This window comes from Methylobacterium sp. Leaf93 (assembly GCF_001422345.1).
Lineage (GTDB): Bacteria > Pseudomonadota > Alphaproteobacteria > Rhizobiales > Beijerinckiaceae > Methylobacterium > Methylobacterium bullatum.
Window position 1 is genome coordinate 1 of sequence record NZ_LMMS01000007.1, and the last position, 92,985, is coordinate 92,985.

Sequence of the window (92,985 nt, forward strand, 5' to 3'; positions counted from 1 at the left end):
CAGCCAGGTCTCGAACAGCACGAACAGGGTGAAGGCCCACTGGATCGCCGCCCGGTCGAAGCCGAACTTCTTCTGGATGTCGGGGACGAAGAACGTCCACCCGTATTGCAGGTTGGCGATCATCACCATGCAGATCACGCCGATCACCAGCTGACCCCAGCGCCCGAAGGGCGGTGCGGAGGCCGTGCCCAGGGTCGGATGGGTGGTCCCGCCCGAACGTGGGGTGGCGGCGCGAACGGTCATGACCGTTTTCCTCAATGTCTCGTCTGTTGTTTGCCGAGTTCTAGCCAGGAATATTTTGAATTCAAGAAACTTTGCTGGCAATGGCGCCGCAAGCCGAAACAAAAAATTTGGATAGCGCGTATAAAAAATTCAAACTCTTGCTGCAAAGGCCTTTAACTTCACATCAGTGCTGCGATGCGGAGTTCCTTACCCGGATCTGTCGGGAATCGTACAATTCCACGGCCTCGGATCGGAACATTTCAGCAATTGTTATCGTTCGGCTTTCGACCTCGCGGTGCCCGGCGCATCCCGCGTCCAGGCCTCCCCACGCGATCATGAGGATCATTTCGATGAGCAGCACCACCGACAAGATCAAGGGTCTCGCCAACGAAGCCGTCGGCAACATCAAGCAGGGTGTCGGCTCGGCCACGGGCAACGAGAAGCTGCAGGCCGAAGGCAAGGCGCAGGAGCTGAAGGGCGAGGCCCAGAAGACCGTGGGTGATGCCAAGGACGGGATCAAGGGCGCGGCTCAGAGCGCCGCCGACGCCGTCAAGAAGATCTGACGATCCGACCCGAAGGCCAGTCCGGTGAGGGGGGATCCGTCCCCTCACCGTTGGACCGACGTCCAGGCGACGTCCGGCCGAGACAGAATCAAAGACCGAACAACGATTCAGGAGCCCAGACCGGGAGTATGATTCAGGGCCGATGCCCGGATCCGTGCGACGGCAGAATGGATCGGTCCCACGCCCTTCCATCGGCTCGCGAATGGAGATGTGTCCATGAACAGAGATCATTTCGACGGTGGCGTCCGAAACCTGCAGGGTCGCGGTAAGACGGCTCTCGGCGCCGTGACGGGCCGTGCGCGTCAGCAGGTCGAAGGTGCGTACGATCAGGCCGCCGGCGCGGCGCAATACGCGTATGGCGAAGCGCGCGACACGGTGAACGACCTGCGTCGCGATGGTGAGCGTTTCATCGACGAGGCGAGTGCGCGTGCCCATGCCCTGGCCGACGAAGCGGAGCAGCGTCGCCAGGCGATCGCCGACCGTGGGTACGCCCTGGCCGACGAAGCGCAGCGCCGCGGCCGTCACTACCGGGGTGAAGCCGTGCGGCACGGCCGGGCGGTGGCGGCTCGGGCAGACGAAAACAAGGCCGTCACTCTCGCCCTCGTGGCGGCGGCGGCCTTCGGGCTCGGATGGCTGTTGCGCCCCTCGCGCTGAGGCCGAGATCCGGACACCCTTCTTGTAAGGGCCCATTCGGCCTAGAAGACCACCCTGGCGGCGTAGGGCCGCGAGGGGAATGACGGCCATGGCGGTGCGGAACTGGTTCGATCTCACGACCGGCGAGATCGCATCCGCCATGGGCCGCTCCATCGCCATCCTCCCTGTGGCGGCGGTGGAGCAGCATGGCCCGCATCTGCCGCTCTCCACCGACGTCACCATCGCCGAAGGCTATCTCGCCAAGTTGGCCGACCTCGATGCGGGCGAACTCGACATCCTGGTCCTGCCGGTTCAGAGCATCGGTAAATCGGATGAGCACGACGCGTTTCCCGGCACGCTCACGCTAACGGCCGAGACGGCCTTGCGGGCGTGGGGCGAGATCGGCCGCAGCCTTCATCGCGCCGGATGCGGCAAGCTCGTCATCGTCACCTCGCATGGTGGCAACAGTGGTCTCATCGATCTCGTGGCGAGCGACCTGCGCAGTCTCGGCATGCTCGCCGTCACCACGGCCTGGAGCCGGTTCGGCTATCCGCCGGGCCTCTTTCCCGACGACGAGATCAGACATGGCATCCATGCCGGGGCTATCGAGACGGCGCTGATGCTGGCGCTGAAACCCGATGCGGTGCGCCGTCCGGCCGTCGCCGATTTCGAGCCCCGCTCGGTGGCGATGGAGCGCGACTTCACCCATCTGCGCGCCGGCCGCCCGGCGGCCTTCGCCTGGAAGTCGCAGGACCTTCACCCTTCGGGCGCCATCGGCAACGCGACGCTCGGCACGCGCGAGGCCGGCCTCGCGGCCCTCGACCACGGTGCGAGAGCCTTCCTCGAACTTCTGCGCGACGTGGACCGCTTTCGCCTCGATCCGTGAGGCGCCTTCGCGGCGCCTAATCCTCGTCCTCGGTCTCCGGGGTGCGGCCGGGCCAGGTGACGATCTGGTCGAGGAGTTCGTCGGTGGTGAACTCCTCTTCGTTGCCCGAGATCCGGCCGCGCACCGAGATGCCGGCTTCGTGGACGCTGGCCTGGCGGCCTGAGACGAGGGGATGCCATGGATAGAGATCCTGCCCGTCGCGCACGAGGCGATAGGCGCAGGTCGGCGGCAGCCAGGGGATGGTGCGGACCGCCTCCGGCGTCAGGCGGACGCAATCGGGCACCCGTCTCTGGCGGTTGACGTAATCGCGGCAGTTGCAGGCGAGCCCGTCGAGGAGGGTGCAGCCGACATCGGTGTGGTAGACCTCGCCGGTATCGTCATCCTCGAGCTTGAGCAGGCAGCACCGGCCGCAGCCGTCGCACAGGCTCTCCCACTCGGACGACGACATCTCGTCGAGGGTCTTCTCCCGCCAGAATGGCTTCGATGGCTCGGGCGCCATCGCGTCCGGGGCAAGGAGGGGGGATGTGCGGTCCCTCATCGGGAGCACCTTCGGGGTTCGGAACGGGAGGGCGGAGCGCGCAGGCTCCTTGACGCATGTGGGCCTGATCGGCAAGCCGCGCCACCTCCGCGCCCCATTCCCGGATCAAGGTTGACGAAGGGTTATTCTCGCCGGCGTCGCGACGTTTTCGCTTTCCGACGCATTATGGTGGCAAGCCGGCCGTGCCGCCCCCGCGGAAGGGCGGACGATGTGCTTTGCCGGGCCTCGCGAAGACGCGCGGAGCTTGGTAGTGCTTGACCTGCGGCATCGGTGAGCGGTGCCGGCCGTGCGTTGAGGGACAGAGATCACGTCGTGCGCCTGCCCAAAGCCACCTCGCTCCTGACGCGCCTGAAACGCGCCGCCCTCGGCTTCGACGCCTGGGTGAATGCGAGCTTGTACGATAGCGGCCGCTCCACCGCCGAGATCTACGAGCGTTTCCAGCAGCGTATGCAGGTCTTCTCGGTGCGCGGCTGGAAGCGCGTCGCCCTCGACCTCACCAGCGAGGGGGTGACGCTCGGCACCGGCGGCGCCGTACTGATGCTGGCCCTCGCGCAGCCCGCCTTCAACCTCACCAGCGAGAATTGGCTGAAGCAGCAGGATCTCGCCGTCACCTTCCTCGACCGCTACGGCGTCGAGGTGGGGCGGCGCGGGATCAAGCACGACGATTCGCTGAAGCTCGACGACTTTCCCGACAGCATGATCAAGGCGCTGGTCTCCACCGAGGACCGGCGCTTCTACGAGCATTGGGGCATCGACCCGATCGGCACGGCGCGCGCGCTCGTGTCGAACTCGCGCGGCGGCGGCAACACGCAGGGCGGTTCCTCCATCACCCAGCAGCTCGCCAAGAACCTGTTCCTTACCAACGAGCGCTCCCTAGAGCGCAAGATCAACGAGGCGTTCCTGGCGCTGTGGCTCGAGAGCCATCTCAGCAAGAATGAGATTCTCAAGCTCTATCTCGACCGTGCCTATATGGGCGGCGGCACCTTCGGCGCGGTCGCGGCGGCCGATTACTATTTCGGCAAGCCCCTGAAGGACGTGAGCCTCGCCGAAGCCGCGATGCTGGCCGGCCTGTTCAAGGCACCGACGAAATATGCGCCGCATGTGAACCTGCCGGCGGCCCGCGCCCGCGCGGTGGACGTGCTCCACAACATGGTGGAAGCCGGCTTCGTCACCGAAGGCCAGATCCAAACGGCATTGCGCAACCCGGCGACGCCGGTGACCCGCACCCGCGACATCACCGCCGATTACTACCTCGACTGGGCCTTCGGCGAGATCAAGGGCATGGCGGATGCCGGCAAGCTGCGCGGAGACCGCGTGCTGATCGTGAAGACCCCCCTCGACATCGGCATCCAGAAACGTGCCGACCAGGCGGTGGAGAACATCCTGCGCCAGTACGGCGACCAGTACGACGTGGACGAGGCCGCCATGGTCATCCTCGATCCGGACGGGGCGCTGCGTGCCATGGTCGGCGGGGCCGATTACGGCGAGAGCCAGTTCAACCGGGCCACCGATTCCCTGCGCCAGCCGGGCTCCTCGTTCAAACCCTACGTCTATGCGGCGGGCCTCGCCGCCGGCCTCTACCGGCCCGACACCCGGGTGGTGGACCGGCCGATCTGCCTCGGGAACTGGTGCCCGCAGAATTACGGCCGCTCGTTCTCCGGCGCCACCAACCTCACCGTGGCGGTGGCGAAATCCATCAATACGATTCCGATCCAGATCTCGGTCGCACTCGGCAAGGCCATCGGCATCAAGGGTGATTATCCCGCCGCCAAGGCCGGACGCGCCAAGATCATCGACATGGCCCATCGCATGGGCATCACCACCCCGCTCACCGATTCCGTCTCGCTTCCCATCGGCTCGGCGGAGGTGAACGTCATCGATCAGGCGGCGGCCTATGCGGTGTTCGCCAATGGCGGTCGCAAAGCCAAGCCTTACGCGGCCATGGAGGTGAAGAACTCCTCGGGCGAGGTGATCTACCGCCATGCCGACGAGAAGCCCGAGCAGATCCTCTCGCCCCAGGTCGTGGCCGACATGAACTTCATGTTGAACAAGGTGGTGGAGGAGGGGACCGGCCGTCGCGCGCAGCTCGACGGCATCAAGGTCGCCGGCAAATCCGGCACGACCAACGCCTACAAGGATGCTTGGTTCGTGGCCTATACCGGCAATTACGTGGGCGCCGTCTGGTTCGGAAACGACGATTCCACCTCCACCAACAAGATGACCGGCGGTTCGCTTCCCGCCATGGCCTGGCACGACGTGATGGAAACGGCTCACCAAGGCATCGAGTTGAAGGCGATGCCGGGCCTCAAGGAGAACACCCGTCCGATGGCGCAGGCCGGGTCGTCCTCGCCACCCAACGCTGCCGCCAGCGCGGCCGGCAAGCTCTCGCGGCGCTCGTTCGAGGTCATCGGCAGCATGAACGGCCTGTTCCGCACCGTGGAGGCGCCGCCGCCCGCCGCCGCCCGCGCCGCCGCTGGGGAGACCACGGGCGCCGTCGCCGATGGCGCCCGCCCGGTCGGCCGCATCGGCATTCCGTAGCGACGGTGTCCACAGGGCCCCAGGATGTCAGCCGCCGCATGAGCACCACAGATCACCCTGCCCGGTCCGGCGCGATGCCCGGCATCGCGGGCGTCGCCGGCCGGGGAAGCCGGGTCTTTCGCGCCGTCCTGAGTCGGACCTCGCGCGTCGGGCTCGTCTTCTACACCCTCGCCCTCGGCGCGGGCTTGGGGTTGGCGACGGCGGATTACGCCACGCGGGGCGGCTATCCGTTCGGTGGCGTTTCGGTGGGGAGCTGGATCGCGTGGCCGCGCACGGGCTCCCTCGGCGCCGACCCCTATGCCCGCGCGGTGAATGCCCGGCGCGGTGAGATTCCCCTGGCGGTGGGAGAGGGGCTGCTTCTCACCGCCTCCCAGGACGACGAGGGCCGCGCCCTCAATGCCGCCTGCACCTACCGGATCGCCGGCGCGACGCCTCCCGCCAGGGCCTGGACCATTACCGTCGCCGGGCGCGGCAAGCGTGACCCCGAACGGCCTGTGCTGCGCGAGGGCTTCACCTCCACGGAGGTTCTGCGCGACGTCGACGGGCGCTTCTCCATCGTGCTCGCTTCGGACGTCCAGCCCGGCAACTGGCTGCCCATGCCGCGCGCCGCCGGGCCGGTGCGGCTCGCGCTCCGTCTCTACGACACGCCGGTGGCGGCCAGCGCCGGCACGGTGGAGCGGTCTGCGGTTCCCACGATCTCCCGCACGGAATGCGCGGAATGAACCCGACCGGCCGTTTCCTTCTCGCGACCCTCGCCGGCCTCGTCCTGGCGGGGCTGGTCCATATCGCCGTGGTGCTCGCGATCCCGAGCCTGTCGGAATCCGACGCCCTGACGAAGGCGCGCACCAGCGAGGCCCTGGACCACGCGATGCCGGTCTATACGCTCTCCACCGGCATCAACCCGGCCCCCACCGAGGCGTGGCTGCCGATCCCCGATCCCTCGGTCGCGGTGGGTATCTGCGCCTACAACCTCGCCGATGGCCCGATGCGGGTCTCCGCCCGGACCGGCGCGCTGATGCTGTCCCTGGCCGTCCATGGGCGGCGGGGAGCCTTCTACGCCGTCACCGACCAGGCGGCGGTGCGCGGCGCCCTGGACCTCGTGATCCTCACCCGCGCCCAATACGACGAGGCCCTGGCCAACGAGGACGAGAACGACGTGAGCCGCGACGTGCGCATCGTCGCCACAGAACGGGAGGGTTTCGTGGTGGTGCGCGTGGTCGCGGCCCTTCCGAGCCAGCGGCAGGCGGCGAACGAGGCGGTCCAGGCCGTCTCCTGCACCATCGACAGTCCCACCGAGGACGCCGCGAAATCCGGCGGCTGACGGCCGACCGACGCCCTGTCCGGGCGGGCGGCCCGTCTCAGTATTTCGCGACGATGGGTCGGGCGGCCTGGGGGGCGGGTGCCTCCACCAATCCGCAGCGCGCTTCGGCCGCCGCCGGGAGCAGCGGGTCGAGCATCACCCGGCGCCCGTCGAGACCGGCGAGACTGCGCTCGACCGATACGGCCTCGACCGAGGGGACCTCCACGAGGAGATGCTGCAGGGCGTAGCGGTAACGCTCCGCGCGAACCCCCGTCTCCAGCCGGACCCAGGCCACGAGGCAGCGGTTCTCGGCCACCCGCATGGCGGCCTGCCGGATGCTCTCGTCGTCGAGGCTCTTCACGAAGGGCAGGCTGCGCAGGCGCAGGGTATCGGCATTCGCCACCCGCGCCGCCGTGGCCACGAAGAGCGGGATCAGGCGCGCATCCGCCGTGATGTCGTCCGCCAGTCGGCGATAGCGCGAGACGGGCGAGCGAAAGGGTTCCGCGACCAGGGCGGCATGATAGCTGGTGACGTCGTCCTCGCGCCAGCTCGGCGGCAGCACGCGGGTGCGGGTGAGGTTGGCCAGGGCGTCGGTGAAGGTCTCGCTCTCCGCCGCCGGCATCAGGAAGCGCCAGGCCCGGTCGCGCAGGGTGCGCTCGTCGTCGGTGAGGGAAAAATCCGAGGCCGGCTCGTTGCGGTATTGCGCGGCCAAGGTGCCGGTGGTCGCCACGAGGCTGTTCCAGGCGCTCGGGGCCGGGCGGCCGAAATCGCCTTTCTGGGCGCAGCCGCCCATCAGCAGCATCGCGGCAGCGGATGCGGTCTTGATCAAGCGCCCAGTGGGGGGGACGGGGTGGGACGCCGGCATCGCACTTCCTCGGGTTGACGGTGCCTGCTCGGGCCTCACGGTGACCGGAGGCGTGGGGTGTCAGGAGTGCCGGCGCTGCCGGGGAGCGGATATCTCCGGTTCGGGCATGCGCTCGTAGCGGACGCCGGTGAACAGCAGGATCTCGCCGCGCGTGGCTCTGTCGTTCTCGTCATCCCGGCGGAACCGGCGACCGGAGCCCTGGCGGAACGCCACGACGCTGGCCGTCGGCAGCGGCAGCGAACGGTCTCCCAGACCGACCGATGGCTCACTGGGGTGTGTTTTGGCACTCTGGGACTTGCGGTCAGGCGTCATCGCTGGCGATCCCATCGATCCTCGATACGCACCACCCGAACCCGTCGGAAACGTCCCCTCGAACTCTCCCGGGACGGATCCCGTCGAATTCTCAATCGATCGTGATGCAGAGCGGAGAGCATCACGAGGTGGTTAATGAAAAGTTTCCGCTCTCCATCGAATCGCGGGAGAGCGCCGGGCGGTGGCGGCAGGGACCGAATCTCCGTGGTAATTTCGCCGCAGCCGCGACGCCCGTCGGAACTGAAGCCACGGAATCTGCTCTGGCTTGCAACTTGCTTGGAATTTTACTGCCCATGGCGGGCGTTTCCTCCCTTGCACTCGGCCCCGCTCCCCAATGAGCGGGGCCTTTTTGTCGAGGGATCTCTAAAAACTGTGACCGGGGCGCCACGCCCATGGTTCCGCTCATATCCAGCCGGAACCGGGACGGTGTCCCGCGCGCTTGCTAAGCCATGGCTGCGCCCGATATGCCGCCACACACCGATCCGAGCGAAGGACAACGCAGAATGCGCGTGGCGACCACACGATCCTCCAGCCCCTCGAAGGGCCGGTCCCTGGCCCTGAAGGCTGCTCCTTTCGCCCTCTTGCTTTTTGCCGCCGGCCCGGCCCAGGCCCAGCGTGAAGACCAGGGCCTGCAACTCGGCTGCGCCAACGATTATTTCCGCCTCTGTGCCGGCGTCGATCCCAACAGTAACGAGGCCGAGAAGTGCATGGAGCGCAACCGTCCCCGCCTGTCGGCCGAATGCCGCAACGCCATCGGCGATTACGACCGTCGCAGCGGTGGCAAGTCCCGGTAAGGGGCAGGCCCGGCCTCCGACATATCCCAGCAAGAAGCCTGTCGACGGAAGCCAGGCCATCGAATAGGCCTGCGACTCCGGTCGAAGACCGGGGGCGGCTCCCCCGACCTTCGACCATGCTCGATCGTAAATGAGGCTCGTGCGCCATGGCCCTGACCGTCGCGGTTCAGATGGACCCGATCCAGGCGATCAGGATCGCCGGTGACACCACCTTCGCTCTGCTATTGGAAGCGCAGGCGCGAGGGTACGATCTCCTGTTCTATACGCCGGACCGGCTCTCCCTGCAGGGGCAGGTGGTGACGGCACGGGTCGAGCCCCTCCGGGTCCAGGATGTGGAAGGCGCTCACGCGACCCTCGGGGCCGTGCAGCGTGTCGACCTCGCCGATGTGGATGTAGTCCTGATGCGCCAGGACCCGCCCTTCGACATGGCCTACATCACCGCGACCCACATGCTCGAGCGGATCCATCCTCGGACCCTGGTGGTGAACAACCCGGCCGAGGTGCGCAACGCGCCCGAGAAGCTGTTCGTCCTCGATTTCCCGAAGCTGATGCCGCCGACCCTGATCACCCGCGACAAGGCGGAGATCGAGGCGTTCCGCACCGAGCACGGCGCCATCGTCATGAAGCCTCTCCACGGACATGGCGGCGCGGCGGTGTTCCGGGTGTTGCCGGAGGACGCCAATTTCGGTTCGATGTTCGATCTGTTCTCGGTGACGTTCCGCGAGCCCTGGGTGGTCCAGCGCTTCCTGCCGAAGATCACCGAGGGCGACAAGCGCATCATTCTGGTGGACGGCGAGCCGCTGGGCGCCATCAACCGTGTCCCGGCGCTCAACGACATCCGCTCCAACATGGTGCGCGGCGGCGCCGCCTCCCCCTCGGACCTTACCGAGCGCGAGCGGGAAATCTGCGCCACGATCGGGCCGGAGCTTCGCCGGCGCGGCCTCATCCTCGTCGGCATCGACGTCATCGACGGCAACCTCACCGAGATCAACGTCACCTCTCCCACGGGCATCCGCGCCATCAAGCGGCTCGGTGGACCGGATCTCGCGGTCTCAGTCTGGGATGCGATCGAAGGGCGGCTCTCCGCCTCGGTCGGACGGGATTAAGCCGCCTTTAAGCGCGGCAGCCTAACGCTCGGGGCCGGTTTCAAACCCTCCGGCCCGGTCGATGTACCCCATCACGCAAAGCCATTCTTCCGGCCGGTTCGCCGGCACCGGCCGGTGAGTGGCCGCGCCCTGCCCATACGGCTCGCCCGGATGATCCTGGTCGGCGGCATCGCGACCCTGCTCTATGCCTGCCTGAGCCTAGTGGGGACGACGGTGGTCGGGCTTCCGCTTCCCCTGGCCTCGCCCCTTTCCTACGCCCTCGCCTCGCTCTGGTCCTATGCCGGTCATCGCTGGCTGACCTTCGGCGACAGACGGCCGGCGCCTCGCGCGGCGTTGCGGTTTTCCCTTCTGACCATGGCCGGCTACGGCGCGGCCGCAGCGATCCCCGCCATCGTCGGCGGGATCTTCGAGGGGCCTTCCTGGCTCTCGATCCTCGCCGTCTGCACCGGGATTCCCGCTGGGAATTACGTGATCCTGAGCCGGCACATCTTTTCCGAGATGCCACAGGATCCTCGACAGCCGGTAGGGCATACGGGATGAGATCCGATCCGGCCTCCATCCCAATCTCGAGGCAGTCCCCCGGCGGGGCGTCGCGACCGTTCGTGCCGGTAGCGTGGGGTGCCTCCTCGATCCTCGTGTTCCTGGTCGTGGTCCTCACGCTGTCCATCCGCGCCGGTCAGCTGCTCAACGATCCCGACAGCCAGTGGCACATGGCCATCGGCCGCTGGATCGTCGCACATCGCGCCGTGCCCTGGACGGACCTGTTCTCCCACACCTTTGCCGGATCGCCCTGGATCGCGAAGGAATGGGCCTCGCAGGTGCTGTTTTATGGGGCCTATGCGGTCGCCGGCTGGTGGGGCGTCTGCATGCTCAGCATCCTGGTCGTTGCCGGCTCGCTGGCCGGCCTGCACCTGTGGCTGCAACGCCGTGTTACCGCTACAGCGGCGCTGATGGTGGTCACGGCCGTGTTCGTGGTCCTCGCGCCGCACCTGCTCGCACGCCCGCACATCCTCACGGTGCCGGTCCTCCTCGTCTGGATGACGGGCCTCGTGGCGGCACTGGAGCGAGGGAGGGCACCGTCGTTCTGGCTCATCCCGGTGATGGTGGCCTGGGCCAATCTACACGGAAGCTACCCGATCGGCCTCGTCATCGCCGGTATCCTCGCAGGCGAGGGCGTGCTCTCCGGCTCCCGCTCCGAATGGATCGGTGGGGCTTTGCGATGGGCACGCTTCCTCGCCCTCGCCACAGTCGCATCCTGCCTGACACCCTATGGCTACGCTCCGTTTCTCGTGAATCTCGGCCTGTTCAACAGCGGCGAATCCCTGCCCTTCATCGACGAATGGCAGCCCCTCGGACTGAACGGCGCAGGCATCGTCGCCGTCGCGATGTTCATCGGCAGTATCGTGGTGCTGCTGACAGCCCCCCGAAAAACCCTGTTCCGGCTCGGCGTGGTCACGCTCCTCGGGGTGATGATGATCCGCCACGCGCGCTTCGCGGACCTGTTCGTCCTGGCAGCGCCGATCCTCGTGGTGGGGCATGCCATGGCGCGATTCCCGGCGCTGCGTGGCGCTCCGACCATCGCCGCCTCACGGGGGCTCGGCCTCATTATTCTGGCCTGTACCCTCGCGGCGATCACGATAGCGGCCCTGGTCTCGCCGCGTCCTAGCGAAGCGATGACGCCCCAGGCCGCCCTGGACGCGGCGCGCGCCCAGGACCTCACCGGCCCGGTCTACAACGACTACGATTTCGGCGGTTTCTTGATCCGCTCCGGCGTGCCGACCTTCATCGACGGGCGCAGCGACCAGCTCTTCCTCGGCGGCTTCATGAACGGCCTCGACCGGGCGCTCGCCGCATCGGAGCCCGACCGCTTCGCCGCCCTGCTGGCGCGTTACCGCGTCACCTGGGCGCTCGTGCGGAGGGAGGGGCGGAGCGCCGATCACCTGCGCCGCTTGAAGGGCTGGCGCCTCCTCCATGAGGACGAGACCGCCGCGGTGTATCATGAGGCCGGCGGCGCGCCCGCCGCTCGGTAGCAGCCCGTATGTCCCCGGACGAAGCGGATGCCGGCCGGGATCCGCCTCGGACGGAGCGGCCTCGTCCCCTTAGCCCTTCGAGGCGTGGACCGCGAGTTCCGGCTTGCGGTTCAGGGTCTGGAACACGACGCAATAGCGCTCGGTCAGCTTCAAGAGCTGGTCGAGCTTCTCCTGCGGCGCATCGGTGTCGAGGGCGAAGTTCAGGCGGATCGCGCGAAAGCCCACCGGGGCTTCCTTGTCGACGCCCAGGGTGCCGCGGAAATCGAGGTCGCCCTCGGCGCTCACCGTACCGGCGCGCAAGTCGATCTCGAGGGCGGTCGCCACGGCCTTGATCGTGACGCCGGCACAGGCCACCAGCGCCTCGAGCAACATGTCGCCCGAGCAGAGTTCGAGGCCCGAACCGCCGGTGGCAGGGTGCAGCCCGGCGACGGCGAGTGCCCGCCCGGTCTCGACCTTGCAGGCGATGGAGGTGTCGTCCAGCGTGCCCTTGGCCTTAAGGGTAATGACGGCGGATTCCGGCGCGCTGCGGTACTGGCCCTTGAGCGGGGCCTGGAGCGAGCGCAGGGTGGTGGCGTCCATCGGTTGCTTCCTCGATCGTTTTCGTGGTTGCGTCCGCGTCTAGCGTGGCCCGGGCCGGGACGCCAGGGTAGGCTTCACCACCATTGCGCCGCCTCGATGGGCGCCTCCGCCTGCGCCGGCTTCAGCGAGCGGTCCAGGGCGGCGAGGATGCGGCGGGTGGCGGCCTCGCTATGGGGCGAGGCCGGATCGCGCGGGCGGGCCAGCGCCAGGGGGATCGCATCGTCGAGGCGGCCTGGCTTGGGGCGCATCACCACCGCCCGGTCGGCCAGCGCCACCGCCTCCCCGACATCGTGGGTGACGATGAGGATCGTCGGCTTCGTCTCCTGCCAGAGGGCGAGGAGATGGCCGTGCAAGTCCTTGCGGGTGAAGGCGTCCAGGGCCGAGAACGGCTCGTCGAGGAGGAGCACGCGCGGGTTCGCCACGAAGGCGCGGGCGATGGACACGCGCTGCTGCTGCCCACCCGAGAGTTCCCGGGGCCAGCGGCCCGCATGCTCGGCGAGCCCGACCATGTCCAGGGCATGGGCGACGCGGGCCTTGCGTTCGGCTTTGGCGAGGTGGCTCAGGCCGAAGCCCACATTGTCGGCGACATCGAGCCAGGGCAGCAGGCGCGGCTCCTGGAAGACGAGGCCGACTCCTGGATGCGGCGCTGCGATCGTCTCCCCGTCGAGGGCGATGCTGCCCTCGCTCGCCCGGTCGAGCCCGGCGACGAGCCGCAGCAAGGTGGTCTTGCCACAGCCCGATCCGCCGATGAGCGCCACGATCTCGCCCTGCGGCACGGCGAGGTCGATGCGCTCCAGCGCCCGCGTGCCGTCGGAATAGGTCTTGGACAGGCTATCGAGGGTGAGCATCGCGGGGCGCCAGCCTTCTTCGAACCGGTGAGGGGACCTACAACGTCTCCCGTGCCGTGTCCTGCCAGCGCGTGAGAGGCCGGGTCGCGGCGACGAGAACGGTATCGGCGAGCTTGCCAAGGATGGCAAAGGCGATGATCGCGGCGAGGATCTGGTCGGCCTTGCTGAATTGCTGCCCGTCGATGAGGAGGTAGCCGAGCCCCTCCGAGGCGCCCATCAGCTCGGCGGCGACCACGAACAGGAAGCCGAGGCCGAGGCCGGTGCGGAGCGCAGTGAGGGTCGCCGGAAGCACGGCGGGGAGCAGGATGCGCCGGGCGAGCTCCAGGGTCGAGAGCCGGAAGATCCGGCCGACCTCGATCAGCTTCCGGTCCACCGAGGCGATGGCCCCCGCCACCCCGATATAGACCGGAAAGAACACCCCCACCGCGATCAGCGCCACCTTCGGCGTCTCGAGGATGCCGAGCCAGAGGATGAACAGCGGAACCCAGGCGAGCGACGGCACGGCCCGCAACGCCTGAAGCGTCGGATCGAGGATATGTCGGGCGGTGGGAAGCGCCCCGGTGAGGGCGCCCGCCGCGATGCCTGCCACCGCGCCGAAGGCGAAGCCGAGGGCGACGCGCACCAGCGTCGCCTGAACGTGCATCCACAGGTCGCCGGAGGCGGCGAGGTCGTAGAGGGTCACCGCGATCCGGCTCGGCGGGGGCATCAGCCGCCCCTGGGCGAGGCCGGTATGGACGGCGGATTCCCAGCCGATCACCAGGGCGAGGGGCAGGATCAGTCCGAGGGCAACGTGGCCGCCCTGGTCCCATACCGTCTCTCGCCGAGGTTTCGGCGCCGCCTTGGCATCGTCCGCTTCGGGTTCGGCCACGGATCAGCGGGCGGCAGGCGCGAATTGCGGATCGATCAGCCCATCCACCGCCGCCTTCACGTCGGTACCGGCGGGGATCACCCCGGCCTGCTGCAGGGCGATGCCGGCGGCGGCGATCGATTCGGCCTGGGCCTTGCCGATGGCGGGCTGGGTCAGGTCGGTGCGCTCGATCTGCCGGGCGATCACCGGTTCGGGCAGCTTCGTCACGGCCACGAGCGCGCTCTTCAGGGCGTCGGGATTCTTGATCGCATAGGTCCGGGCGGTCTCGTAGGCGGCGATCACGGTGCGGACGAGGTCCGGGTTGGCCTTGGCGAAATCCTCGCGCACGTCTAGGACACCCCAGGTGTTGGCGGCGGCGTCCCGGTAGAACAGCACGTCGTCGTTCTCGATCTCGGAGGCCGCCATCATCGGGTCGAGGCCGGCCCAGGCATCGACGTCGCCCCGGTCGAGGGCGGTGCGCCCGTCGGCATGCTGGAGCAGGACGAGCTTGGCGTCTTTCTCGGTCAGCCCGACGCCCTGGAGCGCACGGATCAGGAAGATGTGCGGGTCGGTGCCGCGGGTCACCGCGATGCGCTTGCCCTTGAGGTCGGCGGGCTTGGCGATGCCGCTGTCCTTGCGGGTGACCAGCGCCGTCCATTCCGGCCGCGAGAAGACGTAGACTGCCTTGATCGGGTTGCCGTTGATCCGGGCGAGCAGAGCCGCGGCCCCGGCCGAGGACCCGAAATCGATGGCGCCGCCATTGAGGAATTCCAGCGCCTTGTTAGAGCCCAGGGACTGGGTCCAGCGCACCGTGATGCCCTTCTCCTTCAGCGCTCCCTCCAGGAAGCCCTTCTCCTTGAGGATCAGGCTCACCGGGTTGTAGGTCGCCCAATCGAGGCGGATCTCCTTGACCTCCGCCGCCTCACCGGGGCGCGGCATCAGCAGAAGCGACGCGGCGCCGCAGATGGCACTCAGGATGGCGCGACGGGACAGAGTCATCGGTCAATCGTCTCCAGGGTCCCGGCAGTGACGCGGGGCATCCGGGGTAGCCAGGACCGTTCGTTTCGTCAAACGATATTTCCGGCAGAGAGAACGATATTCTACGGATTGCCTATCACATCTACGCCTCTGCCTAGCGATGTCTCTGGTGTCCATCCGGGAACATGATAACGGGTTTGCGCATGTTCGATGCTGGCGCCGCCCTCAAAACGGTCCTCACCACTCTCGACCGCGACGTGCGCGAGGCGACGCAGCTGCGCGCGCTTCTCGTTCCGGAGCTTCGGCGCATCATCGAACTCGGCCATGCCGACGCCGAAGCCCGGTTGATGGAGGAGCGCGACGGCACCGCCTGCGCCCAGCGGATCAGCAATCTCACCGATGCGGTGATCCGCACGATCCACGATGCGGTCGTGTGGCGGCTCTACCCCAACGACAATCCCTCCACCGGCGAGCAACTCGCCGTGGTGGCCACCGGCGGCTATGGTCGCGGGACGATGGCGCCGGGGTCGGACATCGATCTCCTGTTCCTGCTGCCCTACAAGCAGACCGCCTGGTCCGAGAGCGTCGTCGAGGCGATGCTTTACGTTCTGTGGGACCTCAAACTGAAGGTCGGCCACGCCACGCGCTCCGTAGAGGAGTGCCTGCGCGAGGGGCGGGCCGACATGACGATCCGCACCTCCCTTCTCGAGGCGCGCTACCTCTTTGGCGCGAGGGCTCTGTACGAGGAGCTGGTGACCCGGTTCGACACCGAACTCGTCATGTGGACGGCGCCGGAATTCGTCGAGGCCAAGCTGCGCGAGCGCGACACCCGCGTCACGAAGGCGGGCGCCTCGCGCTACCTCGTCGAGCCCAACGTCAAGGACGGGAAGGGCGGCCTGCGCGACCTCAACACCCTGTTCTGGATCGCGAAATACACCTACCGCGTCCGCGACCAGAGCGAACTCGTCCCCGCCGGCCTGTTCACGCCGGAAGAGTACCGGGTGTTCGAGCGCTGCGAGGAGCTGCTCTGGCGCGTCCGCTGCCACATGCATTTCGTCACCGGCCGGTCCGAGGAGCGCCTGTCCTTCGGCTTGCAGCCGAGGATCGCCGAGCGGTTCGGCTACGAGCCTCGCGGCGGCCTGTCCGGCGTCGAGCGCTTCATGAAGGCGTATTTCCTGATCGCCAAGGAAGTGGGCGATCTCACTGCCATCGTCTGCGCCGCCCTCGAGGCGCGGCACGCCAAGCGCACCCCGGTCCTCGACCGCTGGATCGGCCGCTTCCGCGATCGCTTCCGCGCCACCGCCATCGAGGCGGAGGATTTCATCGACGATCACGGCCGGATCAACTTGCGCACGGCGGATGCGTTCTCGCGGGATCCCGTGAACCTGATCCGCCTGTTCTGGCTCGCCGACCGCCACAACCTGCCGATCCATCCGGATGCGACGCGGGCCGCCACCCGTTCGCTCCGGCTCATCGGGCATTCCCTGCGCTCGGACACGGAAGCCAATGGGCTCTTCCTCGACGTGCTGACGTCGAAGAACTCACCGGAGACGATCCTGCGGCTGATGAACGAGGTCGGCGTGCTGGGCCGGTTCATCCCCGATTTCGGCCGCATCGTCGCGCTGATGCAGTTCAACATGTACCACCACTATACGGTGGACGAGCACCTGCTGCGCTCGATCGGCGTGCTGGCGGCCATCGATTCCGGCACGGTCTCCGAGGACCACCCCATCGCCACGCGGCTCATCGACACCATCAGCCACCGGCGCGCCCTCTACGTCGCGGTGCTCCTGCACGACATCGCCAAGGGGCGCCCGGAAGACCATTCCATCGCCGGCGCGGCCATCGCCGAGAAGATCGGCCCGCGCTTCGGCCTCACCCAGGCCGAGACCGAGATCGTGGCCTGGCTGGTGGAACACCACCTGCTGATGTCGATGACGGCCCAGAGCCGCGATCTCTCCGACCCGAAGACGATCCAGAAATTCGCCTCCGTGGTGCAGACCATGGAGCGGCTGAAGCTCCTGATGATCCTCACCGTCGCGGACATCAAGGCGGTGGGGCCGGGCGTGTGGACGGCCTGGAAGGGCACGCTGCTGCGCACACTCTACGACGAAACCGAGGTGCTCCTGTCGGGCGGTCATTCCGAGATCGCCCGGACCGACCGGGTCCGCCTCATCCAGATGGGCTTGCGCGAACAACTGGCGGATTGGGATCCGGCCTTCTTCGACGCCTATTCCGCCCGGCACAACCAGGCTTACTGGCTGAAGGTCGACGCCGTCCGGCAGTTCAAGAATGCGGGGTTCGTGCGCGGTGTCATGGAGGACGGGCGCACCGTAGCCACCGTCTACGAGACCGATCCGACCCGGGGCGTGACCGAGATCACGATCTACTCGCCCGATCACCCACGCCTTCTCGCCATCGTCACGGGGGCCTGTGCGGCGCTTGGCGGAAACATCGTCGATGCGCAAATCTTCACCACTACGGACGGCTTCGCCCTCGACTCGATCTTCATCTCACGCGCCTTCGAGCGGGACGACGACGAACTGCGCCGCGCCAAGCGCATCACCACGGCGATCGAGCGGGCGCTGAGGGGCGAGATCCGCATCGCCGATCTCGTGGCGGACCGGCACCCGCCGAGCAACCGCTCCAATACGTTCCTGATCCCCCCGGACATGGCGATCGACAACGCCCTGTCGAGCCGGGAGACCGTGGTGGAGATCACCGGCCTCGACCGGCCGGGCTTGCTCTACGAGTTGACCACCGCCCTCGGGCGCCTCAGCCTCAACATCACGTCGGCCCATGTGGCGACCTTCGGCGAGCGGGCGGTGGACGTCTTCTACGTCACCGATCTCACTGGGACCCGTGTCACCCAGCCCGACCGGCAGGCCGCGATCCGCAACGCGGTGATGGAGATCTTCGCCAGCGACGTTGCCGCTTTGAGGGCGGAGGGGCTGGAAGCACTGGTGGAGTCCCCGCCTCCGCGGGAAGCCTGAGCCCCCTGCAGGCCTGAATCTCGCGGGGGGCTGAGGCGGAGAAGAGGGGCGGGACGGCGCTCGGCTTGATTTCATCCCGCGCGCGTCTGATATCAGCAGCGATCCCGGAGCATGCTGCCGAGCCCCGTCGAGCGGGTTCTCGGCGCCGTGGCCCGACCCCATTCCGATCGACCGCGTGCCGACGGTCTCCGGCGAACGAGACCGGCGACTGGCGCGGGGCGAGCAACCTTGCGATCGACGAAGAGCGATGATGGCGAACGACATGGAGCATGACGGGCAGCGCGCCGAGACGGCGACGGAGACCGACGTGAAGCCCGAGGCGCGCGCGGAGGACAACGCCGTCGCCTTGGCGAGCCTGATCACCGAGCGCGACGAGCTGAAGGATCGCGTCCTGCGCACCTTGGCCGAAATGGAGAACCTGCGCCGGCGCACCGAGCGCGAGGTTGCCGATGCGCGGACCTATGCGGTGACGAATTTCGCGCGCGACATGCTGAACGCGGCCGACAACATCCGTCGTGCGCTGGAGAGCGTGCCGGCGGAGGCCGCCTCCACCGCCGAGGGTCCGCTCAAGGCGCTGATCGACGGAATCGAGCTCACCGAGCGCGATCTCGCCAAGACCCTGGAGCGGCACGGGGTGAAGCTCATCGAGCCTCAGGGCCAGCGCTTCGATCCCAACCGGCATCAGGCGATGTTCGAAGTCCCCAATGCCGAGGTCCCGAACGGCACGGTGGTGCAGGTGATGCAGTCCGGCTACGTCATCGGCGACCGGGTTCTGCGCCCCGCCCTGGTGGGCGTTGCCAAGGGCGGCCCCAAGGCGGCCAATCCGGCGGATGCCGCCTGAGGCATCCGCCCGAACGAATGGCCTCGTCTCGGACGATGCGTCCGCGACGAGGCGACGAGGCCGCTACTTCACCTCGACGCTGTCGATGACCTCCCGGAACTTCGACAGCATGGCACTGCGCTGGTCGGCCCGCACCACGCCGAGCGCGCGGAGGTAGCCGTCCGGCGCGAAGCGGATGGTCTGGGACACAACCACCGGCGTGTTCGAAGGGCCGTCGACCGCGCGGGCGACGATCTCATGCCAGTCGACCCCGTTCTGACGGTAGGTCTGCGAACGCTCGACCGCGAAATCCTTCATCGTCTGGTTTGAATAGAGCGCGGCACGGGCGAAGGCATCGCGCTGCTCCGGCTGGGGCGGCTGCTGGACGGCCTGGGCCAGGACCAGGATGGGCTGTTCGAGATTCAGCATCTGGTCTTTCGGGCCTTGCGTCATCAGGACCGAATTGCCCGCGAGCACCCGGACGGGCCGGAACCCGGCCGACTCGCGGATGCGGAACGGCAGGGCCGCGACCTGCTCGTCCAGGGTCAGTTCCGGCCGGATCTTCACGCTGGTCAGCATGTTCCGCATGGTCTCCGGCGTCTCGGCATCCGGCACGGTCTGGGCGATGATGATGCCCGTGACCGTGGTGTCGCCGACGAGCAGGAGCCATTTCTTGATGGCCGGGGTGGCCGTGCCCTCCGGAGCCGGCTGCTCTCCGGTGAAGAGTACCGCGTCCACGTCGCCCGCGACCTTGATGGCCTCGCGCGTCGCGACGACGAACCCCTGCGTGCGCAGGTTCTCGTCGGTGAAGCTCTTCTCCAGGTCGACGAAGGCCGTCGGCGGCAGCTCGACGATGGAGAGCGTCGCGCCGCCTTCCAGCCGCTCGAATCCCGAGAACCGCTTGGACAGCGCCATGTCCGAGGCCGGCGTGAAGCCGAAGCGCGAGCTCGGCGGGAAGATCGCATCGGCGGCCCAGGCCACGGAGACGGCGCCTGACGAGAGCCCGGCGATCAGGGCCAGTGCCACGACCGGACGGACGAGATTACGCAGACGCATCGGATCGGTTCTCCGCGACGGAGCCGCCTCTCGCGGCTCCGGCCATGTGTTCGAACGCGAGACGTCTCCGTTCAAGGCGAAGGGCTCGCGCGGCCTTCGTGAGGAAGGCTCGCCGACGATGGGTCGGCCCACGCCTTGCCGCTGTCAAGCGTTCCGGTCGCCCCGCGGCGGGGCCGTGGCTCCACGCCGCTGGCCGCGTGTCTCCCGGATTGGGGAGGGAGGACACAGAGGCGTTCCGGAACCATGCACCGATGCCCGACGCGACCTTCGCCGTGCGTTGCATTCAGGCGTCGTGGTCGATGTCCCGCTCGAGCACGGCCTTGCTCTCCACCGTGGTGTCGGATTTGAGCTGATAGACGAGGGGGATACCGGTGGCGATCTCGAGGCTGGCGATGGTTTTCGTGGTCATGCCGTCGAGCACCATCACGAGCGCACGCAGCGAATTGCCGTGGGCGGCCACCAGGACGCGCTCGCCGGACATGACGCGCGGCAGAATGGTCTGGATGTAATAGGGCAGCACGCGTGCCGCGGTGTCTTTCAGGCTCTCTCCGCCGGGGGGAGGGATGTCGTAGGACCGGCGCCACTGGTGGACCTGGGCGTCGCCCCAGCGCTCACGGGCATCGTCCTTGTTGAGGCCCGACAGGTCGCCGTAATCGCGCTCGTTGAGCGCCTCGGACCGGACCGTCTCGATGCCGCCCTGGCCCATCTCCTCCAGGATCAGCGCGCAGGTATGCTGCGCCCGCTGCAAGTTGGAGGTGAAGGCGACATCGAACGCATAGCCCTGCTGCTTCAGCCAGCGGCCGGCGGTCCTGGCCTCGGTGATGCCGAGCTCGGTGAGTTGCGGATCGCGCCAGCCGGTGAAAAGCTTCTTGAGGTTCCATTCGCTCTGGCCGTGGCGAGCGAGGACGAGCAGGCGCTCCATCAGACGTCCATCCTATGTCTCGGTGAATGGTGCGACGCAACAGAATCTGCGCCTGCGGGGCTGGTGTACCGGCCGACCTGAACAGTCAATGACCGGGCGCTCGTATCAGAGCCCGAGGACGTCGGCCATGCCATAGAGGCCCGGAGGTTTGTCATAAGCCCACAACGCCGCCCGCACGGCGCCACGGGCGAAGATGGCGCGGTCCTCGGCATGGTGGCTGATGGTGATGCGCTCGCCGGGTCCGGCGAAGGTCACGCTGTGGTCGCCCACCACCGTGCCGCCACGCAAGGTGGCAAAGCCGATATCGCCGGGACGCCGCGCGCCGGTATGGCCGTCCCGGGTGGAGACGCGGGTCTCGGCAAGGCTGACGCCGCGCCCCTCCGCGACCGCCTCTCCGAGGAGGAGCGCCGTGCCAGAGGGCGCGTCCACCTTCATGCGGTGATGCATCTCGACGATCTCGATATCGAAATCCTCATCCAGCGCGGCGGCGACCTTGCGCACCAGCCCGGCGAGCAGGTTCACGCCCAGCGACATGTTGCCCGAACGCACGATGCGGGCATGGTGCGCCGCCGCAATGAGTTTGGCGATGTCCGTTTCGGCGAGGCCGGTGGTGCCGACGATATGGACGATGCGGGCCTGGGCGGCGAGTTCGGCAAAGAACGTCGTGGCGGCCGGGGCGGTGAAGTCAAGGACGCCGTCGGTGGCGGCAAAGACCGTGAGCGGATCGTCGGTGACGGTGACACCGAGAGGCGGCAGGCCGGCCAGCGCCCCCGCATCCTGGCCGAGGGCCGGCGAGCCCTCGCGCTCGACGGCGCCGCTCAGGGTGCATCCCTCGGCCTCCGCCACCGCCCGGATCAGCATCCGCCCCATGCGCCCCTCGGCGCCGACCACTGCGAGCCGCATCCTGTCGCCCTTCCTCGAAACGTCGAGCCTGCGGTACAGCCTCGGCCCCCCGATGCCAAGGCGCGGGGAATGAGGGGTGAAAGCTCAGTGTCTCGTGGCGAGGATCGGTCCGAGCACGTCGCCGACGCCGTTCACGGTGATCTGAGTGCCGATGCACAACAGCAGGAAGGCGAAGAGCCGGCCGAGGACCCGCGCTCCCACCGGACCGATGGCCGTCACCACCCGGTCGGCCGAGCCGTAGGTGAATCTCACCAGGATCGCGATGGCGAGGGCCGCCAGCGACATGCCGAGATAGAAGCCGATGCGGTCGGGGCCGGGAGCGGGCCGGTTCGACCCCAAGGCGATCGCCACCGCAATGGTGCCGGGGCCGGTGGTGAAGGGAAGGGTCAAGGGGAAGAACGCCACGTCGGCGACGCTGTCGCTCGTGTCATGGGTCGCCTCGGCATGTTTCCGGGCCTCGCGGACCTCGGGTGCGCTGAGCAGCGTCCAGGCGGAGGCCGCGACCACGAGGCCGCCGGCGATCCGCAGCGCACCCAGGGACACCCCGAAGAAGTTCAGGATCGGCGCCCCCGCCCATAGAGCCGCGAGCATGATCAAGGCGGAGTAGAAGCCGATGCGCTTGGCGATCTCCACTCGCTCCGGATGCGAATTCTGGGCGGTGATCTGCGAGAAGATCAGCGCCGAGCCCACCGGATTGACGATCGAGAACAGGCTGGAGAAGGCGAAGACGAAGCTGTGGAGCGCCGCCTCCGGATCGATGAGGCTGAACATGGAAGCGAATGCCTTGGAGCGGGTGTTCGGGTTCAACCCGGAGAAGGGGTGGGAACGAGGACCCTCGCCGGAGCGAAGCGGGCGGCCCGTTGCACCTGACGGACCGCCACCGGACGGTAGAGTTGCTTCGTGGCGTCGATGACATGGAGGCCCGCGAAGGGGAGGGAGAGGCCGGTGCCGACCTTCTCCCAGGCGCCGGCCGTCCGCAGCCAGAGCCGGCTGTTCACCGGGGGCATGTAGAGGGCCTCGGCCCATCCTTCCGGCGAGAACTGGGTGGTCCGCATCAGCCGTCCGAGCTGGGAGCGGCTATAGGGCTGGCCGTGGCCGAACGGCGTCGTATCGCGACGGGCCCAGACCCCGCGCCGATTGGGCACGACGAGGATCATCCGCCCGCCGGGCGTCAGCACCCGCCAGACGTCCTGCAGCAATTCGGTGGGGCTCTCCACCGATTCGAGGGCGTGGACCAGGATGACCCTGTCCACCGCCGCTTCCGGCAGGGGCATCATGGTTGGGTCGGCGAGGGCCGAGCAGGATCGCCCGCCGCCGGGCCAGTTCACGACGCCCTGGGTCGCCGGCATGAAGGCGAGGGTGCGCTCGGCGATCACGTGGACCGGCCCGAGATAGGGCGTCGCATAGCCGAGGCCGAGAACCCTCAGGCCGGAGACCGAGCCGAGGAACCCATGGATCGCCCGCCCGACGATGCGATGGGTCACACCGCCCAGCGGGCTGGCATAGAAGGCGCGCAGATCGGTCACGTCGAGGCGCATGGGGCGGCTTGCTCCGGCGCGGCCGGACGTTGTCGAGGTTGCAGGGTTCTTTGACGCAGGGTCGGAATCGGATCAATGGGGACGAGACCGCTCGCCCACAAGCCGGCACGCCGCGGAGGGCGGAACTCCTTGCCGCCGCGTCCGGTTCTGCCTCGAGCGACCCGTGCCATAGACAGGAACGCCTCGTGACCGTCTCCCGCCCCGAGATCCGCACCTTCCTCTGCCGCAGCGACAATATCGGCGTTCTGATCCGCGACCCCGCGACGGGCGCCTGCGCCGCCATCGACGTGCCCGAGGCAACTCCCGTGCTGAAGGCCCTCGACGAGACGGGCTGGACGCTCACGGACATCCTCGTGACCCACCGGCATCTCGACCATGTGGAGGGGATCCCGGAGGTGAAGCGGCGCACGGGCGCGAGGGTGACCGCTCCACGCAAGGCCGGCCCGGATGTGCCGGAGGTGGACGTCTCCGTCGCCGAGGGGGATCTCGTCCGGGTGGGTGATCTCGAAGCCGAGGTCTGGGAGACGCCGGGCCATTGCCTCGACCACGTCACCTACTGGTTCGCGCAGGCGGGGATTGTCTGCGCCGGCGATACCCTGTTCACCCTGGGCTGCGGACGGGTGGTGGAGGGCACGCCCGAATCGCTGTGGCAGTCGCTGCAACGGTTTCTTCCCCTGCCCGACGACACCCAGGTCTTCAGCGGCCACGATTACGTACTCGCCAACGCCCGTTTTGCCCTGGCCGCCGATCCCGACAACCAGCCGTTGAAGGATCGCGTGGCTCAGGCGGAGGAGGCCAAGGCCGCGGGCCGTTTCTTGATCCCGACGACCATGAAGCACGAGCGTGCGACCAATCCATTCCTCCGTTCCACGGAGCCCGATTTGGCTAAAGCAGTGAATCTCGCTCCTAATTCACCATCGGAGGTAGTGTTCACTGCATTAAGGGCCTGGAAGAACAGCTTCTGACCGGCTATGGCCCTCTGGCTGTCTCGGACTCAGCGAGACAAGCGGGGACGACGCCGACTCCGGATACGGCCCGCCCTCCTTATCAGCGCCGGCTGGAGTATCGATGGAGACGGCAGGTACGTCCTTTGTGGTCGGCTATGATTCGGCCGGCAGCGATGATGCTTCACCCATGATGGGTCTTCGTCCGCCCGACAGGTCCAAGGCTCGAATCGGCCGGACCAGCCCCGCACCGCTCTCGGTGGATGCGCGCCTCCTCGCGATTGCGACGGAACATCTGGCGCGCCTCGGGCACAAACGGGTGACGGTCGTGGCCGTGGCCGCCGAAGCGGGCATGACCCATGCCAACGTCTACCGATATTTTCCTTCCAAGGACGCCCTGCTCGACGCCGTCGCAGGGCGCTGGCTCCGGGATGTGGAGGCGGAACTCGCCCGCATCGCCGATGCGCCCGATCCAGCCGACGACAAGATCGAACGCCTGCTGATGGCCCTGGCGAGCGCCCAGCGCGAGGTGCTGGCGCGGGAGCCTCACCTGTTCGCGGTCCATCTCGACGCGACCGTTGCGGCACGGCCCATCGCCCGGCGTCATCGGGTGCGTCTGCGCAGCCTTGTCGAACGGGTTGTGGAGGAGGGAATCGCGGCGGGCGCCTTTGTCGCCAGGGACCGCGAACGGGCGATCGCCTACATCTTCGATGCGAGCTACCGGTTCACCCATCCGCTGGCGATGCAGCACGATTCCGACCTGCCCGTCGACCTGATCCAGGCACGCTTCGGCGCCGTGATCCAGGCCATCCAGAAAGTGCTGCGGATGGGCGCACTTTAGGCAAAGTGACAATTGTCACAACCTGTCACTGAAGCTTTGCCGTCGAACCGGCAATAGCTTCGGTCGCCTAAATCCTTCGAACGACAGGATTTTATCACAGCTGCCTTCTTTCGGCCCGATGCGCCTCTGGCCCGAACTCTGCTTGGCGCCGACCACGTCGGGTTGAAGCATGGGGACTTTTCCGCCACACCGTCGCGGCGAAATCAACGTGCGATCGCGACCTCGACAATGAGCCCGTCCGTTCGGACGGAGCATCGCGGATCGGCACCGATACTGGAGGTTCGTTTTCCATGGCACGCAGCAAGATCGCGCTCATCGGCGCCGGTCAGATCGGCGGAACCCTCGCGCATCTGGCGGGCCTGAAGGAACTCGGCGACGTCGTCCTGTTCGACATCGTCGACGGCGTTCCTCAGGGCAAATCCCTCGACATCGCGGAATCCGCTCCGGTCGACGGGTTCGATGCCACTTATACGGGCGCCAGCGATTATTCGGCCATCGCCGGGGCCGATGTGGTGATCGTCACAGCCGGCGTGCCGCGCAAGCCCGGCATGAGCCGCGACGACCTCATCGGCATTAACCTCAAGGTGATGGAAGCCGTCGGTACCGGGATCAAGGAGCACGCTCCGGACGCGTTCGTGATCTGCATCACCAACCCGCTCGACGCCATGGTCTGGGCACTGCAGAAGTTCTCCGGCTTGCCCACCAACAAGGTCGTTGGCATGGCCGGCGTGCTCGATTCGGCGCGGTTCCGCCACTTCTTGGCCGACGAGTTCAAGGTCTCGGTGGAGGACGTCACCGCCTTCGTGCTTGGCGGCCACGGCGACGACATGGTGCCGCTGGTTCGCTACTCCACCGTGGCCGGCGTGCCGCTGCCGGATCTCGTCAAGCTCGGCTGGACCACCCAGGAGAAGCTCGACGCCATGGTCGAGCGCACCCGCAAGGGTGGCGGCGAGATCGTGAACCTGCTCAAGACTGGCTCGGCCTTCTACGCCCCGGCCGCCTCCGCCATCGCCATGGCCGAGAGCTACCTGCGCGACAAGCGCCGGGTGCTGCCCTGCGCCGCCTATCTCAGCGGCGAATACGGCATCGACGGCATGTATGTCGGCGTCCCGATCGTGATCGGTGCCGGCGGTGTCGAGCGCGTCCTTGAAGTGGAATTCAACGTCGACGAAAAGGCCATGTTCGACAAGTCGGTGGGCGCCGTGAAGACCCTGATCGAAGCCTGCAAGACCGTGAACCCGGCGCTGGCCTGAACTCTCACAAGAAGCGTCGCGCGCCGGCGGGTTTCCCGTCGGCGTGAACGAGGCCGGTGTGTCGTGTCTTCCAATCCCGCGCGTTGCCGCGGGACGAGGCGAGGAAATGTCCTAATGAACATCCATGAATATCAGGCGAAGGCGGTGCTCAAGGAGTTCGGCCTGCCCGTCTCCCGGGGCGTGCCGATCTTCAAGCCGGAAGAGGCCGAGGCAGCCGCCAAGGAGCTGGGCGGTCCGGTCTGGGTGGTGAAGTCGCAGATCCATGCCGGTGGACGTGGCAAGGGCACGTTCAAGGGCGCGCCCGCCGGCGCCAAGGGCGGCGTGCGCGTCACTAAGTCCATCGACGAGGTGAAGCAATTCGCCGGCGAAATGCTGGGGCAGACGCTGGTCACGATCCAGACTGGCGAAGCCGGCAAGCAGGTCAACCGCCTCTATATCGAGGAAGGCGCGCAGATCGCCGCCGAGTTCTACCTGTCGATGCTCGTCGACCGAGAGACCGGACGGGTCGCCTTCGTCGTCTCCACGGAAGGCGGCATGGATATCGAGACCGTGGCGCACGACACGCCCGAGAAGATCATCACCTTCTCGGTCGATCCCGCTACCGGGATCATGCCGCATCACGGCCGGGCCGTCGCCAAGGCTCTCGGCCTCACCGGCGCGCAGGCCAAGGAAGCCGGCGACCTCACCACCAAGCTCTACGCGGCGTTCACCGCCAAGGACATGAGCATGCTGGAGATCAACCCGCTGGTCCTGACCGGCGATGGCCACCTCAAGTGCCTGGACGCCAAGATCTCGTTCGATTCGAACGCCCTTTACCGTCATCCGGACATCGTGGCGCTGCGCGACGAGACCGAGGAGGACGCCAAGGAGATCGAGGCGTCGAAATACGACCTCGCCTATATCGCGCTGGATGGCACCATTGGCTGCATGGTCAATGGCGCTGGCCTCGCCATGGCGACGCTGGACATCATCAAGCTCTACGGTGAGGAGCCGGCGAACTTCCTCGATGTCGGCGGCGGCGCGAGCGAGGAGAAGGTAACGGCGGCGTTCAAGATCATCACCGCCGATCCGCAGGTGAAGGGCATCCTCGTCAACATCTTCGGCGGGATCATGAAGTGTGACGTGATCGCCAACGGCGTGATCGCCGCGGTGAAGACGGTGGGCCTCGAAGTACCCCTGGTGGTGCGATTGGAGGGCACCAACGTCGAGAAGGGCAAGGAGATCATCCGGAATTCCGGCCTCAACGTGATCCCCGCCGACGACCTCGACGATGCCGCGCAGAAGATCGTCGCCGCCGTGAAGAAGGGCTGAGAGTACCCATGTCCATCCTGATCGACGCGAACACCAAGGTCATCTGCCAGGGCTTCACCGGCAAGAACGGGACCTTCCACTCCGAGCAGGCCATCGCCTACGGCACCAAGATGGTCGGCGGTACCTCACCGGGTAAGGGCGGCGCGAGCCATCTCGGCCTGCCCGTTTTCGACACCGTGGCCGAAGCCCGAGAGGCTACCGGTGCGACCGCATCGGTCGTCTACGTACCGCCGCCCGGTGCCGCCGATGCCATCTGCGAGGCGATCCAGGCGGAAATCCCGCTCATCGTCTGCATCACGGAGGGGATTCCGGTCCTCGACATGGTGCGGGTGAAGCGGTCGCTGGAGGGCTCGAAGTCGCGCCTCATCGGGCCGAACTGCCCCGGCGTCGTCACCGCCGGCGAGTGCAAGATCGGCATCATGCCGGCCAACATCTTCAAGCGCGGCTCGGTGGGCATCGTCTCGCGCTCTGGCACGCTGACCTACGAGGCCGTGTTCCAGACCTCGAATGCCGGTCTCGGTCAGACCACGGCGGTGGGTATCGGCGGCGATCCGGTGAAGGGCACCGAGTTCATCTCGATGCTCGAGCTGTTCCTGGCCGATGACAAGACCGAATCGATTGTCATGATCGGCGAGATCGGCGGTTCCGCCGAGGAAGAGGCAGCGCAGTTCATCGCCGACGAAGCCAGGCGCGGCCGTAAGAAACCTATGGTCGGCTTCATCGCCGGCCGCACGGCCCCGCCGGGCCGCCGCATGGGCCATGCCGGCGCTATCATCTCGGGCGGCAAGGGCGGAGCCGAGGACAAGATCGCCGCGATGGAAGCGGCCGGCATCCGGGTATCGCCGTCTCCGGCGCGTCTCGGCAGCACGCTGGTCGACGTCCTCAAGGGGTGAGGTTCTCGGGAATCTGTCACTTGTGTTGCGGTGCAAAATGGCTCCGCAGCATCTATCTAGGAAACGGCGCGGCTTGATCGCCGGGCCGACACGAACATCCCCATCGAAGCGCCCGTCGGCGCCATGGGGAGCAGGGGGCCGCCGCAGGGGTGGCCACTCCGCTAAGCGGTAGGATGATCGACGATGGCTCGCCAGGACGCGCTTCTCGAAACCTCGTTCCTCACCGGCGGCAACGCCGCCTATCTCGAGGAATTGCAGGCGGCCTATGCCCGCGATCCGCATTCGGTCGATCCGCAGTGGCAGGATTTCTTCAAGTCCCTCGGTGACGAGAGCGGCCTTGCCGAGAAGAACGCCGCCGGTGCCTCATGGCAGAAGCCGAACTGGCCGGTCCATGCCAATGGCGAGATGGTCTCGGCCCTGGACGGCAACTGGGCCACCGTCGAGAAGGCGGTGGGCGAGAAGATCCGCGCGAAGTCTGACACCGCGAAGATCGATGGCGCCAAGGCTGCCAACGGCGCAGCCGTCGTCGCCGCCAGCGGCGTCTCGGTCGAGCAGGCGACCAAGGATTCCGTCCGCGCGATCATGTTGATCCGCGCCTACCGCATGCGCGGCCATCTCCACGCCAAGCTCGATCCCCTCGGCCTCGCCCCGCGCGGCGACCACGAGGAGCTGCACCCCCAGCATTACGGTTTCGAGGAGAAGGATTGGGACCGTCCGATCTTCCTCGATAACGTGCTCGGCCTCCAATATTCGACCATCCGCGAGATCGTCGAGATCCTGGAGCGCACCTACTGCCAGACGCTGGGCGTCGAGTTCATGCACATCTCCAACCCGGAGGAGAAGGCGTGGATTCAGGAGCGTATCGAAGGCAAGGGCAAGGAGATCTCCTTCACGCCCGAGGGCCGGCGCGCCATCCTGAACAAGCTGGTGGAGGCGGAGGGATTCGAGAAGTTCCTTGACCTCAAATACACCGGCACCAAGCGCTTCGGCCTCGACGGGTCGGAATCGATGATTCCGGCGCTGGAGCAGATCATCAAGCGCGGCGGCGCGCTGGGCGCGAAGGAGATCGTGCTCGGCATGGCCCATCGCGGCCGGCTCAACGTGCTCTCGAACGTCATGTCGAAGCCGTTCCGCGCGATCTTCAACGAGTTCAAGGGCGGTTCGGCCTCTCCCGCCGAGGTCGAGGGCTCGGGCGACGTGAAGTACCATCTCGGTGCCTCGTCGGACCGCACGTTCGACGACAACAACGTCCACCTGTCGCTGACCGCCAACCCGTCCCATCTCGAGATCGTCGATCCGGTGGTGCTGGGTAAGGTCCGTGCCAAGCAGGACCAGCGGGCAAAGCCGAATGTCCAGCGCACCAGCGTCGTGCCGCTGCTCATCCATGGCGACGCGGCCTTCGCGGGCCAGGGCGTGGTCGCGGAATGCCTTGGCCTCTCGGGCCTGAAAGGACACCGCACCGGCGGGTCGATCCACTTCATCATCAACAACCAGATCGGGTTCACCACCGATCCGCGTTTCTCGCGCTCGTCGCCCTATCCGTCCGACGTTGCCAAGATGGTGGAAGCGCCGATCTTCCACTGCAACGGCGACGACCCGGAGGCCGTGACCTTCGCGGCCAAGATCGCCATCGAGTACCGCCAGAAGTTCGGCAAGCCCGTCGTCATCGACATGCTGTGCTACCGCCGCTTCGGCCATAACGAGGGCGACGAGCCGGCTTTCACCCAGCCGAAGATGTACCAGCGTATCCGCAAGCACCCGACGGCGCTGGAGACCTACGCCAAGAAGCTCATCGCCGAGGGCGTGCTGACGCAGGAGCAGTTCGACGCGCGCAAGGCCGAGTTCCGCTCGATCCTCGACGGGGAGCTGGAGGTCGCCGGCAACTACAAGGCCAACAAGGCCGACTGGCTCGACGGGCGCTGGTCCGGCTTCAAGGCCGTGCGCGAGGACGTGGACGATCCGCGCCGCGGTAAGACCGGCGTGCCGGCCGAGACCCTGCGCGAGATCGCCCAGCGTATCACCACGCCGCCGCCCGGCTTCCATCTCCACCGCACGATCCAGCGCTTCTTCGACAACCGCGCCAAGGCCGTCGAGACGGGCAAGGGAATCGACTGGGCGACGGCCGAGGCCCTGGCTTTCGGCTCGCTCCTCGTCGAGGGGCATCGGGTCCGGCTCTCGGGCCAGGACGTGGAGCGCGGAACGTTCTCGCAGCGCCATGCCGTGGTGATCGATCAGGAGAACGAACAGCGCTACACCTCGCTCAACTCCATCCGCGAGGGTCAGGCGAATCTCGAGGTCATCAACTCGATGCTCTCCGAGGAGGCCGTGCTCGGCTTCGAATACGGTTACTCGCTGGCCGACCCCAATTCCTTGGTTCTGTGGGAGGCGCAGTTCGGCGATTTCGCCAACGGCGCGCAGGTCGTCATCGACCAGTTCATCTCGTCCGGCGAGCGCAAGTGGCTGCGCATGTCCGGCCTGACGCTGCTGCTGCCGCATGGCTACGAGGGGCAGGGGCCGGAGCATTCCTCGGCCCGCCTCGAGCGCTTTCTGCAGATGTGTGCCGAGGACAACATGCAGGTCGCCAACTGCACGACTCCCTCGAACTACTTCCACATCCTGCGCCGTCAGCTGAACCGCGAGTTCCGCAAGCCGCTGGTGCTGATGACTCCGAAATCGCTCCTGCGGCACAAGCGGGCGGTGTCGAACCTCGACATGCTGGCGGAGGGATCGACCTTCCACCGCGTGCTCTGGGACGATGCGGAGCACGAAGACGACACGATCAAGCTCGTCAAGGACGACAAGATCCGTCGCGTCGTGCTCTGCTCGGGCAAGGTTTATTACGACCTCTACGACGAGCGCGAGAAGCGCGGCGTCAATGACGTCTACCTGATGCGCGTTGAGCAGCTCTATCCGTTCCCGCTCAAGGCGCTGGCCAACGAGATGGCGCGCTTCCGCAACGCCGAGGTGGTGTGGTGCCAGGAGGAGCCCAAGAACATGGGCGCCTGGTCCTTCGTCGATCCGTATCTCGAATGGGTCCTCGGCCAGGCTCAGTCGCAGGTCAAGCGGGCGCGCTATGTCGGCCGCCCCGCCTCGGCCTCCACGGCGGTCGGCCTTCTTTCCAAGCATCAGGCCCAGCTCCAGGCCTTTCTCAACGAGGCGCTGGCGGTCTGACGACCCCGGTATCCCCTTCTCCGACGCGACCAAACCATTCGGGCGGACAGAGCACCATGGCAACCGACATCCTCGTTCCTACGCTGGGCGAATCCGTGAGCGAGGCCACCATCGGCCGCTGGTTCAAGAAGCCGGGCGACGCGGTGGCGGCGGACGAGCCCCTGGTGGAGCTGGAGACCGACAAGGTCACCCTCGAAGTCAACGCTCCCGCCGCCGGCGAACTCGGTGAGATCCTGGCGAAGGACGGCGAGACCGTGGAGCCCGGCGCCCTGCTGGGGTCCATCGTCGAGGCCGGTGCCGGCGGTGGCGCGAAGGCTCCCGCTGCCAAGAAGACGGAGACCAAGGCCGACACCCGCACGGAAGAGGCGGCGGCGCCGAAATCGGACGGTGCCGAGAAGGCACCGGCGGAGGAATCTTCGGCGGCCTACGGCAATCACGGCGACGCCGGGGCGCCGGCGTCCGATCGCCCGGTCGGAGACAACGGCCCGGCCGTCGCCAAGATGGCGCGGGAATCCGGCATCGACCCATCGACGGTGAATGGCACCGGCAAGGACGGCCGCGTCACCAAGGGCGACATGATCGAGGCGACCTCCCGGGCGCCGTCAGCCCCGGCCCCTGCCCAGGAGCCGGCCCGCCAGGCGAAGGCTCCCTCTCCGCCGCGCCCCGCCTCGAAGCCCGACGATGCCGCGCGCGAAGAGCGCGTGAAGATGACGAAGCTGCGCCAGACCATTGCGCGCCGCCTGAAGGATGCCCAGGACACGGCGGCGATGCTGACGACGTTCAACGACGTCGACATGTCCGCCGTCATGGCCCTCCGCTCGCAGTACAAGGACATCTTCGAGAAGAAGCACGGCACCAAGCTCGGCTTCATGGGCTTCTTCACCAAGGCGGTGATCGGCGCCCTCAAGGACGTGCCGGCGGTCAATGCCGAGATCGACGGGACCGACCTCGTCTACAAGAACTACTACCACATCGGCATCGCGGTCGGCACCGATAAGGGCCTCGTCGTGCCGGTGGTGCGCAACGCAGATGACCTCTCCATCGCCGGCATCGAGAAGACGATCGCCGGGTTCGGCAAGAAGGCGCGGGACGGCAAGCTCTCCATCGAGGAGATGCAGGGCGGAACCTTCACCATCACCAACGGCGGCATCTACGGTTCGCTGATGTCGACCCCGATCCTCAACGCGCCGCAATCGGGCATCCTCGGCATGCACCGCATCGAGGAGCGTCCCGTCGTTCGCGCTGGCAAGATCGAGGCGCGGCCGATGATGTATCTCGCGCTCTCCTACGATCACCGCATCGTCGACGGGAAGGAGGCGGTGACCTTCCTCGTGCGCGTCAAGGAGGCGCTGGAGGATCCGGCACGCCTCGTGCTGGACCTCTAAGAATGCACTGGGTGGCGGTGCTCGCTTTTCTCTGTGAGCGCGCCTTCGCTGCCGGTGATGAAACACCTCCATTTCTAGGCATGGTGACTGTCGGGCTTCTCCTGACGGCCCTCACCTACATCGTGTTCGTTCCGACACGAGGTCTCATTCGAATTCTTCTCCGACTCGTTAGGTTGACTTGATGTCCTACGATCTCGTCGTCATCGGCACCGGCCCCGGCGGCTATGTCTGCGCCATTCGCGCCGCCCAGCTCGGACTCAAGACCGCCGTGGTGGAGAAGCGGGCGACCCATGGCGGCACCTGCCTCAATGTCGGTTGCATCCCGTCGAAAGCCCTGCTTCACGCCTCCGAGGCATTCGAGGAGGCCTCGAAACACTTCGCCGACATGGGCGTCATCGTCAGCGCACCGGAACTCGACCTCAAGAAGATGATGTCGTTCAAGCAGGACGGCGTCGACGGCAACACCAAGGGCGTCGAGTTCCTGCTGAAGAAGAACGGGATCGACGCCTATCACGGCCTCGGCCGGGTCGCCGGTGCCGGCCGCGTCGAGGTGCTGTCCGAGGATGGCGGCAACCAGATGCTGGAGACGAAGAACATCGTCATCGCCACCGGCTCCGACGTGACGAAGCTGCCCGGCGTGACGATCGACGAGACGATCGTCGTCTCCTCCACCGGCGCCCTCGAGCTTCAGTCCGTGCCAAAGAAGCTCCTCATCATCGGCGCGGGCGTGATCGGCCTCGAACTCGGCTCCGTCTGGCGCCGTCTTGGCTCCGAAGTGACCGTGGTGGAATATCTCGACCGCATCCTGCCGGGCATGGACGGCGAGGTCGGCAAGCAGTTCCAGCGCATCCTCGGCAAGCAGGGCATCGTCTTCAAGCTGTCATCGAAGGTCACCGGCGTCGAGGTGAAGGACGGCGCCGCCACCGTGTCAATTGAGCCGGCCGCCGGCGGCGATGCCGAGAAGCTCGAAGCCGACGTGGTGCTCGTTGCCATCGGCCGCGTGCCCTACACCGAGAAGCTGGGTCTCGAAACGGTGGGCGTGCAGCTCGACAACAAGGGCCGCATCCAGACCGACAGCCACTACGCCACCAACGTCACCGGCATCTACGCCATCGGCGACGTGATCGCGGGGCCGATGCTCGCTCACAAGGCCGAGGACGAGGGTGTCGCCGTGGCGGAACTCCTCGCCGGGCAATCGGGCCATGTGAATTACGGGGTGATCCCGAACGTGGTCTACACCTATCCGGAGGTCGCCTCAGTGGGGAAGACCGAGGAGGAACTGAAGAAGGACGGCATTGCCTACAATGCGGGCAAGTTCCCCTTCACCGCGAACGGCCGCGCCAAGGTGAACCACACCACCGATGGCTTCGTGAAGATCCTGGCGGATGCCAAGACCGACCGGGTGCTCGGCGTCCACATCGTCGGCGCGGATGCAGGCAACCTCATCGCGGAACTGGCCGTCGCCATGGAGTTCGGCGCCAGCGCCGAGGACGTCGCCCGGACCTGCCACGCCCATCCGACGCTGACCGAGGCGGTCAAGGAAGCTGCCCTCGCCGTCGGCAAGCGGGCGATCCACATCTGAGAAGCAGGGGCACTTTTTCCACCCCGCGCACCTCATCCTGAGGTGCGGCGACAGCCGCCTCGAAGGAGACCTCCAGGGATCGCTGCGCGAATTGGAGCCCTCCTTCGAGGCATCCGCTTCGCTCCTGCACCTCAGGATGAGGTGGCTGGCGGGATGCATGTCGTACTCGGCGGTTTGAAACCTGAGCGAGCCGGATGCCCTACGAACTCTATTATTGGCCGACGATCCAGGGCCGCGGCGAGTTCATCCGCCTCGCCCTGGAGGATGCCGGCGTCGAGTATGTGGATGTCGCCCGGGGGCGGGAGGAGGACGGACAGGGCCTCGGCGCCATGGCGGACTTGCTGGAAGATCCGTCGATCGCCCGGCCCGCCTACGCGCCGCCCTTCCTCCGGGATGGCGACGTCGTCATCGGCCAGACCGCGGCGATCCTGCTCTATCTCGGTCCCCGGATCGGTCTCGCACACGCCAGCGAAGCCGACCGCCTCTGGACCCACCAGATCCAGCTGACCGTTGCCGATGTGGTGGCGGAAGCTCACGACACCCACCATCCCATCGCGGTGAGCCTCACCTACGAGGACCAGCAGCCCGAAGCGCTTCGGCGGGCGAAGGATTTTCAGGCGAACCGGATTCCGGAGTATCTCGCCTGGTTCGACCATGTGCTCGGCCGTAACGACGGCCTCCATCTCGTCGGAGGGGCCACGACTTACGCCGACCTGTCCCTGTTCCAACTCGTGGACGGGTTGCTCTACGCCTTCCCACGCGCGACGGAACGGACCCTCACCGAGAACCGCCACGTCGCCGCCTTGCACGACGCCGTCCGGCAACGGCCGAGGATCGCGGCCTATCTGGCGAGCCCGCGCCGCATTCCCTTCAACCAGCAGGGGATCTTCCGGCACTATCCAGAACTCGATCCGTAGCGCGCGCACCCGCACGGGGATGGGCCTGATCGAACGCATCCATCAGGCGTGCGGCGTCGACCTTGGTGTAGAGTTGCGTCGTCGAGAGCGAGGCGTGGCCGAGCAGTTCCTGGATCGCGCGCAATTCTCCCTGCCGGGCCAGGAGGTGCGTGGCGAAGGAGTGCCGCAAGGCATGGGGCGTGGCGCTGTCCGGCAGGCCGAGGGCACCGCGCAGGGAGGCCACCGCATATTGGATGATCCGTGGGGAGAGCTTGCCGCCTTTCACGCCCACGAAGAGAGGCCCTTCCGGATCGAGCGCATGGGGGCAGGCCGCGAGATAGTCCGCCACCGCCTCGGCCACGACGGGAAGGATCGGCACCATCCGTTCCTTGCCGCCTTTGCCCATCACCGTCACCGACTCCACCCCCGGTACGGGCGCATCGCGGCGGGTTAGGCCGAGGGCTTCGGAAATGCGGAGGCCGGAACCGTAGAGAAGAGCGAGAACGGCGGCGTCACGCGCCAGAACCCAGGGCTCGCGGGATTCCCCGGCGCGGATGTCGATATCGGTCAAGGCGCGGGCGGCGGCGATGGGAATCGGGCGCGGCAAGCGCCGCTCGACCTTGGGCGAGCGGATCGCCCCGAGGGCCGACACGCTGCCGTGACCGTCCCGTTCGAGGTGCCGCGCGAAGGAGCGAAGGCCCGCGAGCGCGCGCATCAGCGATCGACCGCTCACCGTCTCGGCCCGGCGCGCTGCCATGAATCCACGGATGTCGCGGGGCTTCAATGCGACGAGCCCGGCGATTCCGACCGTGCCGTGCCGGCTCTGCAGGTGGTCGAGGAACTGCCGTAGGTCGCGGGCATAGGCTTCCACCGTGTTCGCGGCCATCCGGCGCTCGCGCAGCAGACTGTCCTGCCACGCCATGGCGACGGACCGGACTGCCTCGTCACCGGGAAAGGCAATGGCGCTGGCAGTGGCAGGTGAAGGCGGAGCGTGGAGCATCGCGCGGTGATCCGGGAGCGAAAAGCCCACTCAACGCCACCGAGGTTGACGGAGCGTTGCCGACGGGGCGAGGAGATCGAGGCGGTGGTCGGCTGTTTCACGGAACGGCGCAGCGGCTCAGCGCTTGATCATCGCATCCTACCCCTGTCGTCCCTCCCGATCCGAGCCCGCATGCCCGAGACACGCATCGTCTGCATCCGCCACGGCGAATCCACCTTCAACGCAGCCCATCGCCTCACCGGGCGCGATCCCGGCCATATCGATGCCCGGCTGACGGAGCGGGGCATCGCCCAGGTCGCGGCGGCCCGGGATCGGCTGCGGGAAATTCCGTTCGATCTGGTGGTGACCTCCCCGCTCACCCGCGCCATCCAGACCACCGCCGGCATTTTCGGCGACCATCCGGCCAAGCCCGAGATCCTGGTGGAAGTGCTCCATCGCGAATGTCAGGAGAGCAGCTGCGATGTCGGGCGCGCCGCCTCCGTGCTGAAGGCGGAATTCCCGCATCTCGATATCGATCACCTGCCCGAAATCTGGTGGCATGCCGAGGGTGAGCCGATCGCGGAGGGCGTCCATGTGGAGCCGCGCCATCTCTTCGATCGTCGCGTGGCGACGTTCCGCGACTGGCTGACCGAGCGGCGCGAGCGGACCATCGCGGTCGTCGGCCACGGCACGTTCTTCTTTCACCTCACCGGCATCTGGCTCGACAACTGCGCCACCACCGAACTCGACCTCGCATCGGGGCCGGTGGCCGTCTGAGCCGAGGCGGCGGAGATCACCCGCCTCGTCGAACCTGTCGGCCCAGGCTCAGGACGCGCTCGCCCGCGCCGCATCCAATCGTTCCTGCGCCTGAACGAGATCGATGTCCGGCGCCTGCCGTCCGATGGTCAGGGCCTCGTCGAGGATGGTCGCTGCGCTGTCCCAGACGCCCTCGGTGAAGGGCGATGCACCTTCGGCGACCTCGGCCGCTGACCGGGCATCGGTGGCCGACTTCACGGCTGCCACCGCGCTGCGAGCGATGGCCGAGGCGAGGGCTCCCCGTCGCCAGTCCCGCTGCTGCGACGCGGCCTGGGCCACGGTCCCGCCGCGCCACGCAGCGGCCTGCGCAGCCAAAAGACCCGCATCGAGATCCTGGGCTTCGTCGCAGCGAGCGGCGAGATCAGCAAAACCTGCCCGGTCGAGGAGAGGCGGCAGGATCCGACGAATGCTTTCCAGGGCGAGGAAGCGGGTGCGTTGCTCCTCGATCTCCGCCGTATCAGCGGAGCCGGAGAGGCGCAGGACGAAGGCCATCAAGCGAGAGCGCTGGTGATCCGGCATCGCGTCGTTGAGGCCGAGCGCGTAGGCGGCGAGGGGTTTCGAGAAACACGGCGGACAATCCGAAGAGGAGCGGATCGACCGGTAGGGTAGGCCGGCCGCGACGACCGCCGCCTCGTTGATGCAGGTCCCGCCATCTGGGCCGGGGAAGGGGTGCGAGCCGGACAGCAACCGCCAGTGAAGGATGTGCTCGAAACCTGATGCCATGCGGGCCGGCTCCGTCGGTTTCACGGGAAAACCCCGCCGCGAACCGGCGGTTCACCCGAAACCTGCCACAGGACGGCAATCCGTGACGAGGAAAATCTTATCCGCCCACGCCCACGCCCACGGCGAGTCCCGCCAGCATGGCGATGCCGAGCACGAAGACGAAAGCGCCGGCCAGCAATTCGAGCCCACCTACGGCGATTGCCCCCGTGGAACCGCGCCCGCCCGCGAGACGCAGGGCCAGGGCCTTGGCGAAGACCGCCAAGCTCGCCAGCATCCCGGTGGTCAGGGCCGTGCCCAGAGCCATGGCGAAGGTCGCCGCGATGCCCGCCGCCAGGATGCCCTGCGATGCGGAAAAGACGAGGATGAGGATCGCGCCGGCGCAGGGGCGTGAGCCGGCTGCGATCACCACGCCCGCCCTCTCGCGCCAGGAATCGAGGCGGCCGATGGCGCTGGCGTCGGTGAGGTGGACATGCCCGCAGCCGGGCGCGCAGGCGACCGGGCCACTGCCGTGAACGAGTGCCGCCAGTCGTCCGGCCTTCCGCCACGTCACCGTGAGGCCGAGGAGGACGACGAGGGCGAAGCTTACTGTCTCGATCACCGTGCCGGCCCGCGTCATACCGGCGGCGGTGGCGTTGAGAAGAAGATTGCCGATGGCGACGATGGCAATGGCGACGAGAGCCTGGAGCAAGGCCGCGGCGGCGCTGAGGGAGAAGCCGCGCGCCAGCGCCCGCTCCCCGGCCACGATGTAGCCGGCGATCACCGCCTTGCCATGGCCCGGTCCGGCGGCATGGAACACGCCATAGCTGAAGCCGATGAGGACCATCGGCCCCCAGCTTCCGCCCTGCTTGATCGCGGCGACGGTGGCTTGCAGGCTGCGTGAAAAGCTCGATTGCATGGCGAGCAGCCAGCCGCCGATCCCGGTGGCCGACGGGGCCGCCTCGCGCAAGCCCATGCCGAAGGGCGAGCGCGGCGGCGGAGCCACGCCGGAGCCGATGAGCAGCGACAGCGACGCGAGAGCGAGGGCGACGAGGGCGATGGCCCCCAGCGCCAGGGCGAACTGTAGGGCGAGGCTGCTGCGGGACGTCGCCGGCGCGGTGATGGCGGTGCCTACGGACATGCGACGATGATCCGGTTAGCGAACTGGACGCCGTAGCTGGAGGCGTTCGTGAGGGCTTCGAAAAAGGCCTCCGACATGCCCGGCTTGGCATCGGCGGTCTTCGGCGCCTCCTTCTTGGGGCGGGTCATCGTCGCGGCGCAGCCGGAGGGAGCCCCAACGAGGCGGGCGGTGTCGGCATCCTCCGAGAGGCTGAACGCGACGAAATAGGTCGGGTCGAAGACTTCCAAGGCGGCGACTCCGCGCCCCTGCGCCACCGGTGATTTCAGCGGGAGAAGAAAGCTGAGGGTCAGCTTGTCGCCGTCCATTCTCATGCGCGGCTCCACCGGGTCGCCGAAAGCCTGGTCCTTGCCGCCGATCTTGAGCTTGGTGAAGTAGGCGAATCCCGCGAGACTGGCCGTGTTGTCGGCGGCGAGGCCCGCGAGTTCGTCCGGGGAAACCGTCCCGTCGCCGTCGGCGTCGAGCCCCTGTATCAGCGAGGCCGAGTAGCTGGCATCGAAGGTCCAGGCGTGACGGATGCCGGTCACCTTGCCGCCCTCGCCGTAATCGATCTCCGCCTTCGATGTGACCCAGACATGCGGATGCGCCGATGCCGGAGCAGCGAGGCTAAGGCCGAGGACGATGGCCGCCGCAGAGGACGCGACGAAGGAGCGCGCGGAGAGGTGAGCGATCGGCGAAGCCATGCTGGACGCTCGCGAGTCAAGGTAAACAAAATCTCAACGCACGGTGCATCAGCGACCGGCGACAGGGATGATCTCCTCCGATTTCAGTGGGGCGAAAGCGAGGCGCGACCTTCCGTCAAGCGGCCCGGACGCTGGCGAGAAACCCCGCAATGCTTTCGTCGAGGGCGAGGCTCGCCGCCGCCACGCGGCCGGCGACACTCCTCACCGATTCGGCGGCCTGTGCGCTGGACGCGGCGGCTTCCTCGACCGTGGCGATGCCGCCGGACACGGCGTCCGCGCTGGCCTCGGCATCCGCGACGCTGTCGGCGACGCGCGCGCCCGCGATCCGCTGAGCCTCGAGAGCAAGGGCCACGGCCGCATCCGCGCCTGCCATCTGATCCATCGTTCCGCCGATCGCTTCCACCGCCCGGAGCGTATCCTGAGCCGCGCCACGCATCGCCTCGATCTGTCCCTTGATCGCCTCGGTGGCACCGGCCGTCTGGGCGGCCAGCGCCTTCACCTCGCCGGCGACAACCGCGAAGCCGCGTCCGGCTTCGCCCGCCCGCGCCGCCTCGATCGTGGCATTGAGGGCCAGGAGATTCGTCTGCGCGGCGACGGTGGCGATAGTCTCGACCACGGTGCCGATCTCACGCCCCGCCTCGGTAAGGAGGGCGGCGGCCCGGCGCGTCGCGGTGACCTCGCGGTGTGCCAGTTCGCCCAAGCCATCGCGGATCCGCGATTGCCGGTCGATGGCCTCGCTACCTCCCGCGACATCCGCGCTGGCGGCCGCGGCCCTGCGCACCTGCTGCCCCGCGCCGGCCGCACCTTCCGAAACGATGGTGGTCTGATCCCGCGTGAGCCGCACGGCGTCCGACACCGCCTCCGCCGCGCCCGCCATGGCAGCGGCGGCGCTCGACAGATCCTGCGCCACCCGCTGAGCTTCCTCCTCGAAGGCCTGCGCGGCGGCCTCAAGGCGCGCGGCCCGCTCGGCTTCCAGAGCGGAATGGGCCAGCGCGCGCGCATCGCCTTCGACCTTGTCGACGATGACCGTCCGCAGCACCGCAATGGAGCGGGCCATGGTTCCAATCTCGTCGCGGCGCTCCATCAACGGAATGGCACGGGTGAGATCCATGGCGGCAAGGGCATCGATCGCCGATCCGAGCCGGGCCAGCGGTTGGCGGATTTCCTTGAGGACGAGCCACAATGCGAAGCCGAAGGTGACGAGGATCACCGCACCGGAGGCCACGAGGCTGATGATACGGGTCCGCTCGATCTCCGCCACGGTCTCCGCGCGTTCGTTACCGAGGCGCGTGAGCGTGTCCTTGCCGATGCGCGTAATCGCGGACACCATCCTGGCAAGGCTCGCCACCGTGGCCTCATCGGTCCCCTGGATGAGCGCGGCCTTCGGGGAGATGGTGAGGCCGAGTTCCGCCGTATCGGTCTGATAGGCGAGGAACTCCTTCAGCATCAGGTCGAGCTTGAGGCGATCCGCGTCGGGAACATGCCCGGCGATCCGACTCAGAAACACGCTCTTCTGCTGCTCGACCTCGGCGAGCGCGGTCTTCAGGGCACCGAACTTGGCCTTGGCGTCCTCGGTATCCTCCGCCGTGTAGACCGCGCCCGCCGCCACCACCGTCCGTTCGATGGCGAGGGCAAGGCTCTGCGCCGACAAGGCCTGTTCCCAGACCGAATCCATCTCCGCGGCGCGCGCCTGCTGATGCAGGACGACACGATCGTTGAAGAGGGACAGCGCGCAGGCACCGAGCGCGAGAAGCCCCATCACCGCCGCGAGTTTGTTGCCGAGGGAAAGGCGCATCGATGTGATCCGTCATCAGGGGCTATCGCGAAGCTGATGACGGCCGAACCTTGCCGGGAGTTTAAATCGAGGCGGCTAACGAATTGAAAGAATTGGAATAAACGCCTCGGCCCGCCCGTAAGGGGTGGCCCCGGGCATCGATGGATACGGATGACCGGGGAAAACGCTGCTCAGCAGACTGTCAAATCGGCGATGGACCGACAGGGGGAAGGACCGAAACCCTCGTCGCCCGTGAACGAAAATGTCCGTTCGGCAGGAGGCGGCTCCATCCGGGATCGGGGTAGGACCGTCAGAGGCTGCGATGCGGCATCGGGCTTCGTCAGTCGCGCCGTGTCAGCGCGGCGATCTCGGCCTCTTCCGCCGGGCTCAGCTTCGTCTCGTGATCCGCGCGCCGGCGCGACAAACGCCAGAGTCCGAAGATTCCGAGGCCGAGGGCCATGAGGGGCGTCAGCCAAAGCAGCAGCGTGTGCAGGGCGAGGACCGGGCGCAGCAGGACATACTCACCATAGCGGCCGACGACGTAATCCTGAACCTGTCGGTCGTCGTCCCCCGCCTTCAGGCGCTCCCGCACGATCAGCCGGAGATCGCGAGCCAGGGGTGCATCGGAATCGTCGATGGACTGGTTCTGGCAGACGAGGCAGCGCAGCCCGGAGGAAATGTCGCGCGCCCGCGCTTCGAGCTTGGCGTCCGGCAGGACCTCGTCCGGCTGAACGGCCAGGACGGTCCCCGACGAGCCGGCGAGAAGCGCCAGGGCGACGAACAGGCGGGGAAGACGAGCCGCGCTCATTCGGCGGGGGCCATGGTGCCGGGCATGGTCTTGGCCTTCTCCTTCGCCCGTGCGGGTGCGCCCACCCGCATCCTGCGGTCGGTGAGGGACACCGCCCCGCCCAGTGCCATGACGACGGAGCCGAGCCAGATCAACAGCACCAAGGGCTTGTAGTAGAGCCGCAGGCCGATGGCCCCGCCGGGGACCATCTCGCCCAGGCTGGCATAGACCTGACTGACCCCGACGGTGAGCAGGCCGGATTCCGTCACGTTCATCTTGCGGCTGGGATAGAAGCGCTTGCCCGTCTCCACGGTGCCGATGAAGTCACCGGCCGTGTTGCGGATGGTCAGGAAGGCCGTCGTCTCCTCGTAATTCTCGCCCGTGCGCGGGCCGACCCGGTCGAGGGTCGCCACGTAAGGGCCGGAGGCGAGGGACTCGCCCGGCTTCACCGTGCTCAGGGCTTCCGTGGCCCAACCCTGCGCGGCGATGCCGAGAACCACGATTCCGACGCCCGCATGGGCGAGCGCCGTGCCCCAGGCCGAGCGGGGCAGGCCCAGCGCCCGTCGCATGACGCCGCTCACCGTCCGTGCCCGGCTGTTGCCGTAGCCACGGGCCCGCGACACGATCTCCATGGCCGAGCCGACGACGAGATAGGCGCCGAGGCCGATGCCGATGGGCGCCATCATCGGGCCACCCCAGGTCCAGGCGAGCACGGCGAGGCCCACCGCGAGGGCGACACCCATGGCGGCGAACAGGCGCTGCGAGGCCGCGTGCACGTCGCCGCGCTTCCAGGCCAGGGTCTGGCCGAAGGGAACGATGAGGAGGAGCGGGATCGCCAGGGGGATGAAGGTGTAGTTGAAGAAAGGCGGCCCCACCGAGATCTTCTCGGAGGTCAGGGATTCGAGGAGCAGCGGGTAGAGTGTGCCGACGAAGACCGTGGCGCAGGCGGCGGCGAGGAACAGGTTGTTCATCACCAGGGCGCCCTCGCGCGAGATCGGCGCGAACAGGCCGCCCTGCCGCAGCATCGGCGCGCGCCAGGCGAAGAGGCTGAGCGAGCCGCCGATGAACAGGATCAGGATGGCGAGGATGAAGACGCCGCGCGTCGGGTCGGTGGCGAAGGAATGCACCGAGGTGAGCACGCCTGAGCGGACGATGAAGGTGCCCAGCAGCGACAGCGAGAAGGTGAGGATGGCGAGCAGCACCGTCCAGACCTTGAGCGCGTCGCGCTTCTCCATGACCACGGTGGAATGAAGCAGCGCCGTGCCTGCGAGCCAGGGCATCAGCGAGGCGTTCTCGACGGGATCCCAGAACCACCAGCCGCCCCAGCCGAGCTCGTAATAGGCCCAGTACGAGCCCATCGCGATGCCCAGGGTCAGGAAGCTCCAGGCGATCAGCGTCCAGGGGCGCACGGCGCGCGCCCAGACCGCGTCGATGCGGCCATCGATCAGCGCCGCGATGGCGAAGGCGAAGGTGATCGAGAAGCCGACATAGCCGACGTAGAGGAGGGGCGGATGGATCGCGAGGCCGAAATCCTGCAGCAGCGGATTGAGGTCGTTGCCCTCGACCGGCGCCGGGCTCACCCGCATGAACGGGTTCGAGGTCGTGATGATGAACAGCACGAAGACGAAGGTGATGAGGCCCTGGACCGCCAGGGTGTTGGCGCGGAGCACCGGCGGAACCGAGTTCCGGGACACGGCGACCAGGGCGCCGAACAGGGCCAGGATGAGGACCCAGAGCAGCATCGAGCCCTCATGGTTCCCCCACACGCCCGAGAGCTTGTAGAGGAAGGGCTTGGCCGTATGCGAGTTCTCGATCACATTCTGGACCGAGAAGTCCGAGGTGGCATGGGCGTAGGTGAGCGCCCCGAACGAGAACAGGATGCAGGCGAAGGTGCCGAGCGCCGCCGGAGTGGCTACGGCGCGCAGGGCCGCATCCCCAGAGCGGGCAGCCCAGACCGGCATCACCGCCTGGACCAGGGAAAGCGCCAGCGCCAAGGCCAGCGCGAAATGTCCGACTTCGATCAGCACGTCGGATTGTCCTTCCTCAGGGTCATACCGGTCATCGTTCGCTGCGTCGTCCGAGCGTCGGCTCGCCGTCGGCGGTCTTCACGCCCTCGGCGGCTTTCCCGGCGGAGGCTCCCTTGGAGCCGCCCTCCTGCCACCGTCCCTGCGCCTTGAGCGCATCGGCGACCTCGCGGGGCATGTAGGATTCGTCGTGCTTGGCCAGCACCGTGTCGGCGCGGAAGATGCCGCCCGGCTCAAGCCGCCCTTCGGCGACGATGCCCTGGCCTTCGCGGAACAGGTCGGGAAGCAGTCCGCGATACTGGACCTGGACCGTCGCGTTGGTGTCGGTCACGGCAAAATCGATGTTCTGGTCCGGGCCGCGCTGGAGCGAGCCTTCCTTCACCAGCCCGCCGAGGCGGAAGCGGGTGCCCGGCGCCACGCCCTGCGCGGTCACCTCGGTGGGCGACCGGAAGAACACGATCGACCCGCTCATGGCGGACAGGATCAGGCCGAGGGCCAGGGCGAGCACGGCACCGCAGGCGGCGATCAGGATCAGGCGGCGGCTCTTGCGAGTCACGAGTTTCGTCCCGTTTCTGTTCCGGCGCCTCATGATGGGCGCTGAGGAGGCCCGGAATGGTGGATCCGGCTGTCCTGTCGTCTGGCGTCTTTTAGGTACTGGCGTATCTTGGGTTTCGGCCCCATGGCACTCCGGGTCAAGGGCCGTGGCCGGGGCGGATTGTCAGGGGGCGTCCTGCGGCGCGGCCCGCATCACGGCTTGTCGTTGCCGCCGCGCAGGCCGAGCTCCTGGGCCAGGATGTCGAGCTTCTCCATGGCGCGGGCATCCGGGCTGAGGGCCATGCGGCCGCGGTCGAGGGCATGGCTCGCCTGCTGGCGCTCGCCCAATACGCTGTACGAACGCACGAGACGCAGCCAATCATCCACCGTGCCGCCCTTCGAGGCGAGCCGCCGGTCGAGGCCGGCGACCATGCCGCGGATGGCGGCGTCCCGCTCGGGCGCCGGCATCGCCTTCACGGCGGCCACGGCGGCGTCCGTTCCCGCTCGCTCGGCCGCATCGGCGGCGGTCACCGGCGGTACGGGCGCCGAAGCGAGGCCGAACTCGCGGGCGAGTTCGTCGAGCTTGGCCGTGGCCCCATCCTCGCTGCCGACCGCGTTCCGCGCCCGGTCGAGGGTCGCCTTCATCTTTTCGCGATCTCCCAGCACGCCGTAGGACCGGACGAGGCGGACCCATTCGTCGGCGGTGCCTCCCTTCTCGGTCAGGCGCCGGTCGAGCCCGTCGACCATGCCCCGGATCGCCGCGTCGCGATTGGCGGCGGGCATCGCCTGCAGGTCCGCCGCAGCACTGGAATCGGGAGCCTGGGCCGATGGGCCGGGCTTGGCGGCCGTGGCAGGCGCCTCGCCTTGCAGGCGGGTGAGCGTCTCGCGCACCAGGGGCAGCCAGGGCGCATCGGCCGGAGCGTTCTCCATCAGGGCGGTCAGCCGCCGGACCGCGCCCGGGATGTCGCCCTCGAGTTCGGCGGCGCGCGCGAGGTAGAAGCGTGGCTTGGCGGCGCCGGCATCGAGGCTCGCCGCGCGCTCGAAGATCTCTTTTGCGCGAGGTGTCACGGTTCCGTTGGCACCGGCGACCAGGGCCTCGCCCCAGTCGGAGAGGCGCTGCGGCGACTCGCCGAGCAGGCGGGTCGCGGCCTCATAGGCATGGGCCGCATCGTCGAACCGTCCGAGGCGGACATAGACCGGGGCGAGAACCGACCAGCCGCGACCGTCGCTCGGATCGCTGGCGAGCCGTGCCTCGATCTGGCCGATGGCCTTGAGCATGTCCTGCCCGCCGGATTGCACCGCCTGCCGGTCGGCGGCCGTCTGGGACGGCATGTGCGGCGAGCCGTAGAGCCCGTAGGCAATGAGCGCCACGAGGGGGATCGTCGACAGCGCGAAGGCCGACGCCGCGCGGCGCTGGCGCAGGGCGGGCTCGGCCATCCCATCGGAGACGGCTTCGGGGTTTTCGCGGCTCGCACGCAGAAGACGGCGGCCCGCCTCGGTGCGGGCAGCCTCGGCCTCACCGGGGGCGATCAGCCCCCGCGTCAGGTCGCGCTCGATCTCGCGGAGCTGATCCTCGTAGAAGCCGGTCTCGGTGACGAGCGCCCCGGCCGGTGGCGGGGAAGCGGCGTCCGCCCGCCGTGTCTTGGACCACAGCGACATCGGCCAGAGCAGGGCCAACACGGTGCCCCCCGTCATCACCGCCAGTATGAACCAGATCGCCGTCATCTCACCCCGAACTCATGCCATACCATGTAAGCGCCGGACGGGTCCGAGCGCAGGGACCGGTCCGGCGACACGGTGTCACGCGAACCTGTGCCGTTTCGGACGGGCCGGCCTCGGCGGCATCCCCGCCTGAAACACCATTCGGCGCGTTTCGCATAGCCCGACGCTCATCCCGCGCTGGCATTCGGCGCGTCCCCGGGCACCTCGATGATGGCCCGGACGCCGCCGAGAGCCGCCTCCTCCAGGCGAAAGCGGCCACGATAGAGCGCCGCCAGATCGGCCACGATGGAGAGGCCGAGGCCTGAGCCTGGCTTGGTCTCGTCGAGCCTCCGGCCGCGGCCGAGCACCGCCGCGCGGTCTTCCGGCTGCAGGCCCGGCCCGTCATCCTCGATGGAGACGAGAAGGTGGGGGTAATGGTGCTCGCTCACCGTCTCCGCCCGGATCGAGACCCGGCTGCGCGCCCATTTTGAGGCGTTGTCGACGAGGTTGCCGATCATCTCCTCGAAATCCTGGCGCTCGCCGCGAAAGCGCAGGCCCGGCGGGACATGGACTTCGTAGGCGATGTCCTTGTCGCGGTAGATCTTGCCGAAGGTGCGCACGAGGCCCGCGAGTGCCGGCTCCACCTCGGTGGAGGTGCCGAGGGTGCCGGCCAAAGCCGCCGCCCGCGCCCGGTCGAGGTGGTAGTTCACTTGGTCGCGCATCACCGCGGCCTGCTCGCGGATCTTCGCGGCGAGGTCGTCCGACGCGTCGCTGGCGCCGACCTCGTTGACGATGATCGACAGCGGCGTCTTCAGGGCATGGGCGAGGTTGCCCACCTGCGTGCGGGCGCGCTCCAGGATCTCGCGGTTGGTCTCGATCAGGAGGTTCACCTCGCCGGCGAGGGGGGCGATGTCGCGGGGATACTCGCCGCCGATCCGGTCGGCCTCGCCCCGGCGGATCGCGCCCAGAGCCGTGCGGAGCTTGGCCAGGGGGGCCAGGCCGAAGCGGATCTGCAGCAGGGTCGTGAGCGCCAGGAACAGGCCGAGCAAACCGAACGTCACCATCAGCGAGAAACGGAAGCGGCCGACATCGTTCTCGATCTCGTCGGCGGGGCCGGCGACGCGCACGGTGTAGCGCCCCTCCTCGCCGAGATCGACGTCGCGCTCGATGATGCGTAGCGGCCGGTCGTCCTGAGCCTTGCCGTAGCCCTGGCGGATCTGGCCGATCCCGGCATTGTTGTCCGGCGTGCCGGCCGGCTTCAGCGGCACGCCGACGAGGGAGCGCGAGGTGCGCAGGTCGCGCGGGCGCGCATCCGGCCGCCCCACCTGCCAGTACCAGCCCGAGAGGGGCAGGTCGAAGCGCGGGTCGCTCAGGTTGAAGGAGCGGCTCTCGGGATCGTTGGGCGAGACGAGATCGGTGGCGAGGTTGTTGGCGTAGACGAGGAGCCGGCTGTCGAAGGAGCGCTCGGTGTTCTCACGGTAGAGCGTGGTGAGGATCCAGGCCGCGATCAGCAGGATCGCCGAACTCGCGATCAGAGCCGAGCCCGCCAGGCGCACGGCGATGGAGCGCCGCCGGAACGGCAGCCAGGAGGGAAAGGCGATCATCTTGGAGCGGCGGTCATGGGGGCTATGCCCCGGTACACGACGGGAGCCGGCAAGGCCCGCTCCGTGAAGCACAGAGATGGTGTAGACGGCCCGTCCATATTATGTACACATCTGTTGGAAGAGGAACGGACCATGGCTCTTCATATTCGCGACGAGGAAGCGGATCGTCTTGTGCGCGCTCTTGCCGAGCGCAAGCACATTTCGCTGACGGACGCCATCAAGCTCGGCGTGGGCAACGAGCTCAAGCGCGAGGACGAGAAGCTTTCCTTGTGGGAGCGTATTCGTCCGATTCGGGAACGCATCGCATCCCGGCCGGATACCGGCCTCAAGGCGGACAAGGCCTTCTATGACGAGATGAGCGGCGACGCCTGATGTTCGTCGACGCGTCGGCACTGGTCGCCATCCTGACGGGAGAATCCGATGCGTCGGACCTCGCTGCTCGTCTAGAAGGCGCGACGACGCTGATCACATCACCTATCGCGGTCTACGAATCCGTTCTTGCCATCGCACGGACCAAGCAGGGCGGTATTGGGGAAGCCCGAATCGATGTCGAGATGTTCCTTGCCGCTGTCCCGATCCGCGTCGTTGCAGTGACGCCTCTCGATGCGTCCACCGCTCTCGACGCGTTCGAGACATACGGAAAGGGCAGAGGGCACCCCGCACAGCTCAATATGGGCGATTGCTTCGCCTATGCGGCGGCTAAGAACAACGGCGTCCCGCTCCTCTTCAAGGGCCAGGACTTCATCCACACCGATATCGCGCAGGCTCTAGCCTGAACCCCATCGAAGCTACACCCGCGGCGCGGGCTGGTTCGGGTCGACGAGGTAGCCCAGACCGCGCACGGTCTGGATCAGGTCCACCGCGAGCTTCTTGCGCAGGCGGCCGACGAAGACTTCGATCGTGTTGGAATCCCTGTCGAAATCCTGGTCGTAGAGATGCTCGGTCAACTCGGCGCGGGAGACCACGCGGCCGGTGTGGTGCATCAGATAAGCGAGCAGGCGGTATTCGTGGCTCGTGAGCTTGATCGGGTTGCCGTCCACATAGACCCGGCCCGAGCGGGTATCGAGCACGACCGGCCCGCAGGAGATCTGGCTCGTGGCGTGGCCGGTGGCGCGGCGCAGGAGCGCGCGCACGCGCGCCATCAGCTCTTCCATGTGAAAGGGCTTGGTCACGTAATCGTCGGCCCCGGCATCAAACCCGTCGACCTTGTCCGACCAGCGGTCGCGAGCGGTGAGGATGATGACCGGCGTCTTGATGCCGGCGCGGCGCCACTTCTGCAGCACGGTGACGCCGTCCGCCTTCGGCAGGCCCATGTCGAGGATGATCGCGTCGTAAGGTTCGCTCTCGCCGAGATAGGCGCCCTCTTCGCCGTCGAAGGCCTTGTCGGCGACGTAGCCGGCCTCCTCGAGCGCGCTGACCACTTGCCGGTTGATGTCCCGGTCATCCTCGACGACGAGCAGACGCACTGCGATTCACTCCCAAGATGAGGCGGCGCTGAGGCCCCCGTCGCGGAGAACGATAGGCGTCCCCGCCTTTATTTGCCGATAACCCGCCCGGTGGTGGCATCCACCAACACGTGGACGAACTGTCCGTCCCGGCGCAAGGCCGTCAGGAGATAGGCGAGGCCCTCGCCGTGCCGGCAGAGCCGGGCGCGCTGGATCTCGGCCCGGGAGATCACCGTCCGGGCGGCGCGGATCGCGGCCACCGGCTCGATCACCCGCTTGTCCGCCACCGCCTCGCGCAGGTCCGCCGGGCTGAGACAACTCTCGCTCGACGGAACCGCGTGCATGGGCGCCGAGACCTCGGACGTTCCGGACGTCATCGTCTCCTCCGCCAGCGTGCGAATCGGCCCCGTCGCGAAGGCCGCGACGGTCAGGCCGATGAACAGCAGGGCGAGGAGGATACGCATGGAGTGAGTCAATGGTCTTCGGGCACTGAATGCGCCCTGAATGCGGGGTCCGTCGCGCCCCGTTTCCGAACGATCGGATCGTGGCGCGACAAACGGTGAGCGGGCAAGCCGACGGCGCGCCCTCCGGTTCCCGGACGATGGCGTCACGAGGGGCCGGCGCGCTGGGCGACGAGGCGCTGCAGGGCGAGGCCGAGGAGGTGCTGGCGGTCGATATGGTCGAGGGCCGCCCGGCACAGGTCGGTCATCGAGCGCTCGAAGCGGGTCTCGGCGGCCCTCAAGCGGCCAGAGGCGGCGCGCAGGCGCGAGGAGGGCGGGAAGAGACGGGTCATCGGGTGTTCTCCGTTGAATGGGCACGGGGCGTCATCGCCCCTCGTGGCGGGTTTCCGACAGGCGGCGCAGGATCTCGTCGAACTTCTCCCGCGCCCGCTCGTCGCTGCGGTCGACGCCGCGCGAGATCTCGCTCGCGAGACGGGAGAGGTCTTCGAGCACCCGCGTCCGGCTCTCGATGGCCAGCGCCACGGCGGAATTCGCCTGGGAGGCCCGTTCCAAAGCCGTCGCGGTGGCGCCGGCATCGCCGATGCGGGCCTCCTGAGAGCGGCCCACCTCCCGGTAGAGATGCAGGCAGGCGAAGCCGAGAAGGGCGGCGACGATCCAGCCCGCGCCCTCCTCCGAGAACAGCTGGCGGGCGGCTTCGAGCGCGATCCTGTCCATGGGAACCCTCTCTCTGCCGCTGCCCGCGGACCGCGGCTCAGGTCGGCGACGCCCGGTCCCGGCCCGCCCGCAGGGCGTCGAGGGCGGGGGGCAGGGTGTTGCCCGTCGTGGCCTCCTCGTCGAGGGGCAGGCTGCGGAAGACCTTATCGGCGAGGCCCTCCGCCCCGCCCGCCGCCTTCAGCAGCCAGGCCGGCGCCTGATCCAGCGCCCGCTGGACCGCCCGCGCGATCACCGCCGAGCCCACCGGCACCGATAGGGTCCGCCCGCGTACCGCGCCGGCGACCGCGTTGATCGCGTAATCGCCGACGTTGCGCACGAGGCGCTCGACGAGGGAGGTCGTGATCAGGGCCTGCAACGGGCCGGCGATCCGCGCCAAGGCGGCCGTCGCCGCGGTGATCGCCAGAGGCACCAGGAAGGCCGTGATCACCTGGGCGAGCGCGATCACGGCATCGCCCCAGGGCAGGAGGAGGGCGGGCTCCGCCGTCACCGCCATGCAGGGCGAAGCGGCGCAGGAGGAGAGGAGCGCGGCAAGGCCGCCGAGGACGAGGGGCGAGGGTTTCATGGCGATCTCCGGGATGCGGCGGGGGAGGGAGAACCGGGTGCTCCGGGCTTAGACGCGCGCGCCGAACAGGGTCCGGAGCGAGGCCTTGAGGCGCGCCCAGGCACTCTCGGGCGCGGTCCTCCGCTGGGGTGGCGCGGTTCGCACCGTTGGCGTGCGGGGGAGGGGGCGGCGCTCTGAACCGATGGCCGGGTTCGGAACAATCCCCGGCCGCTCCTCCGGTCGCTCCACCGCCGGGCCGGCCGGGAGCTGTGCCTCCTCGGCGGGGCATGGGATCGCCGTGGGATCGGTGGAGCGGGCGCGCGGCAGGGAGGTCGCGTAGGGCGTGCGGAACTGGTCGTATTCGGCCCGCCGGCGCGGGATCAGGGAGGAGGGCCGGTTCCACATCAGGATCGCTTCGGCGGCGCCCGCCCGGTCACCGGCATTCAGGCGGCGCACGACGGTCGAGCGACGGAACGCGCCCTCGCCGATGTTGAAGCAGAGGGAGACCAGGGCGTCGAAGGCATGGTCGGGCAGATCGTTTGGCACCACTGCCGCGACGGTGCGCACGAAGCGGCCGACATCGCGGGCGAAGAGCGCGTCGCATTCCGCCGCCGTCAGACGCAGGCCCTGTGTCACCACGGGCGGCCCCGCCGCGCTCGTATGGCCGATGCCGATGGTCCAGATGCCGACGGAATCGCGGTAGGCGTCGAGGCGCCGGCCTTCGCGGGCGACGAGCACGGCACTGCCGATGGCGCTGAGGTCCATGGTTCACTCCGGGTTCGAAACGGGGGAGAGGCGTCGTCCGGTGACGCGCGATCCGGGAGGACACGGCCTCCCGGTCGGTTCAGGGCACGGCGAGGCCCCAGAACGCCGTGTCGGCGGCGAGGATGCCGCCCTCGGCGCCGGTGAAATGCGCGAACACCTCCACCGTGTCGCCGGCGGCCAGAGCGAGGGTGGCCGTGAGGGCGAGGGTCGAGACGCCGTCCACGAGACCGGTCACGCCCGCCCGGTGGCGCGGGGAGGCCGCGCCGTTGCGGTAGAACCGGGCCTGGAGCGCGGTGGGCGAGGCGCTGCCGATCCGGCGGAAGGCGAGGCCTACTCCGAACGTGTAGGTGCCGGGCTCCGGGGCGACGAACCGGTTCGTGGCGGGCACGAACGCGCCCTGGTCGTTCACCTCGGCGGTGTTGAACGCCACCTTGGTCCAGGCGCCCGCCGGAATCGTCGCGTCCGCGCTCATGGCGGCGGCGAACCGGGGCAGGTTGGTGAGGCGGGACCAGCGCGTCCCGTTATAGCCTTTGAACGCGGCGGCGGTGCCGTCGAACAGGATCTGCCCGGGCGCGAGACCTGCACCGGGTGTGCCGGCGCGGGCAACGAGTTCGAGCGCGCCGTTGCCCCTGAACTTGACCACGGACCTGCGCGTGCTCGTGCCGATCTCCGTCGTCTGGAAATCGACCATCGTGCCCTGTGCCGTGGCGGTGAAATCCTCCTCGGCGAGGCCGTTGAAGGTGACCATGTTGCCGGAGAAGCCGCCCGTCGCCTGGTAGCCCCGGCCGAAGAAGCCGAAGAACCGGTCTCCGGCGAGGATGCCGGTGGGGGCGGCCGGGGTGCCACGGGCGATGCGCGCGGTGATGTTGGCCACCGGCGAGCCGGCGCTGTAGCATTCGAGCTGGAGCAGGGCGGAACTCGACGAGCCCGAGACGAAGAGCGGAGCGGCCGGCACCGGGCCGCCCGGCGAAGCGGCCGATCCGAATCCGACGAAGCCGTTATTCCCCAGCGCCCGCCAGGCATGGGACCAGGTGTTGCCCTCCGCCGAGACCTTCGCCGTCAGGCTGTCGTCGCCCACGAGACCGATCTCGGCGCGGCCTGAGAAGCCCGTCTGCATGAGAAGCGACAGGACGTTGCCCGTGGCCGCCTTGTTCAGGGCCAATCGCAGGTCGCCCGTGCCGCCCTCCGCCGTGGCGCGTGCCGTCCAGAGGGCCTTGTTGAGCTTGGCCGAGAACGGGTTCTCCGCATCCGCCTGGGTGCCGAGGCCGAGAAGGACGAGGTTCTGCAACGCGGAGATCGTCGCGGCGAGGCCGGTCCAGGCGGTGCCGTCGAAACGGTAGAAGGCGTCCTCGTCGGCCAAATAGGCGAGCCACCCGGCCCTCGGCGCGAGCCCGTTCCAGACCCCGTCATGGAAATGGACGATGTGGCCGGAGAGGCCGGTCCAGGCGCCTGTGGGCGCGGCGGCGGCGACGAGGTAGCGGTCTCCCTCGGTGGGCGAGGGTGGCGGCGCCGTGAGGTCCTTGTCGAGGCAGGCGAGCTGCACGAGCCTGTCGAGGACCACCAGGGCCTCGTTGTGGGTGACGTGTTTTCCCGCCTGCGCCGCCGCGATCAGCGGCAAAGCGAGGTTGTCTGTCGTCAGCGACATGGGGGTGACTCCGGGTCGGTCGGGTCGCTCAGGCGGAGCGCACGGGCAGGAGGGCGCGGCGGCTCGGGCCGGGTCCGGCGACGGTCCCGACCTGGGCGACGCTCACGTCGAGGCGGGTCTGCTTCGTGCCGAAATCGGCGCTCTCGTCGGCGTTGGCGTAGAGGAGCGCCCGCTCGGTCGTCCGGGCGGTCCGCAGGGTCGAGCCGTCCGCCGCATGGATTTCGACGAGATAGGTCTCGCCCGGTTCGTCCTGCGGGATCTCCATCGGCTCCCAGCCATCCGCGTCCCGCCGCGCCCGGCGGAGCCAGGACAGCCTGATCCCGCCGGCCTCGCGCCGCGCGGCCGGATGCACCGGCGCGAGCGGGCGGAGCGGCAGCAGGCCGGCGCTCGCCTGCAGTTCGACATGGCTCGGATCGCCGGGGTCGCGGGCGGCCGGCCCGATCCGGTAGCGGAACGGCCGGCCGGCCTCGTCCAGCCGCTCCACCATGGGGACGACCGCCCCGTCGTCGAGGCGCACGACGAGGCAGCCGGCCGGATTGGCGCGCCGGCTGAGATCCTCGCTCCCCCTCAGGCCGCGGAGCAACCGGCTGAGGCGATAGGTGCCGGGGCCGATCAGTTCGGCGCCCGCCGCCGCGATGATCTCAATTCGACCATCCTCGCCCATGAGGGCGAACAGGTTGCCCCCCGCCAGCACGTCGTCCTCCGCGATGGAGGACAGGGCGCCGGCATGGCGCAGCCGCACATCGAGCCGGGTTCCCCGGTCGAAGCGCCAGAGCGGTCCCGGCGGCAGCGGGGTCAGCGTTTCGCCGAGGCAGGCGGGGTAATCGACGATCCGGTGCAGGCCGAGGGGGCCATCGGTACCGGCCGAGCGCCAGACGGCCGTCTCGCCGGGCCAAGGATCGGCCGAGACCGCGAGGTATTGCAGGATCGTCGGGCTGCCCCTGTCCACGGGCAGGTCGAGCACGCGGGCGAAGGGTCGCCCGGCCATGGACGGGGGCGGCCGGTATCCCCTGTCGTCGGGGCTTCGGTTCGCGCCGAGGCGAGAGCTATGGACCGGCACGGCCCGAGTCTCGATCCGCCGCGCGCCGGCGCTGTCGGCGATCCGCACGATCCGATGCGGCAGCCGCGCGCCGGGCAGGGTCAGGAGGTCGCCCGGCACCAGGTCGATCCGGCGCGGGCTCACCGCGAAACTCGCACTGTCGCGCCCGGCGATGGCGGTGTCGAGGAGCGCTTCGGCCAGCGCTTCGGCGCTCCCCCGGCGGGTGACGATGGGGGCGTCGGCGTTGCTCTCGCGCCGCCTCAGGCCGGTGGGGCGGATCGCCGAGGCGGTGGCTTTCCGGTAATCGGCGCTCTGCCCGTCGCAGAAGGCGAGGGTGAGCGCGCGGGGCAGTTCGGATTCCTCGGCGCGGACGAAGCTCAGGGACGCCTGGTCCCGCTCCGTCGGCACCAGATCGCCGGCCGCCAGGACGATCCGGCGCTCGCGGCGCGGGCCGCGGATGTCGAGCCTGCCGCCCACCGCCGAGACGTCGAGGCCGTAGACCCGGGCGAGCGGTTCCAGCGCGCCGCGCGCCGACATCGGCCGGTCGATGACGTAGCCGTCGAGCCAGGCATCGGCGGCGATCCGGGCCGGTGCGGTGATGCCGAGATCGGCGAGGATCGCGCCGATCAGGCGGTCGAGCTCCAGCCCCTCGATCCGTCCTGTGATCCAGTGACCCAGGGACCAGTTCTCCGCATCCGCCCAGACCGTGTCGAAATCCGGGAAGGCCGGGAAGGGCCGCGCGTCCCAGCACCAGACGAAGACGGAGGAAGGCGACACCATCGGGCCGCCATAGACCGGGGAGACCGGGTTGTGAGCCGGCTCGAAACCCGGCAGCGCCGCATCGAAGCGGGTCAGGATGGCGGTGAGGCCACGGGCCTGGATCAAGTCGTCGCGGACATTGGCGGAGAATGGCGGCGCGGCGTTCTCGGAGGATTTCGCGTCGGGAAAGACGTTGGGCCCGTTGGTGCCCCTGTCCACGGCGGGCACGCCGATCTCGGTGAGCCAGATCGGCTTGGATCGGGGGATCCAGGCCGTGGTGCGGGTCTCGACGCCGCCGTCGCGCTCCCGATGCGGGTTCGACCACCAGGAGACGAGGTCCTTGGCCCGGTAGATCCAGGGCTTGCCCGCAGCGCCGTCGGTGATGGGGGTGCGCACCTGTGCGCGCCGGTCGGCGTCGTCGGCATAGTACCAGTCGAACGCCTCCCCGGCCCCGAGGCGGCGCTTGAGATAGGCCGTGTCGTAGATGCTGTCGGTCTCGGCGAGGTCGGCATGGTCCGCGCCGTCGCGCCAGTCGCTGATCGGCGGGTAGTAATCGATACCCACCGCCGCGATGGCGGGATCAGAAAACAGCGCGTCGAGGGGGAACCGCACGGTCGCCCCGCCGTCGCGGACATGAGCACCGTACTCGGTCCAGTCGGCCGCGTAGACCAGGGCGACCCCGGTTCCGAGGCGGGCGCACACCTCCTGTGCCAGGGCCTTGAAGGCCTCCACCGCCGGATAGCGCCCGCCCTCGGCCCGAACGCGGGTGAGGCTCGGAAACTCACTGCCGATGATGAAGCCGGAGAGCGAAACGCCGTCGGTCGCCCAGCCGGCGGCGAGATCAGCGTAATGCAGGAGGAAGCGGCGGTAGCCGTCGGGATTGTTGAAGAAGGCCGCCACCTGCGTCGCCGCTGCGGCGGTCCCGTCCGGGCTGCCGGGCTGGCCGGGGGCCGGGAAACAGGTGATGCGACCGCGCCAGGGATAGGGCGGCTGATGGAGGGCGCCCGCGTCGCGCGGATCGGGCAGACCGTTGCCGGCGGGCACGTCCATCATCACGAACGGGTAGAGCACGACCTCGAGACCGCGGCGGCGCAGCTCGGCGACGAGGCGGCCGAGCCCGGCATCGGAGGGCGTGCCGCCATAGGCAGCACCTCCCGTGGGCGCGGTCGAGACCGTCTCCACCTCGCCGCGGGTCAGGCCGGCGACACTCCATGTGTCGCCGAGGGTCGCCTTGTCCGGCCGGTCGACCTTGGGCGTCACCGTGCAGTGGCCGGCACGCAGGTCGCTCCCGAACCAGCTCGCCACCACCGATATGCGGGCGAGACGCGGGCACAGGGCCTGGAGGGCGTCGAGGGAGGCGGTGACGTCGCTCGCCTCCTGGAACTGGAACCGGTTGGCCGCCCGCGTGGCGCCGAACCCCGCATCCTCGGTGACCGGGCGGGGGTCGAGCCCGAATTCCGTCGAGCCGGGGATGAGGCAGACGGCGCGGACCATCCCGGCGAGCCCCTCCACGGGGCGGATCACCTCGAAGGCCAGCTGCGGCACGCGGTTGCCGAACTCGGCGAGCGCCAGGCGCTCGAACACGATATAGGCGAGGCCGCGATAGGCCGGTGCCCGGTCAGCGCCCTCCTTGGCGACGATCAGCGGATCGGGCGCCTGCTCGGCCCCGCCCCGGTACAGGCGGTAAGTCAGGGTGGTGAGGTCGATCTCGCGGCCATCGGCCCAGACCCGGCGGACATGGGCGATCTCGCCCTCGCACAGCCCCACCGCGAGGTCGGCGAAATAGGTATAGGTGGTGGTCACGGTCTTCTGGCCCGAACCACCCTTGCCCCCGGACGAGGCCCGCTGGACGCTGGTATTGGCCACCTCCAGCGGACGCGTCGCCCAGATCAGCGTCCCGCCCACCTTGGCGCGGCCATAGACCCGCTTGATCGGCTCGCCCTCCGTGGAGGACAGCCCGGCCACGTCGGTCAGGCGCGGGCCTTCGACGACGCGCGGCCCGGCCCGCGACCCGAACAGGGCCGTGTCGATCGCGCCGCCGGCCACGGCGCCGAGCGTCCCGAGCACGGCCCCGCCGACCGGGCCGCCGAGCGCGGTCCCGAAAGCCGCCCCGGCTGTCTGCAGGATGAGCGTGGCCATGCGGGAGGGCTCCGGGAGGGAGGGGATGTTTTTGCGCGGCCGTTCTGCTTGGCTCGCCATACAAAATCTTGTATAGTGAGGCGTGGCAGAGCGATCCAAAGACGTTGTGTTTGTCGGTAATCGCTCGATCAGCTCCGGGCGTTTCCGCTTTCGGCCAGGCGCAAGGCCGGACACCAGCTCGACAGAGTGCAGTCAGGTCACGAACCCGATGATTGGAAGCCGATGACTTCAATCGGAGTTGGTGTCCGAGAGATTCGCCTGCATGAGGCGACGGGAGCCTACCGGGTCATCTACATCGCGAAGCTGGCGGACGCCGTCTTCGTCTTGCATTGTTTCAAGAAGGCGACACAAAAGACGAGTCCCAAAGACATCGCGGTCGCCAAAAGCCGCTACGAGACTTTGATCAGGGACATGACACGATGATCGGACAGGCATTTACGAGCGTCTGGGACGCGATCGAGGACAGTTCGGCCGAGGCCGAAAATATGAAGCTTCGCTCGTCACTCATGATCGCTTTGCAGAACCACATCGCGGGCGAAGGTTTGAGCCAGACTGAGGCCGCCAAAATTCTCGGTGTGACGCAGCCGCGCATCTCGGATCTGATGCGCGGCAAGATCGATCTGTTCGCGATCGATTCCCTCGTGAACATGCTGGGCGCGGTTGGCCTTCACGTCGAGATGCGCGTCAGCAAGGCGGCCTGAGTTTCGGAGACGGGAAGGCGTCCGGAAACCGGAACACATGCGCCAGATGCCGGCGCCACCATCGGGTGAGAGCGACCTCCGTCACCGCCGCGCCGTCATGGGCGTGGATCATTGTCCCATCCCCACTCGTGATCGCGCAGTGCTTTGCCGGCAAATGAGCGCGGAAGGCGAAGAGCAAGACGTCGCCTGGGGCCGGCGTGTAGCCGTTCAGAGGATCGCGCACGGCGACGAGATGGCGCCGGGCGGCCTCCGCCATCGGGTCGGTGCCGGAGAGAGCCGATTCCGCCCAGGACGCGGAATAGGGCGGCGCGGTCTCGGGCTCGGGCCCGAGGAATTCGCGCCAGATTCCCCGGACCAAGCCGAGGCAATCGCAGCCGATGCCCTTGAGCGAGGCCTGATGCCGGTAGGGCGTGCCGATCCAGGCCCGTGCCTCGGCGACGATCCGGTCGGAACTTGCCATGACGAACTCCTTTGCCGGCTCAGCGGAACAGGCTGCCGCCGTCGAGGGCGGTGCCGAAGCCGCCGACGCCGCGGATGACGAAGTCGTTGCCGGGCATGTGCGGAAAACCCTGGAAGTTCACCGCGTTGGCGAAGGTGTCGGCACAGGTGGACAGGCGCTTGTCGCAGCCGGCCGTGAGGGTGAACCGGTCCCCCGCCGCGATGGCGCGGGGCGGCTCCTGCCAGAGCGCGATCCGGGTGCCGCCATCGACCGCCGCGTGAGACCGGACGTCGTTGGCCAGACCTGTATTCGCGCCCGAATTCCAGCTGAGCCGCCCGCCGGTGAAGCGGCCGGCGGGAAAGGCGGCGGCGAGCGCCGCCGGCATCTCGCCGGGCTGCGCCGGCGCGAGAACGGTTCCGGTGGTGCGGTAGCGCGGGTCGGCGAGATCGACGCGGCAGCGCGCATCGCCGAGATCGGCGCCGCAGGTGGCGCGGAAGGTCCGCCCGCGTTCCTCGTCGAGGCGGTCCATCAGCCCGCGCACTTCCGCGACGAAGGCGGTGCCGGCCCGGCGGATTTCGCCGATCGTGCCGATGTCGAGGAGGAGGCGCGTCCCCGGATCGGTCCAGTCCACGAGCCAGGTCTCGATTCCGGCCGCGTCGTAGAGCCCACCCGCCACGTCCTCCTCGGCGATGCCGAGCGAGGTCAGCGCCCCGGCCACCTCGCCGCCGCCCACCGCGAACCCGAGCTCCGCGCTCGCCTCGGCGGCCTCTAACCCCGAACGCGCCGCGAAGGTGATGCCGGAAAAGGCGAGGTCGCGATCATGGTCGGTGAAGCCGAGGGTGAGGCCGTCGCGCCGGGTCAGCGACCAGCAATGGCACAGGGTGGTGGACCCGCCGGCGAGATGCGCGGCGAGGGCGGCGGGGATGTCGCGCATGCGTTCAGGCTCCGGTCAGGGCACGATCTCGATGAGCGGCACGTTCGGGATCTCGCCGGCGCTGAAGGCCTGGAGGTCCACGCTGAGATCGTCGGTGTCGAAGCGGACGGGCACGTCGAACCAGAACCCCGCCGTCACCGCCGCGCCGGGGGCGGGGGGCCTCGCCAGGGTCACGAGCCCCGTGCTGGCGTCGCAGGTGAAGGCGGAGGCCGGCCGCTCGACGCCGGCCACCGCCACCCGCACGGTCTCCGCCACGGGCTTGGCGATGAGGCGGCGATAGGGCAGCGGCCCGGTGCCGTAGGTCTTGGCGAGGGCAAACACCCGCGTCGCGCCGTCGCCGAGGCCGAGAGGCTGGTCGCCCGGCCCCACCGCCTGGCTGGGTGGCCCCGAGCGATGGTCGATCCGGTCGCGATAGCGGAAGCCGTAGAGGCGACCGCGCCGCTCTTCGAAGAAGGCCAGGACCGCGTGCAGGGCGTCGAGGGTGCGGATGCCCAGACCCGCATCGTAGCGCCGCCGCGAATCGGCCCAGCGGCTGTTCCGGTGCTCGCGCCCCGAGGCCAAAGTCACGATCTCGGTGAGCCGGCTCGGGCCCCCGCTGCCGCGCAGGGCCACGTCGAGGGGAAAGCGGACCTCGTGGAAATCGCCGGCCATGACGGGCCTCCCTGGTGAGGTTCAGGATGCGCGCCGGCCGCGGGAAACGGCGCGGGCGAGGGCAGCGGCCACCTGTGCCTCGGAGCGGCGGAAGCTCTCCGCATCCGGCGTCGCGATGTGGACGGTGACGGAGACCGGTCGCCCCGCCGCCCCGCCGGCGACCCCGAGCCGGCCGTCGCTGCCCCGCGCGAGGGGCAGGATCGCCTCCGGCCCGGCCTCGCCCATCAGGCCCGTCCCATCGCGCATCGGGAAGTAGGTGGGGGCGGCCACGACACCGCCATCGGCGAAGGGGCGCACCCGCCCGCCGGCGATCACGCCGCCCTTCGCGAAGGCCGCGCTCGATGTGCCGGAATTGATGAGACTCTTCACCAGGGATTCGATTCCCCCCTTCACCGGGTCGAGGACGGCCTTGCCGGCCATGCCGGCGAGCTTGGTGACGAGGGATGTCAGCGCCCCATCGAGCTGCTTGGCCGGGCCGACCGTGCCGGTGAAGGCCTTGCTCAGGCTGTCGCCGAACTTCTGGGCCAGATTGTCTAGGCTGCTCAACTGCTTGGCCCGCGCGGCGAGGGTGCGGTCAATCTCGGTCTCGGCCATGGTCGGCTCCTGTCATCTGCGTCTCAGGCTCGGTTCTCCCAGTCACCATCCTATCCGCCGACCTCATCCTGAGGTGCCGCAGCGCAGCGAAGGCCTCGAAGGAGGGCTCCAGAAGCTGCAGTGGGTGCTGGAGGGCTCCTTCGAGGCGGCTGTCGCCGCACCTCAGGATGAGTGGTTCTTTGGAAAAGAGGCCCCTCATAGGCAGCGCGGCTCGCGCGGGAGCCGGGCTTCATCGAAGGCCGAACCACGTCACGACGGGTCGGGATAGGCATCGATCAACCGCCGCAGGTCGGTGGCGCTGGCCGCGTCGCGGCGGCTCGAGCCTCCGAGCGCGGCGATCAATTCGCGGGGCGTCGCCGCCCAGAAGTCGCGCGGGCTCCAGCGCAGGGCGTTCAGGCCCAGGGCCATGGCCTCGTCCCACGGGAAGGCGGAGGGAGATTCCGGCGCGATCCCGCCCGTGGGGTTCAAGGGCCCGGAGGTGATGGGTCCGGCGTCTCGGCCCCGAAGGCGGCGGCGAGCGCCTCGCCGAGGGCCGTGGCGATGGGTTCGATCCCGCCCGAGAGCGGCAGCCGCGCCACCGCCGCGTCGTCGAGATCGTGGCCGCCGCCGCGCAGGGTCGCGCCGAGGAGCGCGATGAGGTCGCGGCTGGCGAGGCGGCCTTCTGCGAACCGCGCGGCGAGGCCGGTGAGATCGGAGGCGCCGAGCGCCTCCTCCAGTTCGGCCAGGGCTCCGAGGGTGAGGCACAGGGTGTAGCGCCGGTCCCCGATCGCGACGGAGACCTCTCCGCGTCTGCGGTTCGCCATCACAGGCTCGTAAAGGTGAGGGGGCCCGCCGACTCGAGGGCCATGTCGAAGGTCACCTCGCCGGCATGGTCGCCGCGATAGTCGAGGCTGGTGATCTGGAACAGGCCCTGGATCGTGCCGAAGGCCGGCACCACGATCTGCAGGGTGTCGATGCCGCCGTCGAAGAACATCTGGCGCAGGCGCGCGTCGGAGGCCTCGTCGCGAAAAACGCCCGAGCCCGAGACGGCCGCGCGGCGCACCCCCGCCCCGGCCAGCAGCTCGCGCCAGCGCCCGACGGATTCGGCGCTCGTCACGTCCACGGTCTCGGCGTTGAAGGCGAGCTGCCGGGCGCGCAGGCCGGCCACCGCCGTGAACCCCGTTCCCTCGCTGATCCGGATGAGCAGGTCCTTGCCTTTCTGGGCACTCATGGGGTCGCTCCTTGAAGCGGGTTTCGCAAAGGTGGCCACCGGTTCCGCGGAGCAAAACCGGTTCAGGAGGTCGGCAGCCGCTCGGTGACGGCCTGGAGGGTGAGGATGGCGCGGGTCTCGCCGCTGCGCTCGTCACGGGCGCAGGCGAGGGATTCGACCCGCAGGACCGACAGCGCATGGCCGGCGGGGGAGAGCAGCGCCTCGTGCAGCAGGGCGGCGGCCCGGCCGGCGGCCTCGATGGCGCCGCGGCTGGAGCCGGGCCTGGCGAACAGGATCAGTCCGAGCCGATGGGTATGGCGCAGCGCGCCGTCCACGGAATCGTCGCGCATCTCGGCGGGACCGAACAGCGCGTAGACGGGCGCCGCGCCGCGCGGGGGGTCGTCGTGGATGCGAACCCGGCCGCCCATGAGCCGGCCGAGCTCCGCATCAGTGCCGAGGACGGTGAGGATGGCGGCCCGCAGGGCGAGGAGCGGGTTGGCCTGAAGGGAGAGGGCGTCGCTCACGTCGGGGCTCCCGTCGCTTCGATCAGCTCCTCGACCTCGCAGACGAGGTCGCGGCCACGCCCGTCGGGATCGCCCGCCGCGCGGATGGCGAAGCGGCGCGAGCCGGAGACGAGCCGCATGGCGGGCGTCACGTCCGCCCGGTAGGCGATGCGGATGCGGTGGGTCGCCACGGCATCCGAGCGGCCGCCGCGCGTGCGCTCGGCATGGCCGGTGGATTCCAGCGTGCCCCAGAGGAGCGGGCCGGCCACGAACCGGCGAAGGTGCCCGCCGAACCCGTCCGGGTCGTCGACGAAGCGTTCGAGCACGTAGCGGCGTCGCCGCGCGCCGATGGGCGGGTGCGTCATGGCAAAGCTCCGGACGGTACGGTTAGAGGCGCATCCGGCGGTGCGGCGCGATCAGCGCCTCCACCATCGGGGCGAGGGTGACCGGCAGGTCGCCGCGATGCTCGAACCCGTGCGCTGCCACGAGCCGGATCGCCTGGACGAGGGCAGGAGGGACCGGCGGACCCGCTCCGCCATAACCGGCATCGACCTCGATCAGGGCGGCGGCCCGGTACAGGGAGGGAAGGGCGGGCGAGACGATCAGCCCCGGCGCTTCCACCGTATCCGGCGCGAGGCGCACGAGGCCGGGGGCGAAGGCCGTGACGGTCCCGGTCGCATCCACCGAGCCCGCGCTCGCCAGGGCGACGAGGGGGCTCAAGGGCAGGGGCACGAACCCGTCGGCGGGCCAGGCCGTGAGCATCACCCCGTAGCGGCCCGGCGCCAGGATGCGCCGCGTCGCCAGCTCCACCATGGCGCGGGCCGAGGCGATCAGGCCCTCCACCAGACCGTCCTCGGCGGTGTTGTCCGGGTCGAGGCGCAGGTGGGCGCGCATGTCCGCCAGGGTGACCGGCTCGACGATGGGGGCATCGACGCGTATCGGACTCATCGTCGTCTCCGGGTGGGGCGATGAAGGGGATGGGCGGAATGGATCTCGACATGCGGTCTGCGGGCATCGCGCTACTGCTCGGCCTCGCCGCCGCGCCGGCCGGTGCCGTGATCGGCGGCCGCGAGGCGCCGGAGGCGGCCGGCTCGGCCGTGATGGTGCTGTCCTCGAACGGCGGCGTGTGCACCGGCATCGTCGTGGCGCAGGATGCGGTGCTGACGGCGGGCCATTGCGTGGCGGTGGGCTCCCGCCGGGGCGGCGCGGAGCACCGGGTGCATTTTCGCGACGAGGCAGGCCAGCCGGTGCTGGTCGATCTCGCGGCCCGCGCGGTCCATCCCGGCTACGATGCCGGCGCCATCGCCGGGCGTCGGCGCTCCATCGATCTGGCGCTCATCCGCACCGCGACGCCGCTTCCCGGCCGCTTCCGGCCGACCCCGCTGAGCGCCGCTTTGCCGCGCGCCGGCGAGAGCCTCGTCCTCTCCGGTTACGGGGTGTCGAAACCGGGCGAGGCACGCACCACCGGCACCTTCCGCAGCGCCGTCCTCCCCGTGGTCGAGCCCTACGGGCAGAGCCGCATCCTGGTCTGGATGAAGCCGTCCGGCGGCGCATCCGGCGCCTGCCAGGGCGATTCCGGCGGGCCGATCGCGACTGCGCCCGGCGGGCCGCCGCTGGCCGTCTCCGCCTGGGTCGGGGGCGGAGCATGTGGCTCCATCTCGCAGGGCGTCCTGCTGGGGCCGCAGCGCGAGTGGATCGACCAGACCCTCGCCGGATGGGGCCGCTCCGCCGGCTGGTCCACCCCCTGACGCCGCGCCGCCTCAGCGACGGAACCGGAGCTTGGCCGAGGGATTGCCTTAGGCTAGGCTTCATTCCAGGGACGTCCGGGGCTTTCAGCCGGGCGCGGGAGAGACACGATGTTCGCGACCGCGCTCCGCAGGGCCGTCGTCACGGCGCTGGTCGGGCTGATTCCGGCTCCGGCCTTCGCCGTGATCAACGGCGAAGTCTCCCGTGATCCCAATGGCTTGCGCGCCTCGGTGGTGCGCATCGAGAGCACCCAGGGCGAGATCTGCTCGGGCACGCTCATCGGTCCCGATCTCGTCCTCACCGCCGCGCATTGCGTCATGCATCAGGCCGGCTACAGCGTCGTCGCCGTCGACCGGTCGTTCCGCCAGCGCCGCATCTCCGCCATCGCGGCGTCGATGCACCCCGATTTCGTGCCCGGCACCACGCCGGAGGATCAGCCGGGCATCGATCTCGCGCTGATCAAGCTGTCCGAGCCCCTGGGGGCCGATTTCCAGCCCCTCGATCCGCGCGGCGGCGGGGCCATCGGCACCGGTGAGTCGGTGGACATCGCCGGCTTCGGCGTCGTGGCCGAGAACCGGCGCAACACCGCCCGCACCCTGCGGCAGGCGCATCTCGTCTCCATCGGTTCGCTCCAGGTCGCCAACACGGTCACGGTGGTGACCGACCGGCGCAAGCTCGCCGAGACGGCGGGGGCCGGCGCCTGCCTCGGCGATTCCGGCGGCCCGATCCTGCGCGGCGGTCCGGGCGGCTACCAGATCGTCGGCGTGGTCAGCTGGTCGAGCGGCGCCATGCGCCAGGACAAGCGCGCCCGCACCGCCTGCGGCGGCTTCACGGCGGTGACCCCCACCGGCCAGCATGCCGGCTGGATCACCTCCCGCGCCGCCGAGATGGCCCAGCTCTCCCCGAGCGAATCCCCCGCGAGCTTCCGCCGCTCCAACCGCTCGGACTGGATGGCGCGGCCCGGTCGGCGGTAAAGGGTTCGATCATCCCGAAGAATCTCATCGTCGCATGACGTCTCACACACGGTGAAAGATCGCCGCGAGGAGAGTCAGGCGGCGGAATGCTGACGTGCCGGCCCATTTCGTAGTCCGGGTCTTACAAAGATCAGAACGCCTTCGCTGGTCCGGTGACCTGAACTTCCACGGCGAATTCTCCGAAATGATCGGGTAATTCCCTGGCTGCGGATGGAGACTGGGCGAACACTTTCATCGCCCAATCGTCGCCCGTCCGATTGAGGCCGAGCCCGACGGATCGGTCGGGATGGCCCGTGACGTAGCGCGAGGTGAATGCGTCCTTTGCCGCCAGGGCGGCTGGCTTCGACGCGACCAATTTCTCCCGCCGGTCCATCATGTCATGCTCCTGCCGCACCAGTGTAGAGTTCGATATCGAGAGCTTCAAGAACGCTGCGGATCGGGTTCGCATAGGTAATGCCGAATCCGTTTCGGCCCCCTGTCTCCGTTCCCGCGAACAGGAGTGCGACCGGGCGCCCATCCGCCGTGCAGATCAGCGAGCCGCTATCGCCTCCCTTCGAGAAGGGTTTCGTCGTTCCGCTGATGGCAACCTGACGGTTGAAGACTGCATATCTGGGGCGTGGACCGCTGATCATCTGGACACGAACGTTGTCGACGTCGATCGCCTCGACCAATCCTTCCGTATACCGCGTGGTGCGTCCTACCTTTTTCACCGGGCTTTGATCCAGGATCAAATCCTCGATGTCGCCGAGATTCCACCTGTCCGGATCGATATCCGTCTGGCCGACCCTGCGCGTTTCGCAATTCGCCGGGTCATCGAGCGATGCGAAGGCGCAATCGACAAAGTTGGACGCGCTCGGGTCGAAGTCTATGGGGACGAATGCCCGTAATTTTGCGATCCTGTGCGCGGCATTCCCGATATCGCCATGATCCAGCCGTCCCGGCTGAACGATGATGTCGCCGAGCTTCGCGCGATTGGTATGAGCGAGGACATGGTTATTGGAAATCATCCCCACCTCGCCATGCTGATCGATGCCGAAGCACCCGAGTGTACCGGCCGTGACGCGATGGTGGCCAATGGATTCACCCATCAGTAGCGGTCGGCAGAGTTTTGCCTTGGCCGGCACTTGACGACGCACGCGCCCGGTGACGATGACCTTTACTTCACCCTTGGCAATGCGCTGCGCGGCTTCGACGACGGGATGGTGGAGCAGCTTCTTGTGCTGCACGAACAATCCGAGTCTCAGGTTCGATGTCCGGTCGTGTTCGCCGGATCGCCGAAGCACGCCGACCGCGATCTTTTCCTTCGGATCGAACTCCCCGTCACGCCTGGCCCGAACGATGTCGTCATGGGCCGCTGTCCCCGGTAGCGGGGAGAATGTCGGCGAAGTGCCGATGTCCATGGCCGCGGTGAGGACCTCCGAGTACTTGAAGGCCTGGAGAAACACCTCCGCCTTGGCGTTCGTCACTCCATCCAGATTCATGCTCGATATCCCAAAAAATAAACCTGAGATTGATTATTCAACCCAACAAGCCCGAAGAAAAGGTCTCTGTTCCGCAATCTTGGGTAGGACAGGTATAAATCTTCCGGTTGTGCCGGGAAATCCACAACGCGGAGGGGTGGAGCGCTCATATCGGTGGGTTCAGCGGTGCGGGCGGAGGTGGTCTCCGGGACCGAGATCCCGGAGACGGCGAGAGTCACGCGAACTTCAGCAGCTTGATCGCGTCGAAATCCTGCACGCCGCCGCCGACGCGCTTGGTCGTGTAGAACAGCACGTAGGGCTTGGCCGAGTAGGGATCGCGCAGGACGCGCAGGCCGGCGCGGTCCACCACGAGGTAGCCGCGCTTGAAGTCGCCGAAGGCGATGGACAGGCTGTTGGCCGCGATGTCCGGCATCGCCTCGGCCTCGGCCACGGGGAAGCCGAGCAGGGTCGCGATCCTGTCGGCCGAGACCGGCGGCTGCCACAGGTAGTTTCCGTCGGCATCCTTCATCTTGCGGATCGTGCTCTGGACCTTGCGGTTCATCACGAAGCTGGCGTTCTGGCGGTAGCCGGCCCGCAGGGCGTAGACGAGGTCGAACAGCACGTCGGACGGGTTGGCGGTGGGGAAAGCCCCGGCCGCGCCCGTGGCGACGAAGCCGAGCTTGCCCGGTACCCAGGCGGAATTCGCCACGTTGTCCACGCTGAGGAAGCCGCGCGGGCGGCTGACCCCGTTGCCGGTGACGAAAGCGACGCTCTCCTGTTCGGCGAAGGCGGTCTCCACCTCGTCGGCGAGCCAGGCGTCGATATCGACGATGGCATCGTCGAGGAGCGTCTGGGTCGCCGCCGGCATGGCATAGAGCTCCATGGCCGGGAAGCTCAGTTCCGAGAGGGACGGAGCGTCGGTCTGGGGCCGCGCCGCGGTCTCGGCGACCCAGCCCGAGACCGCATCGGTGGTGGAGACGGCGCGCTTGTAGAGCCCGCCGGAGATGGTGCGCACCGTGGCGAGCGACCGGATCGGCGAGAGATTGGCGAGCCGCCGCAACACGTCCCGTTCGATGGCCTGCGGCACGAGGTAACCGCCATCGGGGCCGGAGCCGGCCGAGAGCGCCTTCTCCTCCAGCCGCTTCAGCCCGCCGCTCTCGCCCGCCCGGACATAGAGATCGAAGGCGGCCTTGTGCTCGACGGACGCCGGATCCGGACGGCTCGGCCCATCACCGCCCAGGGGCGGACGGCGGCCATCCAGGGTAAGGCGGTCGAGGCGGGTGCGCGCCGAGTCGAGGGCCGCGTCGATGCGGGCGAGCTTCTCCTCGGTGAGCACGTCGCCCGAGCGGCGACCCTCCAGTTCGGCGAGCCGGCTGTCGTTGGTTTCCTTGAAGGCCTCGAAGGCGCGGGAGAGCTCGCCCATGGCGGCGCCCACCTCGGCGTCGGAGGCGGGGCGCGCCGCCTTGTTTTCGAGAAGGGCGTACGGGTCGGCCTTGGTCTCCGGGGCGGCGGCAGCGGCGTTGGGCGAGACGTGGACGGTCATGCGAGCCTCTTGGGTTGGGCGACGGAGGGGAGGGTGAAGGGGGAAACGGCGGGCCGGCCGGACGGCGCTCCGCGTGGGGCGAGCCGACGGGCGAAGGCGCGCAGCTCCATGGCGAGGGGCGCCGCCGTTCCGTCCGGCACGGCGGCGCGGGCGCCGGGCAGGAGGGGGAAGGTGACGAGGGAGATCTCCCAGAGGTCGACCGCCAGCAGGCGGCGCAGGCCGCCGCGCTGTGGGCTCGACCGCAGGGTGCGAAAGCCGATGGACAGACCGTCGAGGCCGCCCTCGCGCATGAGCGCGTCGACCTCGCGCCCGCGCTGGACGGCGAGGTTGATCGCCCCCTCCACCCGCAGGCCGCGCGCATCCTCGCGCAGGGAGAGCCAGCGGCCGATCGGCTCGGCCGGGTCGTGCTGGAACAGCATCCGCACGCCGGCGGCCCCGCGCTCGCCGAGGCTCGCCGCGAAGGCCCCGGCGGACACGACATCGTTGCCGAGATCGGGCACGCCGAACAGGCTGGCATAGCCGGTGAAATGGCCGTCCATGGCGGGCTCCCGCTGGGTGGGGTGACAGTAGGGAGAGGGCGGGATATCCTTATCATGCGAAGGATATCTCGGAGGTGCGCATGCCGCTCTACATCAAGGACGACGAGACAGCGGGCCTGGTGGCAAAGCTCGCGAAAGCGTCCGGCGTCACCAAGTCCGAGGCCGTGCGCCGGGCCGTCACGGCCGAACTGAGCCGTCTGACCCCTCCGGTGCCGCTGCGCGAACGCCTCGCCGCCTTGAGGGCCCGTCATCCACTGCCGAAGCCCACGGGGCAGGCCGCCGACAAGGCCTTCTTCGACGACCTGAGCGGAGAATGACGCTCTTCGTCGATGCCTCCGCCCTGATCGCGATCATCGCCGGCGAGGCGGAGGCCGATGCGTTCGCAGATATCCTGGAGACCGATCCCGACAGGCTGTGTTCGGCGCTCTCGCTCTGGGAAACCATCGCCGGCCTCGTGCGCAGCTACGCCTTCACGGTCGAGGCGGCCCGCGAACGGGTTCGCCTGACCTGCGAGGAGTCGGATATCCGCCTTGTTCCGATTTCCGGGCGCGAGTTCGAACTCGCTGTCGAAGCCTATGAGCGCTTCGGCAAGGGCCGGCATCCGGCGTCCCTCAACATGGGCGATTGCCATGCCTATGCCTGCGCGAGAGCCCATCAGGCGGTCCTGCTGTTCAAGGGCGAGGATTTCACCCTCACGGATATCGTTCGGGCCGGACCTTCCAGATAAGCCACCGGCTCGATCGACGTGACACCCGAACTGTCGCGCGCCGATCGAGACGATCGGCCGGGTTGGCAGTATCCGCGCGGTTACACCAATATTTTGCTTTCCTCATTGCAGATCAGTGACATTATTCGACTTCGATCGGCTGCGAGTCGGAAATGGGGGATCATCATGAGCTTGGGCGTTAAGCTATGCATCGCATCCGTTCTGCTGTGCCTGCTTGGACCGATCCCGGCCTCAGCCGCGGATCCCACCGCCGATGCCCAGGCCGCGGCGGCCCGCTGGGACAAGACCTACAATTCCGGCGACATGGACGGCCTCAAGGCCCTCTACACCACCGATGCCATGGTGATTCCGAAGGGCGCCCCCGTATCCGGCGCCGACAAGATCGGTGCCTTCTTCGCCGGGCTGAAGGCGAAGGGGTTCGAGGAGCACGCGATCAAGGTCAACTCGGCGCAGATGAAGGGGGACGTTCTCCTCGTCACCGGGCGCTGGTCCATGTCCGGCCCCGGCGAGGGGGGCGCGAAGAAGACGTTCGAGGGCAACTGGGTCAACGTCCTGGAGCGCGAGGGCAAGGACTGGCGCACGGTGCTGCACACCTGGAATTGAGTCCATCACGGCGTCGCCCCGTAGCCCACCGCCTCGCGTTTCTCCGCCTGGCTGAGAAAGTCCGCCGCCTGGACCCGGCGCCAGAGCGATTCCCGCTCCGGCGCCAGCGCCTCGATGGCGTCGAGGTCGGGCTCCAGGCGGGCGGGGCCGAAGGCGGGTTCCAGCCATTGGGCGAGGCTCTCTGCGGTGCGGCGCACCAGGGGGATCACCGTCTGCCGGTAGAAGGCGCGGTTGGCCTCGGCGTAATTGGCGTGGGTGTTGTCGCCGGAAAGGCCAAGCAGCAGGGGCGGTACGCCGAAGGCCAGGGCGATCTCACGGGCGGCGGCGGCCTTCGCCTCCACGAAATCCATGTCCTTGGGTGAGAGCGAGAGCGGCTTCCAGTCGAGGCCGCCCTCCAGCAGCAGCGGCCGGCCGGCATTGGCGGCCCCCTGGTAATTGGCCTCGAGCTCGCCCTTCAGGCGGGTGAACTGCGCCTCGCTCAGGGTCGCGCCGGTGGAGGTGGCGTAGACCAGTGCCCCGGAGGGCCGGGCGGCATTGTCGAGGAGCGCCTTGTTCCAGGCCCCGGCGGCGTTGTGGATGTCCAGCGCCACCGCCGCCGCCTCCATCGGGGAGAGGCCGTAATGGTCGTCGGCCGGGTGGAACAGCGTGAGGTGCAGGATCGGCGGCACGCCCTCGCGGGTCTGGTCGTGCCGCAGAACCCGCCCGCCGACGGTATGGTCGTAGGCGATGGGCCATCCGTCGGGGCCGGGCACCACCCGCATCCGGTCCGGGCGCAGGGCGTGGAGTTCGCGCGGGGTGCCGTCGAGGCTCACCGCTTCGAGATAGGCGTTCCCTGAGACCATGAGGTGGCCGTAGAGCGTTTCCAGCAGGCGCGCGCCGCCCTCGCGGGCATTCGGCCGCGCGAGGAGGGCGAGGAGCGGATGCGGCCCCGCCCGGTCCGTCAGCACCAGGGGCAGGGAGGCCGCGGCCTCCGCCACCAGCCGCACCGCCCGGTGGACGATGGCGTTGCGCTGGAACCCCTCCCGCGCCAGCGCCCCGTAATCCCGCGCGGTCCAGACCGCCCGGCCCTCGCCATAGAAGGCGATGCCGAGGCCGGAAACCGGCGCCGCCTTGGTCTCGGCAACGGGAAAGGCGGCCCGCGCGAGGCGGGCGAGGAGGTTCGGCATGAGAATGTCCTCGACGGGGAACAACCCTCCCCCCTCTGCGGGGGAGGGTGGTCGCGGAGCGACCGGGAGAGGGGCGGCGCAGGTCTGTCCTGAGAAGGCGGTGCTCCCCTCTCCCCGCACGCGGGGAGAGGGCCACCCTCCCCCGAAAAGGGGACGATATTCACACATCTCTCGGGCAGCGCCGCCCTGCCCTCCTCCCCCTTGTGGGGAGGAGTTGGAGGTGGGGGTGGTCGGGCGACCCTCGAGCCGCGGAGGCTGGCGGAACCACCCCCACTCCTGACCTCTCCCCACAAGGGGGAGAGGGACGCGTCAGCCTGGAAAAGGAGATGTGTGAATCCAGTAGCCCGCAAAGGGGAGAGGGGAATGCGCTCACATCCGCCGGATCCGCGGCTCGGCCCTCTGGCCCAGCATCAGGTGGGTCAGGGCCCAGACGAGGGCGTCGAGGCGGTCGGGCGAGGCGCCGCTGGAGAGGCCGCCCGGCCCGAAATCGCAGAGCTCGTCCTCGAGCGCCGGGAGACTCCCCACATGGTGGACGCGGCCCTGCGCGTAGAGCACCGAGACCGGCTCGGCCCGCAGATACTTGCCCCGCGTCGCCCGCACCGGGATCACCGGCACCGAGGCGTCGACCTCGGCGATGACGGCGATGGCCATCTCGCCGCCCTGGTTGACCTCGACCACGAGGCTGTCCGCCTCCAGGCGATGGTAGAGCGCCAGGGCCGCGCCGGCCCAGGCCTGCGGGCTCGCCCGGCCCAACGTGGCGTCCGCGACCACATAGGCATGCCCGTCCGGCCCGAGCCCGGCGGCGACGATCCCGCAGGCATCGGCCCCGGCCTTCGAGGAGGCGGGCGGGTCCACCGCCACGACGATCCGCCGAAGCTCCGGCATCCCGTCCCGGCGCGCGACCTCGATCCCCTCCCGCGTCCAGAGGGCGTCGGGCCGGTCCTCGATCAGCTCGCCGTCAAGCTCCTGCCGCCCGAGCCGCGTGCCGGCGTAGCGCCCCACCACGGCGTCGAGGAAGGAGGGCGCGAGGTTGGCGGCGTTGTCGGCGGTGCGCGACCGGCTCACCACGGTGAGCGGATCGGCGAGGATGCGGCGGATCAGCGGGATCGGCCGGGGCGTGGTGGTGACGAGGTTGCGCGGCCGGTCGCCGAGGCGCAGGCCGAACTGGATCATGTCGTAGGTGGCGTCCGGCCGGCGCCATTTGGCGATCTCGTCGGACCAGGCGGCGCCGAATTGCGGCCCGCGCAGGGAATCCGGCTCCTCGGCGGAGAAGGCCATCGCCACCGCGCCGTTGGCCCATTCGAGCCGCCGCCGCGAGGGCGACCAGAGCGGCCGCGCCCCGGCCAGCGCCAGCAGGCCGGACGGCCCCTCGATCATCACGTCGCGCACGTCGGCATAGGTCTCGCCGATGAGGGCGATGCGGCCCACCGCCCGGGCGCAGAAGGCGGGGTCGCCCGTGGCCAGGGCCCGCACCCATTCGGCCCCCGTGCGGGTCTTGCCCGAGCCGCGCCCGCCGATCACCGCCCAGGTCGTCCAGTCCCCCCGCGACGGGCAGGGCGGCAGCTGGTCGCTCCGGGCGTTATGGAGCCAGTCCGAGGCCAGCGCCCGGATCAGGTGCGGCGGCAGGTTCGCCAGGAAGCCCGGCATCCTGCCGCTCGCCGAGGCATGCCGCATAGCGCGCCGCGATTGCCGCGCGCAGGGCGGGCAGGTCGCTGTCATCGGCCGGGGGGCGGGACGTCGCAGAAGCCCCGTCCGCAAGGTTGCGCTGCGCATCGCTTCGCTCCCGGTCTTCGCTGGAGAGGTCGTCGAGCAGCCGTTTCAGGCCGCCGAGGTCGCGCAGCACCTTCGCGGAATCGAGCGCGGGCGGCGTCTCGCCGCTCAGGGCCGCGTCGAACCGCGCGATCTGGCGGCCGATATGGGCGCGCAGGGCCTCGCCCAGATTGTCCATCACCCGCGCCGCCGGAGGGGCGGCCCCGGCCTTCGGCGGGCGTGGTGCCGGGCGGGCGCGCGGCCTGCGCGCGAAGCCGCAGGCGCGGAACAGGGCCGGCGCACCGGCGACGGTGCCGCCCAGCGCCAGAGCCAGCGTCGCGGGCTCGATCTCCATCATCCCGTAGAGCGTCTCCACGGCGCGCCGCCGCGCGGGCGCCCAGGCTCCGGGGTCGAGCCGACGCTGCGCGTCGCTCACCCCCTCGCGCCAGCCATGCTGGCGGTTCCACGTGCTGATCGTCTGGGGGCGGACCCCCGTCCGCTCCGCGATCTCGCGGCTCGTCATGCTCGTCGTCCGCATCAACTGCTCGACGAGTTTTCGTGTTTCCAAGGGAAGCTCCATGTCGCTGCCCCTCTCGTCACACTTCTTGAGCGTTCCTCATTGATACCCGAGGAGCGTCACGGTGTCAATCATAAATTCCTAATTATATACCTGACAAAGCAGACATTTGATAGCCCTTGGCGCACAATGGCCTGTCCAAGCCACTGAACCTAAAGGGTGAGTCCGCTATGACGGACGCGTCAGAAAAACAGGAATTTAGTCAGGATGGCCAGGGTCAGGTGACGGTCGCGATGATTGAGGCTGGCGTTCGCGTCATGGCTGCGTGGATTGATAGTGACGAGCCCGATATCAGGGTGCCGGTGAGGCAACTTCTTTTAGAAGCCCTTGCTGTGCGTGGAGCATCCGGTTGACCGCAAACTCATAAAGTTTATCCGATATAGTTTTAATATCAGTTGAGATTGCTTTTAAATATTCAGGGTCAACATAAAAACTATCTGCACTTTTCACTGTATCAATTCCTGTCGTTGCTAGAACGTGATACTCGTACGTATCCTCTGGATCGCATCGTAGCCATATTCCGTGTATTACTCGGTTTCGATGTTGTGACATAATCTTGCCTTTTGAGCAAAGCTCAGAGGCGATGTTATTATATAGAACAACTGTTGGGTAAAGCGCGCGGATTGATTTGCGCCATAGCTCTATGACTTTATTGAAACTGCGAGGCTCTTCGGGGGTTAGCTCCTTAATATGAGGATATCTACGCAAAACAGTAAGGTCCATCTGCAAGCCGCGTTCGAATTTACCCCATTCAATGACGACCTCCGCAAGGGCTGAACTTAGTTCGGGCGAGATTGGGTCGGGGTCCCGCTGCATGGTGATCCAGGGTACACTCAGCCCATCAGTCGCTACGGCAGAAGGATCGCTTGTCATGCCTCAGAACCCCCCAGATCTCGGTAAGAGATCAGAGACCATGCCCAAGCCAATCGCGCCAGAGACCAAGCCCGACGAAGCGCGGATGAGCGAGATCGCCAAGCGGCTGCTTTCAACGCCGCCGGATCGGCAGAGCGTGGGTAAGGCGCTGGCTCTCAGGCGTAAGCCTTAGCAACCTTCAGTCACCAAAAGTGACTGTTGGGTAGATACACCCCAAGGCCACTATCCTCTTTGCTTTTGGCCCGCTAGAGGTTGCAAACTTTCGATGCTATTCGGCATCAGGTCCTCCGGGTCGGTTCAGAATGCCAGTTTGGGTTGGGTCTCTTTCCAAGTATGTAGTTGGCGCATTCTTAAAAAGTTCATGGGTATTGGGCATTGTCGGTCTCATTTTGACCGGTCTTGGTGGCGTTCTGACTAATGTAAGCGCCTCGTCATTCTTCAAAGAAGCGTGCGGGGAAGGCTCTATATGCGCAGTGGGTTTTAAAAACTATATCTTTTTCACATATGAAGGCTGGCTTGTTTGCTCTGGAATGATTTTTACTGTTGCAAGCAGCATTGTCGCACGGAGTGACAAATCAAAAATAAAAGATTTAGAGATATTGGTTAATAGCAAGTCGGATGAAATTGAATATCTGACCGAGCTTAAGGTTTATGCCGAAGGCAGACTGTCGCTTACATCAATTGATGTTTTTGAGGTTTTCAGTCTTTTATTGAAAGCTTATTCCTCAGAATTTAATTTAGGGTTAGAGGATCGAATATCGCTATATAAAGTAAGCGAGGATCATTTTTTTATCCTAGGTCGATTTTCTGAAAATCAGAGCTACAGAAAAGTTGGACGGAAATACTATGATCGTCAGCAGGGCATTTTAGGGAAAGCTTTTCAACGTACGTATGTACAGGAAGATTTGCTGGTTTCTTACGGTGATACTTCGCAGAAACGAAGGCGATACGCTGATGAGCAGCTGCGAAGATTTAATATACCGGCGCAGATAGCGAACAAATTTAATATGAAATCAAGATCTTATCGGGCTTTGGCTATCAAGGCGGGCAACATGGAATTCCCCGTGGCCATTCTTTGTGTTGAGAGCACGGCCAGGGGCGCACTCGGAGTTGTCACCAGGGAAAATCTGCAACTCCGAGCCAATCAGGTTACGGTTCTAATCTCAGCCCTTGAACACCATATCCCATCCATGGATAATGCCATGAGCCGAGGGCTTTGACATGGCGCGAATTTTAAATGTCGTACGCCGTTTCGCAATGTATCCTTCGATAGTCATCGAAGATATATCCAAGAATATGTTGCTAGTGTATCTATGCGATTGGCGTACTGCGATTAACTTTGGTTCGCAAACGAGTGATGCCCGTTGGATAAACTCGTCGCTTGGACCTTATTCTCGGGAGGTGGTTTCTACTATTGCACTAGTTCGACGTACTTATGAAAAATCTCACGATTTTGGCGACACGCATGACTTAAGTGGCGATGATGAGAGTTCAATAAATCATATCGTAACTAGATACGCGGCTATGAGCACTGACGAACTGCATAAACTAGCGGTGTCGACATTCCCAATGCTCTACACGAAAACGAATGAGCCCCTGAACCTCTCCACGCTTGCTGGCATATACCAGAGAGATTTCGGTGAAGCTCGCGCCAGGGCAAGCGCCTAACCATCCGGCTTACCGTTGCCCGTCACGCTTTCTCAGGCGCCTCAAGCGCCTGGCAGCCCTATAGGTGTCGACCGGCTTCGTCAGTCCGCCGATAGGTGAGGCGCTTACCGGCAAGGCCCTTCGCCAGCTGGCACGAACGCTCGTAGTCGCTGTAGCCGAGCTTGGTGCGGTGGTTGTAGCGGAAATCGAACTCCGCGAGGTAGCGGTGAAGGTGCTTCTCGTCGCAGTGCTGATAGATGCCCTTCATGCCGCGCTTGAAGATCGAAAAGAACCCTTCGACCGTGTTGCTGTGAACCTCGCCACGGACGTACTCGCCAGCGGAGTGCTTGGTTGTCTGGTGGTCCGCGAAGTAGCCCTTGGCCTCACCGTAGAGGCGGCTTTCGTCCGTGAACAGCTTGGACTCCTTGGCGACGTTGGCCTTCACGATCTCCGTCACGGCAACCTTGGTAGCGAGGGCGGGATGGAAGGAGCGGACGGTGCCGCCGCGCTCTACCAGTGAGACGACGGCGAGCTTGCTGCCCGTACCAGCCTTGCGGCGGGTGTAGGGAGCGCCCTTGCGCTTCGGGGAGACGTAATGCTCCTCGGTCTTGCCGAAGTAGGTCTCATCGGCTTCCACGATCTTGCCTTCACCGCCAATCGGGCCAGCGGACGCACCGGGGGCCATCGCCTCACGGATGCGGTGGGCGAGAAACCAAGCTGTCTTGTAGGTGACGCCAAGCATACGGTGCAGCTGGTGGGCGCTCATGCCCTTCTTTGACGCCGACATGAGATGCATCGCCATCACCCACTTGTTCAGCGGGATCTTGGAACGCTCCATGACGGTGCCGACCGTGACGGTGAACTGCTCGCGGCACTCGTTGCACTGGTAGACGCCGGGACGGTGAGCCTTGCCAGCAAGAGCCTTGATCTTGGCTTCGTCAGCGTTCCCGCAATGAGGGCAGACCCGACCGTCGGCCCAACGCTGTGCTTCCAGCCAAGCGCGGGCGGCAGTGACGTCGGTAAAGCGGGGGTCCGAGAGGTTCATGGCGAAGCGTGTCCGTTCGATAGATAGGACTTACCCCCTCCATCGTGCTTTGTCACGTATATAATTGCGCATAAATTCCTATTCTAGGATTTATGGCCGGAGGCATGGCGAGTCGATAGGAAGCGTTGGATGCTTAAGGCTTACGAAATGCTGACCGCGCCGACCTCCACGCTCACTTTCGTAACATTGTAGAGGGATACAGCTCCCCCAACCGCCTTGCTTGGGTCGAAAAGTGCCAGATTGATGCCTTCACTTACCGAACTACGGTAAAGCACGCCATCAAACCCAGCTTTTTTAATGAACTCACAGAGATATTGACTTGGGATATAGTCTATCGCCGCCCGCTGCGGGAGCACGGGGCGAGTTAGCTCGTCGCCAAGCCGTTCGAGCAGCGGCAGGTCGGCTCGCAGTTGCCCGATCTTGCTCGCCTCGCCAAGCACGAAGGGTGAGACGAAACCACGCGGATTGCGCAGATCGACCACGCGAATATCGGGAAGGGTGAAATCGGCGATGCAGGCAACCTCGCCCGTGTGGGGGCGAATTTCCGCCGCAGCCGTATCCGGCTGCGATCCGAGATAAAGATAGGGGATGCCGGCGGGATTGGCACGACCGTGCGAAGCGAGATGCTTTGGCGGAGCATTCATCTCGCTAATGGTGAAGGAATTTTCGCCAGTCCGAATCCGGGCGCGATACCAAATCTTGGGAACCTCTGTCTCGATCAGCATCTCGAGTAGACCCGTGAGGCGCTCGCGATCGATTTCCCGCTCCAAAAACCAGCGGTTCTTGAACATCATCTCGTCACGCAGGGTCTCCCACTGTATGAGACCATCGCTGGCGTAGATGGAAGACGGCGAAAAGGCCTTCCTGACGATGTTTCCGTCGTCAAGTATTTCCGCAAGCAGTTGGCTGGCGCGCGCATCGTCTAGCTTGGCTTCAGGGAAGAGATGCCAATCTTCCTTCATCCATTCGACAAGCGTTTTCCCATCCGGGTCGACTTCATAAACGTTAACGAGCGACTCGAACTCCGTCGCAAGCGCCGTAGGCTCGACCAGGCGGACATCTCCAGTACCGCAGAAGCCGCATGTCCCATGCTGAATACTTTTATCCGGAATGTTTCTAGATCGCAGTTGTCGATCGCCGAAGCATTCTGAGCAGCATAGCTTTCTGGGCATGACGGGCTTAGCCCAAATAAGTGGCGAGCGTTTCGATGTGATGCTTCATCGATAGCTTCTTCACATAGCCAAGGCCAGGGAAATGCTGCTTCGCATGCAGTTCCCGAAACTCCATGATTGACTCGGTCTCGCGTAGCTTTGAGGTGCCTGAGTCGAGCTTTCTGATGAGCTTATCAAGAGCTTGTTTGAACTTACCAGCTGGGTCGGTCGGTGTGTCGTTGGTTGTCGATACGAAGTGATAGATGAACATTACGTCGTCATTGTCTGGATCAATATAGGTGAGGTGGATTGCAACCGCGTATGCAGGTCCCCCACCTTCAGAATAAACATCGCCAACGACTAGAAAATCACCAAAGCCGGCCATACCAATGTCACGATAAGTGACGTGTAGTTCCGAAAATTTCTCTGGTGAATTATCGGCGTAATCGGCGTTCTTTCTGCGCTCAAAACCATCTTGGACTAGAATGCAGGTGCTGCCGTTGAAGTGCCTGCGGTAGAGAATGTCGCCTGGACTTGACACGAAGACATGTGTCGATCCTGTAAGATCTTCGCCTAGATATTGCGCGAGCGCCTTAGGTTCGTTGAACCCCGAATGCACGAATGTGGGGTTATGGCCTTTGTGCGCCTCGAAACAGTCTCGCGCACTTGCGAAGCTGGTGTTGCTACGCAAGAGGATGCCTGCCGAGATTTTGTCGTCGCCGATAAACCCGCCCTGAAGTAACGCTGAGATGTTTGCGCCGTCATCGCCATGGTCGCCATGGTGAGGATTGACGATGACGATGGCTCGGCCGTTCGCGTCGCAGACCGCCTTCAGCGTCCTTCCTAAGCCGCCCAAGGACTCTCTGACCGGCTCGATGATCGGTACGAAGTTGGATTGCGCGAGCAGCGGCGCCATCTCGCGAACCGTTATCAACTCGAACTGCTTGCCGCGGAAATAGGGGTGATACATGAGACACTCAGCCCCAGCCCATGGCCGCGCTGAGCGGCGTTGAGATTGCCTCGACAACACGGTCGTGATCGACGCGCCGGACCTTAATCGACAACGCGGCGGCATGAAGCGAGCGCGGAAGGCGGTCAACGAGATCGCTCAAGGGAGCCAAGTCGCGCGTACGCTTCAATGTCTTCACCATCGCAACATGGACGGCGGCCGGGTCGAGATTTTCGAAAAGCGCACGCATCGCCGCGTGGCGATGTGTGTTCGGTACATTCGGGACCGCAATTGCAAGGCTTTTCAGGATCGCTGTCGCTTCCGCAGCGCGTAGCGACTCGAACACGGTAGCGGGACAGATGCGCTCGGGGCGATCCTCGGCGTCGCGCACGGTAGAGATCCTGTAGCGCGACGCGAGCATCATCACGCCGACATCGTCGGGCACAGTGTCGAGCACACCAGCGACATGACCTTCGCTCGCGATCACGAAGACCTTCGCGAACACTCGCTTGTAATTCTCGACCTGATTGCTGAGGCGCGCGAGCGAGTCCCGCTCAGATTTGATCTCATAAACGGTCGCGGTGCCGTTGAGGATCGCCAAGTCTGCCTTGCAGGAGCCCGCTCGAAATTCGGTGAGCATGCACGCTGTATTGAGCGAGTGAGTCCCCATCAGGACATTGTGGGTGAGCGCCGATCGGTAAATATATTCGTCGCGGCGACCGGCAGTCTTTAGAACGCCGAAGGCCGCTTCGAAGGCCTCCCCCACGGTCGCGTCGCCTGAGCAGCGATCGGCGATGTCAGTTAGTCCTATCAGACGCGAGAAAAGAGGCGACCGGCCCTTGCACGCCATCTCGCGAAAGACAGCGGACGAGAACAGTCGCGTCATTGCCGAGAGCTGAGTCGAACTTGGTGCCACTACATCCCCGCGTCGCCCATGGCTCGAACCATGGATGCAATTAAACATCCTATCGAATTAAGCCCACGGGTGGAATCCGGTGATTTGCGGGTGCCATCGTCTCGGCTCGACACCGATCACGCGCGAACCATCTTATGTCAAGATATCAGGCCTCGTTCCATATCCTCCGTACAAAGAATGACGGGTTTGCAGCTCGGTCGGCGAAGGGAATGGTAGAGGCGGCGGTCGCAACCGTCAGAAAGTCCGCCTCGCCACCGCCGCCATTCGGCGGCGGCGCGCGTCAGCCTTCCCCCCTCAAGCCGGGATCGCGTCCGCGCTGGGCGGCGTCCGGGGGCGGGGCATGATCGTTGCCGGGCAGGGCGGCGGGTCGTCGTCGTCGTTGTTTCGACGGCGCGGGCGGAGATAGCGGTGCAGGTTCGCGAGGCGCGGCCGGCGGCGCGGCGCGGGCCGGGGGGCGTCGGCGGCGGCATTCTCCGGGGCGGCGGGGCCGTCGAGTTCGGCGAGCGCCGCGAGCAGGGCATCGACGGTGACCGGCTCGGCCCTGGCCCCGGTGAGGCAGCGCAGGCCCGGCGCGTTCTCGAGGGCGCAGGAATCCGAGACCCAGGAGGCCAGGATCGTCCGCTTCTCCTCGCGGGTCAGGAGCGGGTGCGCCAGCACCTCGCGCGGATGACGAAACACGTCCCCGGGCGCCACCAGCGCCTGCCACGCCTCGAACGAGGCGGGCTGGGTCGCCGCGGGGTTCATGGGGCCGTTCATCAGGCCGGACGTTCCGAGGCCGGAACGGGACAAGTGCGTCTCCTTCATCGACATGATCGATCCTCCCTGAGGGCTGTGAGGCAGGACTGGACAACGATAGCGGCCCCCGCGGGCCCGGAGGCCCCCGAGGGGATTTTTTGGGGTGGCGCGCGGATCAGGCGGCTTTGGCGCGGTCCTCGACCTGCGGATGGCCGTTGTCCTGGCCGATGGGGCTCGTCGCGCCGGCGATGGCGATGCGGCGGGGCTTGAAGGCCTCCGGCACCTCGCGCACGAGGTCCACGGTCAGCAGCCCGTTGTCGAGGCTGGCTCCGGTGACCTTCACGTGGTCGGCGAGGTTGAAGGTCTGCCGGAAGGGCCGCGTCGCGATCCCGCGATGGAGATAGGCGCGCTCTCCGTCCTGGCCCCCCTTCTGGCCCGTCACCTGAAGCACGGTGTCGTGCTGCGTCAGGTCGATCTCATCCGGGGTGAAGCCCGCCACCGCCATGGTGATGCGATAGGCATCGTCGGCCACCTTCTCGATATTGTAGGGCGGCCAGGTGGTTGATGGCTCGATCCGGGTCGCCTGGTCGAGCAGCGAGATCATGCGGTCGAAACCGACGGTCGAGCGGTAGAGCGGTGCGAAATCCAAAGTCCTCATGACCACATCCTCCGGAAGAGCAACGTGATGACAAAGCGCGCCGGACACCGTGTCCGGCGCCAGAATGCGAGCCCAGCCGGGCCTCGCACGCGTGAAACGCGGAAGGTAGGGTGTGGTTCCGGGGCAGTGTGGGATTTTTTTCGTCGTGTGAGGGGCCGGGCTTCGGACCTCTCGCGGGAAGCGCGGGCCCCCTCTCCTTTCAGGAGAGCGGGCGGGTTGCGTCTCACGCCCGCCTCTCGAAAGCCTCCAGCACAGGGTTCCTGATCGTCGTTGGCCCCGTCGTAATCGTGAGAATGAAGAGGGGGGGCCGGCTCTCAGCGGGCGCCGGCAAATTGTTTGATCACCGCGAGCGGGGCGGCGGGGGCGGGCCACAGGACGAGGCGGTAATGGTCCTCGCCGTCCAGGCGATCGTCGGTGAGGGTGCCGAGGCCGCCGAAACAGGCGCGGACGCGGTAGGTGGCGGGCGCCACCGACAGGATGTCGATCGACCCGCCGGTGCATTCGTGGATTTCGAGCCGGCCCGAAGGCAGGTCGAGGCTCGCCTCCACCACATGGTCCCAGAGGTCGAGGGCTTCGTCGGGCGGCCCGTCGAGGATGTCGAGCTCCACCGGCACGGACATGTTGCGCTCGGGCTGGATGACCACGAGGAACGGCGCCGTCTTGACCCTCCGCCGGAGGTCGTCCTCGCTGTAATCCAGCGCCGCGTCGGGCATCGCGCCGTGATCCCAGAGATAGAACTGGTGGTAGTCGGCGAAAATCTCGTAGCGCTTCTGCATGGCATCGCTCCCGCTGGCGCGACCGGAATAGGACGTCCGCTCAGGTTTCGCGATGACCCCGTCCGATGGCGGTGCGAAGGCCCGCCGCGTGGCGGTCGGCCCCTCGTCATTCCGCCGGGGCGAGGGGGCGGGAGCGGTCCTGTCCAGTGAGACCGAAGAAGCCGATCGCCGAGGCGACGATGACGCCGCCGCACGCCGCCGCGATCCCGAGCACGAGCCCGAACCCGCCCCTCTCGTGCAGCAGGGCGATCAGCGGCACCGCGAACCCGCTCACGGTGAAACCGAGGAAATAGCGCACGCTGTAGGCCCGCGCCCGGTAGAGCGGCGGCACGTAGCGGGCCACCATCGCGTCGTTGATCACCACCTGCCCGTAGAGCGCCGCCATGGTCAGGACGAGCCCGGCAAGGAGCGGGACGCCGGTGCTCAGGGCGGCGATTCCGCGACCCAGGGGTTGCAGCACCGACAGGCCGAGAAACAGCGCCGGCAGGCTGTAACGGTCGATCAGTCGCCCCATGAGGAGCTGGGTCAGGGCCCCGACCATGAAGACCAGGGTGGCCACGGAGCCGATCAGCGCCAGGGGCAGCCCCTCTCCGACCCGCTCGTCCACCACCTTCGGCAGGGCGATGGTGGTGATGTTGAAGGTCATCCCGCCGGCCACGATGGCGCAGGCGAAGACCACAAGGAGGGGGATGGGGCGGGACACCGCGAGGACCGCCTTGCCCCCTTCCTTGCCCTGCGCGCCCTCGCCGTCGCCGGGGATCATCGCCAGGAACGCCGACCCGCAGGCGAGGCAGACCAGGCCCGGCACGATGAAGGCCGCCTGCCAGCCGAACCCCGTCGCCAGCAGCGCGGTGACACCCGAGGCCGTCGCGGCGCCGACATTGCCCCAGACGCCGTTCACGCCGAGGTCCCGCCCGAGGCGGCGCGAGTGGGAGACGAGCATCGTCGAGCCGACCGGGTGATAGATCGCCGAGGCCAGCCCGAGCACGCAGAGCCACAGGGCGAAGGCCGTCGGGCTCGAGGCGCTCGCGACCCCGAGGCACGACAGGCCGTAGCCGAAGAAAAACACCGCCAGGAGGTTTCGCCGTCCGAACCGGTCGGCGAGCCAGCCCATCGGCAGCGCGCAGAGGCCGAAGGCCACGAAGGCGCCGGTGGCGAGCGCGATGAGCTCCCCATAGGAGAGCCCGGTCTGCGCCGCGATGGCGATCACGGCCGTCGGGTAGATCAGCAGGACGAAGTGATCCAGGGCATGCGCCACGTTGACGAAGCGCAGGGTGCGGCGGGACAGGGTTTCGGCGTCCATCGGCAAAGAATCTCCGCAGGCGGGCCCCCCTCTACCTGACCCGTTGAACGCCGTCGGGCCGAAGGTGTACGCAATCGGGCCAGGGTAGACCGCGCCGACGGGGAAACCATGCGCTCGATCCGGGCCGAGGATTATCAGGACGTGCCGCGCGCCGTCGCGGTGATGCCCAAGACCTTCTTGGCCGGCAGCCGCACGGAGCGGCACTCCCACAAGCGGGCGCAGCTGCTCTACGCCACCGCGGGGTTGATGATGGCGACCGCCGAGGACGGGACCTGGGTGGTACCGGAGGGCCATGCCCTGTGGATCCCTCCGCGCCTTCCCCACGCGGTCGTCATGCATGGCGACGTCGCGATGTGCTCGGCCTATCTCGCCGTCGAGGCCATCGCCGGCTTCTCCGGACGGGCGCGCGTCATCGAAGTCTCGCCCCTCCTCGCCGCCGCCCTGGTCGCCCTGACAGGCGAGCCCGTTCTGTATGACGAGACGGGGCGGGGCGGGCATCTCGCCGCCCTGGTGCTCGACGAGACGAGACGCGCCCCCGAAACCCGGCTCACCCTGCCCTTGCCGCAGGATGTCCGCCTACGACGGATCTGCCTCGGGTTGATCGACGATCCCGCCTTGGCACTCGGTCTCGACGGCTGGGCCGATCAGGCCGGCGTGAGCCGCCGGACCCTCACGCGCGGGTTTCGCCGGGAAACGGGCCTCAGCTTCGGGCAGTGGCGCGCGAGGGCCAGGATCGTGCGGGCCCTGGCCCTCGCGGCCGATGGCCGGGCGGCACGCCACGTCGCCGCCTCGGTGGGCTATCGCAGCATCCAGGCCTTGAGGGGCAGGATCGAAGCGCTGATCGGGCGGGAGGGGGACACCCGACCGGGCTCGGCGACCGTCGCTCCGCCGGGTTGAAGAGCGTCGTCCGTCACGGCAGGATCGGTCATGCCTTAAGCCCGAGGAGCCCGCAGAATGGTTCGACATCCGCGACCTCCCCAGCGCCGTCTCGGACCCGTCCGGGGCCGATCGCGATGCTGATGCGTCTGCTCGCCCTGTCGCTGACGATATCCTCGCCCGCTTGCGCCATCGACGAACTCATCGTTCGGCCGCCGACGAGTCTGGCGGACGAATGCGTGAACGGCCTCCTCGAGCACCGAACCGGCCAGTGGAAGCGCCGCGACTGGCCGTCCGCCTCCGGCGCGTTCGGAAGCGTCGAGGAGATCGCGCGTGATGTCGACCCGCCGGCCCTGCGCGCCCTGGCGGAGCGCGGTTGCAGCCGTCGCTTTCGGCATCTGTTCCTGGCCTGCACACAGGTCGATTGGCCCGAGAATGCCAGTCCTGCCCTCCAGCCCATGGGCGTATCGGCCGAAACGGAGGCTGAGATGATGCGGGTCATGCGCGGGTGCCTCGCCGATCTGAAGAAGGCGGGCGTGCCGCCGGTGGGCACGCGATGAGCGCGCGGCCGGACGGCTGGAAGCGCCTGCCGTTCGGGGAGACGGCTCCCATTCCCTACCGGGCCTCCTTCAGCGACGCGGATTTCGAGAGGATCGCGCGGGGCCTGATTCCGCAGGCGATGGAGGACAAATGGTTCGTCTATCTCGACGGCCCGGTTCTCTGCTTCCATCGAAGCTGGACGGGGAAGGCGGCCTATCGCGTCACCTTCCGAAGGTCGGACGGGCGCCACATCGTGGCCGAGGCATTGTGCGCGGTTGAGTTGATCGAAAAAGGTGAGGCCGCCTATCAGGCCGAGCTACTCGATTTCCTGATCCGTACCTTCCTGTTGGGCGCGCCGCGTCCGTTCCCGCTTCCCAGTGACCTGAAGGAACCGGCGCTGGGCATCTATCAGCATAGGGTCGCGGGAACCAGCTATCGGGAGGTCGCGGTCCCCCGAAAGTCATGGTGGAAATTCTGGGGCTGACGCCCGGTCGCCCGTCTTCCTATCCTTCGGGCTTGATGAGGAACGCGACGCGGCGGTTACGCTGCCGGCCGGCGGGGTTGTCGCGTCCATCGGGATGGGCGTTGGGCGCGACCGGCATGGTCTTGCCCGCGGCCGCCAGGCGCCCGGCGGCGATGCTGCGCCCCACCAGCCAAGCACGGACGGAGGCCCCCCGCCGCAGCCGATTCCCTCACACGATGCCGCTGGCTTCGAACGGCCACGGCTTGCCGAGCCGTTCGGCGACCTTCGCCGGATCGTGGCCGACCTCCGCCACGGCGGCCTCGACCTCCTCGCTCGGGGTCTGAAAGTAGCGGGCCCAATAGGCTTTGTCCCGGGGCTCCTTCAGCGTCACCGTGGCGGGCGCCTCGGGCGTGGATCCGTCCATGCTCATCGTGCGGCCTCCTCGGCTTCGGTGCCGGAGCGGTCGCTCGGATCGTCCGGCGTTTCCCGAACGGTTCCGCTGACCGTATCCTTCGGCCCGGTCGCGGCGCTGTTCTGCTCGGGCTTGCCGGAGCCGCCGCCGCGTGATCGGTCGTAGGAGGATGCGGCTAGATCCTCGTTCGCCTTGGTCGGTTCGGGCGGTTTCGTCGTCTCGGACATGCGTCGCTCCCTGATCTGACGGGCCAACGCTTGAAGCGCGATGTGGGTTCGGGCCGGCCTCAGTCGAGGTAGCTCAGGGCCATGCCCGTCCGGGGATGGGGGAAGACCCCCATACGCACCCCGTAGATCGCCTCCAGCCCCTCCGGCGTCACGATCTCGGCGGGCGTGCCGCGCGCGATGAGGCGGCCGCCATGGAGCGCGATGAGGTCGTCGCAGGTGCGGGCCGCCATGTTCACGTCGTGCAGGACCACGACGACGGTGAGGCCGCGCTCGCGCGACAGCTGGCGCACGAGGGAGAGCACCTCGATCTGGTGGGCGACGTCGAGGGCGGCGATGGGCTCGTCGAGAAGCAGGCAGCCGGCATTCTGCGCCACCAGCATGGCGAGCCAGACGCGCTGGCGCTCGCCGCCGGAGAGGCTGTCCACCATGCGCTCGGCGAAGGGCGTCACCGTGGTGAGCCGCATCGCCTCGGCGACGGCGTCCCGGTCCGCCGCGCCCATGCGGCCCAGCGCGCCGTGCCAGGGATAGCGGCCCATGGCGACGAGTTCCCTGACCAGCATGCCGGGCGCCTGCGGCGTCGTCTGCGGCAGATAGGCGACCTCGCGGGCGAAGGCACGGTCTCCGAGCTGTTCGATCGGGGCGCCCTTGAACAGGACGCGTCCGGCGCTCGGAGCCTGCTGGCGGCCGAGCAGCTTGATCAGCGTCGACTTGCCCGAGCCGTTATGGCCGATGAGGCCGATGACCCGGCCGGCGGGGATGGTCAGGGTCAGCGGCTGCAGCAGCACGCGCCCGGGCACCGAGAACGTGACGCGGTCGAGGCTGTAGACCGCATCGTCCGGGCCGGAATCTCCCCTTGGTCCCGCATCGGCTCGGATCATGGATTTCGTTCGCCCGTTCGACGCTGCAACGCACGCCATGCTGGTGGACCGAGGGCCGCGTCAGGCCCGCGCGGCCGTCGTCTGCCGGTCGGCCAAAAGCGATTGGGCGATCTCATGCCCCCGCATCACCAGGATGGACAAGAGGGTATCACTCAGGCCGTGGGTGGGTTCGCTGAAACCCTGGAGATAGATGCCCGGCTCGAAACCGGGGCGGGTGGCGAGACGGTAATCACGACCGATGGTGCCGTCGGTGAGATGCGGGGCGAGCGACGGCATGATGGTCTCCAGGCGGTCGCGGCGATAGCCCGTGGCCAGGATCACGACGTCGTAGGGCTCTTGCGCGGTGAGCCCCGTGGCGGCGTCCAGGGTTTCGAGGACGATCTCTTTAGCCTGCTCCACGGCCCCGACCACGGTGGTCCTCGGCCGCAGGGCATGGCGATGCTCGCCGCTGACCTTCTGCTGGTACAGGATGTCAAAGATGCGCGTCAGAAGGTCGGTGTCGATCACCGAGTAATTGGTGCCGCGGAACTCGTCGATGATGGCCCGGCGCTGGGTCTCGGGCTGGCCGTAGACGAAGTCGGTGAAGTCCGGGTTGAAGATCTCGTTGACGAAGGGGCTGTCATCGGCGGGCTTCAGCGCCTGCCCGCGGAAGATCATGGAGATGTCCGCGGTGGGAATGCGGCTCTGCAGGTCGAGGAAGAGCTCCGCCGCTGTCTGGCCCGCGCCGATGACGGCGATGCGCGGCCGGCGTGTGGCGCCGCTCGGCAGGGGAACGCCGTCGATCCGCGACAGGTAGCGCGACGAGTGGAAGATCCGGGCGCTCCCCTGCAGCTCCTCGAAGACCGGCAAGATACGCGGCTCGCCTCCGGTGGCGAGGATGACGGCGCGGGTGCGCCGTCTCCGCTCGCGGCCATCGGCCTTGCGCGAATGGACGAGCAGGTGGCGGATCGTGTCGCCGCGCCCCTCCGGCTCAACGGCCAACACGGTATCGCCATAGTCGCAGCGATCGGTGAAATGCCCGGCGACCCAGCGCAGATAGGCGTTGAACTCGATGCGGCTCGGAAAGAACGACTTGCGGTTGATGTAGTCGATGAGCCGGCCGTGGACATGGAGATAGTTGATGAAGGTGTAGGGGCTCGTCGGATCGCGCAGGGTGACGAGATCCTTCAGGAAGGAGATCTGCATGCCGCTGTCGGGCAGGAGCATCCCGCCGTGCCAGACGAACTCGTCCTGGCGCTCGAGGAAGCGCACCCGTGGCTGGCGCCCCCGCCGCCGTCCCGCCTCGTCGAGGGCGATGGCGAGCGACAGGTTCGACGGGCCGAAGCCGATGCCGAGCGCATCGTAGATCGGTGACTCGTCATCGTCCCCGCGCCTCAGCCCCTCGTCCCGGAACACCCCGCGCAGGGGGAGGGACGTATCCGAGTGGTCGTAGGATTCCGTCATCACCGAACCTCCATTCCTGCGCCGAGCGACACGGATCACCGCGGCGATCCGCCGGCGGTCGTCAGGCAAAGGGACGTTCGGACAGGGGAGGGATTTAGGAGCCGGCCGGAAAAATTGTGCGCCGCCGCTTAAATTTCGGCGATCCGCCACCGTCTCTGGCTGCAAGACCGACCAATTTCGCGGAGCGCGACGCCATGGCCACCGACGACAGCGAAGCGACGTTCCTCGTCGTGATCAACGGGGAAGAGCAATATTCCGTCTGGCCCGCCCATCGCCCGGTGCCGGCCGGATGGAGCGCCACCGGCTTCTCCGGGCCCCGCGCCGCGTGCCTCGATCATATCGACACGGTCTGGACCGACATGCGGCCCCTGAGCCTGCGCCGCGCCCTTGCCGGCGACGCCCGCGCCTGAACCCCGGCGCCCGGTTTCGATGACATCCCCGTTCTAGACTTACCAGGACACATGATGACCGACGGTTTCCCGCGCGTGTCGTTGGCGGTCCCGCCCGCCACGGACTTCGTCAGTCACCTGCGCTGGCTGGCCGAGACCCATGGGGAGGTCTCCGCCCTTCGTTTCCTCGACGACCCGCAACGGGGCGAGGTCGCGGTGACCTACGCGGAGCTCTACCGTCGGGCGCGGGCCATCGCCGCGCGGCTTCGGGCCTCAGCGAGCCCCGGCGACCGGGTCTGCCTCCTGCTCGATACCGGGCTCGACTACGTCGCGGGTTTCTTCGGCTGTCTCCAGGCCGGCGTCATCGCCGTCCCGGTGTTCCCGCCCGAGCCGCGCCGGGCGCAGCATCAGGCGCGCATCGCCGCGATCATCAATGACGCCGAGCCGGCCCTGATCCTCGTCCATCGCGATGACGCGGACTCCGTTCACGCCATGCTCGCCACGGCGGGAATCCGCAGCGCGGTCCTGCCGGTGGAGGACATCTCCGCGGACGATCTCGGCGACGCGGAGCCCGCCGGCCGGCTCGAGGCGGCGCCGTCGCCGGAGGACGTCGCCTTCCTGCAATACACGTCGGGCTCCACGGCCGTGCCCAAGGGCGTGGTCGTCAGTCACGCCAACCTCGTCGCCAACGAGCGGCTGATCAGGGTCGGCTTCGATTTCCGTCCCGACGACGTCATGGTGAGCTGGCTTCCGCTCTATCACGACATGGGTCTGATCGGCGGCATGCTGCAGCCGATCTACGCAGGCATCCTGGGCGTTCTCATGTCGCCCAAGCATTTCCTCGGCCGCCCGGCGCGCTGGCTGGAAGCCATTCACCATCATCGCGGCACGGTGAGCGGCGGCCCCGATTTCGCGTTCCGCCTGTGCCAGGACAGGGTCGACGACGAGACCGTCGCGCGGCTCGACCTGTCCAGCTGGCAGATCGCCTTCTCGGGCTCGGAAATGGTCCGGGCTTCGACCATGGCCGATTTCGCCGAGCGCTTCGCTCCCGCGGGTTTCGACGCCCGCGCGCTGAGACCGTCCTACGGCCTGGCGGAAGCGACGCTCTTCCTCACCGCCGGGACGCGCGGCGAGGGCATGCGGTCCCTCGATCTCGATCCCGCCACCCTTGCGGAAGGCCGTGCCGTCGCTGCTGTGGAGGGCACCCGGCTGGTGGATTGCGGCTTCGAGCAGCCCGGGCATCCGATCCACATCGCCGGCTCCGATGGGGGATCGCTGCCGGACGGGGCCATCGGCGAGGTCATCGTCTCCGGTCCGAGCCTCGCCCAGGGCTATTGGCGCAACCCGGACGCAACGGCGGCCGCCTTCGTCGAACGGCACGGCGTGCGCTGCCTGAGGACGGGCGATCTCGGCTTCCTACACCGGGGCCGGCTCTTCCTCGTCGGGCGCGAGAAGGATCTCATCATCCTGCGTGGCCAGAACGTCTATCCGCAGGACGTGGAGCGGGTGGTGGAGCAGGGCGTCGACATCCTGCGCCGGGGTCGGATCGCCGCCTTCGCCATCGAGCGCGACGGCCGCGAGGGCATCGGCGTGGCGGTGGAGGTGTCGCGCACCGTCCAGAAGCTCGCCGCGCCCGAGGCGATCGCATCGCTGGTATCGGAGGCGGTCGCCGATGCCTTCCTCGAGACCGCGCGCGTCGTGGTCCTCCTCAATCCCGGCGGTCTGCCGCGCACATCCAGCGGGAAGATCCAGCGCGGCGCCACGCGGCGCGGATGGGAGACGGGCTCCCTCGACGCCTACGCGGTTGTGGAGGACGGCCGGCGGATCGATGCGGAAGGCGCGCCGAAATCCGGTGGGGCCACGCCCCTGACCGGGCTGGAATCGCGCCTTGCCGCGATCTGGTCCGCCATCCTCGGCCGGGGCGACCTGACCCGCGACAGCCATTTCTTCGCCCTTGGCGGCAATTCCATCGCGGCGATCGGGATGCTCACCGAGCTACGCGCGGCCATCGGCATCGCGATCCCGCCGCAGACCCTGTTCGCGCATCCCCGGCTGGGCGCTTTCGCCGAGGCGGTTGGGGCGGAGATCGCGGCCGGTACGACGGCTCTCGTGATCGCTCCGGCCTCCCGTGACGGAGCGCTTCCCCTGTCGCTGGCGCAGGAGCGGCTCTGGTTCGAGGCCGCATTCGGCGATGACGAGCGCCATCATATCGCCGGCGGAATTCACCTCCACGGCGCCCTCGACCGGAACGCCCTGGACCGCAGCCTCGCCGTCCTCGTCGCTCGGCACGAGGCCTTCCGCACCCGTCTGCACCGCCGCCCCGACGGCCGGGCCGAGCAGGTGATCGTGGCCGGCTACAACGTCGCGTTGCCCGAGACCGATCTGACCGAGTTCGACGCGCATGAGCGTGAGAAGCAGTTCGCCGTTCTCTGCCGCGAGGCGGCGGAACGCCCCTTCACCCTCGTCGGCGGCCCGCTCGCGCGCTTTGCCCTGGTCCGCCTCGACGGGGCCCATCACGTCCTCCTGGTGACCCTGCACCACATCGTGTCCGATGGCTGGTCGATGGGCGTGATCCTGCGGGAATGGCCGGCGCTCTATCGGGCAGAGGCGGAGGGCCTGCCCACCGGTCTGCCGCCCCTCGCGATCCAGCCGGCCGATATCGCCGCATGGCAGGCCGGCGAAACGCGCGCCGATGCCGTGGAGGCCGACCTCGCCTGGTGGCGTGAACGCCTCGGCGGGCCCGAACCCGATCTGTCCCTCTCCGATCGCCAGAGGCGGGTCGGAGTACCCGATCGCGTCCTCCGGCACGGTTTCGCGATCGGCGAGGGGGTGAACCGTCGGGTCGCGACCCTGGCCGCCGAGACGGGCACGTCGCCCTTCACGATCCTGCTCGGCGCCTTCGCCCTCTTCCTGCATCGCTACGGCGACACGAGGAGCGTGCGCATCGCCATGCCCGTGGCGGGTCGCCACCTGCCGGGCGTCGAACACCTCGTCGGCGTGTTCGTGAACACGCTGGTCCTGCCGGTGTCCATCGACCCGGCATCGCCGGGACGAGACGTGGTGAGCCACCTATGGACCTCGCTGACCGACGCCCTCGCCCATCAGGACCTCCCCTTCGAGCGCCTGGTGGAGGCGCTCCAGCCGGAACGCATTCCCGGCCGAGCACCCCTGGCCCGCGTGATGATGAGCCAGCAGCCGGCGACCCTGGGTGATCTCGGCACCGTCGCCGGCCTGAAGCTCGAAGCGTTCGGGCAGGATACCGGCACTCCCGCCTACGACCTCGTCCTGGAGGTGATGGAGAAGGACGGCGGTCTGTCCGCGACCTTCGCCTATTCCGAAGCCCTTTTCGACCCTGCCACCATCGCCCGGTTCGAGGAGGGCTACCTCACCCTGCTCGACGGACTGACCGGCACCCCGGCCCATCGCATCGACACGCTCGAACTGGTCCCTGCCTCCTCTCTCGCCTCGCTGTCCTCGCCCTACGCGGATGGGATGCCGCTGTCGGAGGCGCTGGTGCCGGAACTGATCGGCGAGGCAGCGCAGGCCGATCCCGAGGCTCCGGCGGTGATCTGCGGTCCGCGCACCACCACGTTCGGCGAGCTCGACCGGGCCGCCAACCGCCTCGCCCACCGGTTGATCCGCGAAGGCATCGGCCCCGAGGCCGTGGTCGCGGTCGCCCTGTCGCGCGGGCCTGACCAGATCGCCGCGTTCCTCGCTATCCTGCGGGCCGGGGGCGCCTTTCTGCCCCTCGACCCGACCCAGCCGAGGGCGCGTCTTGCCGCGCTCCTGCGCGATGCCGGCGCCCGCCTGTTGCT

The 92,985-nt window shown here is 67.7% G+C and carries 97 protein-coding genes and 2 pseudogenes; 37 read left to right on the forward strand and 62 right to left on the reverse strand.

All coding sequences use genetic code 11. From position 1 onward, the window contains the following. A pseudogene (locus ASF26_RS07050) lies at nucleotides 1-243 on the reverse strand (oxalate/formate MFS antiporter); the annotation flags it as partial. Nucleotides 244-572: 329 nt separating this feature from the next. Here ASF26_RS07050 and ASF26_RS07055 point away from each other — a divergent pair. The 3 genes from ASF26_RS07055 (at nucleotide 573) to ASF26_RS07065 (ending at nucleotide 2,304) form a co-directional block, all read left to right on the forward strand. Beyond that, on the forward strand, nucleotides 573-785 hold the full coding sequence (locus ASF26_RS07055) for a CsbD family protein (protein ID WP_056251411.1): 213 nt from the start codon (nucleotides 573-575) through the stop codon (nucleotides 783-785). Nucleotides 786-1,001: 216 nt separating this feature from the next. Further along, entirely contained in the window at nucleotides 1,002-1,439 is a 438-nt protein-coding gene (locus ASF26_RS07060; RefSeq protein ID WP_056251414.1) for a CsbD family protein, read from the forward strand. A gap of 88 nt (nucleotides 1,440-1,527) precedes the next feature. Beyond that, nucleotides 1,528-2,304 (forward strand): creatininase family protein, encoded by a 777-nt coding sequence (locus tag ASF26_RS07065; RefSeq protein ID WP_056251677.1) that lies wholly within the window; start codon nucleotides 1,528-1,530, stop codon nucleotides 2,302-2,304. A gap of 16 nt (nucleotides 2,305-2,320) precedes the next feature. Here ASF26_RS07065 and ASF26_RS07070 read toward each other — a convergent pair whose 3' ends face one another. Further along, on the reverse strand, nucleotides 2,321-2,842 hold the full coding sequence (locus ASF26_RS07070; protein ID WP_156462902.1) for a YcgN family cysteine cluster protein: 522 nt from the start codon (nucleotides 2,840-2,842) through the stop codon (nucleotides 2,321-2,323). A gap of 312 nt (nucleotides 2,843-3,154) precedes the next feature. On the opposite strand from ASF26_RS07070, the gene ASF26_RS07075 reads away from it, so the two are divergent. The 3 genes from ASF26_RS07075 to ASF26_RS07085 all read left to right on the forward strand — a co-directional run bounded on the left by ASF26_RS07075 (nucleotide 3,155) and on the right by ASF26_RS07085 (nucleotide 6,701). Beyond that, nucleotides 3,155-5,380, forward strand: coding sequence for a PBP1A family penicillin-binding protein (locus tag ASF26_RS07075; protein WP_056251418.1), 2,226 nt, complete (start codon nucleotides 3,155-3,157; stop codon nucleotides 5,378-5,380). A 74-nt stretch (nucleotides 5,381-5,454) separates the two neighbouring features. Further along, the gene (locus tag ASF26_RS07080; RefSeq protein ID WP_147832620.1) at nucleotides 5,455-6,102 is read left to right on the forward strand and encodes a DUF1214 domain-containing protein; all 648 of its coding nucleotides are present in this window, start codon (nucleotides 5,455-5,457) and stop codon (nucleotides 6,100-6,102) included. Then, nucleotides 6,099-6,701, forward strand: a complete 603-nt coding sequence (locus tag ASF26_RS07085) for a hypothetical protein (RefSeq protein ID WP_026176270.1) — start codon at nucleotides 6,099-6,101, stop codon at nucleotides 6,699-6,701. The genes ASF26_RS07080 and ASF26_RS07085 overlap by 4 nt, the downstream gene beginning before the upstream one ends. 37 nt (nucleotides 6,702-6,738) lie before the next feature. Here the strand turns inward: ASF26_RS07085 and ASF26_RS07090 are convergent, their stop codons facing one another. Further along, nucleotides 6,739-7,482, reverse strand: a complete 744-nt coding sequence (locus ASF26_RS07090) for a hypothetical protein (RefSeq protein ID WP_051074440.1) — start codon at nucleotides 7,480-7,482, stop codon at nucleotides 6,739-6,741. A 123-nt stretch (nucleotides 7,483-7,605) separates the two neighbouring features. After that, nucleotides 7,606-7,857 (reverse strand): hypothetical protein, encoded by a 252-nt coding sequence (locus ASF26_RS07095; RefSeq protein ID WP_056251423.1) that lies wholly within the window; start codon nucleotides 7,855-7,857, stop codon nucleotides 7,606-7,608. A 503-nt stretch (nucleotides 7,858-8,360) separates the two neighbouring features. Between ASF26_RS07095 and ASF26_RS07100 the strand changes: the two genes are divergently transcribed. From ASF26_RS07100 to ASF26_RS07115, 4 genes are all read left to right on the forward strand, one after another. Beyond that, nucleotides 8,361-8,651, forward strand: a complete 291-nt coding sequence (locus ASF26_RS07100) for a hypothetical protein (protein WP_056251427.1) — start codon at nucleotides 8,361-8,363, stop codon at nucleotides 8,649-8,651. A gap of 146 nt (nucleotides 8,652-8,797) precedes the next feature. Continuing rightward, nucleotides 8,798-9,757, forward strand: a complete 960-nt coding sequence (gene gshB / locus ASF26_RS07105; protein WP_056251430.1) for a glutathione synthase — start codon at nucleotides 8,798-8,800, stop codon at nucleotides 9,755-9,757. Nucleotides 9,758-9,871: 114 nt separating this feature from the next. Next, the gene (locus tag ASF26_RS07110; protein ID WP_244475856.1) at nucleotides 9,872-10,297 is read left to right on the forward strand and encodes a GtrA family protein; all 426 of its coding nucleotides are present in this window, start codon (nucleotides 9,872-9,874) and stop codon (nucleotides 10,295-10,297) included. A gap of 62 nt (nucleotides 10,298-10,359) precedes the next feature. Further along, a complete protein-coding gene (locus tag ASF26_RS07115; protein ID WP_244475857.1) occupies nucleotides 10,360-11,787 on the forward strand; it encodes a hypothetical protein in 1,428 nt (475 codons plus the stop codon). Nucleotides 11,788-11,856: 69 nt separating this feature from the next. On the opposite strand, the gene ASF26_RS07120 is transcribed toward ASF26_RS07115, so the two are convergent. The 4 genes from ASF26_RS07120 to ASF26_RS07135 all read right to left on the reverse strand — a co-directional run bounded on the left by ASF26_RS07120 (nucleotide 11,857) and on the right by ASF26_RS07135 (nucleotide 15,060). Beyond that, complete coding sequence (locus ASF26_RS07120; protein ID WP_056251441.1) at nucleotides 11,857-12,366, reverse strand: OsmC family protein; 510 nt, start codon at nucleotides 12,364-12,366, stop codon at nucleotides 11,857-11,859. Nucleotides 12,367-12,440: 74 nt separating this feature from the next. Further along, nucleotides 12,441-13,214, reverse strand: coding sequence for an ABC transporter ATP-binding protein (locus ASF26_RS07125; RefSeq protein WP_056251444.1), 774 nt, complete (start codon nucleotides 13,212-13,214; stop codon nucleotides 12,441-12,443). A 37-nt stretch (nucleotides 13,215-13,251) separates the two neighbouring features. After that, the gene (locus ASF26_RS07130; RefSeq protein ID WP_244475864.1) at nucleotides 13,252-13,992 is read right to left on the reverse strand and encodes an ABC transporter permease; all 741 of its coding nucleotides are present in this window, start codon (nucleotides 13,990-13,992) and stop codon (nucleotides 13,252-13,254) included. 93 nt (nucleotides 13,993-14,085) lie between these two features. Beyond that, on the reverse strand, nucleotides 14,086-15,060 hold the full coding sequence (locus ASF26_RS07135) for an aliphatic sulfonate ABC transporter substrate-binding protein (protein ID WP_056251449.1): 975 nt from the start codon (nucleotides 15,058-15,060) through the stop codon (nucleotides 14,086-14,088). A gap of 182 nt (nucleotides 15,061-15,242) precedes the next feature. Between ASF26_RS07135 and ASF26_RS07140 the strand changes: the two genes are divergently transcribed. Both ASF26_RS07140 and grpE read left to right on the forward strand, forming a co-directional pair. Beyond that, on the forward strand, nucleotides 15,243-18,032 hold the full coding sequence (locus ASF26_RS07140; RefSeq protein ID WP_056251454.1) for a [protein-PII] uridylyltransferase: 2,790 nt from the start codon (nucleotides 15,243-15,245) through the stop codon (nucleotides 18,030-18,032). 247 nt (nucleotides 18,033-18,279) lie between these two features. Continuing rightward, a complete protein-coding gene (grpE, locus tag ASF26_RS07145; RefSeq protein ID WP_056251457.1) occupies nucleotides 18,280-18,873 on the forward strand; it encodes a nucleotide exchange factor GrpE in 594 nt (197 codons plus the stop codon). A gap of 63 nt (nucleotides 18,874-18,936) precedes the next feature. Here the strand turns inward: grpE and ASF26_RS07150 are convergent, their stop codons facing one another. The 5 genes from ASF26_RS07150 to ASF26_RS07170 all read right to left on the reverse strand — a co-directional run bounded on the left by ASF26_RS07150 (nucleotide 18,937) and on the right by ASF26_RS07170 (nucleotide 23,271). Further along, nucleotides 18,937-19,908 carry a hypothetical protein gene (locus ASF26_RS07150; RefSeq protein ID WP_056251462.1) on the reverse strand — a complete coding sequence of 324 codons (972 nt, stop codon included), beginning with the start codon at nucleotides 19,906-19,908 and terminating at the stop codon, nucleotides 18,937-18,939. A gap of 283 nt (nucleotides 19,909-20,191) precedes the next feature. Beyond that, on the reverse strand, nucleotides 20,192-20,830 hold the full coding sequence (locus ASF26_RS07155; protein ID WP_056251465.1) for a 2,3-bisphosphoglycerate-dependent phosphoglycerate mutase: 639 nt from the start codon (nucleotides 20,828-20,830) through the stop codon (nucleotides 20,192-20,194). A 105-nt stretch (nucleotides 20,831-20,935) separates the two neighbouring features. Then, nucleotides 20,936-21,733, reverse strand: coding sequence for a 4-hydroxy-tetrahydrodipicolinate reductase (gene dapB, locus ASF26_RS07160; RefSeq protein ID WP_056251470.1), 798 nt, complete (start codon nucleotides 21,731-21,733; stop codon nucleotides 20,936-20,938). 84 nt (nucleotides 21,734-21,817) lie between these two features. Next, nucleotides 21,818-22,504 (reverse strand): MarC family protein, encoded by a 687-nt coding sequence (locus tag ASF26_RS07165; protein WP_056251473.1) that lies wholly within the window; start codon nucleotides 22,502-22,504, stop codon nucleotides 21,818-21,820. A gap of 32 nt (nucleotides 22,505-22,536) precedes the next feature. After that, nucleotides 22,537-23,271, reverse strand: coding sequence for a class I SAM-dependent methyltransferase (locus tag ASF26_RS07170; protein ID WP_018045799.1), 735 nt, complete (start codon nucleotides 23,269-23,271; stop codon nucleotides 22,537-22,539). A gap of 185 nt (nucleotides 23,272-23,456) precedes the next feature. On the opposite strand from ASF26_RS07170, the gene gloB reads away from it, so the two are divergent. The 9 genes from gloB to ASF26_RS07220 all read left to right on the forward strand — a co-directional run bounded on the left by gloB (nucleotide 23,457) and on the right by ASF26_RS07220 (nucleotide 35,568). Beyond that, a complete protein-coding gene (gene gloB / locus ASF26_RS07175; RefSeq protein ID WP_056251477.1) occupies nucleotides 23,457-24,236 on the forward strand; it encodes a hydroxyacylglutathione hydrolase in 780 nt (259 codons plus the stop codon). Between the two features lie 169 nt (nucleotides 24,237-24,405). After that, the gene (locus ASF26_RS07180) at nucleotides 24,406-25,056 is read left to right on the forward strand and encodes a TetR family transcriptional regulator (RefSeq protein WP_244475858.1); all 651 of its coding nucleotides are present in this window, start codon (nucleotides 24,406-24,408) and stop codon (nucleotides 25,054-25,056) included. Nucleotides 25,057-25,346: 290 nt separating this feature from the next. Next, nucleotides 25,347-26,309, forward strand: coding sequence for a malate dehydrogenase (gene mdh / locus ASF26_RS07185; protein ID WP_056251480.1), 963 nt, complete (start codon nucleotides 25,347-25,349; stop codon nucleotides 26,307-26,309). 114 nt (nucleotides 26,310-26,423) lie between these two features. Further along, on the forward strand, nucleotides 26,424-27,620 hold the full coding sequence (sucC, locus tag ASF26_RS07190) for an ADP-forming succinate--CoA ligase subunit beta (protein ID WP_018045795.1): 1,197 nt from the start codon (nucleotides 26,424-26,426) through the stop codon (nucleotides 27,618-27,620). A gap of 8 nt (nucleotides 27,621-27,628) precedes the next feature. Beyond that, complete coding sequence (gene sucD, locus ASF26_RS07195; RefSeq protein WP_056143170.1) at nucleotides 27,629-28,513, forward strand: succinate--CoA ligase subunit alpha; 885 nt, start codon at nucleotides 27,629-27,631, stop codon at nucleotides 28,511-28,513. A 183-nt stretch (nucleotides 28,514-28,696) separates the two neighbouring features. Then, on the forward strand, nucleotides 28,697-31,684 hold the full coding sequence (locus tag ASF26_RS07200; protein ID WP_056251483.1) for a 2-oxoglutarate dehydrogenase E1 component: 2,988 nt from the start codon (nucleotides 28,697-28,699) through the stop codon (nucleotides 31,682-31,684). Between the two features lie 56 nt (nucleotides 31,685-31,740). Then, entirely contained in the window at nucleotides 31,741-33,069 is a 1,329-nt protein-coding gene (odhB, locus tag ASF26_RS07205; protein WP_056251486.1) for a 2-oxoglutarate dehydrogenase complex dihydrolipoyllysine-residue succinyltransferase, read from the forward strand. A gap of 181 nt (nucleotides 33,070-33,250) precedes the next feature. Further along, a complete protein-coding gene (gene lpdA / locus ASF26_RS07215; RefSeq protein ID WP_056251493.1) occupies nucleotides 33,251-34,651 on the forward strand; it encodes a dihydrolipoyl dehydrogenase in 1,401 nt (466 codons plus the stop codon). Between the two features lie 194 nt (nucleotides 34,652-34,845). Next, the gene (locus ASF26_RS07220) at nucleotides 34,846-35,568 is read left to right on the forward strand and encodes a glutathione S-transferase (RefSeq protein WP_056251497.1); all 723 of its coding nucleotides are present in this window, start codon (nucleotides 34,846-34,848) and stop codon (nucleotides 35,566-35,568) included. Here the strand turns inward: ASF26_RS07220 and ASF26_RS07225 are convergent. Further along, nucleotides 35,522-36,469: a tyrosine recombinase XerC gene (locus ASF26_RS07225; RefSeq protein ID WP_244475865.1), complete on the reverse strand. Its 948-nt coding sequence runs from the start codon at nucleotides 36,467-36,469 to the stop codon at nucleotides 35,522-35,524. The two genes, ASF26_RS07220 and ASF26_RS07225, sit on opposite strands and share 47 nt — an antisense overlap. A gap of 249 nt (nucleotides 36,470-36,718) precedes the next feature. Between ASF26_RS07225 and ASF26_RS07230 the strand changes: the two genes are divergently transcribed. Continuing rightward, nucleotides 36,719-37,303 (forward strand): histidine phosphatase family protein, encoded by a 585-nt coding sequence (locus ASF26_RS07230; protein WP_056251501.1) that lies wholly within the window; start codon nucleotides 36,719-36,721, stop codon nucleotides 37,301-37,303. A gap of 48 nt (nucleotides 37,304-37,351) precedes the next feature. Here ASF26_RS07230 and ASF26_RS07235 read toward each other — a convergent pair whose 3' ends face one another. The 9 genes from ASF26_RS07235 to ASF26_RS07275 form a co-directional block, all read right to left on the reverse strand. Next, complete coding sequence (locus tag ASF26_RS07235) at nucleotides 37,352-38,065, reverse strand: hypothetical protein (protein WP_056251504.1); 714 nt, start codon at nucleotides 38,063-38,065, stop codon at nucleotides 37,352-37,354. 97 nt (nucleotides 38,066-38,162) lie between these two features. Beyond that, complete coding sequence (locus ASF26_RS07240) at nucleotides 38,163-39,182, reverse strand: nickel transporter (protein WP_056251507.1); 1,020 nt, start codon at nucleotides 39,180-39,182, stop codon at nucleotides 38,163-38,165. Beyond that, nucleotides 39,173-39,862: a DUF1007 family protein gene (locus ASF26_RS07245; protein ID WP_056251510.1), complete on the reverse strand. Its 690-nt coding sequence runs from the start codon at nucleotides 39,860-39,862 to the stop codon at nucleotides 39,173-39,175. Before ASF26_RS07245 ends, ASF26_RS07240 begins: the two co-directional genes overlap by 10 nt. Before the next feature lie 115 nt (nucleotides 39,863-39,977). Then, nucleotides 39,978-41,657: a methyl-accepting chemotaxis protein gene (locus tag ASF26_RS07250; RefSeq protein ID WP_056251513.1), complete on the reverse strand. Its 1,680-nt coding sequence runs from the start codon at nucleotides 41,655-41,657 to the stop codon at nucleotides 39,978-39,980. Between the two features lie 319 nt (nucleotides 41,658-41,976). After that, entirely contained in the window at nucleotides 41,977-42,444 is a 468-nt protein-coding gene (locus ASF26_RS07255) for a cytochrome c-type biogenesis protein (protein ID WP_056251517.1), read from the reverse strand. Further along, on the reverse strand, nucleotides 42,441-44,450 hold the full coding sequence (locus ASF26_RS07260) for a heme lyase CcmF/NrfE family subunit (protein WP_018045780.1): 2,010 nt from the start codon (nucleotides 44,448-44,450) through the stop codon (nucleotides 42,441-42,443). Before ASF26_RS07260 ends, ASF26_RS07255 begins: the two co-directional genes overlap by 4 nt. Before the next feature lie 31 nt (nucleotides 44,451-44,481). Continuing rightward, a complete protein-coding gene (gene ccmE / locus ASF26_RS07265; protein ID WP_018045779.1) occupies nucleotides 44,482-45,003 on the reverse strand; it encodes a cytochrome c maturation protein CcmE in 522 nt (173 codons plus the stop codon). 191 nt (nucleotides 45,004-45,194) lie between these two features. Next, on the reverse strand, nucleotides 45,195-46,706 hold the full coding sequence (gene ccmI, locus ASF26_RS07270; RefSeq protein ID WP_056251520.1) for a c-type cytochrome biogenesis protein CcmI: 1,512 nt from the start codon (nucleotides 46,704-46,706) through the stop codon (nucleotides 45,195-45,197). Between the two features lie 164 nt (nucleotides 46,707-46,870). Further along, a complete protein-coding gene (locus ASF26_RS07275) occupies nucleotides 46,871-48,286 on the reverse strand; it encodes a sensor histidine kinase (protein ID WP_056251524.1) in 1,416 nt (471 codons plus the stop codon). A 114-nt stretch (nucleotides 48,287-48,400) separates the two neighbouring features. Between ASF26_RS07275 and ASF26_RS07280 the strand changes: the two genes are divergently transcribed. Beyond that, on the forward strand, nucleotides 48,401-48,658 hold the full coding sequence (locus ASF26_RS07280; protein WP_244475859.1) for a type II toxin-antitoxin system VapB family antitoxin: 258 nt from the start codon (nucleotides 48,401-48,403) through the stop codon (nucleotides 48,656-48,658). Beyond that, nucleotides 48,658-49,062, forward strand: coding sequence for a type II toxin-antitoxin system VapC family toxin (locus tag ASF26_RS07285; protein ID WP_056251530.1), 405 nt, complete (start codon nucleotides 48,658-48,660; stop codon nucleotides 49,060-49,062). The genes ASF26_RS07280 and ASF26_RS07285 overlap by 1 nt, the downstream gene beginning before the upstream one ends. A 12-nt stretch (nucleotides 49,063-49,074) precedes the next feature. On the opposite strand, the gene ASF26_RS07290 is transcribed toward ASF26_RS07285, so the two are convergent. The 8 genes from ASF26_RS07290 to ASF26_RS07325 all read right to left on the reverse strand — a co-directional run bounded on the left by ASF26_RS07290 (nucleotide 49,075) and on the right by ASF26_RS07325 (nucleotide 57,794). Further along, entirely contained in the window at nucleotides 49,075-49,752 is a 678-nt protein-coding gene (locus tag ASF26_RS07290; protein WP_056143225.1) for a response regulator transcription factor, read from the reverse strand. 68 nt (nucleotides 49,753-49,820) lie between these two features. Continuing rightward, entirely contained in the window at nucleotides 49,821-50,195 is a 375-nt protein-coding gene (locus tag ASF26_RS07295; protein WP_056251534.1) for a PepSY domain-containing protein, read from the reverse strand. A gap of 143 nt (nucleotides 50,196-50,338) precedes the next feature. Next, entirely contained in the window at nucleotides 50,339-50,524 is a 186-nt protein-coding gene (locus ASF26_RS07300; protein ID WP_018045772.1) for a hypothetical protein, read from the reverse strand. A 31-nt stretch (nucleotides 50,525-50,555) separates the two neighbouring features. Continuing rightward, nucleotides 50,556-50,906, reverse strand: coding sequence for a hypothetical protein (locus ASF26_RS07305; RefSeq protein WP_056251537.1), 351 nt, complete (start codon nucleotides 50,904-50,906; stop codon nucleotides 50,556-50,558). Nucleotides 50,907-50,943: 37 nt separating this feature from the next. Beyond that, on the reverse strand, nucleotides 50,944-51,468 hold the full coding sequence (locus ASF26_RS07310) for a hypothetical protein (protein ID WP_056251539.1): 525 nt from the start codon (nucleotides 51,466-51,468) through the stop codon (nucleotides 50,944-50,946). Between the two features lie 48 nt (nucleotides 51,469-51,516). Beyond that, nucleotides 51,517-52,212 (reverse strand): lysozyme, encoded by a 696-nt coding sequence (locus ASF26_RS07315; protein ID WP_056251541.1) that lies wholly within the window; start codon nucleotides 52,210-52,212, stop codon nucleotides 51,517-51,519. A gap of 79 nt (nucleotides 52,213-52,291) precedes the next feature. Next, entirely contained in the window at nucleotides 52,292-53,857 is a 1,566-nt protein-coding gene (locus ASF26_RS07320; RefSeq protein WP_056251543.1) for a DUF2793 domain-containing protein, read from the reverse strand. A gap of 28 nt (nucleotides 53,858-53,885) precedes the next feature. Continuing rightward, nucleotides 53,886-57,794, reverse strand: coding sequence for a glycoside hydrolase/phage tail family protein (locus tag ASF26_RS07325; protein ID WP_056251546.1), 3,909 nt, complete (start codon nucleotides 57,792-57,794; stop codon nucleotides 53,886-53,888). Nucleotides 57,795-57,876: 82 nt separating this feature from the next. On the opposite strand from ASF26_RS07325, the pseudogene ASF26_RS07330 reads away from it, so the two are divergent. Next, nucleotides 57,877-58,217 (forward strand): annotated as a pseudogene (locus ASF26_RS07330) (type II toxin-antitoxin system RelE/ParE family toxin). Then, nucleotides 58,214-58,495 carry an XRE family transcriptional regulator gene (locus ASF26_RS07335; protein ID WP_056251549.1) on the forward strand — a complete coding sequence of 94 codons (282 nt, stop codon included), beginning with the start codon at nucleotides 58,214-58,216 and terminating at the stop codon, nucleotides 58,493-58,495. The pseudogene ASF26_RS07330 and the gene ASF26_RS07335 overlap by 4 nt, the downstream one beginning before the upstream one ends. Here ASF26_RS07335 and ASF26_RS07340 read toward each other — a convergent pair. The 10 genes from ASF26_RS07340 to ASF26_RS07390 all read right to left on the reverse strand — a co-directional run bounded on the left by ASF26_RS07340 (nucleotide 58,479) and on the right by ASF26_RS07390 (nucleotide 63,753). Beyond that, nucleotides 58,479-58,955 (reverse strand): NlpC/P60 family protein, encoded by a 477-nt coding sequence (locus ASF26_RS07340; RefSeq protein WP_056251551.1) that lies wholly within the window; start codon nucleotides 58,953-58,955, stop codon nucleotides 58,479-58,481. The two genes, ASF26_RS07335 and ASF26_RS07340, sit on opposite strands and share 17 nt — an antisense overlap. A gap of 19 nt (nucleotides 58,956-58,974) precedes the next feature. Further along, a complete protein-coding gene (locus ASF26_RS07345) occupies nucleotides 58,975-59,868 on the reverse strand; it encodes a DUF2163 domain-containing protein (protein WP_056251556.1) in 894 nt (297 codons plus the stop codon). Between the two features lie 15 nt (nucleotides 59,869-59,883). After that, nucleotides 59,884-60,519 carry a DUF2460 domain-containing protein gene (locus ASF26_RS07350; protein WP_056251559.1) on the reverse strand — a complete coding sequence of 212 codons (636 nt, stop codon included), beginning with the start codon at nucleotides 60,517-60,519 and terminating at the stop codon, nucleotides 59,884-59,886. Between the two features lie 21 nt (nucleotides 60,520-60,540). Next, on the reverse strand, nucleotides 60,541-61,113 hold the full coding sequence (locus ASF26_RS07355; RefSeq protein ID WP_056251563.1) for a phage tail tape measure protein: 573 nt from the start codon (nucleotides 61,111-61,113) through the stop codon (nucleotides 60,541-60,543). A 249-nt stretch (nucleotides 61,114-61,362) separates the two neighbouring features. Further along, the gene (locus tag ASF26_RS07365) at nucleotides 61,363-61,581 is read right to left on the reverse strand and encodes a phage tail assembly chaperone (RefSeq protein WP_056251572.1); all 219 of its coding nucleotides are present in this window, start codon (nucleotides 61,579-61,581) and stop codon (nucleotides 61,363-61,365) included. Then, nucleotides 61,578-61,916: a gene transfer agent family protein gene (locus ASF26_RS07370; RefSeq protein ID WP_056251575.1), complete on the reverse strand. Its 339-nt coding sequence runs from the start codon at nucleotides 61,914-61,916 to the stop codon at nucleotides 61,578-61,580. Before ASF26_RS07370 ends, ASF26_RS07365 begins: the two co-directional genes overlap by 4 nt. Then, nucleotides 61,916-62,323 carry a phage major tail protein, TP901-1 family gene (locus ASF26_RS07375; RefSeq protein ID WP_056251580.1) on the reverse strand — a complete coding sequence of 136 codons (408 nt, stop codon included), beginning with the start codon at nucleotides 62,321-62,323 and terminating at the stop codon, nucleotides 61,916-61,918. Before ASF26_RS07375 ends, ASF26_RS07370 begins: the two co-directional genes overlap by 1 nt. A 62-nt stretch (nucleotides 62,324-62,385) precedes the next feature. Next, on the reverse strand, nucleotides 62,386-62,826 hold the full coding sequence (locus ASF26_RS07380; protein WP_056251582.1) for a DUF3168 domain-containing protein: 441 nt from the start codon (nucleotides 62,824-62,826) through the stop codon (nucleotides 62,386-62,388). After that, the gene (locus tag ASF26_RS07385) at nucleotides 62,823-63,170 is read right to left on the reverse strand and encodes a phage head closure protein (RefSeq protein WP_056251584.1); all 348 of its coding nucleotides are present in this window, start codon (nucleotides 63,168-63,170) and stop codon (nucleotides 62,823-62,825) included. Before ASF26_RS07385 ends, ASF26_RS07380 begins: the two co-directional genes overlap by 4 nt. Nucleotides 63,171-63,192: 22 nt before the next feature. After that, the gene (locus ASF26_RS07390; protein ID WP_056251589.1) at nucleotides 63,193-63,753 is read right to left on the reverse strand and encodes a phage head-tail connector protein; all 561 of its coding nucleotides are present in this window, start codon (nucleotides 63,751-63,753) and stop codon (nucleotides 63,193-63,195) included. Nucleotides 63,754-63,803: 50 nt separating this feature from the next. On the opposite strand from ASF26_RS07390, the gene ASF26_RS07395 reads away from it, so the two are divergent. Beyond that, nucleotides 63,804-64,553, forward strand: a complete 750-nt coding sequence (locus ASF26_RS07395) for a S1 family peptidase (protein WP_244475861.1) — start codon at nucleotides 63,804-63,806, stop codon at nucleotides 64,551-64,553. Between the two features lie 108 nt (nucleotides 64,554-64,661). After that, a complete protein-coding gene (locus ASF26_RS07400) occupies nucleotides 64,662-65,525 on the forward strand; it encodes a trypsin-like serine protease (protein ID WP_056251594.1) in 864 nt (287 codons plus the stop codon). A gap of 130 nt (nucleotides 65,526-65,655) precedes the next feature. Here ASF26_RS07400 and ASF26_RS07405 read toward each other — a convergent pair whose 3' ends face one another. The 4 genes from ASF26_RS07405 to ASF26_RS07420 form a co-directional block, all read right to left on the reverse strand. After that, nucleotides 65,656-65,901 carry a hypothetical protein gene (locus tag ASF26_RS07405; RefSeq protein ID WP_056251597.1) on the reverse strand — a complete coding sequence of 82 codons (246 nt, stop codon included), beginning with the start codon at nucleotides 65,899-65,901 and terminating at the stop codon, nucleotides 65,656-65,658. A 1-nt stretch (nucleotide 65,902) separates the two neighbouring features. Then, the gene (locus ASF26_RS07410) at nucleotides 65,903-67,006 is read right to left on the reverse strand and encodes a hypothetical protein (RefSeq protein ID WP_056251601.1); all 1,104 of its coding nucleotides are present in this window, start codon (nucleotides 67,004-67,006) and stop codon (nucleotides 65,903-65,905) included. Between the two features lie 214 nt (nucleotides 67,007-67,220). After that, nucleotides 67,221-68,528: a phage major capsid protein gene (locus ASF26_RS07415; protein ID WP_056251606.1), complete on the reverse strand. Its 1,308-nt coding sequence runs from the start codon at nucleotides 68,526-68,528 to the stop codon at nucleotides 67,221-67,223. Further along, nucleotides 68,525-69,067, reverse strand: coding sequence for an HK97 family phage prohead protease (locus ASF26_RS07420; RefSeq protein ID WP_056251609.1), 543 nt, complete (start codon nucleotides 69,065-69,067; stop codon nucleotides 68,525-68,527). Before ASF26_RS07420 ends, ASF26_RS07415 begins: the two co-directional genes overlap by 4 nt. An 80-nt stretch (nucleotides 69,068-69,147) precedes the next feature. Here ASF26_RS07420 and ASF26_RS07425 point away from each other — a divergent pair, with 80 nt between their 5' ends. The 3 genes from ASF26_RS07425 to ASF26_RS07435 all read left to right on the forward strand — a co-directional run bounded on the left by ASF26_RS07425 (nucleotide 69,148) and on the right by ASF26_RS07435 (nucleotide 70,397). Beyond that, nucleotides 69,148-69,384 (forward strand): type II toxin-antitoxin system VapB family antitoxin, encoded by a 237-nt coding sequence (locus ASF26_RS07425; RefSeq protein ID WP_056143383.1) that lies wholly within the window; start codon nucleotides 69,148-69,150, stop codon nucleotides 69,382-69,384. After that, the gene (locus ASF26_RS07430) at nucleotides 69,381-69,794 is read left to right on the forward strand and encodes a type II toxin-antitoxin system VapC family toxin (RefSeq protein WP_056143386.1); all 414 of its coding nucleotides are present in this window, start codon (nucleotides 69,381-69,383) and stop codon (nucleotides 69,792-69,794) included. The genes ASF26_RS07425 and ASF26_RS07430 overlap by 4 nt, the downstream gene beginning before the upstream one ends. A 165-nt stretch (nucleotides 69,795-69,959) precedes the next feature. Further along, nucleotides 69,960-70,397: a DUF4440 domain-containing protein gene (locus ASF26_RS07435; protein WP_056251612.1), complete on the forward strand. Its 438-nt coding sequence runs from the start codon at nucleotides 69,960-69,962 to the stop codon at nucleotides 70,395-70,397. Between the two features lie 5 nt (nucleotides 70,398-70,402). On the opposite strand, the gene ASF26_RS07440 is transcribed toward ASF26_RS07435, so the two are convergent. From ASF26_RS07440 to ASF26_RS22585, 4 genes are all read right to left on the reverse strand, one after another. Beyond that, complete coding sequence (locus tag ASF26_RS07440) at nucleotides 70,403-71,563, reverse strand: phage portal protein (RefSeq protein ID WP_056251680.1); 1,161 nt, start codon at nucleotides 71,561-71,563, stop codon at nucleotides 70,403-70,405. Nucleotides 71,564-71,932: 369 nt separating this feature from the next. Then, complete coding sequence (locus ASF26_RS07445; protein WP_056251614.1) at nucleotides 71,933-73,210, reverse strand: terminase family protein; 1,278 nt, start codon at nucleotides 73,208-73,210, stop codon at nucleotides 71,933-71,935. Further along, nucleotides 73,143-73,880, reverse strand: coding sequence for a hypothetical protein (locus ASF26_RS07450; RefSeq protein ID WP_244475862.1), 738 nt, complete (start codon nucleotides 73,878-73,880; stop codon nucleotides 73,143-73,145). The genes ASF26_RS07445 and ASF26_RS07450 overlap by 68 nt, the downstream gene beginning before the upstream one ends. Before the next feature lie 300 nt (nucleotides 73,881-74,180). Beyond that, nucleotides 74,181-74,762: a hypothetical protein gene (locus ASF26_RS22585; RefSeq protein WP_156462903.1), complete on the reverse strand. Its 582-nt coding sequence runs from the start codon at nucleotides 74,760-74,762 to the stop codon at nucleotides 74,181-74,183. Nucleotides 74,763-75,064: 302 nt separating this feature from the next. On the opposite strand from ASF26_RS22585, the gene ASF26_RS22590 reads away from it, so the two are divergent. Further along, nucleotides 75,065-75,982, forward strand: a complete 918-nt coding sequence (locus ASF26_RS22590; RefSeq protein WP_156462904.1) for a hypothetical protein — start codon at nucleotides 75,065-75,067, stop codon at nucleotides 75,980-75,982. Nucleotides 75,983-76,488: 506 nt separating this feature from the next. On the opposite strand, the gene ASF26_RS07460 is transcribed toward ASF26_RS22590, so the two are convergent. The 8 genes from ASF26_RS07460 to ASF26_RS07495 form a co-directional block, all read right to left on the reverse strand. Continuing rightward, on the reverse strand, nucleotides 76,489-77,454 hold the full coding sequence (locus ASF26_RS07460; protein WP_056251626.1) for an IS1595 family transposase: 966 nt from the start codon (nucleotides 77,452-77,454) through the stop codon (nucleotides 76,489-76,491). Between the two features lie 140 nt (nucleotides 77,455-77,594). Beyond that, a complete protein-coding gene (locus ASF26_RS07465; protein ID WP_056251629.1) occupies nucleotides 77,595-78,626 on the reverse strand; it encodes an RES family NAD+ phosphorylase in 1,032 nt (343 codons plus the stop codon). 7 nt (nucleotides 78,627-78,633) lie between these two features. Then, nucleotides 78,634-79,575: a sce7725 family protein gene (locus ASF26_RS07470; protein ID WP_056251632.1), complete on the reverse strand. Its 942-nt coding sequence runs from the start codon at nucleotides 79,573-79,575 to the stop codon at nucleotides 78,634-78,636. Nucleotides 79,576-79,582: 7 nt separating this feature from the next. Continuing rightward, entirely contained in the window at nucleotides 79,583-80,440 is an 858-nt protein-coding gene (locus ASF26_RS07475) for a sce7726 family protein (RefSeq protein WP_056251635.1), read from the reverse strand. A gap of 324 nt (nucleotides 80,441-80,764) precedes the next feature. Continuing rightward, entirely contained in the window at nucleotides 80,765-81,280 is a 516-nt protein-coding gene (locus ASF26_RS07480) for a hypothetical protein (protein ID WP_056251639.1), read from the reverse strand. A 100-nt stretch (nucleotides 81,281-81,380) separates the two neighbouring features. After that, on the reverse strand, nucleotides 81,381-81,863 hold the full coding sequence (locus ASF26_RS07485) for an Hsp20 family protein (protein ID WP_056251642.1): 483 nt from the start codon (nucleotides 81,861-81,863) through the stop codon (nucleotides 81,381-81,383). Between the two features lie 314 nt (nucleotides 81,864-82,177). Next, a complete protein-coding gene (locus ASF26_RS07490; protein ID WP_056251647.1) occupies nucleotides 82,178-82,639 on the reverse strand; it encodes a hypothetical protein in 462 nt (153 codons plus the stop codon). Between the two features lie 106 nt (nucleotides 82,640-82,745). Beyond that, nucleotides 82,746-83,942: an MFS transporter gene (locus ASF26_RS07495; RefSeq protein ID WP_056251650.1), complete on the reverse strand. Its 1,197-nt coding sequence runs from the start codon at nucleotides 83,940-83,942 to the stop codon at nucleotides 82,746-82,748. 108 nt (nucleotides 83,943-84,050) lie between these two features. Between ASF26_RS07495 and ASF26_RS07500 the strand changes: the two genes are divergently transcribed. From ASF26_RS07500 to ASF26_RS07510, 3 genes are all read left to right on the forward strand, one after another. Beyond that, the gene (locus ASF26_RS07500; protein WP_056251654.1) at nucleotides 84,051-84,839 is read left to right on the forward strand and encodes a helix-turn-helix transcriptional regulator; all 789 of its coding nucleotides are present in this window, start codon (nucleotides 84,051-84,053) and stop codon (nucleotides 84,837-84,839) included. 116 nt (nucleotides 84,840-84,955) lie between these two features. Next, nucleotides 84,956-85,378: a hypothetical protein gene (locus ASF26_RS07505; RefSeq protein ID WP_056251657.1), complete on the forward strand. Its 423-nt coding sequence runs from the start codon at nucleotides 84,956-84,958 to the stop codon at nucleotides 85,376-85,378. Beyond that, the gene (locus tag ASF26_RS07510; protein ID WP_056251660.1) at nucleotides 85,375-85,842 is read left to right on the forward strand and encodes a hypothetical protein; all 468 of its coding nucleotides are present in this window, start codon (nucleotides 85,375-85,377) and stop codon (nucleotides 85,840-85,842) included. The genes ASF26_RS07505 and ASF26_RS07510 overlap by 4 nt, the downstream gene beginning before the upstream one ends. A gap of 19 nt (nucleotides 85,843-85,861) precedes the next feature. On the opposite strand, the gene ASF26_RS22595 is transcribed toward ASF26_RS07510, so the two are convergent. Genes ASF26_RS22595 through ASF26_RS07530 form a run of 5 tightly spaced genes read right to left on the reverse strand, consistent with a single transcriptional unit; the run spans nucleotide 85,862 to nucleotide 88,781 of the window. Further along, nucleotides 85,862-86,008 (reverse strand): hypothetical protein, encoded by a 147-nt coding sequence (locus tag ASF26_RS22595; protein ID WP_156462905.1) that lies wholly within the window; start codon nucleotides 86,006-86,008, stop codon nucleotides 85,862-85,864. Nucleotides 86,009-86,050: 42 nt separating this feature from the next. Further along, nucleotides 86,051-86,251, reverse strand: a complete 201-nt coding sequence (locus ASF26_RS07515; protein WP_056251663.1) for a DUF3606 domain-containing protein — start codon at nucleotides 86,249-86,251, stop codon at nucleotides 86,051-86,053. Next, on the reverse strand, nucleotides 86,248-86,460 hold the full coding sequence (locus tag ASF26_RS07520; protein WP_056251666.1) for a hypothetical protein: 213 nt from the start codon (nucleotides 86,458-86,460) through the stop codon (nucleotides 86,248-86,250). Before ASF26_RS07520 ends, ASF26_RS07515 begins: the two co-directional genes overlap by 4 nt. A 59-nt stretch (nucleotides 86,461-86,519) precedes the next feature. Further along, nucleotides 86,520-87,338 carry an ATP-binding cassette domain-containing protein gene (locus ASF26_RS07525; RefSeq protein WP_056251669.1) on the reverse strand — a complete coding sequence of 273 codons (819 nt, stop codon included), beginning with the start codon at nucleotides 87,336-87,338 and terminating at the stop codon, nucleotides 86,520-86,522. Between the two features lie 60 nt (nucleotides 87,339-87,398). Next, nucleotides 87,399-88,781, reverse strand: coding sequence for a lysine N(6)-hydroxylase/L-ornithine N(5)-oxygenase family protein (locus ASF26_RS07530; RefSeq protein WP_056251671.1), 1,383 nt, complete (start codon nucleotides 88,779-88,781; stop codon nucleotides 87,399-87,401). A 194-nt stretch (nucleotides 88,782-88,975) separates the two neighbouring features. Here ASF26_RS07530 and ASF26_RS07535 point away from each other — a divergent pair, with 194 nt between their 5' ends. Both ASF26_RS07535 and ASF26_RS07540 read left to right on the forward strand, forming a co-directional pair. Then, nucleotides 88,976-89,191, forward strand: coding sequence for an MbtH family NRPS accessory protein (locus tag ASF26_RS07535; protein WP_056251674.1), 216 nt, complete (start codon nucleotides 88,976-88,978; stop codon nucleotides 89,189-89,191). Between the two features lie 54 nt (nucleotides 89,192-89,245). Next, nucleotides 89,246-92,985, forward strand: a 3,740-nt coding sequence (locus ASF26_RS07540; protein ID WP_244475863.1) for an AMP-binding protein, incomplete at its 3' end; no start/stop codon positions are given.

What these genes read in the sequence shown, in the direction of transcription:
- ASF26_RS07295 (WP_056251534.1), bottom strand. Translation starts at nt 50,195, where the DNA reads ATGCGTATCCTCCTCGCCCTGCTGTTCATCGGCCTGACCGTCGCGGCC.
- ASF26_RS07100 (WP_056251427.1), top strand. Translation starts at nt 8,361, where the DNA reads ATGCGCGTGGCGACCACACGATCCTCCAGCCCCTCGAAGGGCCGGTCC.
- ASF26_RS07515 (WP_056251663.1), bottom strand. Translation starts at nt 86,251, where the DNA reads ATGAGCATGGACGGATCCACGCCCGAGGCGCCCGCCACGGTGACGCTG.
- ASF26_RS07400 (WP_056251594.1), top strand. Translation starts at nt 64,662, where the DNA reads ATGTTCGCGACCGCGCTCCGCAGGGCCGTCGTCACGGCGCTGGTCGGG.
- ASF26_RS07230 (WP_056251501.1), top strand. Translation starts at nt 36,719, where the DNA reads ATGCCCGAGACACGCATCGTCTGCATCCGCCACGGCGAATCCACCTTC.
- ASF26_RS07165 (WP_056251473.1), bottom strand. Translation starts at nt 22,504, where the DNA reads ATGTTCAGCCTCATCGATCCGGAGGCGGCGCTCCACAGCTTCGTCTTC.
- sucC (WP_018045795.1), top strand. Translation starts at nt 26,424, where the DNA reads ATGAACATCCATGAATATCAGGCGAAGGCGGTGCTCAAGGAGTTCGGC.
- ASF26_RS07140 (WP_056251454.1), top strand. Translation starts at nt 15,243, where the DNA reads ATGTTCGATGCTGGCGCCGCCCTCAAAACGGTCCTCACCACTCTCGAC.
- ASF26_RS07465 (WP_056251629.1), bottom strand. Translation starts at nt 78,626, where the DNA reads ATGCCCAGAAAGCTATGCTGCTCAGAATGCTTCGGCGATCGACAACTG.
- ASF26_RS07310 (WP_056251539.1), bottom strand. Translation starts at nt 51,468, where the DNA reads ATGAAACCCTCGCCCCTCGTCCTCGGCGGCCTTGCCGCGCTCCTCTCC.
- mdh (WP_056251480.1), top strand. Translation starts at nt 25,347, where the DNA reads ATGGCACGCAGCAAGATCGCGCTCATCGGCGCCGGTCAGATCGGCGGA.
- ASF26_RS07125 (WP_056251444.1), bottom strand. Translation starts at nt 13,214, where the DNA reads ATGCTCACCCTCGATAGCCTGTCCAAGACCTATTCCGACGGCACGCGG.
- ASF26_RS07180 (WP_244475858.1), top strand. Translation starts at nt 24,406, where the DNA reads ATGATGGGTCTTCGTCCGCCCGACAGGTCCAAGGCTCGAATCGGCCGG.
- ASF26_RS07080 (WP_147832620.1), top strand. Translation starts at nt 5,455, where the DNA reads ATGCCCGGCATCGCGGGCGTCGCCGGCCGGGGAAGCCGGGTCTTTCGC.
- ASF26_RS07435 (WP_056251612.1), top strand. Translation starts at nt 69,960, where the DNA reads ATGAGCTTGGGCGTTAAGCTATGCATCGCATCCGTTCTGCTGTGCCTG.
- ASF26_RS07530 (WP_056251671.1), bottom strand. Translation starts at nt 88,781, where the DNA reads ATGACGGAATCCTACGACCACTCGGATACGTCCCTCCCCCTGCGCGGG.
- ASF26_RS07240 (WP_056251507.1), bottom strand. Translation starts at nt 39,182, where the DNA reads ATGTCCGTAGGCACCGCCATCACCGCGCCGGCGACGTCCCGCAGCAGC.
- ASF26_RS07445 (WP_056251614.1), bottom strand. Translation starts at nt 73,210, where the DNA reads ATGCCGGGCTTCCTGGCGAACCTGCCGCCGCACCTGATCCGGGCGCTG.
- ASF26_RS07535 (WP_056251674.1), top strand. Translation starts at nt 88,976, where the DNA reads ATGGCCACCGACGACAGCGAAGCGACGTTCCTCGTCGTGATCAACGGG.
- ASF26_RS07425 (WP_056143383.1), top strand. Translation starts at nt 69,148, where the DNA reads ATGCCGCTCTACATCAAGGACGACGAGACAGCGGGCCTGGTGGCAAAG.
- ASF26_RS07320 (WP_056251543.1), bottom strand. Translation starts at nt 53,857, where the DNA reads ATGTCGCTGACGACAGACAACCTCGCTTTGCCGCTGATCGCGGCGGCG.
- ASF26_RS07390 (WP_056251589.1), bottom strand. Translation starts at nt 63,753, where the DNA reads ATGAGTCCGATACGCGTCGATGCCCCCATCGTCGAGCCGGTCACCCTG.
- ASF26_RS07475 (WP_056251635.1), bottom strand. Translation starts at nt 80,440, where the DNA reads ATGACGCGACTGTTCTCGTCCGCTGTCTTTCGCGAGATGGCGTGCAAG.
- grpE (WP_056251457.1), top strand. Translation starts at nt 18,280, where the DNA reads ATGATGGCGAACGACATGGAGCATGACGGGCAGCGCGCCGAGACGGCG.
- ASF26_RS07490 (WP_056251647.1), bottom strand. Translation starts at nt 82,639, where the DNA reads ATGCAGAAGCGCTACGAGATTTTCGCCGACTACCACCAGTTCTATCTC.
- ASF26_RS07155 (WP_056251465.1), bottom strand. Translation starts at nt 20,830, where the DNA reads ATGGAGCGCCTGCTCGTCCTCGCTCGCCACGGCCAGAGCGAATGGAAC.
- ASF26_RS07480 (WP_056251639.1), bottom strand. Translation starts at nt 81,280, where the DNA reads ATGTCGATGAAGGAGACGCACTTGTCCCGTTCCGGCCTCGGAACGTCC.
- ASF26_RS07055 (WP_056251411.1), top strand. Translation starts at nt 573, where the DNA reads ATGAGCAGCACCACCGACAAGATCAAGGGTCTCGCCAACGAAGCCGTC.
- ASF26_RS07285 (WP_056251530.1), top strand. Translation starts at nt 48,658, where the DNA reads ATGTTCGTCGACGCGTCGGCACTGGTCGCCATCCTGACGGGAGAATCC.
- ASF26_RS07440 (WP_056251680.1), bottom strand. Translation starts at nt 71,563, where the DNA reads ATGCCGAACCTCCTCGCCCGCCTCGCGCGGGCCGCCTTTCCCGTTGCC.
- ASF26_RS07395 (WP_244475861.1), top strand. Translation starts at nt 63,804, where the DNA reads ATGCGGTCTGCGGGCATCGCGCTACTGCTCGGCCTCGCCGCCGCGCCG.
- ASF26_RS07470 (WP_056251632.1), bottom strand. Translation starts at nt 79,575, where the DNA reads ATGTATCACCCCTATTTCCGCGGCAAGCAGTTCGAGTTGATAACGGTT.
- ccmI (WP_056251520.1), bottom strand. Translation starts at nt 46,706, where the DNA reads ATGACGGCGATCTGGTTCATACTGGCGGTGATGACGGGGGGCACCGTG.
- ASF26_RS07200 (WP_056251483.1), top strand. Translation starts at nt 28,697, where the DNA reads ATGGCTCGCCAGGACGCGCTTCTCGAAACCTCGTTCCTCACCGGCGGC.
- ASF26_RS07415 (WP_056251606.1), bottom strand. Translation starts at nt 68,528, where the DNA reads ATGACCGTCCACGTCTCGCCCAACGCCGCTGCCGCCGCCCCGGAGACC.
- ASF26_RS07500 (WP_056251654.1), top strand. Translation starts at nt 84,051, where the DNA reads ATGCGCTCGATCCGGGCCGAGGATTATCAGGACGTGCCGCGCGCCGTC.
- ASF26_RS07150 (WP_056251462.1), bottom strand. Translation starts at nt 19,908, where the DNA reads ATGCGTCTGCGTAATCTCGTCCGTCCGGTCGTGGCACTGGCCCTGATC.
- ASF26_RS07485 (WP_056251642.1), bottom strand. Translation starts at nt 81,863, where the DNA reads ATGAGGACTTTGGATTTCGCACCGCTCTACCGCTCGACCGTCGGTTTC.
- ASF26_RS07355 (WP_056251563.1), bottom strand. Translation starts at nt 61,113, where the DNA reads ATGGCCGAGACCGAGATTGACCGCACCCTCGCCGCGCGGGCCAAGCAG.
- ASF26_RS22585 (WP_156462903.1), bottom strand. Translation starts at nt 74,762, where the DNA reads ATGACAAGCGATCCTTCTGCCGTAGCGACTGATGGGCTGAGTGTACCC.
- ASF26_RS07120 (WP_056251441.1), bottom strand. Translation starts at nt 12,366, where the DNA reads ATGGACGCCACCACCCTGCGCTCGCTCCAGGCCCCGCTCAAGGGCCAG.
- ASF26_RS07255 (WP_056251517.1), bottom strand. Translation starts at nt 42,444, where the DNA reads ATGAGCGCGGCTCGTCTTCCCCGCCTGTTCGTCGCCCTGGCGCTTCTC.
- ASF26_RS07325 (WP_056251546.1), bottom strand. Translation starts at nt 57,794, where the DNA reads ATGGCCACGCTCATCCTGCAGACAGCCGGGGCGGCTTTCGGGACCGCG.
- dapB (WP_056251470.1), bottom strand. Translation starts at nt 21,733, where the DNA reads ATGCGGCTCGCAGTGGTCGGCGCCGAGGGGCGCATGGGGCGGATGCTG.
- ASF26_RS07070 (WP_156462902.1), bottom strand. Translation starts at nt 2,842, where the DNA reads ATGAGGGACCGCACATCCCCCCTCCTTGCCCCGGACGCGATGGCGCCC.
- ASF26_RS07495 (WP_056251650.1), bottom strand. Translation starts at nt 83,942, where the DNA reads ATGGACGCCGAAACCCTGTCCCGCCGCACCCTGCGCTTCGTCAACGTG.
- ASF26_RS07245 (WP_056251510.1), bottom strand. Translation starts at nt 39,862, where the DNA reads ATGGCTTCGCCGATCGCTCACCTCTCCGCGCGCTCCTTCGTCGCGTCC.
- ASF26_RS22590 (WP_156462904.1), top strand. Translation starts at nt 75,065, where the DNA reads ATGCCAGTTTGGGTTGGGTCTCTTTCCAAGTATGTAGTTGGCGCATTC.
- ASF26_RS07220 (WP_056251497.1), top strand. Translation starts at nt 34,846, where the DNA reads ATGCCCTACGAACTCTATTATTGGCCGACGATCCAGGGCCGCGGCGAG.
- gshB (WP_056251430.1), top strand. Translation starts at nt 8,798, where the DNA reads ATGGCCCTGACCGTCGCGGTTCAGATGGACCCGATCCAGGCGATCAGG.
- ASF26_RS07135 (WP_056251449.1), bottom strand. Translation starts at nt 15,060, where the DNA reads ATGACTCTGTCCCGTCGCGCCATCCTGAGTGCCATCTGCGGCGCCGCG.
- ASF26_RS07510 (WP_056251660.1), top strand. Translation starts at nt 85,375, where the DNA reads ATGAGCGCGCGGCCGGACGGCTGGAAGCGCCTGCCGTTCGGGGAGACG.
- ASF26_RS07460 (WP_056251626.1), bottom strand. Translation starts at nt 77,454, where the DNA reads ATGAACCTCTCGGACCCCCGCTTTACCGACGTCACTGCCGCCCGCGCT.
- ASF26_RS07430 (WP_056143386.1), top strand. Translation starts at nt 69,381, where the DNA reads ATGACGCTCTTCGTCGATGCCTCCGCCCTGATCGCGATCATCGCCGGC.
- ASF26_RS07170 (WP_018045799.1), bottom strand. Translation starts at nt 23,271, where the DNA reads ATGCGCCTCGACGTGACCGATCTGCGCGCCTTCTATGCCAGCCCGCTG.
- ASF26_RS07250 (WP_056251513.1), bottom strand. Translation starts at nt 41,657, where the DNA reads ATGCGCCTTTCCCTCGGCAACAAACTCGCGGCGGTGATGGGGCTTCTC.
- ASF26_RS07305 (WP_056251537.1), bottom strand. Translation starts at nt 50,906, where the DNA reads ATGGACAGGATCGCGCTCGAAGCCGCCCGCCAGCTGTTCTCGGAGGAG.
- ASF26_RS07385 (WP_056251584.1), bottom strand. Translation starts at nt 63,170, where the DNA reads ATGACGCACCCGCCCATCGGCGCGCGGCGACGCCGCTACGTGCTCGAA.
- ASF26_RS07090 (WP_051074440.1), bottom strand. Translation starts at nt 7,482, where the DNA reads ATGCTGCTGATGGGCGGCTGCGCCCAGAAAGGCGATTTCGGCCGCCCG.
- ASF26_RS07345 (WP_056251556.1), bottom strand. Translation starts at nt 59,868, where the DNA reads ATGCGCGACATCCCCGCCGCCCTCGCCGCGCATCTCGCCGGCGGGTCC.
- ASF26_RS07420 (WP_056251609.1), bottom strand. Translation starts at nt 69,067, where the DNA reads ATGGACGGCCATTTCACCGGCTATGCCAGCCTGTTCGGCGTGCCCGAT.
- ASF26_RS07405 (WP_056251597.1), bottom strand. Translation starts at nt 65,901, where the DNA reads ATGATGGACCGGCGGGAGAAATTGGTCGCGTCGAAGCCAGCCGCCCTG.
- ASF26_RS07235 (WP_056251504.1), bottom strand. Translation starts at nt 38,065, where the DNA reads ATGGCATCAGGTTTCGAGCACATCCTTCACTGGCGGTTGCTGTCCGGC.
- ASF26_RS07065 (WP_056251677.1), top strand. Translation starts at nt 1,528, where the DNA reads ATGGCGGTGCGGAACTGGTTCGATCTCACGACCGGCGAGATCGCATCC.
- ASF26_RS07225 (WP_244475865.1), bottom strand. Translation starts at nt 36,469, where the DNA reads ATGGCGTGGCAGGACAGTCTGCTGCGCGAGCGCCGGATGGCCGCGAAC.
- ASF26_RS07505 (WP_056251657.1), top strand. Translation starts at nt 84,956, where the DNA reads ATGCTGATGCGTCTGCTCGCCCTGTCGCTGACGATATCCTCGCCCGCT.
- ASF26_RS07275 (WP_056251524.1), bottom strand. Translation starts at nt 48,286, where the DNA reads ATGATCGCCTTTCCCTCCTGGCTGCCGTTCCGGCGGCGCTCCATCGCC.
- ASF26_RS07300 (WP_018045772.1), bottom strand. Translation starts at nt 50,524, where the DNA reads ATGACCCGTCTCTTCCCGCCCTCCTCGCGCCTGCGCGCCGCCTCTGGC.
- lpdA (WP_056251493.1), top strand. Translation starts at nt 33,251, where the DNA reads ATGTCCTACGATCTCGTCGTCATCGGCACCGGCCCCGGCGGCTATGTC.
- ASF26_RS07525 (WP_056251669.1), bottom strand. Translation starts at nt 87,338, where the DNA reads ATGATCCGAGCCGATGCGGGACCAAGGGGAGATTCCGGCCCGGACGAT.
- ASF26_RS07315 (WP_056251541.1), bottom strand. Translation starts at nt 52,212, where the DNA reads ATGGACCTCAGCGCCATCGGCAGTGCCGTGCTCGTCGCCCGCGAAGGC.
- ASF26_RS07410 (WP_056251601.1), bottom strand. Translation starts at nt 67,006, where the DNA reads ATGAATCTGGATGGAGTGACGAACGCCAAGGCGGAGGTGTTTCTCCAG.
- ASF26_RS07060 (WP_056251414.1), top strand. Translation starts at nt 1,002, where the DNA reads ATGAACAGAGATCATTTCGACGGTGGCGTCCGAAACCTGCAGGGTCGC.
- ASF26_RS07350 (WP_056251559.1), bottom strand. Translation starts at nt 60,519, where the DNA reads ATGGCCGGCGATTTCCACGAGGTCCGCTTTCCCCTCGACGTGGCCCTG.
- ASF26_RS07520 (WP_056251666.1), bottom strand. Translation starts at nt 86,460, where the DNA reads ATGTCCGAGACGACGAAACCGCCCGAACCGACCAAGGCGAACGAGGAT.
- odhB (WP_056251486.1), top strand. Translation starts at nt 31,741, where the DNA reads ATGGCAACCGACATCCTCGTTCCTACGCTGGGCGAATCCGTGAGCGAG.
- ASF26_RS07370 (WP_056251575.1), bottom strand. Translation starts at nt 61,916, where the DNA reads ATGGCGAACCGCAGACGCGGAGAGGTCTCCGTCGCGATCGGGGACCGG.
- ASF26_RS07085 (WP_026176270.1), top strand. Translation starts at nt 6,099, where the DNA reads ATGAACCCGACCGGCCGTTTCCTTCTCGCGACCCTCGCCGGCCTCGTC.
- ASF26_RS07095 (WP_056251423.1), bottom strand. Translation starts at nt 7,857, where the DNA reads ATGACGCCTGACCGCAAGTCCCAGAGTGCCAAAACACACCCCAGTGAG.
- ASF26_RS07335 (WP_056251549.1), top strand. Translation starts at nt 58,214, where the DNA reads ATGATCGGACAGGCATTTACGAGCGTCTGGGACGCGATCGAGGACAGT.
- ASF26_RS07375 (WP_056251580.1), bottom strand. Translation starts at nt 62,323, where the DNA reads ATGAGTGCCCAGAAAGGCAAGGACCTGCTCATCCGGATCAGCGAGGGA.
- sucD (WP_056143170.1), top strand. Translation starts at nt 27,629, where the DNA reads ATGTCCATCCTGATCGACGCGAACACCAAGGTCATCTGCCAGGGCTTC.
- ASF26_RS07340 (WP_056251551.1), bottom strand. Translation starts at nt 58,955, where the DNA reads ATGGCAAGTTCCGACCGGATCGTCGCCGAGGCACGGGCCTGGATCGGC.